We start from the raw sequence: 115343 nt of genomic DNA, 5'->3' as shown, positions 1-115343 counted from the left end.
GAGCATCGCTTAGTGAAGGCGGCAAGGCCATTATAGCGCTGCCGTCGGTAACCAAGAATGGTGAAAACAAGATTGTGCCGTTCCTTAAAGAAGGGGCGGGGGTAGTAACCACCCGTGGGCACGTACAGTATGTGGTAACCGAATATGGTATAGCCGACCTGTATGGTAAAACCCTGAAGCAGCGTGCAAAAGCGCTGATAAATATAGCCCACCCCATGCACAGGGAGGCTATTGATAATGCATATTTTAACACCTTTAAGGTGAGTATATAGTATACAAAAATGGTTTTTTGTAGTTGTAGTTTGTCTTAAACCTGTGGGTAGTGCCGCAGGTTTTTTTATTAAAAAAAGCCGCCCCAAATGGAGCAGCTTTCTATTTCTTCAGGATATCGAAAAATCTAATTAAACAAGCGAATGCCTTGTCATGGCTTCAGGTTGTGGTACACCCATCATGTGCAGGATGGTTGGGGCTATATCGCCCAGTATGCCATCTTTAACTGATTTGATATCGTTATCTACCACAATAATAGGCACCGGGTTAGTGGTGTGGGCAGTGTTAGGGCTGCCATCAGGGTTTATCATGGTTTCGCAGTTACCGTGGTCGGCAATTACAATGGTAGTGTAGCCGTTTTCAAGGGCGGTTTCAATAACACCTTTGGCGCATTCGTCTACAGCTTCACAGGCTTTAACGGCAGCTTCAAACACACCGGTGTGGCCCACCATGTCTCCATTGGCAAAGTTAAGGCATACAAAAGATGCCTCCTGTTTTTTAAGTTCAGGGATAAGAGCATCACGAAGCTCATAAGCACTCATCTCCGGTTGCAGGTCGTATGTAGCTACCTTTGGCGAATTACGCAGTATGCGGCTTTCTCCCTCAAAAGGCTCCTCACGGCCTCCTGAAAAGAAGAACGTTACGTGCGGGTACTTCTCCGTTTCCGCCATGCGTATTTGCTTCAGGCCGGCTTTGCTTACTACCTCGCCAAGGGTTTCAGTAAGGTTGTCTTTGTCATATATAACGTGTACACCTTTAAAGGTATCGTCATAATTGGTCATGGTAACATAATACAGCGGCAGCTTGTGCATGTTTTGCTCATGAATGTCAAACTGGCTCAGTACTTCGGTAAGCTCACGGCCCCTGTCTGTACGGAAGTTAAAGAAGATAACCACATCATCGGGCGCTATAACCGCAAGTGGGGTAGTGCCGTCTTCAGTCATTGCAATTGGTTTGATAAACTCATCGGTAACACCTTCGTTGTAACTTTGCTGTATGCTGTCTACCGCATCCTGAGATAGTGTGCCAGTACCGTTTACCAGCAGGTCATACGCCAGTTTAACGCGCTCCCAGCGCTTATCGCGGTCCATTGCATAGTAGCGGCCCACAAGGCTGGCAAGTTTTGCAGGGGTGTCTTTAATAAAGTTTTGCAGGTCAGCCACAAAGTTAATGCCCGATTTAGGGTCAACATCGCGGCCATCTGTAAAGGCATGGATAAATACATCCTGCAAACCGGCATCTTTAGCAGCGGTTACAAGGCCCTTAACGTGGTTAATGTGCGAGTGCACACCGCCGTCAGATAAAAGCCCTAAAAGGTGTATTTTCTTGTTGTTTTGTTTTGCATAGTTAAAAGCATCTACCAGTGCAGGCTCTTTTTCTATAGACTTGTCATCTACCGCAAGGTTAATCCTTACCAGGTCCTGGTATACAATGCGGCCTGCGCCAAGGTTCATGTGTCCCACTTCGCTGTTGCCCATCTGGCCTTCTGGTAAACCTACGTTTAGGCCATCTGTGCGAAGAGATGCATTAGCGTATTTTGTGTAAAGGCTGTCTATAAAAGGAGTGTTTGCCTGGTCTACGGCAGATACCTTTGGGTCGGGCGATTTGCCCCAGCCATCCAGTATCATTAGGATAACTTTTTTGTTCATTTTCAGGATATTAAGAATTTTTGGCACAGTTTTCGTTTAGTAAGTAGCCGAAAACGGCATAAATTTACTATAAAATATGCAGTTTGGGTATTGTAAAAGGGTTAAGTTTAGTTAAGGAGCGCTAAAATTTTTTTCTTAAAATTTTAACTCAGGGCAATAAGCCGCTTTTTTAACCCGTTGTAGAAAGTAGAAATGAAGTGAGAACGGCACCGCCTGCATTGCAGCCCTGCCAAATGATAAATGTTAAATATTTGATTTTAACACTGTTGCTTTTGGATTTTAAGAATTTCTTAACTTATTTAGCTGCCGGGTTAAAAACACAACTAAAATTTTACAATGGTTTACAACTTTTTTGCATCAGTTTTATTTTTGTTCTTTTCTTTAAACACATCAGCGCCTAAAAAAGCTACCGCTACTGTAGCTAAAGTTGAAACGCTAAGCGAGACTGAGGTGGTGTACAACAACATTAAATCACACTCGGGCAATATGCCGGGCATGGATTGTTTTTCAATGGCTTTTAAGGGGTATAATAAGCTTAAAGCCCTTGGCAAGATTAAAAAAGACCTGCTTACGGTAGTTGATTTTAGTAAATCATCTAACACCAAGCGCCTTTGGATAATTGATATGGCTACCAACACTGTAGTATATAATACACTTGTGGCACACGGCCGTAACAGTGGCGATGAGTTTGCAACCAGCTTTAGTAATGCCAACAGCTCTAACAAAAGCAGCCTTGGTTTTTATGCTACAGGCGAAATATATGTAGGTAAGCACGGACGTTCACTAAAGCTTGACGGCCTTGAGGGTGCCAACAGCAATGCCCGCAGCAGGGGAGTGGTTATGCACGCTGCTGATTATGTAAGCGAAAACTTTATTAAGCAGCACAACCGCCTGGGCCGCAGCCAGGGATGCCCTGCACTGCCAAACAACCTGACTGCCGAGGTTATAAACCTGATAAAAGACAAGTCTTGCCTGTTTATTTATCACCCAACTAAAACGTATAAATCAGCTTTTGCCGGATAATTTATTGTAAAGTATCTTGTCAAGCTTATAAATATCGGGCCTGAATTGCAGCCCGTCTTTATCCATCCATGCGGTCCAGTAAAGCTGGTGCACATGGATGGTTTTTTTTAGGCCAATACTTTGCGTTTCGTTACTTGCCACCATTTCCTGCACGGCGTCTGATGTCCATCCGGCATTTTCATTTTCCAATACATACCCGGCTAATTTAAACGGGTTTTCTATCCTAACACAGCCTGAACTGAGTGCGCGATAACCTTTGCGGAAATATTCTTTATGGTTGGTATCATGCAGGTACACATAAAACCCGTTCTGGAAATTGAATTTTATCCTGCCTAATGAATTGTGGTCGCCGGGCGATTGTACATATACATAGTGGTCGGCTTTTTCAGCATCCCATTCGCTTACCGGTATTTCTTCGCCTTTGTACATGATTTTCATGTTGAGGTGGGCAAAATGGGCGGTATCTTTTAGTGCAGCGGGCACCAGGTCTTTTTTAAGATAGGTGGGGGGGACTGTCCATGTAGGGTTAATTACAAGGTTGTTTAGAACCGAATGCAGTACCGGGCTTCTCCTGTCCGGCTTGCCCACCACTACACGATACGTTTGCAGTGTGTCTTTACCATTCTCTAATACACACATGCTAAACGTTGGGATGTTAACCACTACAGCCCTTTCGCCAAAATCATACGGAAACCACCTCCAGCGCTCAAGGTTGGCAATGAGCTGTTCGCGGCGCTGCTGCCGGGTTACATTAAGTGTTTCGGCGGTGGCTTTATCAACCTTTCCTGTAGTACTCAGGCCGTGGCGTACCTGGAATTTTTTAACCGCATTTTGGGTTGTTTTATCAAATACATTGCCTGTGGCGCTTTCCTTATCAAGGTCGCCCCAATAAACCAGGCGTTGCTTTATAATGCCTACAGAGGCGGCAGAATCGTTAAGGGTAATGTCTTTTGTGAATGCTATTGCCGGTATGTTGTCTTCCGGCAGGCTATTGATATAACTAAGGCTGTTGCGTAAGGCTTCATAAGTAGCGTGGCGTGGCCTGCAACGGTTTATAATTTCAGGGATATTGTGTTTTTCAATAGCTTCTGAGAGGAGCTTATTTGCGTCAAATTTCTTGGGTGCCAGTGCCCAGTCGTGGTATACCTGAGATGGCTTAAGCTTGCCCTTAAACAAATGGCTGCACAGTTTAGATACCGATTCGGTAAGCATCAGGTCATACCGCATGCAGTCTTCTTTACTAACTGATTTTAACGATTCAAAGTTTTGAAGGTAGTGCAGGTTATACTCTTCCGGCAGGAGGCCGTCGCTGCCGGCATCTGCCACAGCAGCAATAATAGCCTTACGGTCTTCAGGTTTAATCCATACCGTTTTGTTGTTATTGGCTTTGTAGAATGCCAAAACCTCCTGAGAGTGTTCTGCAAGCAAATTTTCATTAAATGCTAATGACGTATCTTTAAGATGAGCTGTGTTTGCCTGTGTGGGAGTCTTTTCGCTGGTGGCTACGGCATTTTTACAGGTGGTTGTAAAAAAGGTGAGTAAAGCCATTGCAGCAATTATTGCCGGTTTGCGCATAATGGTTTGTTTTGGTTATACAAAAATGTTGTATGACAAACCACTAACCCGGATATAGGCTTTTTAGGTAAAAATATATGCTCCGCGAGCAACGACAGGTGATTTTTTTGCCGGATAGGTGTGGCTGGCCACTAATTCTTTAATAAAGATACAAAGAATAAATAACGGTTGCGCAGAGCGCATGCTAAATATTTTGTAATAAAATGTTACTGAATTACAAAGGTTTATGCATTACATAATGAATGCCTATGTCTCCTACAGAAAATGCCACCCCAGTGGTTTCATAGCCCATTTTGCGATAGAAACCTATGGCTATTTCGCGGGCGTTAAACCATATCCTTTGTCCGTTGTTATTACGGGCATATTCTTCGGCTGCCAGTACCAGTTGTTCTCCCAGGCCGGTTTTTTGATACTCGGCCAATACCGCCATGCCTCTTAACTGAAACTGTTTTTGCTCTGTAAAAAATGTATGTGGCGCTTCAAAAACAGATACCACGCCTGCAATGGGGCCAGATTCATGAAATATACCAAAATGAACCGTTGTGGGCAGGGCATCGCCATCAAAAATGCAGGTTTCAATGGGTTTTCCGGGTCTTAAAACAGGGTGCCTTACGGCGAAAGTCTCTGTAGGTGATATGATTTTAACTGTAAACATATAAGGGCGTATAAGCATAACAAATTAATAATAAATATTTTAAAAACACCATGATTTAAACCTCTAACTTTTTTTAGAAAAAGCTTGCACGGCGCAAAAAATATTAGTTATATTTGCAACCACAAAAGCGGAAGTAGCTCAGTTGGTAGAGCTCCAGCCTTCCAAGCTGGTTGTCGCGAGTTCGAGCCTCGTCTTCCGCTCTGTTAAAAAGCCCTGAATTTCAGGGCTTTTTTATTTCTATAAGGTTTGTAAAACAAAAGGGCCGCTTAGCGGCCCTTTTGTTTTTATGGTGAATAAATTACAGTTCTTCAAAGTCCTGAACGTCGCCTGTAACAGCTTTACGCACGTTTACGGCGCGGCCCTGCGCATCTACTATAAATGCTACAAACTCTATGTTTGCTGCATTTGTTACAGCAGCCGGCATGGCTATATTAAATGTGCGGGTAAAAGTGTTGTTTACTACCGTTTGTGATGCATCAATTGGTTCGCCTAAAAGTGGTGTAAGAACGCCACGCAGCACATGGTTGTGGTGAAAGTCTTCAATTATGTCAACACCGCCATAATATATGGTATAGTTATGCTGGTCATATATAAGCCCATTTTCAAGAACATATACTACCAGTTTAAGCCCTGTAAAGTCTTTGCTAAACTTTACATTTACATCTAACGATATGCTGCCATTGCTTACAACCGGCGACAGCGCAAGCCCTAACCTTGGGTTTTCACCCTGCGTAAAAGCTACAGGCTGTGCAAGGTTATCCGGTTGCTCGCCGCTCCACTCTGTTGTCCTGTTTAGCATGCCTTTAGGATAACCGGGAATATCTATAAAGTTTTCCAGCTCGGTTGTGTCATAATTATACGGGTCATAAACAGAGCTGCTTGGGTTACTGCTTGGCCTGTGTATGGCTACGGGTACAAAGTCTTCCGTTTGTGTATGAAGCTTTTCTATAGCCCATGCCACACGAGGGCACCATCCGCACCAGGTCCCGGTGTAGTCTTCAATCAAAAGGCGTTTTACAAAGTTTGTTTCAGAGCCATCATGAAACCTTATAGGTAGTGCAGCGCTTGTTTCTCCAAGGCGTATAGCTTTAACAATAAAATCGCCTACTTCTTCAGATGTAAATATGTTTCCTTCAATAGGTTCATCATTTACATAAAACTGTGTTTCGGCAGTAATATCTGTGTTGTTATTGTCTTTTGTGGTAAAGGTAATGCCTTCTCCCACTGCGGTGACAGAACGGTCTGCGGTTAAAATTATACCATTAGCCGAAGGCAGTATTGTATAATCGCTTTCGCAGCCGGTTAAAGCCAGTGCGCTAATGATGAGCAGTGTAACTAATCTTTTCATTTTCCAACAATTACAGGTAACTCTTTAGGGTTTAAAGGGCTGTAAATTAGTGTGTCTTAATTTTTAACTATTTTAATATTTGCTGTTTTGTTACCTGTGGTTTTAAAATCAGCAAAATAAATACCGCTGCTAAGTGCAGAAAGGTCAACACTCTGGTTTCCTTCGGTAATGGTTGCTGTTTTTACTTTTTTACCATTAGCGTCAAACAGTTGTAGTGTAGCGGCAGTATTTGCAGTTACATCAAGTTGTGTTTTAACTACTGTACTGTTAAGGCTTATCCCTATGTTTTTCAGGGCTGTAAAATCAGATATAGATGCGGTAGGCTGGTAAATGTATGTAAACTTTAGCAGGTTGTCCTGTATGATTTCTTCGGCTTCATTAACTTCAACTACAGTAAATTTGTAGGTAACAGCTGCGCCGTTTGTGCCTCCGTAAGTATTTAAAAAGTGGTCTGCAGGGTCGTTAGTTTGTCCTGCTGCAAGAGCTACAGGATTATTAGGGTACAGGTTGCCGGCAACAACGCCTGTGTAGCAAAGTGTTGAAAAGCAAAACTGTAGGCCCATTTCTAATGTAGGTAGTTCATTGCCAATTACTTCGTCAACACGGATTTTAAAACGAAATGTTTCTGTGCCGTTATTTTTAAGGTTGATTAAAAGCTTTGCTGCCTCTGCATCAACAGTATTAAATGTAAAAACCTGGTTGTTTTCAATAGTTGCACCATTATTGGTAGTGTATGCAATGTTTTGAGCCTGGGTTAAAGTTCCGAACAGGATTGCGCCTAAAAGGATAATTTTTTTCATTTTGTAGTAGTGTAATTGTTAAAATATAAGTTGTGTTCTTTAAGTAAAAAAGGCTATCGGAAGCAGGCAGGGTTGCTTCCGATAGCTTTAAATGTTATTGCTGTAAAAGCTTAGTTTATAACTATCTTTTCGGTTGTTTGTGTTTTTTCGCCTTTTACCTGGGCAATATACATGCCTTTTTGAAGCTGGCTCAGGTTAATTGAGTCGCCGTCATTAATGTTTGCAGCAGTAAATACAGTTTTGCCGGTAACATCAATAACAGATACGCTTACAGTTTCCTGCGTACTAAAGTTAAGTATGCCTGTTGTAGGGTTAGGGTACATTGCAAATGTTTTTACGCTAACAGTTTTGTTATCCAGTGTGCCGTCTGCCCTAAATGCAGATGCAGTTGTAGATGAAGCACCAAAGTTGCCTACAAACTGGCTGTAAACTATTTCGCCGTCTGAAACAATTTCAATACCGTGCTGAGTGTTACCTAAAGACCAGCCATCGCCAAATGAATCTATAAGCTCTACTGTGTAGCAGCCTGCTGCAGCATCGGCAAGGCTTACATAATGAGATTTAACTGTGTTGGCATCCGGGCCACCGCCACCCCATTGGTCAGCAGTACCGGCCTGGTATGGGCCACCCTGGGCAACTACAGTGTTGCTGCTGTTCCTTATTTTCCAAGATATTTCGCTTGGGTAGTTGTCAGTATAAATTTTTACATCAAAGTTATTGCTGCCTTCCTGTGCAAGGGTAACATTAAAGTTATCCTGGGCAATTGTCTGGTTTGCAGGTGCAACAGTATTTATTGTGCTTATAGATGCAGTATACTCTACTTCAGGGTCAAGGTCAAGGGCGTCAAATGTTACAGTGGCTGAAGCAAATGTAGCAACGTTACCCGTGTATGTTTTTGTGCCTACAACTGTATTGCCCTGTTTAACTTCAAGCACTGCATTGGTCATGGCGCTGCCGCCATAGTTTTTAACCTGAACTTTAGCAACCGCTGAACCTTCGCAAGAATAAACATCAATAGCTGTAGCTTTAGCATGGCTTGCAAGTCCTTCTAAAGTACCACAGTTGGTGTTTATGTTAGTTTTAAGGCCTGCTGCAGTAAGTGGGTCTATTTCGTATACTTTTCCTTCAGGGCATATCCTGAATACTGTTGGGAAATAGGCAATCTGATACGCATTGGCAATTGATGCGTTGTCAATAATAGGGTATGGAGAGTGTTGTGTCCAGTCGCCTTGTGTGTTGTTTCCGGTACCTTGTATGTCAGCAAGTGTGGTTGCGCCATCACCTTCAATAAACAGTACTACTACTTCATCAGATCCGCCCGGTCCGTAAGACATATAAAGGTCTTCAAGCGCACCAGATCCGTGGTAAGACCAGCAAGGGCCACACCATGTGGCAGAAATGTCAATAATTACTGTTTTACCTTGTGCAAGGTATTCAGATAGTGTGTGTGTGTTACCGTTAATATCGGTAGCTGTAAAATCAGGAGCATTGCTGCCGTCTGCAATTTGTGCCTGTGCAGTAAATCCTGCAGCAGCAATAAAAAGGCTGAGTAAAAGTTTTTTCATTTATCCCAAAGTTTAATGTTAGTTATGTTTTTAAATATTGGGCGAAAATTATGTAAAAAAAATGTTATCAAAAAAGAATTCTTTGAAAATATGCAGTATTTTTTTTGATGATAGAGAATTCTTAAAAAATAGAGGTAAAAAATGCAATTTTACTGTTAAAATGTTGATTTTTATAATTCTACAAATTCCATAGGATTATAAATTTACACATTTATAGCCTGCGTATCTTAAAAATTTTTTAATATTGCCGCCAATGAATGTTTACCTTAAAAAATACATACAAAAATGAAGAAATTTTTGCTGTTGTTATTATTTGCAACCGGCATTGCTAATGCCCAGAAAGAAATGCCCAGTGTGTCTCTTAAAAATGTAGACAACAAAAGCTACAATGTAAAGAACGATTATACAGAGCAGGATAAACTGTATGTATTTGTGTTTTGGGCTACCTGGTGCGCACCCTGCATACAGGAGCTTGATGCTATTAGCGAAAATTATGAAGCATGGGCCAAAGAGCTTAACCTTGAGGTTATTGCGGTAAGCCTTGATGATACCCGCACGCAAACCCGTGTAAAGCCCATGATTAAAGGTAAAAAATGGACCTACAGCGTGCTGCTTGACCCTAACCAGGACCTTAAAAGGGCATTGGGTATAGCTAACCCTCCTTATACTGTGGTGGTTAAAAACAAAAAAGTGGTGTATGTGCACAACGGCTACAGCCAGGGTGCTGAAAAAGAACTGTATAATACCCTGAAGACGCTTTAATCCCGAAATGAAAAAAATACTGTTCTTGCTACTGCCCTTTGGCGTTGCACCTGTTTTTGCCCAGGAATCTGATTCGTTACAGGAAAAAAAAGACTACGGCCGCATATACGGCAGCTTTGAGAGTAACTCGGCGTGGTATACTAATGATAAGGGAACCGGTGTAAACCAGCATGATGCGCCCATAAACGGCGAGGCCATCCGTTCTAACAACTACCTTTTGGTAAACTACCAGCTGGGCGGTTTTACAGCCGGTATACAGGCCGAAAGCTATGAGCCTGCTGCACTGCTAAACTACAATCCCGGTTTCGACGGTACTAACGTAGGTATTTGGTATGCAGGCTATAAGACTGAAACCCTTGAGTTTACTGCCGGATATTTTTATGAACAGTTTGGTAACGGTATGCTGCTGCGCGCCTGGGAAGACCGTGCCCTTGGCATAAATACTGCCCTTCGTGGGGGGCGCATAGTGTGGAGGCCTTCGGCAAATGTAAGGCTAACAGCGCTTTACGGTCGCCAGCGTAGTGGTTTTGGTGTTGCAAATGGCGATATTTATGGCTTTGACAGCGACTTTAACCTGTCTAAAGTACTCAAGTTTGAAGAAAGCGACCTTTCTATAGGCCTGAGCTATGTAGGTAGAAAAGAGGAACTTCCGGCCGGAATAACGGCTTTTGATGCCCTTACTAATGCCTTTAGCGGCCGCTTTAACTTTATAAACGGGGCTTTTTATGCCTCGGGCGAATACAGCTACAAGGCTGAAGACGGCGTACTTAGCATACAAAACAGGCTTTCTAACAACTTTGTGAAACCCGGCAACGCCATACAGCTAAACGCAGGCTATAGTGCTGACGGACTGGGTATTGATGCTACCGTAAGGCGCACTGAAAACTTTAAGTTCCTGAGCGAGAGGGAGCCTACTTATGTAGATGCCACCTCTTCAAGCCTTAACTATAATGATAAGGTGCTTAACTTTACGCCGGCACTTACTAAGCAGCACCACAGCAACTTAGCTAATATTTATGTGTACCAGGCACAAACCAAGGTAGACTTTTTGGGCAATACCATCATGAAAGCCGGCGAAACCGGTGGGCAGATAGACTTTTACTACGACTTTGCCAAAGAAACCTTGTTGGGTGGCAAGTATGGTACTAAGCTGGCTATCAACCTTTCATCGTGGCATAACCTGCCAGGCGAGTACCGCCTTAACCCTGCCGAATATGATACCAACATATTTGGCGTAGGCGAAAAATACTTCTCTGATTACAACCTTGAGCTGCGCAAGCAGTTTTCAGAAAACTGGCACACAGCGTTTTACTACATCAGGCAGTACTACAACAAGCAGTGGCAGGAAGGTGGCGACAAGGTTAATACCAACATTGTTACGGCTGAGGCTACCTACAACTTTGCCGAGAACAAATCAATAAGGGTAGAGGGCGAACACATGTGGGCCGACGCCGATAAAAAGAACTGGGCAGGCGCCACGGTAGAGCTTAACCTTAACGATAAGTATTCGCTATATGTCTGGGATATATATAATTACGGTAATGATGATGCCTCTAAGCAAATACATTACTACAACTTTGGCGGCGCTTACCGCATTGGTGCAACCCGTATAGCGGCTAACTATGGCCGTCAGCGTGGTGGCCTTGTGTGTGTGGGTGGTGTGTGCCGTTTTGTGCCCGAAAGCACCGGTTTATCGCTAACCATAAGCACCGCATTCTAAGCGTAAAATTCACCCAAACCTAATAAATCAAAAAGCCCCTGCTCATGTAGGGGCTTTTGAATTTTATGGTGTAAAAATGTTAAAACGATGATTTTTCAGTATTCGCTCTAAATGATGTATATTCTTACATTTTAACACGATTTTAACGCTAATTTTTCACAATTGGAGTTTGAAATTCAGTCATAAAGTCGAAAGTTTCAAAGTCGAAAGTTTCAAAGTCGAAAGCTTCAAAGTCGAAAGCTTTTTCAGCTACCGGACTTTATGACTTTCGACTTTCGACTTTTAAAACTTAGCGAAGCGTTGAAAGGTCACTCCCTGCATCAAGCTCTACCGGTTCCTGCCCGTGTTGAAAAAGCCGTGCGGGCAAATCGCCCTTCAGGGTTATGGTGCTGCCCTTAACCTCCAGCCAGCTGCCTTCCCTAAGCCCTAAAACCGGCTGCGTGTTAAACTGGTGAAACTCCTTAATGCGGGTTTCCCTCGTTTCGCCCATGTGGGTACTGCCCGGCTGCGGGTCAAGGTAGTGCGGGTTCAGGTTAAAAGGTATTGCGCCAAGGGTTTTAAAGCTGGGTGGGTATACAATGGGCATATCGTTGGTGGTCTGCATGGTCAGGCCGCAAATGTTGCTGCCCGCGCTGCTGCCCAGGTAGGACGTTCCGTTGTTAATGGCATCGGCCAGGGGTACCATGCTCCCGGTTTTGTAAAGCTGGCTTACCAGCAGGAAAGTGTTGCCCCCTCCGGTAAAAACCGCCTCAGCGTCGGTCAATGCCGCGGCAGGGTCGGTAAACTCGTGCAGCCCTTTTACTGCAATGCCTAATTTTGCAAAGTAAGCCGCCGCACGCCCGGTATACTCGTCATGGCTCATACCGCCGGGGCGGGCAAAGGGCACAAATACCAGGTTCCTGCAACCCGAAAAATGTTCGGCAAGGGTAGGGGTCAGGTAGTCAAGGTAAGCCCCGCCGTGCAGGGTGCTGGTGCTGGCAATAATTAGTTTTTTCATACGTTTAAAACAGGTATAGCAAAAGCCAAAGGTAGCCATTTTGGGCAATCCTGTCGCCTTTGTAGCCATTAGTAAACCCTATTATGCAGTTAAAAGCCTTATTTACAGTAGCCGTAAGCCTTATAAGCTCAACTTTTTTTGCGCAGGAGCGCCCCATGCTAAACGGCAAGGTAATAAGCGACACCCCAAAGCTTGAAGCCATCTACGTCATTAACAAAACGGCCGCCACCAGTACCGCTACACAACGCGGGGGCTATTTTACCATTGCTGCGCAGCCGCAGGACACCCTGGTGCTGTCGTCATCGGTATTTAACCCTAAAACCGTGGTGCTGACCGAGAAGGATTTTACCGAAGACCTCTACTTCGTTTCTATGGAACCCATGGATATCCTGCTCGAAGAGCTTGTTATAGTAGACTACAGCTACATCAATTCTGAAGCCCTGGGGCTGGTTCCCGCCGGGCAAAAACGCTACACCCCGGCAGAGCGCAGGGTGGCTACGGCAGCATCATGGAAAATGAACCCCCTGGGGCTCGACCCGCTGTTTAATGCCATAAGCGGCCGCACCACCATGCTGAAAAACGCTGCCGAGAACGACAAAAAAGTTACCCTTATGGACAACGTGAGCCTGCTGTACAGTACCGAAGACATTACCGCCCAGCTCAAGGTTCCGGCAGAGTATGTGCGCGGGTTTTTGTTCTACGCGGTAGAAAACAAGTATTTTGTAAAGCTTATGGAAGCCAATGATATCGAGAAGGCTAAATTTACCCTTGCCGCCCTTGCCGAAAAATACAACAAGCTGCTGGCAGAAGAGTAACGTTATACTGCATAGCTAAAAAGGGCAACACGTTAACCTGTTGCCCTTTTTGTTGTATACACACTGCTTTGTGGCCTTTAAGAATAACCAATCTGTGTGTCTTCCTTTGTGTTCGTTGTGTCTTTGTGTTTTAAAAATTGGGTATTACCGAGCCCCCACAGCCCTGTTCCCTATACTAAAGCATCCGCCTAAAGCGTTATCTTTCGGCAAGCCAATACCAACAAACCTTACTTTTTTTGAAAATTACAACACAAAACCCCTCACCCGTGGCAGCATTTTTGCTGTTAGTATCCCGCAAACCGTTACCGTATATGAAACCGGCACTCATGTGGCTGCTCTTGCTTATCTTTGGCGTGGCATCTGCCCAGCAGGAACTGCGTGGCCGTGTAATGGTAGATACCGTGGGGGTTGGCGGTGCCTTTGTCATCAACCAGAAAACCGGCCAGGAAGTAAAAACCGGGCACGACGGCAGCTTTACCATAGCCGTAAAACCGGGGCAAAAACTGGCGGTATCATCGGCCAGTATAGATGTAAGGGAGTTTTACATCAGTGCCGAATCGTTTAAGCAACAGCCCTACATACTGGGCGTTGATTACAAAAGCTATGAGCTTGACGAGGTAGTGGTAGAAAGCACCGTTACAGCCGAATCGTTAGGTATTGTGCCCAAGGGCCAGAAACGCTACACTGCCGCCGAGAAAAAAGTGCTGCACTACCGCGGCCAGCAAAAGGGCCTTACCGGGGTTTTAAACTGGATGCGCGGCAAGAAGTTCCTGATGGAGATAGACGAGAAGTATGCCAACAAGCGCGTAGCCATTGAGGCATTGCAGCGTATGTATACCGAGTCGCAACTGGTAAACGACCTGCACATACCCAAGCAGTTTACAGAGGCATTTTTGTACTTTGCGGTAGACGATGAAAAGCTGGCCGGCCTGTTGCGTGCCTATCAGTATGGTGCCGCCCGCCTTATAATGTCTGAAGTTGCATTACGATATATAGAAACCATTTCAACACATGAAGAAGCTGTTCCGGATACTGATAATAATGATGTGCCTGCCGCTAATGGCACAGCAGCGCCAGAGCCTGCACGGAAAAGTGGAGGTCAATGAGGCTGCCCTGCCCGGTGCTTTCATTATAAACAAGCAAACCGGCGAAGAGGTTAAGGCCGGGGCCGACGGCACATTTACCCTGGCTGCAAAAACAGGCGATAAGCTTATTGTGTACAGCAATACCACCACCGTGCGTGAATTTTATATTACAGCCGATACCTTTAAAACCATGCCTTACATAATGGCAGTAGAAGTAAAGGCTGAGCAGCTGGAAGAAGTGGTTATAGAACGCCCGGTTATTACAAACGAAGCGTTTGGCCTGCCCGAAAACCAGCGGCGCATGACCGTGGCAGAACGCAGGCTGCATACCGCAGACAGCGGCCCGGTAGACATACTGCTCAACTGGATAAACGGCAAAAAGAAAATGCTGAAACGCGAACTGGCTACCGAACAAAAGGAAGCCGTAATGGAGGGGCTCAACGGCCTGGTTAACGAAGACGAGTTTGCCACCAAATACAACATTCCGGCTGAAATGGTACAGGGCTTTTTGTTTTATGCCATAGACCAGCCTAATATAGTAGATGCCGTAAACCAGAATAACGAGTCCCTGCTGGATATGCTGCTTATAGAAACCGCAGCTAAGTACCGTGCGTTGCAGGAACAACCCACAACGCCCAACACCCAACCCGCAACCCCAAACAATGAACCCTGAACCATGAACGTAAAAAAACTGCTGCTTTTGCTGTTTGCCCTGCTTCCGCTCATAGCCGTTGCGCAGCGCGATACCCTGCATGGGCGCGTTATGGTGGCGGGCGAAAATGCTTCGGGGGTGTATGTCATCAATAAAAATACAGGTGCCGAGGTTAAAAGCGCTGCCGGCGGGGTGTTTAAACTGCCTGCCAAAGCCGGCGACCGCCTGGTGGTGTACAGCGACCGCGTAGAGGTGCGCGAGTTTGTAACCGGTAAAGACTGGTTTGCCAATATGCCTTATACACTCGAAGTGCAACCACAGGGATATGAGCTGGAGGAGGTGGTTATCAACCAAAGCCTTTCGGCAGAGGCGCTGGGTATTGTGCCCAAAGGCCAAAAGCGCAATACAGTTGCCGAAAGGCGTTTGTATACCGCCACCGGAGACAGGCCGTTGTGGCAGTATGCAATTGGTTTACTGGCGGGTTCTATGCCGCTCGACCCGTTTATAAATGCTGTTACGGGCAAAACAAAAAAACTTAAAAAAGAACTGGCTACAGAGCAAATGCTGGCAAATGTAGAAAGCGTGCGCGGCGTGTATACCACAGCTCAGCTTGCAGAATATCTGGATATAGCTACAGAACAGGCAGATGGTTTTCTATACTACGCCGCCGAAAGCCCATCGCTTATTGAAGCCATAAAAGCCAACAATAATGAAAAAGCAAAGCTGGAGCTCACGGCCCTGGCTGTAGAATATAACCGTTTGCAGGCACAGGCTGTAACCGGGTTGCAGGTACAACAGCAACGCGACACCCTGAACTATAAAACAACCCGCAACCCCAAACAATGAACCCTGAACCATGAACATAAAACTGCTAATCCTGTTAACGTTTTTGCTTCCGCTCGTAGCCGTTGCACAGCGCGATACCCTGCGTGGGCGCGTTATGGTGGCGGGCGAAAATGCTTCGGGTGTGTATGTTATCAATAAAAATACGGGTACCGAGGTTAAAAGCGGCGCAAGGGGCTTGTTCAAGCTGCCTGCCAAAGCGGGCGACCGCCTGGTGGTGTACAGCGACCGTACCGTAGTGCGCGAGTTTGTAACGGGTAAAGACTGGTTTGCCAATATGCCCTATGTGGTAGAGGTAGACCCCAAAGGATATGAACTGGAAAATGTACAAATAGACCGTACTATTACACCCGAAGGCCTGGGCCTGGTGCCCGAGGGGCAAAAGCGCTACACCGTGGCGCAGCGCCGTGTAAAAACGGCTACCGACTGGAATCCCGGGCTTGTGGGTGGGGTAGGCATGCTGGGTGTGGCGGCATCGCTCGACCCGCTTATCAACATGATTACCGGGCGCACAAAAATGCTGAAACGTGAGCTTAAAACCGAAGAACGCGAAATAGGTATGGCAAATATTGGCTATCTTTACAGTAACGAAGAAATAACCAAAGAACTCAATATTCCCGCCGAAAAGGTTGATGCGTTTTTATACTTTGCCGTTGAAGACGAAAGCCTTAAGCAGGCCATGGATAACAAAAACGAAGCCCTTGCCAGGCTCGAGCTGCTGGTACTGGCAGGCAGGTATATGGCCCGCCAGGAAGAAAAAGAAGAAGAAACACAGCCGCAGCAGGCAAAAACCGTTCTTCCGGCAACCAACAACCAACAACCGACAACAAAAAATGAATAAGCTACTTACAATAATAACCCTTTTAATCTCGCTGCACACTTTTGCCCAGGACCGCAAAGCCCTGCGTGGCAGGGTTGTTATGGGCGAAACCCCCGTGGCCAACGCGTATGTTATAAACAAGCGCACCGGCGATGAGGTTAAAACCGACGGCAAAGGCAACTTTACCCTAAAGGCGCGCAATGGCGATAAGCTGGCCGTGCACAGCGCCATGACCCAGGATACCGATTTTTACATCAGCAATGAGGCGTTTGCCAATATGCCGTATGAAATGGAGGTAGAGGCTAAAATTACCCAGCTCGACGAGGTGGTTATTGTAGACACGCTTAAAATACAGCCCGTACAGGGCGCAAAAGAATATACCGTGGCCCAGCGCCGCGCTAACATTGGTGCTACCACAAAAGTGCAGACTATGGACACCATAAACTGGCAGGGCGGGGGCGTGGCCCTAACGCTCGACCCGGTTTTTAACGGCAAAAACAAGCGCGATGCCCTGCGCCGCCAGGTTCATACCGAGGAACAGCTGAAGCTTATTAACGGCATAAGCAAAGTATATGCAGACCAGGCCATTGTAGAAAACCTGGGCATTGCACAGGAAAAGGTGGAGGCCTATAAATATTATGCTGTAGAAAACAAAGAGCTGGCCGAAGCCCTTAAAGCAGGAGATACCGAAAAGGCACGGCTATTGCTGCCCCAGCTGGCTATAGAATACGTTAGCCTGCAACAGGAAGAAGATTCGCAGTCAAAACCTTAAACTGATTTTCTGACAACCAACAACCGACAACCAACAACTATTATGAGAAGCAGACTTTTAATATTATTCGCGTTTTTAACCATAGGCATGGCTGCACAGCAGCGCAAGCCCCTAACCGGTATTGTTACCGTGGGCGAGGCACGTGTGCCGGGGGTATTCATTATCAATAAAAAAACCGGCGATGAGGCCAAGACCGATAGTAAGGGCAGCTTTACCATAATGGCCCGCGATGGCGATTTGCTGGCCGTAAACAGCCCCATAACGCAGGACAGGGAGTTTTACATAAACGAAGATTCCTTTAAAAAAATGCCCTACGTACTGGGGGTAGAGGCAAAAGCCACCGAGCTTGAAGAGGTAATAATTAACGATACGGTTAAAATTATACAGCCTGTTAAAAGCAATGCCGTATACACCCAGGGCGAACGCCGTGTTAATACCGGTGCCAAAGTACAGGCCCATACTATGGATTATGCCGGTGGCGGTATAGGCATAGGTACCGATGCCCTTTTAAACGGCGGCGAAAAAAGGCGTGCCCTGCGCCGCGAACTCAAAACCGAGCAGCTTAATAAAAACATAGAGACTATTAATTTTGCCTATAGCAATGAGTCCATTACAGCTACATGGGGTATCCCCGCCGAAAAAGTAAACGCCTTTATTTACTATGCCGCCGAAGACGATACGCTCGAAAAGGCACTTAAGGCTAATAATACAGAGCAGGCCAACCTGCAAATGTCGGTGCTTGCAAAAGAATACCTGGCGCTTCAGGAAGAAGAAGCATCCCCACCGGCCACCGGTAAGCAATAATTTTTTGATTAACCAACCTAAAACATACCAAACCAAATGAAGTTACTGCCCTTTCTTTTATTCTTTATGCCGCTTGTGGCCTTTTCGCAGGCCGACACGCTAAGCCTTTCTAAAGAGCAAAAGCAAAAAGCCTTTACAGTAGCTAAAAACTGGGTTAGCCTGCTAACAAAAGGCAAAGATGTTAACGGTATACTTGCCATTACAACCATTCCCTTTTTGCGCGATGGTAATGAAACCCTGGAAACCCACCAAGAGGTAAGGGAGTTTTATGAGTCTGTAATTAAGAGTAAGGGAGAACGCACCATGCCACCATTATCGGCATCATTCGCAAAAGAAATACCACACTCGTTCCAGGGCTCGCTTGTTGTACGGGTGTATTTTACGTATAAGGGAAAAGAGCAAAACGTCTTTGTGCGCCTTGCAGAAGAAAACGGCGTGTATAGAGTTTCCGGGTTTAAAGATTAATTGGGTAGCCACAGGTAGTTTTCGTGCCATTTTACGGTAAATTAACGCACTTACAGGCAACCCTGTATACTTTTGCGCATCTTAGGTAAACCAACCACCTTATTATGTTCAAAATTTGTGTTATCCTTGCGGCACTGCTGTGCCTTACTTCGTGTGCCACCCTCTATAGCGGAGACACCTACAACATAACCCTTACCACCAATGCCAAAAAGGCCACAGCCGAAATAAACGGCCAGGCAAAACCCCTGCCTACGCAGTTTTTAGTGCCCCACAGCGCCGATACCCTGCACATAAAGCTAACGGCCGATTCGCTGAGTAAAGAATACCATGTTGCCCCAAGGCTGCGGCCGCTTACAAAGTATGGCAATTTATTCTGGTCGATACCCGGTTATTTCCTGGCGCGGCATATAGATAAAAAAAACGGCAAGGGCTATTATTATGGCGACTACCTTTTTTTAGATAAAGACAGCACTAAGGCCGAAGAACCGGGGTTTATAGGCGGACTTTCGAGGCGGTTTTATGATTATAAAAAAGGGGCTGTTAACCTCACGGTTTCCATTCCGTACATAAACTCGTTTTACCTGAACCCCAGGCGTAGTGAACCCCTGAGTAATACCGGCTTTTTTGGCCTTTCTGCCGGGGTGGAATATTACTATAAAGAAAACCGTTTTGTAAGCCTCTCGGTTTATGGGGCTACGGATTACTTTTTCTTTGTGCCGGTGCCCACCACCCGCGGCGATGAATTTTTTGGTGCATCGGCGCTTAACCTTACCCACAACATGGTGTTTAACCGCTTTATTGTGGGCTACGGGCTTTCATGGGCTAAAAACCGCTATGTGTATGATTATGATGACGATTGGGATGATTACCCGCAAAGCGCCCTTACCGTGGGCAACTCACAGCGTATAGAACGCTACACCACATCGTTAGGGTTGCATTTAAATACGTATTTCCGTGTGGGCAGTAAATTTCACGTAGGGGTTATTTACCAGCCTTATTTATATGACCTGAAGCCCGATGGCCAATTTAACTACCAGCACACCATAAGCGTTGATTTGCTATGGAAAATAAGACTTTAAACAGATAGCAGGTGGCAGATAGCAGTTTTCAGTTTCGTGTACATCCCTAAAAACGGTCAACCTTATTTAGGGATGTACAGCCGCCTGCCTGCTGCTACCTGCTATCTGAAAAACTGCCATCTGAAAACTGCCATCTCAGCAACCCCCTCTTGTGTTCTGTAAAACCTTTAGAAAGGTATAGTTTTTTAGCCGTTTCGTTATGCGGCTCAATCTCGAGGTAAATAATTTTAACGGAGAGGCTTGCAGCCTCTTGGGCAATAAAATCAAGTGCCTGTTTGGCAAGGCCACGCCCGCGCATTTCGGCGGTTATAAACAGTTCATCTAAAAATGCAATACGCCCGGCATATTCAAAACTAAAAACAAAAGTAAGTATTACATAACCCACAGGCTGCCCATCAACCACAATCACCCACCCCTTACCCAAATCGGGTTTTTCCACAAACTCAAAAAACAGGCCTTTGTTCACGGCGGCATCCATGGGGTAACCGTCTATGGCATAAAAATCCTGCATCATGGTTATAACGGCAGGGGCATCAAGAGGGGCAAAAGGTTTAAAATTGGGCTGTGTCATACATGAATTTTTATATATTTGAAGAAATCAACTTATAATGCGCATTATAAAAATTGTCCTCGGAATAGTGTTGGTTATCGCCACTGCCCTGCCTTTCTTTTTTAGCAGGGGAGAGGCCGGCCTTGAATATTACATAGCGCCCCTGGTTCTCTTTATTTTGGGTGTTTTGTTGTTATACGAAGGGATCAGGCAGGAACGTTTATAACAACCCTCAACCCTCAACTCCCAACCTTTTCATAATAACATTTACAGCGCCACGGCTCATGCTTACAAAGCTGCCTGCTATGTGGCCGGTTTCATGCCTATACACCTCATTAGTAACCAGGTCGTGCAGGGTGTTGGTCATCTGTTCTTCGTTGTGCACCACAATAACCCCGCCTGCGTGTGCCAGTGCCACCGCTTCCGGAAATTTAGTGTGGTTGGGCCCAATTACCACCGGAACGCCAAAGGCGGCAGGCTCCAGTATGTTGTGCAGCCCGGCGGTGCCAAAGCCCCCGCCCACATAAGCGGCATCGGCATAGCTGTATATTTTGCCCAAAAGGCCTATGGTATTAATGATAAGCACATCATAATCACGCAGGTTTTTGCCTTCTTTTTCGGTATATAGCAGTGCCGGTTTTTTAAGGCTGGTCAGCAACTCCTGTATATGGCTTTCGCCAAAGGTATGCGGCGCAATAACAAACTTCACGCCGTTGCTTTGGTTAATGTACGGCACAAAAAGGCTTTCATCCTTAGGCCACGAGCTGCCAAAAACTATGGTGGTTTTGTCGTCTATAAACTCTTCTATAAACGGCAGGGTGTTGTTTTGCTCTAAAATGCGGCTCACGCGGTCATAACGGGTGTCGCCACTCACGCTTACATTGGTAAAGCCTATGGATTTTAGCAATCCCTTACTGCTTTCATACTGCACAAAAAAGTGGGTAAAAGCTTTAAACGCCTCACGGTAAATACCGCCATACCACTTAAAAAAAGCCTGGTTGGGGCGAAACAACCCCGAAATTAAATACGTGGGCACATTGGCCGCCTTAAGCCCGTTGAGGTAATTGGGCCAAAATTCATACTTAATAAAAAAGGCCATGTCAGGGTGCGCCAGCTTAAGGAATTTGCGGGCATTACCCAATGTGTCCATAGGCAAATACACCACAACATCGGCTGCGGGGGTGTTTTTGCGTATTTCATACCCCGAAGGCGAAAAAAACGTGAGCAGTATTTTGTGTGCAGGGTGCAGTTCGCGCATTTTTTCCATAATGGGCAGCCCCTGTTCATATTCGCCCAAAGATGCTGCGTGAAACCAGATAACCTTATCTGCCGCGCTGATGCTTTGCTGTAGCGTATCAAAAACGTGCTTACGGCCCTGCACAAACAGTTTCATCTTGCGGTTAAAGAGCGCCACAATGTTAAGGAAGAAAAAGGCAATGTGCGTAAACAGGCTGTACAGAAAAAGCATTATAAGATAGTTTTTACCCTGCAAAAATACGGTTATTTTTCAACTTGGCAGGGTAGTAAATCTTGCAGGAAAACACTTCTTAAAAAACGTTGAATATACGTTTTGCATTTGGCGCTACAGTTTGTGCAGTTCACGACATTTTTTTTGTAAACCCCTGCTATTGCTGCAATTTTGGGTCATGGAATTCCAAAAGCAAAAAAGCCGGGAAGCCGAAAACGGTAACAAAGAGTAGGCAGATTTATACCTTATAATTATGTATTTGCAGAATATTGATAACACACAAATTGATGCTAATATATTTATGGCAGAAATTTTGACGGAAGTTAAGGCTGAAGATGTCGAACAAAATATTACAGAACAGGATATTGAAAATGGCCTTGCTGAATTATATGTAGATGCAGCTGATGCTACAGCGCCTATGCTATATGCATCGACTGAGTCTTTTATTTCAACCAGGAGACAAAATTTTTCTGCGGAATTTGCAGGGAGGGGATTGTGGAGGAAACTCATCCGATTTTTATGTAAGGTACTTAACGCTACCTCAACGGCGGGAGATATACTTGCTGCTATATTAGATTTTATAGTGAGCGTAATTCCAGGGGGAATTGTGTTTAAAGGAATCATAAAAAAGATTTTAAAGTACTTTCTAAATAAGGGCTACAATACACTTTGCCCAGTTGAATAATTAAAATCCCGGCGTTGCCGGGATTTACAAACCTTACTGTTATGAAAACACCAATCACTTTCCTTCTCTTATTGTTTTGTAACTGGACTTTTGGGCAGATACCAAGCATAAAAGAAGACTATGAAGATACTACATCAAAAAAACTTACTCTTGGTTTTGATAGTGGAGTGAAAATTTTATCTGAGGATGAGTCAGATATGAGTTTTGCTAATAATATTTCTTTATTATATACTGACAAGAGCACTATTGTACAAACGGAGCTTATTAGTGATTACATGGGGCTGGTGAGGTTATCGTTTGGTTCGGTAATAAATGCTACTTCGGAAGAAAGCGCTGAAGGTGAAAATGCCCAAAGCGAACGCGAAAACAACAATGAACAAGAATTGTTAAGGACTCTAAACGGCGGTGGTAATTTCTATTTATCAGGTTTACTACCTTTTTGGACTTATAAAAGATCACTTTTTCTTTTTATGCCTTCATTAAATGGTAAAATCTCTGCTGATATTGAGGGTATGGGAAGTAATGTTGCTGCATCTGATGTGAGGGGTATGTTATATCCGTCATTATATGTAAGCCGGGCTTCAGATAATAAAAAGTTCAATTTCTTTTTGCAGGCTGAATATGGTCTCTTATTTGCGACAAATGATTTTTATGATCAGTTTGAAATTGATAGAAACTCTAAAACGCCGGTTTTGTTAGGTAGGGCAATGTTTGGGGTTACAATTGGCGGAAGTTTGAGATTTACGGTTGTAACTAAAAGTGTCTCGAACTATAAGCAGTTAATAAATGATAAAGTAATGATAGGATTACAATTTTTAAGCAAGAACTAATATATTTACTAACCAACAAATCAATAAATTATGAAAGCACCTTATTTTTTTTTATTGGCTATAGCGCTAATGTTTTTTACAGGATGTGAAAACAAAAACAATGTTGCAAAACAAGGCGATAAAATTGCAGAGCAACAAGATACTGATCAGTTGCCATCCCCGCAGGTTAATTGCGTAATAGGTACATCATTTGATAGTGCTGCAAATCAAAACGCGCTCAAAATTAATGGTAATAAAATTTATGTTGATATTAAATTGACCACAGGAGATTCTGGTTTTATATATGGAGGTAAGCACATGGTTATTGAAGAGGGAGGCTATAAAGCCTTGGCCTTCATGTATCATAAAGAGGGAACTACTATGCAACAGAGGCAAGTTCCGGATTTGGGTAACATTCCCACTTTAACAGACATAAAATTCAATTTTGACAAACCGGCATCATGGGGTGAAAACGATAGTATAAGAGTAATAGCATTAAATGAAACCGACAGTGCAATTTTTGATTCTCTTAAAGGGTATTTTACGTTAAAATTGCTAATGTTTAAAGATAAGCAGGCTTGCCAAAAAGATTATGATGCATTAAATGATATGTGGAACTACTATAATCCTCATAATCCTGTTATTACAAAAGGAAATCAGCCTCAATATGAACATTTCATCCCCCGCGTAACTAAAGACGACGGCGTGCTAAGCTTAAAAAAATAATTGCAGCCATGCTCAAAGCTCTAAAAAATCTCCTTATTTTATTGCCCTTCCTGTGCAACGGGCAAAGCCTTGGCCGGTTTGTAACCGATAGTGTTTTAAACCATCCTGAGCAGGTTATAGAAAAGCTTAGGGCTGCAAAACCCGGGTCGGCATGGCAGGCCGGTATAAGCTACTACCGTCTGGGCAAGTGCTATGCTTTTTTAAACCATGAAGATGCTGCACTGGCATATTTTATAAAAGCCAAAAAACAGTTTGAAACTGCCGGGAAAACCACTGAGGCAAAAGATATAGCCCTTGAGGCACACCTGGTTGTATCATCGCAGGATGACTATCAAAAATACGGCTATACTTTTCTTGAAGAATATAAGGCCTATGCCCATAAAACAAAGTCGGCCGAACGGCTTGCACTCGTAACATCAGAATACGCCAAGGAAGCCTATCAAACCTACAGCGAAGCAGATGACCCTGATGTAAAAGTGCTCGACAGCGCCCTGGCCCTTTTTCAGAAGGCATTGGTATATGCCCAAAAATCAGGCAACAGGGCTATAGAGGGCAAAATTTGCCTTAACCTGGCCACCATTAATAACACCGCCGGCCGGTATAAAGAAGCACTGGCCTTTGCAGATAAAGCCCTTTCGGTAGCCTACTATGTAAAAGACCCGTTGGAGCAGGCAAAAGGCTACTACACCATAGGTAATACCTTTTTTATGCAGGAAAACTACAAAGAAGCCCTGTTTTATTTTAAAAAGGCCCTGGCTATAAAAATGCCCTATTACCAAAAGTTTGGCAGGCTTATTTATAAAAAAATCGCCCAATGCTATGATGCCCTTGGCGATAATGCCAACAGGCGCCGGTTTGAAACGGCATTCGATTCGCTTGACGCAAAAATTAAAGATGTAGAGCAAAACATTGCCATTCATGATATTAATATAAAATACCAGGTAGCCGAGAAAGACCGGCAAATATCTATACTGCAAAATATAAAGATGAAGTTTATACAACACAAAATCATTTTCGGCACATTGTTATTCCTGGTGTTTTTGCTGGCGCTCTATTCATTTATCCGCTGGAGAAAAGTAGATGTGCGCCGCAAAAAACTGCAACAGGAAAAAGAGGGTATAGAAACAGAACATACCAAAACAGTAGAGCAGCTTGAAAAAGTGCGCCAGCTGGTTATAGAAGACCACATTATACTTAAAAACAAAACGCGCCTGTACCTGGATAAGCTTATGTACATAAAGGCCGATGACCACTACCTTAACTTTACCCCATCTGAGGGTAAAGGCCATTTTTTACGCGGAAAACTAAGCGAAATAGAAAAAGAGCTGCCGCCTAATTTTATTAAATGCCACCGCTCATACATTGTAAACACAAACTTTATTAAAAGCAGCAATTCAAAAGGCATACTGCTTAAAAACGGCGAAGAGCTGCCGGTGTCGCGCAATTTTAAATTATAAGGTTAAAAGCACTTTAAAAAAAGTTTTTTCAGGTTATAAAGTCGGCAAAGTTGGTTATTTTTGTACCTCTTTATAATCATTCGTATAATGAAAAAAATACAGATGGTCGACCTTAAAACACAGTACGACCATATAAAAGACACTGTAAACGCTTCCATCCAGGAAGTACTTGATACCACCACTTACATTAACGGCCCGCAGGTACACACTTTCCAGAAAAACCTTGAGCAATACCTGGGTGCAAAACACGTAATTCCGTGTGCAAACGGTACCGATGCGCTGCAAATAGCCATGATGGGCCTTGGCCTGCAACCGGGCGATGAGGTTATTACAGCCGACTTCACTTTTGCCGCTACGGTAGAAGTAATAGCGCTGTTGCAGCTTACCCCGGTACTTGTAGATGTGGAGGAGGATACCTACAACATTTCAATAGAGGCCATTAAAAAAGCCATTACACCAAAAACAAAAGCCATCGTTCCGGTGCACCTTTTTGGGCAGGCGGCAAATATGGAGGCCATTATGGCACTGGCTGCAGAGCACAACCTGTATGTTATTGAAGATAACGCACAGGCCATTGGTGCTGATTATAAGTATGCTAACGGCTCTAAGCAAAAGGCAGGCGTTATAGGCCATGTGGCTTCAACATCGTTCTTCCCAAGTAAAAACCTGGGCTGCTATGGCGATGGTGGAGCTATTTTTACTAATGATGATGCCCTGGCACACACCCTGCGTGGTATTGTAAACCACGGTATGTATGTGCGCTACCACCACGATGTGGTGGGGGTAAACAGTAGGCTCGACAGCATTCAGGCTGCAGTGCTTAACGCCAAATTGCCGCTGCTTGACCAGTACAACGTGGCCCGCCGCGAGGCTGCTGCCAAGTACAGCGCTGCACTTAGCGTTAGTGATAAAATCATTACCCCGGTTATTGTGGGCGATGAAGACAGCCACGTGTTCCACCAGTATGTCTTCCGCGTGCTCGATACTGATAGGTATGCCCTTATGCAGCACCTGCTGGATAAAAATATACCATGTGCTATTTATTACCCAATTCCGCTGCACAGCCAGAAAGCCTATGCAAGCAGCCGCTACAACGAGGCTGATTTCCCTGTAACCAACAGGCTGGTTAAAGAGGTTTTGGCACTGCCTATGCACACCGAGCTTGACGATGAGCAGATTAAGTTTATTACCGACAGCGTACTTGAGTTTGTAAAATAATGAAGGGCAGGCTTGTACATAAGGTTGTGCTTGGGGTGCTGTGTGCCCTGGTGTTGTCGTGCAAAAACGAAACACCAGATAACAGTGCCGACCTTGATAACCTTAACCTGCTGGTAAAGGAAGTCAACAAAATGGCACCCCGCCAGCTTGATGAGATTACCCGCCTTGACAGTGCAAGCGCCACCGCCCCAAACATTATAAACTATTACTATACGTTTAAACAGCCTGACACCCTTACCAATACTGCCGAGATTAAGCGTTTGGTACAACAGGGCGCACAGGCAAATATGGACGGTATTGCCGCCAAAAAAATATTTAAGGGCCCGGTCCTGTTTCATTATGTATACCATGACACAATAGGAAAGCCCGTTTTTGAGTTTACCATAAAACCAACAAAAGAATAAAGATGAAAGTACTTGTTACCGGCGGCCTGGGCTTTATAGGCTCGCACACTGTGGTAGAATTGCAAAACACAGGTTTTGATGTAGTGGTTATAGACGACCTTAGCAACGCCCAAATCAGCGTGCTGGAAGGTATTGAGGCCATAACCGGCAAAAAGCCCGAATTTGAGCAGATAGACCTTCGCGATAAGGCTGCCGTGCAGGATTTCTTTAAAAAATACAGCGATGTTAACGGCGTTATCCACTTTGCGGCCAGCAAGGCAGTAGGCGAAAGCGTACAAAACCCATTATTGTATTATGAAAACAACCTGGGGGCACTGGTGTACATCCTTCAGGAACTGCAAAAAAAGGATAATGCAAACTTTATCTTTAGTTCATCTTGTACCGTATACGGCCAGGCCGAAAAGATGCCTATAAGCGAAGATACACCCGTACAGCCTGCCATGAGTCCTTACGGCAACACCAAGCAGGTAGGCGAGGAAATAATTCGCGATGTGGCTAAAATTAGTAATATCGACGCCATTTTGCTGCGCTACTTTAACCCGGTAGGCGCACACGATTCGGCAAACATAGGCGAACTACCGCTGGGTGTGCCGCAAAACCTGGTGCCGTTTATTACACAAACTGCCGCGGGATTAAGGCAGGAGCTTTCGGTTTTTGGCGATGATTACCCAACGCCCGATGGTACCTGCGTGCGCGACTACATACACGTGGTAGACCTTGCCAAGGCACACGTTACCGCGCTGCAGCGCCTTGTTGAAAGCAAAAACGAAGAAAAAGTAGAGGTATTTAACCTGGGTACAGGCCGTGGCAACTCGGTTCTTGAGGTAATAAAAGCCTTTGAAAGCGCTACCGGCGAAAAACTGAACTACAAAATAGTACCGCGCCGCGAGGGCGATGTTACAGAAGCGTATGCCGATACTACAAAAGCAAATAACGTACTGGGCTGGAAAGCCGAAAAATCCCTTAACGAAGCGCTGGCATCTGCCTGGGCATGGGAAAAGAAAGTACGCGGACTTTAATCAGTATTCAGGTAGCAGATGGCAGGCGGCAGTCATGCTTAGCTTGTCGAAGCATCCTAATCATATACAGCCCTGTAAGGGCAAGACGTTTCAAAACCCCGGATGTGAATCCGGGGTTTGTGTTATATATCAATTACCCAATTCATAAATTAACGTTACATTTGTTTTTGCTATAAACAAACTACACTACTATGGATATTTTCAGCATAACCCAGCCCACAGGGCCTAAAGTACCCATTATTATAAGTTCGCCGCACTCAGGTACTTTTTTTCCTGATGACATTAAAAAACGCCTCAGGCCCAACCTTGCCGCCGCACCCGATGATACCGACTGGTTTATAGACCGCCTGTATGATTTTGCACCGGCAATGGGCATTACACTTATAAAAGCCAACTACAGCCGCTGGGTAATAGACCTTAACCGCGACCCAAAAAGCAAACCGCTGTATGATGACGGCCGCGTTATAACAGGCTTATGTACCACTACCGATTTCAACGGAAACCCTTTATATGAATACGGCGAACCTGATGATGCCGAAATAGCACAGCGTGTTGAAAAATACTACATTCCTTATCACCTAAAGCTGGCGCAGCTTACCCAGGAAATGAAGCAGGAGTTTGGCAAGGCATTGTTGTTTGATGCCCATTCCATACGCAAAATAGTGCCGGGTATTCGCCCGGAGCCGTTCCCGGAACTTATTTTAGGCGATAACGATGGCACTTCGGCATGGCCGCAGGTTATAGAAACTGCCTGGCAGGCATTGCAGGATAAAGGCTATGAGGCGCAGCACAACCATCCGTTTAAGGGTGGATATATAACGCGCTTTTTTGGCCGCCCGCAAAACAGGGTGCACGCCCTGCAGCTGGAAATGGCTAAAACCAATTATATGGATGCCACTGAAACGCAGTATGACGAAGCCAATGCCAACCGTATTCGCGCCGTATTGCAAAATCTTTTTGCCCAACTTATAAAAGCTATTGAAGAATAATGGCAACCTATACTTTTAAAGCCCTCCTTACCGAAAACGGCTGGGTTGAAAACGCCGCTGTACAGCTTGATGCGCAGGGTAATATACTTTCTATATCACAAACCGCTTCCCCACAGGGAGAATACATAAACGGCTATGCGTTGCCGGGTTTCCAAAATGCACATTCACACGCGTTTCAGTATGCTATGGCAGGTTTGGCCGAGCTGCATACCAACACCGGTGTTCAGGATGATTTCTGGAGCTGGCGCAACGCCATGTATGGCCTGGCGCTAACCCTTTCTCCCGAACAGATGGAAGCTGTTGCCGCCATGCTGTACAGCGAAATGGCCCGCCACGGGTATACCGCTGTGGCAGAATTCCACTACCTGCACCATGATAAAGACGGCAAACCCTATGCTAACCTTGCCGAAATGGGGCAGAGGCTTGTGTCGGCTGCAAAACGTGCGGGCATACGCATTACGCTGGTGCCCATGTTTTACCAGCAGGGAGGCTTTGGCCAGCCGCCAGTAGAACGCCAAAAACGTTTTATCTCACAAACAATTGAAGATTATTACAAACTGCTTGAAGCCACGCAAAAGGTAGTTGAGAAACAACCTCATGCTAATGTGGGCGTAGGCATACATTCACTGCGTGCTGTAAAGCCTGAGGATGTTATTAGTGTTTGCAATTCATTAGACGGTTCAATGCCATTTCACATACACGTATCGGAACAGCTTAAGGAAATTGAAGACTGCCTGGCATTCCATAATAAACGCCCCGTGCAGTGGCTGCTTGATAATGTTAAGGCAGATGATAATTACCACCTGGTGCACGCCACGCATCTTGATGAAAACGAGGCTAACGGCATTGCAAAAAGTGGCGCTAACGTAGTGCTATGTCCCAGTACAGAGGGCAACCTGGGTGACGGCCTGTTTAGTTTTGAAGCCTATAAAAACGCGGGGGGCAACTGGAGTATTGGCACCGATAGCCACGTGGGCCTTAACCCGCTTGAAGAACTCAGGATACTGGATTACGGCCAGCGCCTCATAAGCCACAAACGCACAACTTTTGTTACACCACAGAGTGGCGACAGCGGTTTCAACGCGCTAAAAATGGCATGGCAAAGCGGCCGGAAGGCTATGGGTGCACCCCACGTTCAATTTTTTGCACCCGGGCAGCCGTTTGATGCGGCAGTTTTTAAAGCCACCTCACCATTAATAGCTACGGCATCACTCCGCAACCTGAGTAATACATTGGTGTATAGCGCCGATGTTAGCGATATGCTGGGCACTGTTGTTAGTGGCAAATGGGTAAACAAAGAAGGTGCTTCAATTAACCGTGAGGCTATTGTAGCTGATTTTGTTAAGGTTATGAAAGAGCTGGGTACGAGGGTGTAACATTGCGTTTTTTTCATGTCGGCTGAAGTGAACCGAAATGGAAACATCTCAATTTTTTAAATTTAGGAGATTACTTCGTCAGTTCGGCTGCGCCTCGTGTCCTCGACTCCGCTAAAGCTCCGCTCGGAATGGAAAAACGCCTGTTTTATGTGTAAAGCTTAATACTAAAATTAATATGCAGCACACCTTTGGAAGCCACAATTACTATGTTTATATCATTACAAACAAAATAAAAACGGTACTGTATATTGGTTTTACGACCGATTTAAAAGAAAGGCTGTATTATCATGCAAATCCTGAGCCGCATTCAAAGGCATTTACTGCAAAATACAAATATTGTTACTTGATATATTTTGAGCATTATCAGGATGTACAAATAGCAATTGACCGCGAAACACAGTTGAAAAAATGGAACAGGGCAAAGAAAGAAAATCTGATTAACGGATTTAATCCGCAATGGAGGTTTCTTAATAATGAGGTTTAATTTTGTCAAAACGGTTTGTTGCGCTCTTCCATTTCGAGCGAAGCTTTAGCGGAGTCGAGAAATCTCAAAAAGAGTTTAGTTTAGCACTTGTATAAATAGCTAACTATCCCTGCGCTCATCAATTTTTATCGACATCCACGAGGCTTCCATAACCAGGTTGCCGTTTACATGGGCTTTGCCGCTTTGCTTGATTATTTTTTCGCTAAGGCGGTGGTTGGTTATGGTATAGGTAATCTGTTCTCCAAAAGGCACGCCCGCAAAAAACTGCGCCGATTCTATTTGCACCAGTGCAAAAATGCCGTTGGTTATTTCCAGCAACCTTACCCCCGCACCACCGGCCTGCGCCATGCTCTCTATAAGAATGGTGCCCGGCACAAACCCAAAATCCTGAAAGCTGCCCTGCAGGTTTACCTCAGTACGGTCAAAGGTTTTAATGGCGGTAATTTCTTCGGTAGTGGCGGCCGTTACCTCGTCTACAAATAAAAACGGTGCGCGGTGTGGTATTAGTTTTTCAATGTCTTTTCCTCCCTTCATAGCAAGTGGTTTAGGTGGCTTATAAATATTCTAATATCTCTTTTTTAAAGGCATCATATTCGCCCTGTAGTATCAGGCCGTTGTCCAGCAGCTTCTTGTAGCTTTGCAGCTTTTCAAAAAGCTCTTCCTTGCTTAATGCGGCAAGTCCCTGTTTTTCAGGAGTGGGGGTTGGCACAGGTGCAGGTGTGGTTTCTTCATAAACCGGCTCCGGTGCAGGCTTATGTATAATCTCGGCAAAGCTGTTTACCTCTTCGGTTTCTACCTCCTCAATTTCTTCGGCTGTGGCTTCCGGTTCGGTATAGGCTACAGGCTCTTCTATGGGTGCTGTAAACGGCTTTTCTTCTGCCTTTGGTGCGTTGGATTCCTTAAGCAGTTCCAGCTGCTCTTTAGAAAACGTATACATTTTTCGTGCCTGTATCTTGGGTATATAGTCTATGCTAACAGTAATATCGGTAGTGGTGGTAAACGAAAATTCCGACCCCAGTATGCCTTCCTTCATAAAAGCCCCGGCAATATTGCCCCACGGATAATCGGTAAAATCCATGCTAAGGCCCAGGTTTTTCGGCTTACAGATAATAATACGCTTGTTGGTAAGCACCACGCTGTCCGGAAATACGTTTATGGCCGGTTTTTTCTGAACGCCTATATAGCCCACCTCTTCATTTTTCATGAGCAGGTCGCTTAGCTTGGCGCTTATTTTTTCTATAGCCTTTGGGTCCTGCTCTTCGTTAAGGAACTTTTTAAACTGTTCTTTCATCTTTTTGGTTGTTAGTAACCCAAATGTACAAAGTTGCCTGAAAATTCGCTAATTATCTTATTGTAATTAAGGGTTAAAGTATAACTTAAACAAACAAAAACGCCCTTGTGGGGCGTTTTTTGCTTGTGCTTTAAAGCCCTTGGCGCTGGCCGGGCTTCTTTCTTCTTTTGTCTTTGGAGTAGTGGTGTGTCCCGTTGTTCTTTTTTGTCAGTTGAATGTCTCCCGGCTATACAATATCCAGGGTCTTTGCCTTGTTTACCAGGTCTACCAGGTTTGTAACGTGTAGCTTGGTAAGCAGGCGCAATTTATACGTGCTGATGGTCTTCTCGTTCAGGTCGAGCAGGCGTGCAATTTCCTTGTTTTTTTTGCCTTCGCTAAGGTAGCGCAGCACTTCAATTTCCCGGCTCGAAAGCTTGCGGTACAACCGTTCGCTTTTCTTGCCTTTGTTAAGCAGTGCAAGGTTTTTCTTTACAAGGTCGCTAAATACCACATCGCCATCGTTTACACGCTTAATGGCACTCTCCAGGTCTTCCATCCTGGCGCTTTTGTGCACATAGGCGCTAACACCGGCTTTAAGGGCATTAGGTGCATAAATCTGTTCGGCAAGGTTGGTAAAAATTACCACCTTGGTTTCGGGAAATTCCTTAATCAGCGATTTTACAGAACTAATACTGGTTAACCCCTCAAGCTCCAGGTCAATCACGGCCACATCAACCGTTTTTTTGCTCAGGCAGTCTAAAAGGCTCTCCAGATTATTTACCACACCCACAAAACTAATCTGCGGATTGTCGTTAAAAAACGATTTCATCCCATAATGCACAACAGGATGATTATCCGCAAGGCATAACTTGATCATAATTGCGTTTTTTTGGGTTTACTATTAAAGTAAAGTTAGCAATTAAAATCTTAAAGTATTGTGAATGAAAGAATTTTATTTCAAATTTAAGGGAATCTCACACACGGGTATGGGCTGCATCTTGTGCTGGTTGTTGGTATTAAAACGTATGTAGATATCAAAAACCTCTTTTTCGCGCCCTTCAAAATCACCTGATTTTTTACCGAATTCTTTTTGTTGCATGGCCCACTCCAGCTCTTCATAACTTGCACCAATCTGGTCTTCATCGCTGCGGTCATCGCCAAAAAGCCCGTCGGTAGGTTTAGCGGTAATAATGCTTTCTGTAACGCCCAGGTATTTTGCCAGTATGCGCACCTCGCTTTTAAGCAAATCGGCAATAGGGCTCACGTCTACACCGCCATCGCCATACTTGGTGTAAAAGCCTACGCCAAAGTCTTCTACCTTGTTGCCGGTACCCGCCACAATGGCGTTATTAATACCCGCAAAGTAGTATAGCGTAAGCATGCGCAGGCGCGAACGTGTGTTGGCCAGTGTGTGGTCTGTAAGGTGTTGCGTGCCAGCTGGTGGCACCTGCTCTTTAAAGTGCTCAAAGGTGCTGGTAAGGTCGGCCTCGGCACCGCTTACGTTAGGATAGTTGGCCTTAAGCCAGGCAATGTGTTCTTTTGCACGGGTAACGTGGCTCTGGGCCTGGTGTATGGGCATTTCCACACACAGGGTAGGCAGGCCGGTTTGTGCGCACAGCGTTGAGGTAAGCGCGCTGTCTATACCACCCGATATGCCCACAACAAAACCTTTTGCTTTTGCGTTTTGTGCATAGGTGCCCAGCCAGTTTACAATATGGTTGTTTATGGCCTGTGCGTCAAATTTGTAGTGGGTATTCATGGCGGTATATGTTTTAAGCGTTGTATATTTGCCCATAAAAGTAACAAAACGCAGCTAATTGAAATAGCTTAAACTATTAAAATGAGAAAATTCGTAGTGTTTTTTGCCCTTGCCCTTGCCGTAGTTTCATGTGGTAAAAAAAGTAAGGAAGAAAAAGAAATTGAAGAGGTAAAAATACCCGAAGTTAAAATAGAGCGCCTTGACAGGGACTATTTTACCGTAAAACCGGCTGATTTTCCTAAAATGAGGCAGCGTTTTGCCGACCTTTTCCCTGCATCTACAAGCGATGCCGAATGGCTGTCGCGCCGAAATGAGCCTTTTTTAAAGGAGCTTCAGGCCGAAGTACAAAAGGTATATCCTGACCTTGATACCCTGCAAACCAATACACGGGAGCTGTTTAAGCATATAAAATACTACTACCCTAAGTTTAATATTCCGCAGGTGGTTACCCTGGTTAACGATAACCTGGAATATAAAGCCATGTACAACGGTAAAACGGTTGCAATTCCGCTAAGCATATACCTGGGCAGGGGCAACAAATACTACCAGGGACTTGATACCTACCGCACCCAAATGTATGACCCTACACAAATTTTACCCGATGTGGTAGAATCATTCGCCACAACAGGCATGTATGCGCAAATAAGCGGCCTTACCGATAAAACCCTGCTGTCTTACATGATTTACTTTGGTAAGATGCAATACCTTAAAGACAGGCTTATACCTAATGTGCCTGATTATGACAAGATAGGCTACACCAAATTACAGCTGCAATGGGCGTTTGAAAACGAAGCCATTATGTGGAGCACCCTTTTAGAAAAACAACTGCTGTACAGCACAGAGCCGCAACTGCCGCGCCGCTTTATAAACCCTGCGCCGTTTACACGCTTTGGGCTTGATATAGATACCGACTCTCCCGGGCGACTGGGGCAGTGGATAGGCTGGCAAATTGTGCGAAGCTTTATGGAAAACAATAAAGATGTAACTTTGCAGCAGCTTTTGGCTATGGATGCCAAAACCATTTTTGAAAAATCTAAATACAAACCCAAGAAGTAAGATGTCTAAAGATACGACCCTGAAATCAGAGATTAAAATAAGTGTGGAGCTTGATGCCAACCGCGTGCCCGAAACCCTGAAGTGGACAGCCCGCGACGGTGGTGTAATTAACCAGGAAAGCAAGGCAATGATGCTTAGCGTGTGGGACAGTAAGGCCCAGGAAAGCATGCGCATAGACCTGTGGACCAAAGATATGCCGGTAGATGAAATGAAAGTGTTTTTTCACCAGACGCTGGTAAGCATGAGCCACTCTTTTGAGCGCGCCACCGGAGATGAGCGCATGGGCGAGTCTATGCGTGATTTTTGTGATTACTTTGCAGAAAAACTTGACCTGCAAAAGAAATAATTTAGCATGGAGATTACATTGAGAAGGTATCGTGCAGACGACATAAATGCAGTTGTTAGTTTATTTAGAGATACCATTCATACCATTAATAGTAAACATTATTCTAAAGCCCAGGTTAACGCCTGGGCTCCTGATATTATAAACGCTGAAAAGTGGGGTGCTAAATTACTGGAGCACTATACTATTATTGCTGAATGCAATAATACTATTTGTGGTTTTGGCGATATTGATGCAACCGGTTATTTTGACCACCTGTTTGTACACAAGGATTTTCAGGGGGTAGGGGTGGCTACAAAAATAGTTGGGGTAATTGAAGCTTATGCTCTGTCATGCGGCTTTAAGGCAATTACGGTAGCTGTTTCTATTACCGCAAAAACATACTTCTTAAAACAGGGGTATGAAATAGTAACGCCTCAGCAGGTTACTTATAACGGCGAGGTGTTCACTAATTTTGCAATGATAAAAAAGCTATCTTCCTGATGCTTTTTACACAAACCCCTGGTTTTTAAAAATATCCTGGTTAACGCCATCTATAAACGCAAGCACTTCTTCACGGCCTGTACCTTCAGAAGATGACGTTACAAAATGCTGCGGCATTTCTTCCCAGCCCTCGGCCAGTAATTTTTTGCGGTACGCCGCCACGTGCTGCTGTTGCTTGCCCTTGCTTATTTTGTCGGCCTTGGTAAAAATGATGCAAAAAGGCACTTCTTTCTCGCCCAGGTAGTTTATAAACTCAAGGTCGATTTTTTGTGCCTCAAGCCTTATATCTACCAGCACAAAGCCACAAACAAGCTGCTCGCGGTTTTCAAAATAATCGGTTATAAACTGCTGAAATGTTTCTTTGGTAGATTTAGATACACGCGCATAACCATACCCCGGTAAGTCTACCAGGAACCAGTTTTCGTTTATTTTAAAGTGGTTTATAAGCTGTGTTTTTCCGGGCTTGCCAGATGTTTTTGCAAGGCTGTTGCGGCCCGTTAGCATATTTATAAGCGATGATTTACCCACGTTAGAGCGGCCTATAAAGGCATACTCCGGCAGGGGCTCTTTAGGGCATTTGCTTACATCGCTATTACTTATAATAAACTCGGCGGTATTAATCTTCATACCGCAAAGATAGGTATTTTAAAATTGGTATATTTTGCCTATATAGATAAACACTCATACATATGGCCGTTTTCGTCTGCCGGAAGGCGTAGATTGCGGTTGTAGATATACAGGTAATTGCCGCTAAGTATCCATTGAGATGCCTTTTCTTCTTCGCACAAGGTAAGGGCTTTTATAAGCTCATTGTATTTTGCGTTTTTGCCAAAACAGAACCGTACACCGTTAATAGTGTCGTTACTTGAAACGAGTTTGCGCACCAACTGCCTGCCGGCTTGTAGTTGTTGCGCATCATCTTTGCCGCTAATAATTATGTCCCGGTAATTACGGGGCATAGGGTTGTTAAAATACGGAAGCCCTAATGTAGAGTCAACTTCAATAACATGTTTGTCCTTTGATGGCATAGCTAATGAAATAGCCCCTTTTGGGGTGTCAAGGCCTGTGTTGTTAAGGTAAAAGAGGCAAAGCGCAGGTATAAGCAATACTAACCCTGCCAGCCCCGGAATGGTAATTTTAGTGTGAGGAGCCATGATAACTTGGTTTACTATCCTAAAAGTACAAAATATTTAAACGCAAAAAAGGCGTTCCCTGAGAAATGGAAACGCCTCTTTCAAAAAGTACAAAACTAACCCTTAATTAACTATTCTAAATCAAATCTTATGCCAAAAGACACGTTGTTCTGGTCGATTTCGTTATCAAATAACGATTGTATATCATATTTGGCATAAAGGCTTACACTTCCGTAGCCAATATAGCCACTTACACCATAAACAAAATCATTTACGTTATATCCGCCTTTAGATTTATGTTTCACATCATTGCCCAGCTCGTCTTCATAGCGCAGTATTTGTTTCTCTTTTACGTTAAAACCACCGTAGCCACCAATACCTATGCGTACACTGTTTTGAACCGGGTAGTAGGTCTTGTCTCCGTTAACCCTTTTACCTCCCAGGTCAAACTCCAGGTGCACCGGTATAACAAGGTTTGTAATGCGCAGGCGAGACATATCAAGGTCAAGGCCGGAGTCAGTAAGTACTGTTTGCCCGTCTACCACGGTAAACACTTTGTCATCTTTCGGCCTGAAGTTGTTGTATTGTAGCGAAAGGCCGTAGCGCAGGTGCAGCAGGTTATTGTTTTTAAAAATACGGGTGTTCCAGGTAAAGCCCCACTCATAAAATTCTGAGCGCTCTTTAAAGTTGTCGTTATCAATATCGCCGTCTACCACAAGGCGGTTAAGGCCTGTAGCAAATAAAAACCAGGATGTGGTGCGTTTAAAGTCGCGCTCAAAACCTTCCTGCTTGCGGTTTGTAATGGTGTGGTTACCAAGAGAATCATAGCTCGAATATTCCTTGTTCCTGCCCGGTATTGTAAACCTGAATTTTTTAGTAGCCTTGCTTTCCACCTTGCCGTCTACTTTATCCTGCACCAGTTGTGTTAGTTTTTCCTGCTCAAACGCTACACGGTTTTCTATGTTTTTTGCGCGTTTTTCGGCATACTGCTGCCTTTGGCTTTCGGCCTGTGCTTCGGTAAGCTGGTTGTTTTCAAGTTTTTGGTTTATGGCATCTACTTCTTTTTTAAGCGAGTCCTGCTCTTGTGCGGTTATGCGCTCAATGTTTGTGGCAATAGCCGCAGCGCGTTCCTCAAAGGTTTCTTTTTCCTGTGCCTGTAGTTTTGTAGAGACAAAGCATAAGAATGCCACTACACAAAAAGTAATTGCTTTCATGTTGTTTTTGGTGTTTAAATCGGTGTTTTTTTTGATTGATGTTTAGTTGTAATTGCGGGTAACCACGGCTTCTTTAACCTCGTCATACCCTTTGGCCAGCCTGTTAAACATACGGTCGCGGAAATTCATTTCCATTTCGCCCTCTATGCCCGTAAGCAGCTCATTAGCGTTAACCTTAACCTTAGGCTGCGTGGCCTTTGCTGCCTGTGGTTTTTGGTTTTGAACCGATGCCAGCAATGCATTTGCATCTACCTTAATTTTTGAATCAGGCTTGTTTAGCGCCAGCATTTGCGGTTGTGCAGTTTCAGCAGGGGCAAGCCCCGGATTGTCCTGGCTTGTTGTGCCTTGCTGTTGCTGCTGCGATTGATTGTTTTTTGATGATGATGAACCCTGTTGCACACCTGCCACCGCCTGTGTGGTGTTAGTGTTGTGCCCTTGTATTTGCGTTTCAGGCGAAATAATGGCGCCTGTGTTTGTATGGCCTCCGGTTTGTGTCGTATTGGTGTTACTGTTTACCACACTTTTGGTTGGGTCGGCTTCAATACTGTCGCTGCTGTTGTGCAGCATAAAGTAACCACCCACGCCCAGCATAAGCAGGAAACACGCCGCCATATACAACCAGCCAAAGCCACGTTTTTTAGTGGGTTTTTGGGCGTTGCCTTCGGCCACGGTAAGCATGGCATCAAGCCTGTCCCACGCCATAGGGCTTGGGGTTATGGTGCGGCCCTCAAGCTTTTCCCTTATTTCCTGTTCTATTTTATTCGGTTCCATTTTCGTAATTCTTTTGTTTGTTAACTAACCCCTGCAGCATTTTGCGTGCATGGGAGAGTTGTGATTTGCTGGTGCCTTCGCTAATACCCAGCATTGTTGCAATTTCCTGGTGTTTGTAGCCTTCTATGGCATACAGGTTAAACACCATTTTGTAACCATCGGGCAGGCTGTCTATCAAACTCTGAATATCATCTACACTCAGCCCGCTTTCTATATTGTTAAAAGAGTCTTCTACATAAAACTGGTCTTCCAGAAAACTCACTTTTTTTTGCACCCGCAGGCAGCTTATGCATTCGTTTACCATTATCCGCCTTATCCAGCCTTCAAAGCTGCCTTTAAACTCAAAACTTTTAAGATTGGCAAATACCTTCATAAAGGCGGTAATCATAACGTCTTCTGCCTGGTGCACGTCTTTAATGTACTGCCTGCATACCCCCAGCATTTTGGGCGCATACTTAGCATAAACCTGCTGCTGGGCGTGCCGGTTGCTTGCGGCTGCCTGCTGTACAAGGTCGTGCTCCTGCTGGTGTAAGGCAATTACTTTCAAGACGTGTTGGTTTTATTGGTTTCGGCCCCGTGCGATTTTATTAGCAGCGGTTTCTATTAACATAGACGGATTACGTTGCAAAATGGTTGCATGAAAGGTGTAAATTTTTTAATTTACTAATGTAACTATTTTGTTTTTAATGATTTATGTGTTGAAAAAAAAATTATATTTTTCTTTCAATCACGTAGTTTACCATTAAGGTAAGTGCCGCTTTAAAGTCAGAATCAGGGTAACCCGATATAAGTTGCAGCGCATCCTGCTGAAACTGCACCATTTTTTGCTCAGCATAAGCAAGGCCGCCTTTTTGCTTTACAAAACCGATTACTTCCTTAACGCGCTTTTTATCTTTATTATGGTTTTTAACCGAATTGATAACCCAGCGCTTCTCTTCTTTAGTACAGTTGTTAAGCGCATAAATAAGCGGGAGGGTCATTTTTTGCTCCTTAATATCTATGCCGGTGGGTTTGCCAATGGCATCATCGGTGTAATCAAAAAGGTCGTCTTTTATCTGGAACGCCATGCCTATCAGTTCGCCAAATTTGCGCATACGCTCCACATCATGGCTGTCAGGGTGTACCGATGCAGCGCCGAGTGAACAGCATGCCGCAATAAGCGTGGCCGTCTTCTGGCGGATGATTTCATAATACACCTCTTCGGTAATATCAAGGCGGCGGGCCTTTTCTATCTGAAGTAATTCACCCTCGCTCATTTCGCGCACAGCTACTGAAATAATGCGCAGCAGGTCAAAATCGCCATTGTCTATACTCAGCAAAAGGCCTTTACTAAGCAGGTAGTCACCCACCAGTACGGCAATTTTGTTTTTCCACAATGCGTTGATGCTAAAAAAGCCACGGCGGCGGTTAGAGTCGTCTACCACATCATCGTGCACCAGGGTAGCGGTATGTATAAGCTCTATAACGGCTGCCCCGCGGTAGGTGCGCTCATTAACAGTGCCCCCGCTTACCATTTTGGCAGTGAGGAATACAAACATAGGGCGCATTTGCTTGCCCTTTCGGTTTACTATGTAGTGGGTAATACGGTTAAGAAGCGCCACTTTGCTGGACATCGACTCACGGAACTTTTTCTCGAAAAGCTCCATTTCCTGCATTATAGGCTGCTTAATTTGCTCTGTGACTTTCATTGCGGCTCAAAGATAGGGAAAACAGTTCAATGTTTATTGTTCAGAGTTCAGAGTTAACGCTATCTGTTAATTAAACGATGCGAAACAATGAACAATAAACCACGAACCATGAACAACTAAGAAGCCGCCTCGTTCTTATTGGCAAGCTGCCCGCAGGCGGCATCAATGTCCTTACCGCGGCTGCGGCGCACTTTAACCACCACACCGGCGGCTTCAAGCCCGCGGATGTAAGCATTAATAGTGGCTTCATCTGCTTGTTGGAATTCGCCGTCGTCTATTGGGTTGTATTCAATAAGGTTAACTTTGCAGGGCACATAACGGCTGAATTTTACAAGCGCGTCTATATCCTGCTTGCGGTCGTTAATACCTTTCCAAACCACATATTCATACGTAATACGGCTTTTGGTTTTAGCATACCAGTATTCTAATGATTCGCGAAGGTCTTTAAGTGGAAAGTTTTCGCTAAAGGGCATAATACGGCTGCGTACCTCGTCTATAGCCGAGTGCAATGATACGGCCAGCTTAAACTTAACCTCGTCATCGGCCAGTTTTTTTATCATTTTGGGTATACCAGATGTAGAGACGGTAATGCGTTTGGCGCTCATGCCCAGCCCTTCCGGCGAAGTGATTTTATCTATGGCCTTGATTACGTTATTGTAATTCATAAGCGGCTCACCCATACCCATAAACACAATATTGCTTAACGGACGGTTGTGGTACAGGCGGCTTTCGGCATCAATGGCCGCTACCTGGTCATAAATTTCATCGGGGTTAAGGTTGCGCATGCGCTTTAGGCGTGCGGTGGCGCAAAAGTTGCAGTCAAGGCTGCAGCCCACCTGGCTGCTCACGCAGGCCGTGGTGCGGGTTTCGGTAGGTATAAGCACACTTTCTACCACAAGGCCATCGTGCAGGCGTACAGCATTTTTAACGGTGCCGTCTTCGCTTTGCTGCATCTGGTCTACGTGAATGTGGTTAATCACAAAATTATCCTCCAGCATCTGGCGGGTAGCTTTGGCCACATTGGTCATGTCGTCAAAACTATGGGCGCGTTTACTCCACAGCCATTCATATACCTGGTTGCCCCGGAATGCCTTATCTCCATTTGCGGTAAAAAAATCGCGCAATTGCTCTTTAGTCAGCGCCCTTATATCTCTCTTCTCCGTTTGCATGGTGCAAAGGTAAAACAATTTTCATAAAAAAGCCCCTGGCTAAAGCCAGGGGCAAATCATCCCCAAAAGCCAGGGGCAATTGATACTTTAAATAATCAGATAATTGCTACATTAAGCAATCAATACATTGCTGTATTACTCTTTAATCAGCTTAAAGGTAGCCGTAGCCCCCGTAGCCTTATCCTGTAATTTAAGCAGGTATACACCATTTGCAGCGCTGCCCAGGTTAAAGCTGCCGTTGCCGTTAATTTTGCCTGTAGTAAGCTCCTGGCCCAGCAGGCTGTAAACGGTATATTCCGGTTGCATACCGTTGTTTACGGCTATTGTATAAATACCGTTAGACGGGTTAGGATAAACCGTTACTGCATTTTGTAGTGTGTGGCTACCTGTTGAAAGGTCGTCTTTAAGGGCAAACCCAACAGCTTCCTCTGCACCAAAAGAGCCGCCGGTTGCTATAATTGTGCCGTCTTCAAGTGCCAGTTCATAGCTGCCGTTGCCATACAGGCAGCAAATACCGTCTTCGGCCTCATCAAAAATGGTAAGGGTATAGCACCCTTCCGGCAGGTCAAATGTTTCAGTATACTGCCCGTTGCTTTCATAACCATCACCACTTTCTATTGCAGTGCCTGCGTCATTTGTAAGTTCCCAGGATGTTTCATAGCCATAACCATCTGTAACCAGGGTAAACGTTACTGTTTGCGTTTCATAAATATTTACCTCAAATTGTTTTGAAGATGTATTGTCAGCCGGGTTTTCATCGGTAGTGCCATTAGGCTGTGTAATTGTTATGCTAAAGGTATTGTCACCATTAGCAGCGGCAAATTCCGGCAATGTTACTTCGTCAGATTCGCCTGTTGCAAGGCTGCCTGTCCAGTTATAAGTAGCAGTAGCACCGTTGTTAAGCTGGTAGCTTATGGTAGCGCTGGTTAGTGTAACGGTGCCTTTGTTGGTAATGCGCACCTGTGGTTCAAATATGCCGGTACATTCATCAAGGCCTGTGTTAAACAGCGAGCCACGTGCATCTACAGCATATACAACAGCCGGCGGATAATAATCAAGTGTGGTTTGTCCGGTGTTATTTGGGTCAAGCCATTCTTTAAGGCGCTGAGATGAGTTGTTGCCCGCATCCCACGATACGTCAAAACGGCCATAGGCATCAAACTGGTTGTTGTCTGTAGTGCCCACACACGCTGCATTGCCACCAAAAAGCTGGCCGCGCAGCCTTCCGTAATTATCATATAGGGGAGAGCCCGATGAGCCACCTTCGGTAACACCCAGGTCCCAGTCGTCTATGCGCCACATATAGGTTTCTGTTGAAAGAGGGCCATAATCACGGCAGGTTTTCATTATATCTCCCGAAGGGTGGTGTATACCAAAAACCGACTCAGGTGCTGTTGTGCTCCTGTCCCAACCGGCATACACAAGATCCCACTCGGCAGGAATATCGGCTGTTATTTCAAGAAGGCAAAAGTCGCTCTGCTCCCTGCGCGCGCGCAGCATGGCACCACTAAGGGTTTGGTAGTAGTTAGGTGCATTATTGGTGCTTGGAGTTGTGGCCGCACAAACCGGGTTAGGGCTTATCCAGTTGAAACGGAATGCCCACTGGCTTGGGTTGCTGTAGCAGTGGTTGGCCGTTAAAAAGTAAGGTGTGCCGTCGTTAGCCGTGTTGTTTACAAGGCTCCCGGTACAAAAACCGGAGTTGTTTACTACAATAAGGGCAACGGCTTTTTTATTTACTTCTTTGTAAGCTTCAATATCTTCAATATAACAATCAACATCATAGTTGCAGCTGCCACTCGCATTAAGGTCGTCATCCGGCGATTTCTGAATCATATCGGCCTGTGTGCGGTAACCGTGCACTACCTTAAATATTTCAAGGCGGCCCTGGCCTGCAACGGCAGCGGGCTCATAATATTCTATGTATATATCGCAGCCCTGTACCAGCCATGTGCCCAGCGTGCGCTCCGGGTTGTTCTGGCGGGCATCATAAGCACCCAGCACATCAGTATGGTTGTTGTTGTACAGGTAAACGGTAGCGCCTTCAGGCAGGTAAAAATCACTGAATAAAAAGTTTAGTGTCTTAGCTCCTTCAGAGGTGTAGCGAATGCGCCAAATGCGGTCGCCATTATCCAGGGTTGTCCAGGTACCGCTATTGCCAAGGTTGTGGTCTACTAAAAATTCGTAGCCAAAACGCCATGGCTTGTCTTTGCCTATATCATTTATAGCGTCTTCTTTCTTAATGGCTTCAAGGTCAAAACCGGGCATAGATATTGGGTTTACCTCTGCAAGGTTTTTCAGTTTAAAGCTTTGGGGGCTCCGTTCGTTTGTTACCTGTGCAAAGCCTGAAAGGGCACACACAAGTAGCAATAGGGTAAATTTAAAATTCATTAATAGTCGTTTAGGTTAAGTGGCGTAAAAGTAATTTATTTTGTTACAAATTAACGTTAAAGTGCAGGTGTATGCCGTTATTTTAACAGGCAATAAAAAATACTTATGCATTTTAAGTTTGCTACCTTTGCCTAAAAACTACAGAAATGCATTTTATATCTGAAGCCCTTGAAGATTATGCTGCACTGCATAGCCAGGACGAACCCCAGCTTTTAGAAGCGCTTAACCGCGAAACCCACCAAAAAATACTACAGCCCCGTATGCTGAGCGGCCATTTTCAGGGTAGGGTGCTGAGCCTGATAAGCAAGCTGGTTAACCCAAAGCATATTTTAGAGATAGGTACCTTTACAGGATATGCCACATTGTGCCTTGCTGAAGGCTTAGCCGAAGGCGGCAGCATAGATACTGTAGATAATAATGAGGAACTGGTGGATTTTCAGAAAAAATATTTTGATAAAAGCCAGTGGGCAGGGCAAATACACCAGCACCTGGGCAATGCGCTGGATATTATTCCCGGGTTAGGTAAAAAGTTTGACCTTGTGTTTATTGATGCCGATAAGCCCAACTACCCCAACTACTGGGAAATGGTAGTGCCTTTGATGAATAAGGGCGGACTTATACTTAGCGATAACGTACTGTGGAGTGGCAAGGTATTGGAGCCGGTAAAGCCTAACGACAAAAGCACCAACGTACTGCTGGAATATAATAAACGTGTAAAAGAAGACCCCCGTGTAGAAACGGTGTTGCTTCCTATTAGAGACGGGCTTACCGTTAGCAGGGTTATCTAAACATTAGTCAAATTTGGGCGCAAACCTGGTACGGATGTATTTGTAGAGTTGGTAAACAAGCCAACCGGTAAAAATACCATACAAATAGCCGCAAAGTATATCGCCGGGGTAGTGTAGCCCAAGGTAAATGCGGCTGTAGCCAAAAATAAGCGGCCAAAGGAAAAACAGGCCTATGTATTTGGTGTATGGGCGCAGTATTTTATAAGTTAAAAAAGTAACCGCCATAGAATTTGACGCGTGCCCTGAAACAAAACTAAATGATTTACGCCTTATAACAGCCCTTATGGCATCGGCAATTTCGGGGTTATTGCAGGGGCGTGGGCGTTTTACAAGAAATTTTATAAGGTTTGTGGTCTGGTCTGTAAAAAGGATTAGTAATGCTACCATGCCCAAAACTAAAAAAGCATGGGTTTTGCCAAGCTTTTTAAAGGCGGTATAAATAACCAATGCAAAAACAGGCAACCAGTACGGAAATTTTGTTATGATTTCCCAAACAGGGTCCCATGTTGTGCTGCCCAGGGTATTAAACCATAAAAATATATCCCAGTCTAAATCAATTAGTTTGTCAAGCATTATCTCTGGCGTTTTATAGGGCCGGTTAAATCTTCAATGTTAACATCAACTTTTACGTCTTCAACACTTTTCTGGATATCCTGGTCCATTTCCTGCTTTACTTTATTCACTTCTTCGGTAATGGCTTTAGCGGGGTTGCTTTCGCCAATTTCGGTAAAGGTTTTCTTTATGCCGTCAACATCGGCACTGCGGTGTATTTCCTGCTTAATATCGTTAGTAGCGTTTTTAAGCTGTGCCATGCCTTTAGCCAGCGCACGGGCAAACTCAGGTATTTTATCGCTGCCAAAAAGCATTAATACCACAATTATTATAAAAAACAGCTCTCCGCCTCCTATTCCAAACATGACTTAGATGTATTTATGTTTACAAATGTACGTAAAGTTATGCGGAGGCGGATGGCTGAATTATAATTTTAACCCACAGGTTGTTATTGCTTAACCATTTTAAGGGTTTTAACACCATATGCCGTTGCAGCCGAAACAGTGTAAACACCATTGGCAAGGTTGCTTACATCGGTATCATTGCTGTTAGATTGTAATACTGTGCGGCCCATTGTATCTGTTACGGTTATACCTGTAATTTCGGCACCTTCTATGTGAAGCGTGTTGTTAACCGGGTTTGGCGCTATAGCTAATAGATATGCTTCCGGTTTTTCTACACCCATAACAGGAAGGTAATATGTTTCTATAGACTGTTCGGTTTGGTTTACGTTAAAGGCTGGCAGGTTAACGGTGGCCGTAAGCGTACGGAACACCGGTAAATTGGCTGGTGTTTCGGCATAATAGCTATACATAACCTGGGTTAATGTGCCTAATGGCAGGCCCGAAAAAAACAGGTCAAGGTCCTGCTCTATTTTAAGGCGTACTACGGGTATAGAAACCTCAATATCATTTATAATGGCATTAAAAGTACCGGTGGCATCTACTAATGTAGTTCCTGTACCTGTAAAGGTACCCTCATAATTGCCTGTGCTAAAAGTTCCTGCAACATCATCTGTTACAGCAGTAGTGCTAAATGATTTTGGGAATGTGCCCAGGTCAAAATTGTTAGTAGCATAATTTAGTAGAATGCCTGAAGCCGAAGCTCCTGTAACAGCAACATTGCCATTATCACTGCCGGCAAGGAAAAACTGGCTGATAACCTCAGTGTTTACAGAGGTGTTAACTACCTGTGTAGTGCCCGGATATTCATCCAGCTCGGCGGTTGTAGGCTCTGCTACGCCGGTATAAGACTCATTGTTGTTTGGTTGGAGCCCTGTGTAGTTCCAGTTTACGTTTTCTCCGGCTTCACTTTCATCTAAAGTGGTTTCTGATGTGAGCAGGTAATAGGTTGTAGTTGGAGTTGTAAGCGGGTAAAAATTGTTTACCGTTTGGGCCGAAGCCGCAAGAGATAGCAATAGTGCTACAGAAAGTAGTGTTCTTTTCATAACTTAAAGTGTTTTGCCCAAATTTATGAATTTGCACCATAACTTTTCGATAAAAAGAACACTGCTTAATTAATATATTGTCAAATAGTTACTGTCTTTTCTTTTCGAGTTCGTCAAACTTGTCTTTAACGGCAGCTTTTGGCCACACATTGTTGCTAACATCTACATCGGCGGTTTGCAGCTTAGGGTCGAGCGTAATTTTAGTAACACGTTTATCTGTAGCAAACACGCGTGATGCTGTCTGGTTACCCTTGCGCCATATCTGTACCGGGAAAGTTTGTGTTTCAGTACTGCCATCGGCAAAGGTAAGTTCCACAATAATGGGCATAAGCATACCGCCGGGTTTGTCAAAACTTACTTCATAAAAATACTTGGGCTGTTTTAGTTTAGCTCTTTCTGCAGGTGTAAAATGCTCGTTCAGGTAGTCGTTTAGCAGTTTTACTTCGTTAGTGTCCAAAGGTTTTTCCACCTCTTTGTTGGCGTCAGGGCCATAAGCGGCAAGGTATACAAACGGACCTTCTTCCTGCCCGAAACGCCCCCTACGCACCGTTGTGCCTTTTGCTGCTTCAGGCTCGGTTTCGGTAACGTAATATTGCTTAACGCCTGATATGCCAATGTCTACATAATCAGTGCTGTAAAACCAGCCGCGCCAAAACCAGTCCAGGTCTACCGCGCTGGCATCTTCCATGGTACGGAAGAAATCCTCTGGCGTGGGGTGCTTAAACTTCCAGCGGTTGGCATAGGTTTTAAAGGCATAGTCAAACAGCTCGTGCCCCATAACCAACTCACGCAGTATATTAAGCCCTGTGGCAGGCTTGGCATAGGCATTGCTGCCAAACTGGTATATTGCCTCGCTATTGGTCATTATAGGTTCAAGGAATTTTTGGTCGCCACTCATATAAGGCACAATTTTATCGGCCGGGCCACGGCGTGAGGGGTAGTTGGGCATAAACTCCTGCTCGGTTAAATATTGCAGGAAGGTATTAAGGCCTTCGTCCATCCAGGTCCACTGGCGCTCATCTGAGTTTACAATCATGGGAAAGAAATTGTGTCCCACCTCGTGAATGATAACGCTCATCATGCCATACTTAAGGTTATCCGGCGTGTAGCCTTTCTCGTCAGGACGCCCGTAATTCCAGCAAATCATGGGGTATTCCATGCCCTGGTCTGCCGCCGAAACCGAAATAGCTTTTGGGTACGGATAGTCAAACGTATATTTTGAATAGGTTTTTAGTGTATGCGCCACCACTTTAGTAGAATACTCGCCCCACAGCGGGTTTGCTTCGGGCGGGTAAAGCGAAATAGCCATAGTAGTTCTGCCGGCAAGCTGCACGGCCATAGCATCATATATAAACTTGCGCGATGATGAAAAACCAAAGTCACGCACGTTAGTAGCTTTAAATTTCCATGTTTTTTTCTTGTCAGAAAAGCCTTTGCTGGCGGCTTCTGCTTCAGCCTGGGTTACCACCACTACGGGCTTATCAAATGTTTTGGTAGCCTGTTCCCAGCGTTGCAGCTGTTCTTTAGTAAGTACGTCTTTACGGTTTTGAAGCTCGCCTGTACCGTCGAGAATATGGTCGGCCGGGGTGGTAATGTTTACCTCAAAATTACCGAATGGCAGGGCAAACTCGCCTGCGCCCCAAAACTGCATGTTCTGCCAGCCCTCAACATCGTTATACACCGCCATGCGCGGGTAAAACTGCGCTATAACATACAGGTTATTATTGTCTTTTTCAAAATGCTCATAACCGCTGCGCCCGCCTATAACCTGGTAGTTGTTTATGTTGTACCACCACTTAATGCTAAACGATATCTTCTCGCCACTTTTTAAAGGCTGTGGCAGGTCAATGCGCATCATGGTTTGGTTAATAACATAGCTCATAGGGTTGCCTTTGGCATCTTTAACGTATTCCAGCTTAAAGCCGCCATCAAACCCCTCTTCCATAAAGCGTTGCGAAAACCCTGCCGCCTTAAACTTGGCGTCCATGGTTTCGCTGTTTTGCAATTCGCTTGCGCCACCCGGTTCATGCTGGTTTTGGTCGAGTTGCACCCACAGGTATTCTAAATTGTCGGGTGAATTATTGGTGTAGGTTATCGTCTCGGTACCATACAGTTTTGTATTCTTGTCATCCAGCTCAATATCCATCTTGTAGTCGGCCTGCTGCTGGTAGTAGGCAGGGCCGGGCGCACCGCTTGCAGTGCGGAACATATTTGGTGTAGCCATCTCAGTATACATCTGGCTCATTTTGTTTGAGTCATAATGGCCGGGTTCGCGCTTAACGGGTATATCCTGCGCGGTGGCAGCCGCAGTGGCAAGGATGGATAGGTACAGGGCGTTTTTCATATCTTAAAAAGCGGCAGTGCCGTTTGGGTTGTCTTTAGTAAGCAGCAGGCTTTTTTTATCGGGGCCTACTTTAATGTGGGTTATGTTTTGCTGTTCGGCAAAGAGATCCTGCAACAGGGTATTCCGCACCTCAACCGATGTGACTTTTTTTGGCGCAGGCACCGTTAGGTAGCACAGCAGTACATCATCTTCAACCTCTTTGGCAAGGAATGTAAGCGCCTGTGCTTTACCGTTGACTTTTACCGTCATTTTATCGGCAATGTACTTGGTAACGGTGGCGGTGGTTTCGGCAATTTCGCGGTCGGTTGCCAGGTAAAATTTTTTGCCGTACTTGGTTTCCAGCAGCTTGTCGAGGTCGTCTATAAAAATGCGCCCGGTTATTTGCAGGGTTTGCTTTTCGGGCTTGTGCTCAAGCTGCCATACCGACACATAAAACTTGTGCACCCCCGCCGATGTTAGGGATAACGTAAGTATTAGCAGCAATATGTAGCGTGTAAGCGTTTTCATGACGGGCTAAGATAGGGAAAAAATCCTATTTTTGATAAAACCGATTTTATTATGAATGAGCTATATGAATTGACCGATGAGCAGCAAAAAGCTATTGAGAAAGGGCGTGGGCAAATTAGAAACGGAGAGTTTCATAGAAATGAAGATGTGCTGAGGGAGATGAGGGAGTGGCTATTAAAGATATAAACAATGGACGAGAATTTAAAACTATTCGGAAATAAGAAGAAAAATGATTGGATTGCCCTTCGTAACTATATAATTATTGATTCTAATATAAAAAAGAATTGGGAAGATGTAGTTGAATTGCTAAATCTACGTTTAGAAACCAGATATTTCAAACCAATTGAAGCTATCCAAAACATCAAATCATATCAAGGAGAAGGGTTTGCTGCAATTACCTTATTATGTTCATTAATAGAATTTTTACAAAGCTCTTATGAAGGAAAATATTATTTATATGGAGTTCAAGAAACTGAATTCATTTACTCTAGATCTAAAAATATATTTAAACGGTTTCTAACTTCTCATTATCCTTTCTTAGAGTTATTTGATGAAGCTAAAGCTCATGAATTTTATGAAAGTATTAGGTGTGGCTTATTACATGAAGCAGCAACTAAAGATAATTGGAAAATCAATCTTAGGTCTAACAATGAATTTATTGATTTTGAAAGCAAGACACTATATACAAACAACTTTATAAAAGCAATTCGAGAGTATATTAGCAGCTATGAGCAACAAATAATCAATGATGAAAACGGATTGAGATTTAAATTAGCCCGAAAAATGGATTCTTTGTCTGGGACAACTATTGATACTGATGCTCCTTGGTGGTAGTAAACTTGACCTAATACAACATGCGACTCCTCAGACATCAACTACACTCATACGCGAGACAGGCGCAGCCTGTCTCTACCCATGCACAGCCCCACTCTTACCGTAACTCTGTATTAATTCGCCTTCAAACTCAAGCCATTCGGCCCAGCGTTTTTCAACATCTACATCAGTAGCATACTGGCGGGCAAAGCCCAAAAAGGTAGTGTAGTGTGTGGCCTCGCTTACCATAAGGTCGTGGTAGAATTTGGCCAACTCCTTATCTTCAATATTTTTGCTCAGCACACGGAAACGCTCGCAGCTGCGGGCCTCTATCATGGCCGCAAACAGCAGCCGGTCTATAAACGATGTGTTGCGGCTGCCGTCTTTTTTGCAGAATTTCATGAGCTGGTTTACATAGTCGTCCTTACGCTCACGGCCCAGAGTGTAGCCGCGCTGCTCAATAATATCGGCCACCATTTTAAAATGCTGTATTTCCTCCACGGCAATTTCGCTCATTTTCTGTACAAACTCCAGGTGTTCGCTGTTGTTGGTGATCAGGAAAATGGCATTACTGGCGGCTTTTTGCTCGCACCAGGCGTGGTCGGTCAGTATTTCTTCAAGGTTGCTTTCGGCAATATTAGCCCAGCGAGGGTCGGTTAGCAGTTTAAGTCCGAGCATGGCAATCAATTTTGCGCAAATTTAGGGAAATATTACACAAAGCTTCCAAAAACGGTACAGAGGTACAATAAAAAAGTTGCATTTCAGGCTTAACATGACGTGCTTTAAAAATCATTCTATACCCAAAATGCAACCTATATTGTTTGTAGACTCAGTACCTAAGAACCTCAGTACCTAAGCAACTTCCTCTACATTACACTCTTTTGTTTTTCGCTAAACCTGTCGGCCTGCATTTCAAGCATTTCAATGGCTTTTTTGCGTTTGTAGTCATACAGCCCCCGGTCTGTGCGTATATCGGCATACACATCGTCATAAATACCGGCATCGGTAGTGCGCAGCAGTTCGCGCTGGTGGGTGTTTTGTGCCAGGTTGGTGCGTATGGCCGCCTCACTGTCTTCCAGCTTAAAATCATACTCCCCGCGTGGCGAAAGCAGTTTGGCAATAATGGGCGATGTTTCTATGGCCAAAAACAGCAGCATAATAAACAGCGACGGTAAAAAAGGCAGTTTGTTAAGCGCATTAATACGTGCCATAAGCCCGTCAAACCCGTCAATAATGGGCTGGGAGGTAGTTACTTTTTTATCAAGGTCGGCCTGCAGGGTTTTGGCAAGTTTTTCGTTCTCGGCAATTTTGGCCTGGTTGCGCTTGCGCAGGCTATCAAGCTCGGTAAGTGCGGCATCGTGTTTTTGTCGTTTCTCGGCATACACGGGGCCTTTGCCCAGTTTTTTGGTTCCGGCAGTGCCTTCAGCCTCGGTAATATAGGTGTTGTAAAGGCCGTTGACTTCTTTTTCCTTACGGGTAATTTCCGCCTTAAGGCTGTCAGTCTGTGCCTTGTTTTTATCAATATCGCCTTTAAAGTAGTTGGCTACCTGCTTTTTATTGGCAAGGGCCATATCGTTTTTTTCCTTTAGCAGTACGGTATTGATTTCCTTTTCGAAAATCTTAATTTCAAGCGGCTTAGAAATTACAATGGCAATAATTATGGCCAGTACAATACGCGGTGTGGCCTGTAGCAGTTCCTGCCCAAACTTATCGCGCTTGCGTATGGTGCTAACAATAAAACGGTCGAGATTAAAAATAAGCAGCCCCCAGATGAAACCAAAAAACGCGGCAGCATACACATTATCAAAAACGGTGTAGAGGGCATAAGCGGCGGCTATCCACGCCAGGAGTGCTGTAAAGAAGACGGTGGCGCCAATACCGGCATACTTGTTTTGTTCTCCGTTAGAACAGGAGTAGATAATATTCCTGTCTGCCCCGGAGCAGGTAATGAAAAACTTTTTTAACATGATGATTGTTTTTGATGATGATTGATACTGCCTGATTAGGGCGTGATGATTACTGCAAATATAACGTGTTTTTTATTTTAATTGTTGTAAGGGGCTGGTATGTTTTGGTTTACAAATAAAAAATCCGCCTGCCATTACAGCAAACGGACTTTTATGGGTAACTAAATCAAATTCTTAATTCTCGTTAATTTGCACCGGTAGTACAAATGATGTGCGTACTGCCTGTCCTTTAACATAGCCGGGTTTCCACTTTTCAGAAAGCTTAAATACCCTGATAAGTTCATCGCCCAGCTCTTTTGTAAAAGGCTTCTCTACTTTTATACCGCTCAAAGAGCCGTCTTTCTCTACAATAAATTGTGCTACCATGCGCAAATCGCCTGTAAGCTTACCGTCTATTTTATAATTATCGGCTATTAGCTTGTAAAAAGCCGTTAGCCCACCCGGATATTCCGGGTTAGTTTCGGTTTCCTGGGCGCCATATACTTTATCCTGGACTTGAGGAGTGCCTTCTTCCATCTGGCTAATACGCCTGCCACCATCGGGGTAGTAAAGTTCTGTCCTGCTGCTTTTCAGTTCAACGCCGTCTTTATACTGCTTTGAAATGTTCATGCGGTACGTATCGCCTGGGTAGTGGAATTTGCTAAAATTAGCATCATAATAAGCGTGGGTGTACAGGCTAAACTGGTATTGCTGCGGATGCGTTTTGGTACGGGCGTTTTTGTGTACAAAGCTGCCGGTATACAGTGCAAAATCCTGAGGTTTGTATTTGTTCAGCACGCTATTGTCTACATTTTTACCATCAATCCAAATAGCATACGTTTTTTTGTCTTTATAGGTTTCCAGTTCTTTCGCGGTAGGTTCTTTCTTTTTATTCCTTAAAGGAACGTCAAACATATAACGGTCTTTTTCGGCATCGGTAAGCTCTTCATACATTTTGCTGAAGTTTACATTCTTAACCTTATCGTCTATAACTACACGCACATTGCTGTAGTATTCATCGCGGTCTTTGTTTTGGTCGCCAGGTGTTTGGGCAGAAAGCTGTGTAATAGCAGTGTTTTGCGCAACGGTCTCTGTACTTAGTGTGTACACAAGCCCGGCCAGTACCGGCAGTGCAGCCAGTTTAAGAAGTGAGGCTTTTGTTTTAGGAGTGGTTTTGGTCATCATAATAAAACGTTTTTTGGTAATAGAAAAATTTATACTGCTGGCCAGGGCAAATTGCAGTTGAGGCTGCGCTTTGCCCAGCAGCAAAGATTGGTAATTGGTTACGTTATGGTGTTGGCTAAGGGTAGCCGCATCGGCCAGGAACTCATGGTTAAGCTGTATGGCGCGTTTGTATAAATAGAGCAGCGGATTAAACCACATAATGGTTTTAAGCAATTCTATAAACAGTATGTCAAGTGTATGGCGCTGGTTAACATGCGCCAGCTCATGCGTAAAAAGCTCGGGTTCGGTATGGCGGTTTTCATAGTCTTTACGGTTTGTAAATATGGTAGCCATGAAAGTATGAGGCGGTACAGCTTCTTCTAACAAAACTATCGTAGCGCCTTTATAGCCCAACTTTTCGTTATTCTTTTTAACCGTGTAAAACCTGCGGACGTTTAGTGCAAACCGAATAATAAACAACAGCGTTACCAATCCGTAAATGCACCATAGTATATACGGCCAATAGTTGATACTTTCTTCTGGTGTTGGCATTACAGGTGCTAACACCTCAGAGACAGTAATTACTGCCGGGGCAATAGTTTCTGCTTCAACATAAATGGGTATGTTTATAAGGGGCAGCAGTAATGATATTACTACTGAACCCAGCAGATAGAAGCGGTTAAAACGGTGCATGCTTTCGCGTTGCAGCAGCAGGTGATAAATGCCCAGGAACAGTACCAGTGCTATAGCCGATTTTATAAGAAACATAATCATAAGCAATAATTTATTTTAGTGCAACCTTAAAGGTGTAGCTTGTGCGTACAGCCTTGCCGTTCAGTATTCCGGGTTTCCAGTTTTCAGATAGTTTAAGAACGCGAACCATTTCAAGGGTAGTGGCTTCGTCTTCTGCGTTAAGCACCCTGGCATAACTTAACTGTCCGTTGGGTTCTATTAAAACATTCAGGTAATAGGTGGTAATATGCGGGTTTGCGGTTTCAGGCGCTTTAAAGTTTGAAGCTACCAGATTGATGAATTGTTCCATACCACCCGGGTATTGCGGCATTTTATCTACATCGGTATAATTAAAAACATTCTTTGCATTAAAGGCCTTTGATGCTTTTACGTTGTAAAACTTCATCGGTTTTGCAGCTGCCACCACTTTATCATCCTTGTATTCTTTCGTAATACTCATCTTAAAAATACTGTCAGGATAATGGCCCGGTTCCTCCGTCTTTATATGCTTGTTATAATAAGAAAGGGTATAGAGGTAGTATTCAAATATTTGCGGGCGCTCTTTTGTAAGTGATTTTTTTGATCTTGTAAGCGCTGTATAATACACAAACTCTTCGGGTATGCGTTTCTGCAATTCGGTATTATCTACAGGAACTTCATCTATTTCTACATAATAACCTTTTTTGTTTTGTAATTTTTTAAACTCATTTTCGGGGATGAATTTCATGTCTTTACCTTCCGGCACAAAAAAGTAATAACGGCTTTTTTCTTTTTCGGTAAGTTCTTCAAAAGGCTTGTTTATATATACATTGTTAGCCTGGTCGTCAATCAGCACTTTTACACCGCTGTAGTAAGCATCGCGCTTTTTGCGGTATTCTGTAGAATCAGTAACGGTTTGTGAGGTGTTGGGTTTGTTAAAAGCGCGTTCGCGGGCTACGGTTTCTGTACTCAGTGTGTACAATAGCCCTGCCAGTACCGGCAGTGCAGCCAGTTTAAGGAGTGTGGCTTTTGTTTTAGGGGTGGTTTTGGTCATCATAAGGAAGCGTTTTTTGGTAACAGAAAAATTTATACTGCTGGCCAGGGCAAATTGCAATTGAGGCTGCGCTTTACCCAGCAGCAAAGATTGGTAATTGGTTACACTATGGTGCCGGCTAAGCGTAGCTGCATCGGCCAGGAACTCATGATTGAGCTGTATGGCGTGTTTGTATAAGTAAAGTAACGGATTGAACCACATAACGGTTTTCAGCGCCTCAACAAACAATATGTCGAGTGTGTGGCGCTGGTTAACGTGTGCCTGTTCGTGCGTAAAAAGCTCAGGTTCGGTATGCTGTTTTTCATAGTCTGCACGGCTTATAAATATAGTATTCAGGAAAGTGTGGGGTGGCGTTGTATCTTCTAAGAGCACTACCGTTGTGCCATTATAAACTACTTTGGTGTTTTCCTTTTTAACCCAATAGAACCTAACAATGTTTAACGTAAATCTAACAGCAAGCAATAATGTTATAAGGGCGTAAGCGCCCCATAATATGTAAGGCAGGTAATCAATACTTTCTGCGGCTACTATAGCAGGAGGTGCCTGTTGTGTTGTGGCAGCACTTTGTTGCGGTATATAAGCAACTATTGTTTGCTGTACAGTTTCTGCCTCAACATAAATAGGAATATTTATTAAAGGCATAAGTAATGATACGGCTATTGCCTCCAGCAGGTAAAACCGGTTAAAGCGGTGCATGCTTTCTCGCTGTAGCAGCAGGTAGTATACTGTCAGTAAAACGGCAAGTGCTATAGTTGAAGTTAAGATGTAATGAGTCATGGGCAATTTGTTTCCTGATTTTGTTTATACGGCAGGGCAGTTAGATTAATGCGTTTCCAGCGTTATTGGCAAAATATAGCTTGCGCGAACGGCATTGCCATTATCATCCTGTGCCGGAATCCATTTTCCCGATGCCTTTATTACCTTTATGGCTTCGTCTGTTAGTTGCTGGCTTGGCGATTTCAAAGCCTTGATGTCACTCACAGTGCCATCTGTATCAACAATAAACGATACTGTAAGCCTAAGCCTCTTGTCACCCGCCGGTGCTTTTGTTGTGTCAAAATTTGCTATAACCTGCTTGTAAAATGCCGTCATACCGCCCGGGTATTGCGGGAGTTTAGTGTTAACTTCAGAATTTTTTTTAGATGCCCATTCCTTGTAGTCGTTCATTTCCTGTAGTTTCTTTTGTTCAGGGGTTTGGGTGTTTGAGGGCTCATCTGAACACGATACAAGTATCAGCGCTGTAGCTATAGGTAAGATTGCCAGTTGTTTGAGTAGTTTTTTCATAGGATTGGTGGTTTTGGTTATCATAATAAAACGTTCTTTGGTCATGCCGAAGTTGAGGTTGCTTGCCAGCGCAATATGATTTTGATACGTTGCCTTTTGTAGCAAAAGTTCAAGATATTCGGCTTTAGGTGCGCCATTGCTCAGGGCGGCTTCATCAGCCAGAAATTCATGGTTAAGCTGTATGGCGCGTTTGTATAAATAAATCAGCGGGTTAAGCCAAAAAATAGATTTTAGCATTTCAATAAACAATATATCAAATGTGTGGTGTTGGGTAGAGTGCGCCAGTTCGTGATTTAAAAGCTGTTCAGGTAGTCTGTTAGCTTCATATTCCTGCTTGTTTACAAATACCATCCGGGCAAATGTGTAGGGCAGGGACAGGTTGTCTACCAATACAATTGTGGCGTTGCCTAATCCTGTTTTTTTACTCTTACGGGCAACGGTATAAAAGTTTCTCACACCTATGAACAATCGTAGCAGAAATAAAAAAGCAACTAAACCATAAATAATCTGTACAATCCATAGCCGGTTAACTGTTGTTAAGGTTTCTGTAGTTTTAGGAATAACACCTACAGTTATTTCCGGTAATGCAAACGACTGTAAAACTGGTGGAGTACCAATATTTATAAACGGTATTGCCAATGAAAATACTATTGCCCCCAAAAGGTAAAACCGGTTAAAACGGTGCATTTTTTCACGTTGCAGCAAAAGGTAGTATACTGCCAGCAATATTGCCATGCTTATGGTTGATATGATAAGGAAACGTGTCATTTCATTTTCTTTTCAATTTCACTGTCTATAATCCTGCGTAGTTCTTCAAGTTCTGCTGCGCTCATTTCTGTTTCTTTGGTAAAGAAAGAAGCAAACTGTGCTGCCGAGTTGTTAAAAAAGTTCTTTATCATGCCGTTTACCTGTTTAGAAAAATAGTCTGACTTTTCTACCGTAGGATAGTACTCACGGCTTTTGCCATATTCGCGGTAATTCACAAAGCCTTTTTCGGTCATGCGCTTCAGTAGTGTGGCTACTGTAGTGGCAGCTGGCTTAGGCTCAGGAAACAGGTCAAGCAAATCTTTCATGAATGCTTTTTCAAGCTTCCATAAAAATTGCATAAGCTGTTCTTCGGTTTTGGTAAGTTGCATATTCTACAAGTTTAGAATTGTTTCTACAAATGTAGAATAAAAATATTTCTACGCAAGAAGCCACCCAAAAAAAATGCAATAGTTATGCAAACTTTAACAATAATAGCTTTAAAAGGTTGTTTAGTTTGTAAACCAATTATTACAAACCATGAATAAATTACTGTTGTTACTGCTTTTAGCGGGAACATTATGCAACGCCCAGCAAACTTTTAAAGTTGTTGATAGCCTTACACACGAGCCTCTGCCGTACATAAACGTAAACCTGCTTAACGGTTATGGCGTTTATACCGATGCAGGCGGAAATGTACAGCTGCATGATATAGGTGTAACTCAAATTGAACTTTCGGGTATTGGTTACGCAACCAAAAAAGTAATCCTTAGTGAAGTGAAAGGAGAGATACTGCTTGCCCCACAGCCTATTGTGCTCGATGAAGTAACCATACCTGTGGGGAAGCCCGAAATTAAAAAAGTTAAGGCCAAAGGACACCAAAATGAAAGTGAAATGGCTGTGAGCCGCTTTGGTATGGAATATGCCGTTTTTATTCCGGGTGCAGAAACAGAAGCATATATTACGGCACTTTCATTACCGCTTATGGAGAAACACTTTGCTGTTAACCCTGATTACAAATCGCTTTTTCATAAAACGCCTTACAAAACGTTTGTTAAGGTTGAGTTTTTGCCGGTTGTAAACAATGTTCCCGGCGAAGAAAGGCTGTATGATTTTGAAGATGTAATGCTTGTAGACGGCACGCAAAGTCCTAAGCTTTTTGATTATGAGCTGTCGCAACAGATAGAATTACCAAAGGAAGGATTGTTTGTAAAGCTTACCATATTGGGCAGGGCCGATGAAAATGGCGGCTTAATAAACGAATTGCCTTATGACATAGTAACCGATGCCCAGGGTGTGGAGGCAAGGCGTATGAAACAGTTGCAGCCTAACTTTCCGCTAACGGAAATAAAAAAGCAACAGGTGCCTGCTTATACCCATATTATGTTTTCAGCTAATAAAAACTGGAATGTTATAGACCGTCCGCTTGTGTTTGATCCCTCAGAAGTTTATAACGGCTTTACCATAAACATTGGCTATACCCTGAAAACCTATAAATAACTTTTTTATCTCACTTCGGATTTATTTCAAATTTAACGGTATTTGCTGGCAGGGTGTCTCTTTTTATGTTGTTAAGCAGGGTATCAGTATCTACCTCCAGACGCAACCCCGGTTGTGAGCCCAATTGAGGAAAGTTATATTTCAGTTTGTCAGTTTCGGTAATAATGTGGCTGTATGTGCGGTAGCCCTTAGCCTTTATTATAATTTTACGGCCCACATATTGTGCATTTTTTTGAACCGTACTTTTAATAAGCTGGCTGCGCTCTGCCTGGGTTAGCTTTTCTTCAACAGTAATTTCAATTTCTATCTTGTCTTTGCTCTCGTTTACCTTGTAGCCCATTGCAATAACCCCGGCACCCGATGCCGTTGTGTCCTGTTGCCCGTTAGCTGTAAGATAGTGTGCCGTTATTATTTCTCCTTTGTTATTATTGGCTTTTTTCTCAGAATTATTAGCTACGGTAGCTTTTACAGGCATATCAATGGTCAACGAATCAATTGCGTTATCTTTAATTTCAGGTGTTGTTACTATCTGTTTGCCAGTCATTTTTAAATTGCGTGCAATTGTATCATGAATTGCTATTAGTGTATCTTTTACTTCGGTATGCTGAAGTGTAATGGTATCTTTTATAACAGTAATTTCCTGCTGCTGCGTAGGTGCAGGAGCTTCTGTAGTGTTGCGTGTTGCAAGCCATGCTGCCACAAGGCCTGCAACCACAACAAGGCCTGCGCCCGGTAGCAACCATTTGCCTGCCTTAAGCTCACCTTGTGCAGGGGGCTCTATATTGGCTTCAATTTTTGCCCACAGCCCTTCGCCCGGCGTTTCGTTAAACGAGTCGCTGCGGTCTTTAAAATACTTATCTAAATCCTTATCTTCCATCGCTTGCGGTTTTAGGGGTGTGGTTAAAAAAAGTCTTTTTTAGTTTTTCGCGTGCATAATTAAGCTGGCTTTTGCTGGTGCCTTCGCTGATGCCCAGTTGATTGGCAATTTCGTGGTGCTTGTAGCCTTCAATAGCATACAGGTTAAACACAATACGGGCGCCTTCGGGCAGTATTTTCAGCATCTGCTCAATATCGCCTTCCAAAACCATGTTGTCGGTTTTAGATGCATCGTGTAGCTGAATCGCATCGGGTTGCACTTCCTGCTGAAACGTTGTCTTTTTGCGGAGCTCCATCAGGCAGCAGTTAACGGCAATGCGCAAAATCCAGCCTTCAAAACTACCTTCGTTTTTAAACTGCCCAATTTTTTGGAATACCGTTAGGAAAGCATTCATTGCCATTTCCTCGGCACGTTCGCGGTCTTTCATGTAGCGTTTGCAAATACCCATAACATTAGCGCCAAATGTGTTGTACACCTGGTGCTGTGCCTTTCGGTCGTTCTTAAGGCAGCCGGATATAAGCTGGGCTTCGGTCATTAATTTTGTGTATTAGCCGGGTTGTTGGGAGTTGCAAATTTATCATATGCAATGGGTACCACCTCGTTGCCATGAAAATCAATAAAGCCATACTCTTCATATTGTTCTACCATAAGCCAGTTTGGGTTATAGTCGCTTCCCGTTGTAATGCTGTCATATTGAGGGGCTACTATTATGGTTCCCTCAAAATCTATAAGCCCCATTTGCCCGTCCTGAACAATAATAGCCAGCCCTGGCGAGAGCTCCCCAAACGGGCGCAGTTCTTCGTATTCGGGGTTCAGGACTACATTACCGTTGGTGTCAATATACCCCATGCCCATTTGGGTTTCTGTTTTAATCCAGTTGGGCTGTGGTACAATAGGTTTACTTTCGGTGGTTTGTGCCTGCATATACAATGATACGGCAAAAAGGCAAGCGGTAAGCATCTTTTTCATAGTGAATAACGTTTTATGAGGTTCATTTTTCTTAAAGATGCGGATGGGAAAGGGGAAGGTTGGAATGGGTATAAAAAAATCTGCCTTTTTGGGCAGATTTTTTGGTGAGCCTCACCCCAGCCCTCTCCAAAGGAGAGGGAGCAGCTTCACTAGGACGTCAAGAATATGTGAATACAATTCTGTTTTAACATTTGAGTGAAGTTCCACCCCTCTCATTTGGAGAGGGGGCGGGGGAGAGGCCTATTTAGATAATTCCGTAAAATACTTGTAGAATAACGGAATGGTTTCGATACCCCTCAGGTAATTAAATATCCCAAAATGCTCGTTAGGCGAGTGAATGGCATCGCTGTCAAGGCCAAAGCCCATCATTATGGTTTTGCTTTTCAGTTCTTTTTCAAACAGCGCCACAATAGGGATAGAGCCGCCTGAGCGAACAGGGATAGGCTTAACGCCAAAGCTTTCTTCATACGCCTTGGCAGCGGCCTGGTAGCCAATGCTGTCTATAGGCGTAACATAAGCCTGGCCGCCATGGTGTGGCGTAACTTTAACTTTTACACCCTTTGGTGCAATGGCTGTGAAATGTTTTGTAAACAGTTCGGTAATTTCGTTCCAGTCCTGGGCAGGTACCAGGCGCATAGATATTTTGGCGTATGCCTTGCTGGCAATAACCGTTTTAGCGCCTTCGCCGGTGTAGCCGCCCCAAATGCCGTTTACATCAAGCGTAGGGCGTATTGAGTTGCGCTCGTTAGTGGTGTAGGTAGCCTCGCCATAAACGTCTTCAATATCAAGTGCTTTTTTGTAGGCATCAAGGCTAAAAGGCGCCTTCGCCATTTCGTCACGCTCTTCACTGCTCAGTTCTTCTACTTTATCGTAGAATCCGGGAATGGTAATATGGTTGTTTTCATCGTGAAGCTGGGCAATCATCTTGGCCAGGATGTTTATGGGGTTAGCCACAGCGCCGCCATAAAGCCCGCTGTGCAGGTCGCGGTTAGGGCCGGTAACTTCAACCTCTACATAGCTCAGGCCGCGCAGGCCTGTGGTTATAGAAGGCTGTGTATTGCTAATCATACCGGTATCGCTAATCAGGATAACATCGTTTTTAAGCTTTTCCTGGTTGCGCTCTACAAACCAGGCAAGGCTTGGTGAACCCACTTCTTCCTCGCCCTCAATCATAAACTTAACGTTGCAGGGCAGGTTGTTGTTTTGCACCATGTACTCCAGCGCCTTAACGTGCATGTACATCTGGCCTTTATCATCACACGCGCCGCGTGCAAAAATAGCCCCGTCCGGGTGCAGTTCGGTTTTTTTGATAACCGGCTCAAATGGTGGCGATGTCCACAGATCAATAGGGTCGGCGGGCTGCACGTCATAATGGCCGTATACTAATACGGTAGGCAGGGCAGGGTCTATGGTTTTTTCACCATATACAATAGGGTAGCCTGGTGTTTCGCACAGTTCAACGTGGTCGCACCCGGCAGCCTTTAGGCTTGCCAAAACGGCATCGGCAGTATTTATTACATCCTGGCTGTAGGCGCTGTCGGCACTTACGCTGGGAGATTTTAGTAATTCAATGAGCTCATTTATAAATCGGTCCTTATGCTGCCCGACGTAGCTTTTTATGTTATCCATTTCGTTTTTAATGATATACGGTTTACTGCCAAAAGTACAGAAAAAATAATAATTATTTTTTTGTCAATTTACTTGCAGGTATGGAAAACTGCCGTATATTTGCACCCGTAATAATGAAACACACAATGTCAGTTATTATCAGCCTGCGGGTGTGGTGAAATTGGTAGACACGCCAGACTTAGGATCTGGTGCCTCACGGTGTGAAGGTTCGAGTCCTTTCACCCGCACAGCAAAGCCTCTGAGAAATCAGGGGCTTTTTTTATTGCCTTTGCATGGTTTGAGGGTAATGTTTGTCCGGCCTTATATTCCTGTTTTTAAACATGGTATCTTCTTTCTGAAAATAAATTGTTATTTCCCTCTATAATTTAATTGCAAATATTAAAAACCGTTGTATATTTGCAGCCTGATACTGAAACAAGCTACTTGTTACTATCAAGCCTGCGGGTGTGGTGAAATTGGTAGACACGCCAGACTTAGGATCTGGTGCCTCACGGTGTGAAGGTTCGAGTCCTTTCACCCGCACAGTAAAAAACCCTCTGAATATCAGAGGGTTTTTTATTTTAATTATTTTTCGTTTTTGTTCTTATAAAGCTGTTTTTTATAAAACAGGCTGTTTGCCTGTTACTTGCTTAGAGTATATCTTGTCTATTGCTAAAAATGAACATACAACACCTACAAATAATATAAATGATCTTACCCAGTTCATAGTGCTCCATTCATGCGATAATCTTTTAAGGGTTTCTGTATCCGGCAATTTCTCTGAAACAAACATAATGTCGCTTCTTGGATGGAAATAGAGAAAAGCAAATATATCTCCGGATATATAGCATGCCAATGCAATTGCTAAAAGCAGTCTTATAGAGACTGATTTTTTCCAGAATAAAATGAGGGCAGCTAATGCTAATAATTGAGTAAAAGGAGAAAATATTTTGAAGAAATCTCCGGGATTCACACTTTTGAAGTACTCCCTGGCGGCGATTATAGAAGTTGGAATATTAGCGTCAGCCGCCGCTGCGTTAACTAACGAATTATAGATGTTTGCAAAGAGAATGCCGCTTGCAAATGATGCAGATGCTAACATAATTATTTTTCTCATAAACCATTGTATTACTTGTTGTTATTATAGATTTATTTGTTTCATAAGTAAAGATAATATTTTGCGGTTCACCAGTTTCCGGAATTTTTGTTTTATATGTAACTATCTCATTTATTGCATTTTTTTATTTTTAATGCTTTAAAACGCACTGGTGAAAATTTTATTTTTTTTTAAAAGCATTGAAAGGTTTTTTGATGCAATATTACCAATCCATTATTATTACAAAAAACCTTGACCGTATGCTTTGTGCGGGTTATCTTGCAGCTTAATTAAAATGCCTGCATTGTTTCATGAGCTCTCAGCCCAAATACACACAACCTATATTTAGACTCAACCAGCCTGACGACAGCGATAAAATACAGCAGCTTCCTGCTCCATCAGGGACTTATCCATACCGTCTTGAGGCTGCAAAAGTAGTTGGCCTGCCTGAAGATAAATTTAGTTTTCACATGGTGGGCGATACCGGAGGCATGCGTTATCCCGAAGGCCAGCGCCTGGTTGTTGAGCAAATGTGTGGGCAAATAGAAGGTGTGCCTAAAGGCGAAGCACCTGCATTCTTATATCATTTGGGCGATGTTGTGTATCATTATGGAGAAGCCGAAAATTATGATAGGCAGTTTTTTAAACCTTATGCTGATTACCCAGGGCCTATATTTGCCATAGCAGGAAATCACGATACTGATGTTAACCCTTTTGTTGCGCCTTATGAAAGCCTTGATGCCTTTACAGCTGTATTTTGTGATGCCGAAAGGCGTGATGTTGCTTTTAGCAAAAGTAAAAACCGCAAGAGCATGGTACAGCCCAATGTGTACTGGACGCTGAAAACACCCCTGGCAAATTTTATTGGGCTGCACAGTAATGCTACCAAGTTTGGTTATGTAGATAATGAGCAACGGAAATGGTTTGTTGAAGAGTTGAAAACTGCGGCAGGCGAACGTCCCGGTAAAGCTATAATTGTATGTGTGCACCATGCGCCTTATTCGGCTGATTTTAACCATGGTTCAAGTCTTTATATGATCAATATGCTTGAAGAGGCTTTTGATGAAAGTGGTATTCGTCCCGATATTATTTTAAGCGGGCATGTGCACAACTACCAGCGTTTCCATAAAATATATCCTGACGGCAAGATGTTGCCCTTTATTGTATGCGGGGCAGGTGGATATGATGAGCTTCATGATTTGGCGCCTTTTGATGATACCGAATATACACCTCACAGCCCGGTTTTAGAGTGTGTAACCATGCAAAAAGCGGTGGTTATGAAGCATGGCTTCCTTAATATTACACTTGAGCGTAAAGGGGAGGGCGTGCAAATATCGGGGGATTATTACATTGTGCCTGAGCCGGGGGTAGAGCAAACATTGTTAATGGACTCATTTAAGTATGTTATTTACGAATAGTTTATTATATTTGGGTAAAAACCAATAATAATGAAAAAACTTCTGTTCGTAATTTTGATACCTGCTTTATTTTCATGTAAAGAAATGCCCAAACAACCCAAGCATCCGGTGGTTGAAGAAGTTGCTGAAGAGCCTACCCTGGCTGTAACCACATTTCCTCTTGCTGATGTTCCTGAAGATATGATAGGCTGTACAACAGGGCTGTTTTTAAGCCAGCATGATAAAACCAAAAATAACTTTGTTTTTATTAACGATTTTGAGGAGAATGCCATTGTAGGTATTAACGGCAAACAGGTAAAGTTTAAGCTTGAGGAGTCTCCGGAAGGCAGCCATACTTATATTTATGGTGCTGAGGGATATAAGCTAACCATAAAAATTACCAAAGAAGTACAGTCAGGATATGAAAATGCCGATGTTGAAGCCGAGTTTTTGCTGCAACGCGGCTCATCTATACTAAGGAAAACCCTTGTGGGTTATCGCGGTTGCTGATATATTAAGTTTGCCGGAATATTTTCTAAATAAAAACTGCCCGCAAAGATATCCTCTGCGGGCAGTTCAAATAAAATAATCAACGTAATCCTTAAATTATGGTACTATAAAGATGCTGGCAATGGTAGTTGCCTGCTGGCCTGTTAGTATTTCATCAAACGATTCTGTAGCACCGTTGTTGGTTAAAGCCGGGCCGTTAGTAGCCGTAAGGCCCACTATATTAGCACCGCCGTGTACGGTGTTTTGTTCGCCGTCATAAATAGGCTGTGTAAACGATGGCAGGTCGCCGCGGCTGTTGCCGGTAATCCAGCCTTTTTGCCCGCGTAGCCTGCGTATTTGAGATGCGTGTCGTGCCTCAACACTGTGTATCTGCAAGGCTGCCGTAAGCAGGTCGCCATTGCTCATCAGGTTGCCTGCCTGTCCTTTGTAGGCGCGTACGCCTGTATCTTCAAAGGCCTGCGCCACGGCAAGAAATGTAGCATAGTCACCAAACGGATCAAGTAGTGCGGGTTGTGCGCCACCCTGTGCACCGGTAAAGTCAAACTCAGGTTTAGCAGGAGCAGCATTACCCAGTGCCTGTTGTAAAAATGCAACGTGGTCTGCCTCATGCTGAGATATTTGTGCTATAATAGCTTGGTCTGCAGCAGGTATAAGTCCATTGGTGTCAAGTGCAATAGCATAAAATTCATCTTCAAGATATTCCAGTGTAAGGGCTAATTGCAATGCTGCGGTGGCCGTTTCGGGAGTCGAGCTTTGTGCCCTTGCCTTTGTGGTAAACAGCATGCTAAGCGGCAGGGCAGCCATAGCGGCGCCAGCGCCAATTTTACCAAACTGTGCAAAACTGTCCCTTCTTGATTGTTTTTCGCCAAGGCTTTTTATAACGCCTTCGTTTGTAAACGATTCTATAAGCTTTAAAATGTTCATGGTTTCAGGTTTTAGGGTTATGGTAAATATTGGGCTGTAAAGGCTGTTTGTATAAAGTCAAGGCTTGCCACTACGGGCACAATCTGGCTTGGCTTTTGTGCCTTGTCAAGGCCGTTGCCATCTACCACATCATTACCTGCAAAATCTGCCGAACCCGGGTTTATAAGCGAGCGTATGGCTGATGCATGGCGTGCTTCTATCGAAACAATTTTGCCTGCAATAACCAGGTAGTCCGGGTTGGTAATATACCTGCCGGCACCGTTATAAGCGCTTACGCCTGTATCTTCAAGTGCTTTAGCTGTGGCAAGTACGCTGGTGCGGTTGCTAAAATTTACACTATCGTAGCTAAACTCAAGGTCGGGAAGCAGCATGCCATCAGTGCCTTCAAGGGCAGCAGCAATTGCCACACGGAAAAACTCACGGTGGTATACTTCATGCTGGTATAGGTCGGCCAGTACCTGTTGTTCTTCTCCGTTAAAGGTTGCGCCAAAAGTGTTGCTGTTTACTACGCGGGTGTAAAAATCAGCTTCAAGCTGCTCAAGGGCATAAGCATAGGTAAGAATACCGGCGTCGCCACCACCCAGATCAAAAACACCATTGCGTATTCCGGGTAGCTGACTTGGGTCAACATTTCTACCCGCATCATCGTCATCGCTACAGCCAGCCAGTAGCAGCCCGGTTCCGGCCAGGGTAAGCCCGCTGATTTTTAAAAAGCTTCTCCTGCTGGTAAGGCTGCCGGTGGCTACCTCGTTGACAGATACTTTTGTCTTTTTCATAATTAAAGGATTTGTTAGTTAATAATTGAGCGGTGTGGTCTTTGTTATTTCGTTGGATTTCAAAGTTCCCCTTTACTTACGCCAATTAAATGTTAATGGTTTTGTGCTTTTTAAAACGTTTTAGTGGCTTTAACGGTTTTTTAATAAAAAAATAACATCCCGATTTGTAGCTAAAGTGAGTGAGAGCAGTGCATAAAGTGAAATTTTTTCGTTTTTCGAAAAACCATAATCTACTGCCAAATTAGTAAGCTTTTTACCAATACTTTAACCTTTGTTTGAAGCTAAATGCATTTTGCAAAACCGAAAAAAATGATTTGATGTAAGGCGTTTCCTGAAAATTTTTCAATTATATCGATAGAGGTATAACATTTTCGTGAATTTTTTCGTTACTTTACCATATCAAAACATCTGCACAATGAGACCAAAAGCTACCTTAAAACAAATTGCAAAAGAACTCGGCGTTTCTGTTTCAACCGTGTCAAAGGCGCTTAGTAACAGCCCCGAAATCAGCGAACCTACAAAAATCAAGGTTCAGGAATTCGCAAAGCTTAAAAATTACAAGCCCAATAACATTGCCGTTAACCTGAAAAGTAAAAGGTCTAAAACTATTGGGGTTATTATTCCTAATATTCTTAACCCGTTTTTTGCCAAGGTATTTAGCGGTATAGAAAAAGAAGCCAATGCAAGGGGCTATAACGTGATTACCTGTATAAGTAACGAACAGCTTAATAAGGAAATCCACGCTATGGATATGCTAAGCAACGGTACTATAGACGGTTTTATACTTTCTATTAGCGATGAAACACAAAAAGAGCAGGAGTTTAAGCACTTTAAGGAGGCTATGGCCGATGATATACCGGTTGTGATGTTTGACCGCATTAGCGATGAGGTAAACTGCGACAAGGTTATTGTAGATGACTTTGACAGTGCGGTGTATGCCGTAAACCACCTGATAAAAACAGGCTGTAAAAATATTGCATTACTTAGCAACCTTGATAATACCAGCGTGGGTAAGCTGCGCACAGAGGGCTACCTTCAGGCGCTTAAAGACAATGGCATTGCCATAAACGAAGGCCTTATACTACGCTGCGAAAGCAATGATGATTTTGATGATAAATTCCCTGCTTTTTTTGATATAAAGAGTAAGAAGATAGACGGTATTTTTGCTGTTGAAGAACACGCATCGGTAACTGCGCACAAAGCGGTGCTTAAAGCCGGTTTTAAAATACCTGAAGACGTACAGATTATTGGCTTTGCCGATGGTGTATGGAGCCGCAGGTTAACGCCAAGCCTTAGTACGGTAAGCCAGCACGGACCCGAAATAGGCGAGGCTGCTGCCGATATGCTTATAAACAGGCTTGAGGCTAAAGCAGGCGAGGAGCTGGGCTATGAAACCCGCGTTATAAAAACCGAGCTTCGCCAGCGCGAGTCTACCAGGAAACTATAATATATAACTACTGTTTTGGTTAATACACTAAACAGGATGACAACACTATACCCGCTAAGTGCCGAGGCGCTTAGCGGGCTTTGTGCTTTATTTAGCCCCGTTGACGTGCTAAAGGGTACCGTTATCTTTCGTGAAGGGCATATAGAAAAATCGGTGTATTTTTTAGAACAGGGCATTGTGCGGGCCTATAGCGACAGCCATGAAAAACAGGTAACTTTTTGGTTTGGTTTTGAGGGCGATTATGTAATATCTGCACAAAGCTTTGTAAACAACCGCCCCGGCTACGAAAGCATGGAGGCGCTGGAAGACTGTATTTTGTATGAAGCTGATGGCAAAGCCCTGCTCTCACTTTTTGAAACCAGTGCCGAACTGGCCAACTGGGGCCGCAAGCTTGCCGAACACGAGTTCCTGAAAGTGGAAGGTATGTTTATAAACCGCCAGTATAAAACGGCATCGCAAAACTATAGCGAGTTGGTGCAGCGCATACCGTCATTGCCCAATCGTCTGCCACTTAAATATATAGCCTCATACCTTGGCATAAGCCAGGTGTCTTTAAGCCGTATAAGGGCAGCCATGGCAAAAGGCATTATTTAACAAATGTAAATTCCGGAGCCAATTATGGGGGTTACCTTTGCTGCAACTTTAAGCAAAGCATTATGAACTGGATTTACCTGATTATTGCCGGCCTGTTTGAAATAGGCTTTACATCGAGCATGAAAATGTCTAAAAACTTTACCGATTATAAATGGGTGGCGGCATTTTTTGTATGCATTATCATGAGTTTTTATTTTGTAAACAAAGCCACGCAAACCCTGCCGTTGGGTACTGCCTATGCTGTGTGGACAGGTATTGGGGCATTTGGTACGGTAGTAATGGGCATTGTGTTTTACAATGAGCCGGCTACATTTTGGCGTTTGTTTTTTATAACCACACTGGTACTTTCTATAATAGGGCTTAAATTTTTTGGCGGTGAAGCCGAAGCATAAACAACAAAGGCCGCTAATTACAGCGGCCTTTGTATTAATACTATTAACGGGTAATTATTCTTTGGTAAACTCGTTTTTACGCCCTGCCTGGTCTAAGATAAAAGTATTATCCTTAAAGGTAATTTTTATCTGGGCGGCGTCAAATTTAAATTCGGTATTGCTAATGGCATCAAGAGGGAAAGCCCCCTGGCCTGTAGCCTGGGCTAAAAATTCGCCGTGTTCATACATTATGGTAACTTTTAGCGGAAAGCCCGCGCAGGCATACGTACCGGTATAGCCCTGTAAAATAGCTGCATCAACCGCAACAGTTTTAAGGTCCGGGAACGTATAGGGTAATTCATAATAACAGTTCAAAATGCCAATAAGGATATCGTTCATAGGCATTACCTCTGCGTTAACCACTAATGCTACGGCAAGCTTTTCTTCGCGGTTGTAACCCAGCATAGAGCTGAAGCCTTCTATATGGCCGCCGTGCCCCCAAAAGCGCTTTTTATTAAACGGTATTGGGAAAATACCCCTGCCTACTTCGTCCTGCAAGGTTGTCATTAATTCAACCGATTCAGGTTTGATAATCTTACCTGCAAAAAGTGCCGTAATAAAGGTGTCCAGGTCGGCTGGGGTACTTTGTATGCCTCCGGCTGAGTATGCCACACTCTGGTCCCACTCATCCCATTTTTCGGCTACTGTGCCGGCCAACATGTAGGAAAATGCCTCGTCCTTATCAGTCTCTACTTTATCGTAAAAAGAAGTTTCTTTAAGTCCTGCTGTTCTAATTACCATTTTGGTTACGGCCTCTGTGTAAGGCTTTTTGGTAATGTCTTCAATAATATAACCCAGTAATAAAAAGTTACTGTTGCTGTAATCACTTTTAGTGCCGGGTTCAAAGTCGCTTTCAAAGCCCTCAATACGTTTAACCATATCTGCTTTGCTTTGCGGCGTGGCGGCATAGCCCATAAAATCTTCAGTATTGGTATAGTTAAAGATGCCGCTTGAGTGGCTCAGCAGGTTGTTTATGGTAATCTTATCAGCGTTTTTAACCTTTGGATAGAATTTAGACAGCCTGGTGTCCAGCGACAGCTTTTTATCTTCAATAAGCTTAAAAATGGCCGTTGCCGTAAACATTTTAGAGATGGAACCTATCTTGTATTTAGTGTGCACATCAGCCTTTTTATGGTTCTCGAAATCAGCATAGCCATAGGCTTTTTCAAATACAGGCTTGCCGTTTTGGGTTAGGGTAACGGCACCCATAAATTTATTGTTATCAGCCAGGTAAGTAAGCAGGCTGTCGATTTTTTTGTATTTGTCAGATTCCTGAGCAACGGTAGTGCCAAGGCATAACAATGCAAGTGCAGCGGCAAGCGTAGTTTTCTTCATGATTGTAAATATTGGTTTGTACAATTAGTAGCGCCGCTGCAAAAATGTTACACTAAATACGCGTAAAAACGGTATCTGTGCCGTTTTGCTTTAGGGTAAAAGTACCCTGTCCAAACTCAAGTATTATACCTGCGGCGTCGTGCGTAAAGGTGGTATCGCTAAGCGGCTCAACAAAAAATGTACCCTGGTCATCGGCGTGTATGCGCAATTGGCCATCTACCACATTTACATCTACATAAAAAGGCAGCGACTTGGTTGTATAGCGCCCTTCATAGTTTTTTAAAACAGCTGTAGCCACCTTAACTTCTTTAAACGTAGGGAAACGGAACGGCTGCTTGTAATAAATGCTCAGTATGCCGTTTACCAGTTCACTAATGTTGCAATCCTGTGCATTAAGCAGTAACGATACACTCACGCCTTCTTTAGGGTAGTGGCACACCAGCGATATATAGCCTTCAAGCGCGCCGGCCTGGCCTGCAAAACGCCTTTCTGCAAAAGGGTAGTACCAAATGCCAAGGCCGCTTGCCCCGGTACCTGGATCCATTAACGCAAGGGTTTCTTTTTTTACCACTTTGCCGCTGTAGAGGTCGGTTATAAATTTGGTGAGGTCTGCTGTGCTGCTTTGCATGCCCAGCGCCCCCCCGGCAACCGACTCGTGCCAGTCGTCCATGCGCTCCCATTTACCTTTTACAAGGCTGTAAGAGAAAGCCTCTTTTTTCTTAGGGTTTGGCTTGTTGAAAAAACCGGTATCTTTAAGCCCTAAGCTGTTTATAATGCGGTTGGTAATGTTTTCTTTAATGGTGTTGCCGGTAATATCCTGCACTATGTAGCCCAGCAGCAGGTAATCGGCAGCGCTGTACATATTTTTATCGCCCGGTGCAAAAGTGGCAGGCAGGGCAGTAATTTTACCCAGCATAAACTTGCGGTTTTGCAGGTTTTCTTTGTATTTGTCAAAACCCTCAGCCTTTGTATAATCAGCAATGCCGCTGGAGTGGTTAAGCATTTGCTTAATGGTTATAACATCGGCATTTGCCACATCAGGAAAATACTCGCTAAGTTTTGCGTCAAGCTTTAGTTTTTTTTCCTCAACAAGCTGAAGCACTACCGCTGCGGTAAACAATTCTGTAGCCTGGCCTATTTTGTATTTACTGTGGCCGTCGGCACGCGTTTGTGCCTGAATATCAATAAAGCCATAGCCTTTTTCAAACACCGTGCGGCCTTTTTCCTTTATGGTAAGCGCGCCCATTATCTTGCCGTTATTGTAATAATACAGCATGAGGCTGTCCAGTTTGGCAAATTTGCCCTTGTCATTTTGGGCAAATGCAGGCAGCAGCATTACAAAAGCGAGTAGTGTCAGGAGTGTTTTTTTCATATACTTTTTAACGGGCTCAATACAACATTATTGTATTAATGCGCCTCCAGCCAGTTTTCGCCTGTACCCATATCTACCTCAAGCGGTACGGCAAGCTGGAATGCGTTTTCCATTTCGTGCTTAATCATGGGTTTTATGCGCTCAATCTCGCTGTTGTGCACATCAAACACAAGTTCGTCATGCACCTGCAGCAGCATTTTGCTTTTCCAGGTGCCGTCGGTTAGCTGTTTCTGGATGTTAATCATGGCAATCTTGATGATGTCTGCCGCGCTGCCCTGTATAGGGGCGTTAACGGCGTTTCGTTCTGCAGCGCCACGCACTACGGCATTGGCAGAGTTTATGTCTTTAAGATACCTCCTGCGGCCCGAAATGGTGCTTACAAAGCCATTTTCTCGTGCCAGTTCTACCTGTTCGCCTATAAACTGGCGCAGCCTTGGGTAGGTAGCATAATAAGCATCAATAAGATCTTTAGATTCTGAACGCGTAAGTGAGGTTTGGTTACTAAGGCCAAATGCCGAAACACCATACACAATACCAAAGTTTACGGTTTTGGCATGGCTGCGCTGCTCACGGGTTACATCGGCCAATGCCACATTAAATACCTTTGCTGCGGTAGAAGCGTGAATGTCTTCTCCGTTTTGGAATGAGCGAATCATCTCCGGGTCGCCGCTAAGGGCAGCAATAATGCGCAGCTCAATTTGCGAGTAGTCGGCGCTTAGTATGGTGTATTCCTCGTTACGGGCAATGAACGCCTTGCGTATCTGCCTGCCGCGTTGCGTGCGGATGGGGATGTTTTGCAGGTTGGGGTTGTTGCTGCTCAGGCGACCTGTGGCGGCCACAGTTTGCATATAATCAGTATGTACGCGGCCTGTGGTGGGTTGTACCTGTGCGGGTAGCGCGTCTACATACGTGTTTTGAAGTTTTACCAACTGGCGCCACTCCAGCAGGTCGGCCACAATAGGGTTGTCGTTTGCAAGGTAAGAAAGCACCTCTTCGCCGGTGGCATACTGCCCGGTTTTGGTTTTCTTTTGCTTGCCGCCGCCTATCTTAAGCTTATCGAATAGTATTTCGCCAAGCTGCTTGGGAGACCCCAGGTTGAACGATTGCCCTGCTGCCTCATATATGCGTTGTTCAAGCACTTTTGCATCGCTGGCAAGCTCTGCAGAGAGTTCTTTAAGGTAAGATACGTTAAGGTTAATGCCCTCGGTTTCCATGCTTGCCAATACCGGCATAAGCGGAATTTCTATTTCGTCAAACAGCTTTTGGGTACCGGTGCGCTCTAACTCAGGTGCAAACAGTTCCTTTAGCTGTAGTGTTATATCGGCATCTTCAACGGCATACTCCTTAATCAGTTCCAGTTCTACATCGCGCATGCTTTTCTGTCCCTTGCCTTTTTTGCCAATAAGCGCCTCAATGGGCATAGGCGAATATTTAAGGTAGGTTTCGGCTAAAACATCCATACCGTGGCGCATATCAGGGTTTATAAGATAATGCGCAATCATGGTGTCGAAAAATTTACCCTTAACGGTAATGCCGTAGTTGGCCAGTATTTCAAGGTCATACTTAAGGTTTTGCCCTACTTTTTCTATGTTTTCCGATTCAAAGAAGGGGCGGAATTTCTCAACCAGCTCCTGTGCTTCATTCCGGTCTGCCGGTACGGGTACGTAAAAGCCCTTGCCTTTCTCCCAGCTGAACGATATGCCCACAAGCTCTGCGGTAAGCGTGTCAACTCCGGTAGTTTCAGTGTCAAAGCACACACTGGTTTGTTTTAGCAGGTTGTTTAGTAGCAGGTTTATTGCGAAACCTTCAGCTACCTGGTAGTGGTGGTCTGTAGTTTCGAGCGTGGCATAAAACCCATTGGTTCCGGCAGGTGCATCTTCGGCAGGTTCTCCAAATAGTGAGAATTGCTGGTCGTTTTTAGAAGCTGCGCGGGTTAAAGAAGGCTCCTGCGTGCTTATTTCATCATATTCTGCACCACCGGCAAACAGTTTCTGGAACTGCTCTGCCAGGCGGCGGAACTCAAGTTCGTTAAAAATAGCCTCAACCTTTGGGGCATCGGGCTTGGTAAGCTCGTAGTCGGTTTCGTCAAACTGCACATTGCAGTCGGTTATAATGGTAGCCAGCTTTTTAGAGAGGATACCCAGCTCTTTATTGGCTTCAATATTTTCTTTCATCTTACCTTTCAGCTCGTGTGTGTTGGCCAAAAGGTTTTCCATACTGCCATATTCCTTAAGGAATTTCTTGGCGGTTTTTTCGCCCACACCGGGAAGCCCGGGAATGTTGTCTACCGCATCGCCCATCATGCCCAAAAAGTCAACAACCTGTTCGGTACGTTCAATTTCAAAGCGTTCCAATACTTCGGGCACACCCCAAATTTCAATGCCATTGCCCAGGCGTGCAGGGCGGTACATAAAAATATTTTCGGTAACCAGCTGCGCATAGTCTTTATCGGGTGTAACCATAAATACCTGGTAACCCTGCTTTTCGGCCTGCTGTGCTACAGTGCCTATAAGGTCGTCTGCCTCGCAGCCTGCCAGCTCAATAACGGGTATGTGCATGGCTTTAAGTATTTCCTGAATATAGGGTACGGCAATCCTTATGGCTTCTGGTGTTTCATCGCGGTTTGCCTTGTAGGCTTCAAACATTTCGGTGCGCACGGCGCTGCCTTCTTTGTCAAATGCCACGGCAAGGTGGTCTGGCTTTTCACGTTTTATAACATCAAAAAGTGAGTTCATAAAGCCCAGTATGGCGCTGGTATCCATGCCTTTTGAGTTAATGCGCGGGTTTTTTATAAGTGCATAATAACCACGGAATATAAGCGCGTAAGCGTCGAGAAGGAAAAGCCTTTTTTGCTGTGACATGAGATTTGTATTTAGGTGTAAAAATAAACAAACCTGTTTACAAACCGAAATTATTAAAAAGGCAACACCCCAAGGCTAACCCAAATGCCCCGTGGTGTTGTATATATAGAGTTGATAGTGTTAGCAGTTGTGTGCCGTTTACTGTTTTCAAAATTACACGGCTGCTTCTGAAAAAAATGCTAACACAATCATAGGGTTTTTATAAAAAAAGGCCCCGCTGTGCGGAGCCCCTGATGTTATTTTTTGTGCGAAAGTATGCCGGCTTTAAGAACCTGGCCAAACTCATACATATCTTCATAAGAACAGTAGAATGGCACGGGTGCGAGGCGTATAACGTTTGGTTCGCGCCAGTCGACAATTACTCCTGCTTTCATAAGATAGTCAAACAAAGCCCTTCCTTCGCCGTGCAGGAAAACCGACAGCTGGCAGGCACGCTCAGCCGGTTCGGTAGGGGTAAGGATTTCGAAGTTACCGTGTACCTCATGGTCTATTTCGTGAAGTATAAACTCAAGGTAAGAGGTAATCTGGTCGCGTTTTTGTATCAGTGCAGGCATGCCCACCTCGTCAAACATTTCAACCGAGGCTAAATAAGGCGCAAGTGACAGTATAGGCAGGTTGCTTACCTGCCAGCCATCGGCACCACGAACGGGGTTAAACTGTGGCTCCATTAAAAAACGGCGCTCTTTGTTGTGGCCCCACCATCCGGCAAAACGCGGCAGGTCGAGATCGTTATGGTGCATTTCGTGCACAAAGCAGCCGCTGGCGTTGCCCGGGCCGCTGTTCATGTATTTGTAGCTGCACCATGCGGCAAAATCCACGTTCCAGTCGTGCAGTTCAAGGGCTATGTTTCCGGCGGCATGAGCAAGGTCCCACCCAACGTAAGCGCCTGCTGCCTGCCCCGCTTTGGTAATGGTTTTCATGTCAAAAACCTGGCCTGTGTAGTAGTTTACACCGCCTATAAGCACCAGGGCAAGCTCATCGCCCACCTGGTCTATAGTTGCCAAAACATCTTCAAGGCGAATGTTGTGCTCGCCCTTACGGCGTTTTATCTCTACAATGGCATCGGCCGGGTCAAACCCGTGGAATTTAACCTGGGTCTGAATCATGTACTGGTCGCTTGGAAAGGCTTTTTCCTCGCAAATAATCTTGTAGCGCTTTTTGATAGGCCTGTAAAAGCTTACCATAAGCAGGTGCAGGTTTACGGTAAGGGTATTCATTACGGTAACCTCACTGGGCAGCGCGCCTACAATTTTACTTAACGGTGCGGCAAAACGCTCCTGGTAGTCCCACCACGGCTTATCGGCATAAAAGTGGCCTTCTACGGCCAGTTTTGCCCAGTCGTCCATTACTTCATCAACATAGGCCTTAGTGCGCTTTGGCTGAAGCCCTAACGAGTTGCCGGTAAAGTAAATAACCTGTTTGCCGTTTACGTGCGGAAATATAAATTCGTCCCTGTACTTGGCCAGCTTGTCTTTTGCGTCAAGTTGTTGGGCGAATTCCCTTGTATTTTGAAAATCCATTTTGTTGTATGTGTGTTTGTCTGGCGTAAAAATACGGAATTCACAAAAATAAAGACAAAGCTTTATTGTTTTATATATTTGAAGTAAATCAACTCCTTATGAAATATTTTTATTACCTGTTGTTTCTTTTTTTGGTGGGATGTGTTAAAGAACATGAGCCAAAGATTGAGATTTATCTTTTAAAAGAAAAGATAGCATCAGATTATGGAATCCCGGTTTCTTCTATGGCTGAATATACTAAAATGGATGAAATTGAAAAGAGACTTTACAGGTTTACCAGGTATGATACAATTAATAAGGAATTAATTGATGGTGGCCCATTTAAGGTATCGTTAAGCGATTTGAATGATAATCCTTTAATTGAAGATAAGGATATAGTTGCATTTAATGTTAAAGATGAGTATGTAACCCTAACTGAGGAGGGATATTCCAAAATCAAGTCCTTTCAGGTGCCTTGTCAAACTCATCAGGTTGCAATAACAGCCAATAAGAAAGTTATACTGACTGCATATATACGCAGTGATTTATCTTCACAAAATTTACATTGGTATCAAATACCTACTTCTTATTCCGGTAATTTATCAGATAAAACTAAGCCTTATAAAAGTTTGAGGATAAATTTTGGAAGCTTAGACTGGAATGGTAAAGAAGTTGTGCCAAAACCTCCCTATCCTAAAGAATTTCTCGAAGCATTCCGAAAGACTAACCGCCTAAAAGAATAAACCCCACCGTTAGGCAGGGTCTGTCTATTATCTTGCATCTGTCATCTCTTAGTCTACACTAAAAGCCCCGCTCTTTTGAGCAGCGCCTCCGGCTTAGGCTCCTGCCCGCGGAAACGTTTGTACAGTTCCATAGGGTGTTCAGTGCCGCCTTTACTCAGCACAAATTCCTTGAATTTAGAGGCTGTCTCCTTATCAAAAATGCCTTTTTCCTTAAATACCTCAAAAGCGTCGGCATCCAGTACTTCGGCCCATTTGTAGCTGTAATAGCCAGACGAATACCCGCCCTGGAAAATGTGGCTAAAGGCAGTGCTCATGGCGTTTTCGGCAACGTCAGGGTATAGGGTAGTGGCGGCAAACTCTTTGGTTTCAAAGTCTTTAAGGCTTGTAATGTGCGATGGGTCTTCACTATGCCAGCCCATATCCAGCAGGCCAAAGCTTAGCTGGCGCAGGGTTGCCATACCTTCCTGGAAACTGGCGCTTTCCTTAATTTTTTCGATATATTCAAGCGGAATAAGTTCGCCGGTTTCATAATGATGGGCAAACAGTGCCAGGGCATCGGGCTCATAGCACCAGTTTTCCATAACCTGGCTGGGAAGCTCTACAAAATCCCAGTACACGCTGGTACCGCTAAGGCTTGGATAGATTGTATCTGCCAACATGCCGTGCAACGCGTGCCCAAACTCATGGAACAGCGTGGTAACCTCATTAAACGTCAATAAGCTTGGCTTGCTTGCGGTAGGCTTGGTAAAGTTGCACACAATGCTCACGTGCGGACGCTCGTTTACACCTTCAATAACATATTGTGACTTGAACGACGTCATCCAGGCACCGTTGCGCTTGCCCTTACGGGGAAAGAAATCGGCATAAAATATGGATACCAGGTTGCCGTTTTCGTCTTTTACTTCATACGTAGTGACGTCTTTGTGGTAAGTGTCAATATCTTTAACCTCCTCAAACGTAAGGCTGTACAGTTTACCTGCTATGGTAAAGGCACCATTCAGCACATTTTCCAGCTTAAAGTAAGGCTTAAGCTTTTCATCGTCAAGGTTAAAGAGCTTTTGCTTCAGCTTTTCGCTGTAGTAAGCTCCGTCCCATTTTTCAAGGCGGTCAATACCGTCAAGGTCTTTTGCGAATGACGAAAGCTGTGCAAACTCGCGTTCTGCAGCTGGTTTGGCTTTGGCCAATAAATCATTCAGGAACGATTTTACCTTATCGGGATGTTCGGCCATGCGCTCTTCCAACACAAAGTGTGCGTGGGAGTTGTAGCCCAGCAATGCCGCACGCTCATGGCGCAGTTTGGCAATGCGCAGTACAATTTGCTCGTTGTTGTATTCGTTCTGCTGGAAGCCTTTAGACCCGAAAGCAATGGCAAGCTTTTTACGCAGGTCACGGTTTTCGGCATACGTCATAAACGGAATATAGCTGGGGTAATCAAGTGTAAATATCCAGCCTTCTTTTTCCTGGCTTGCGGCGGTTTCCTTTGCAGCCTCGATAGCACCTTCTGGCAGGCCGGCAAGGTCTTTCTCGTCGGTTATGTGCAGGCTGAAGGCATTGGTTTCGTGCAATACATTCTCTCCAAATTCAAGGCTTAGCTTACTTAGTTCTTTGTCAATCTCGCGAAGTTGGTTCTTTTTATCTTCAGGCAGGTTGGCGCCGTTACGGCTAAAGCCTTTGTATTGCTTGTCCAGTAGCGTGGTTTGTTCCGGGGTAAGGTTCAGATTGTCTTTTTGCTCATAAACGGCTTTAACACGCTTAAACAGGTCTGCATTAAGACGTATGTCGTTGCCAAATTCCGATAATAATGGCGAAACCTCCTGTGCTATCTGCTGAATTTCATCGTTTGTCTCGGCCGAGTGCAGGTTAAAAAAGATGTTTGAAACACGGTCCAGGTTATCGCCGCTGTAGCTCATGGCGGCAATAGTGTTTTCAAACGTGGCCAGTTCAGGGTTGTTAACTATGTCGTCAACTTCTTTACGGGCTTTTTCAATAGCCGCCTTAAAAGCGGGAAGGAAGTCTTCGGTTTTTATGCCGCTAAACGGTGCGGTATCGTGTTTTGTATTGAATTTTTGATTGAGTATGTTCATAATAGTATTAGATGCGGCCATAGTATTTCCGTATCTCTTTATTTATTGATTTAAAACTGCTGCGGTTATCGAATAAAGTAATAACTTCAATTTGATTATTCACAATCCTGTATAATAGTGAAGTTTGTTTGGTAATAATGCATAAATGTAAGTTTCTAAAGCTTTTAGACTTTACACAACTTTCAGGATAAACCGATATATGATTAAGTTTTTTGTCGAGGATAACCTTAAAATCGTCTTTAACCTTTACTGACCATTCTTCTATAAGATACAAAAGAAGCTCAATAAGCTTCTTTTCTGCTAAAGGAGAAAAATGTAGGCTATACATTAAGGTAGTTTCTTTTTAAGATCTTCCCAACTAATGCTCTCCCCGCGGTCAAGCTGTTCTATACCGTATTGGATTTCAAGTTTTTGGTCTTCAGTAAATTCATCATAAAAGTCTTTTCGCTCTTTGTTGATGAGTTTGCGCACCTTTTCTACTAATTTAGAATCTTCTAAATCAAGAACCATCTTAGCTACTTCTATTTTAGATGTCTGGATGTCCATTGCAATTTGTTTTTACCAAAGTTACAAAATTTTGCAATCGCCTTTTCTTAATTTTTAAGCGAGTCGGCTTCAATACGTTCAACATAAATAGTATCAGTAGTGAAGCGCCTGTTGTTGTAGTTTTGGGCACCCATATCAACACCATTTACATCGTTAAAGCTTTTGAATTTAGAAGGTTTTTCAAGGTAAACGGTGTCGGTTTTGAAGCGCTTATTGTTGTAATTCTGTGCGCCCATATTAACAGATTGCACTTCGCTTAAGGGTTTGTACATGGGCTCTGTGGTAGCTATGGTCTTCTGGCTCTGGCAGCCAACGGCCATACTTATAACTGCGACAAGAATTACAACATATTTCATAACTATTTGTTTTTAAGGTTGTCTGATGCTTTGTTTACAGCGTCTTTCAACCCCAATTTATAAGCTATTATTTTGGCCTGAACCAGCTTGTCATGGCTTCCTAAAATTTGCGCTGCAAGTATACCGGCATTCTTTGCACCATTAAGGGCTACCGTTGCAACCGGCACGCCACCAGGCATTTGCAGGATAGAAAGCACGCTGTCCCACCCGTCTATACTGTTGCTTGATTTAACCGGAACACCTATTACCGGTAGCGGACTCATACTGGCCACCATACCCGGAAGGTGGGCTGCCCCGCCTGCACCTGCTATAATAACATTAACGCCGTTTGTGTGGGCTGTAGTGCTAAATTCAAAAAGTTTTTCGGGCGTGCGGTGGGCCGAAACAATATCAACCTCAGTCTCAATACCAAATTCTTTTAATATATCTATGGCATCCTGCATTACCGGCATATCGCTAATGCTGCCCATTATAATAGCTACTTTCATGTAACGTGTTTGTAGTTTGTTGTTTAGGTTTTTCCGTTAGCGGAATTTAAAATCATGCTAATGTAAGCAAAGTAAATGTATTATCTATATTCTCTCGCCACAACGGTGGTAACATTCTTAAGCCCCGCTACTGTTGTAATGTATTCAAGCAACCCTGTTTTTGCGTCACGTTTAAAAACGGTTGCCGAAGACGAATTTACATTAGCCACAATCAGGAATTTACCCGATGGGTTTATTGTAAACGTACGCGGGTGCAGTCCCTGTGTGGGTTCGTAGCCCAAGAGTGTAAGGATCCCGTCTTTAGCAATACTATAAATGGCAATGTTGTTTTGCGAGCCCCGGTTTGAAGCATATAAGAACCTGCCGTCTGGCGTAATATGCACATCTGAGCTTTCATAGTCTTCAGATTCAAGGCTTTCCGGATGGGTGGCAATGCGTTGCAGGGGTGAGAGTGTGCTGTTGTTGTAACTGTAAACGCTAACAGCCCCTGCTATTTCTTCTACGCAATAGGCCCATTTGCCGTTAGGGTGAAAGGCAAGGTGTCGCGGCCCGCTGCCGGATATGGTTTTGATAAAGCTTTCGTCCTGAAGTGGTTGCTTTTCGGTGGGGTCAAACCTGAAGGTGTGTATTTTATCTGCACCCAAATCAGGGAGAAAGAGGCTTTTGCCATCAGGGGAAAATAGTGCGGAATGCACATGGGCTTTTTCCTGGCGTTTAGGGTTTATACTGCCTTCGGTATAGCTAAAATGCTGTGTTGCTTTGCCTATGCTGCCATCAGCATTAATGGGGTACAGCGTTGCACCGGCATCGGTATAATTGGCTTCAGCCAGCCATTTTCCATCGGGGTGAACCGATACATACACAGGGTTTTCGCCTTGGCTTGGTTGGCTGTTTATAAAGGTTAGCGATGCATTTTTGGGGTTGAACCTAAAGCTGCTCACACTGCCTGCACCGGGCGTTTTGCTTTCGGTTATACTATAAAGTGTATTGCCGTTGGGCGAAAGGGTTATGTAAGATGGGTTTAGTATGCTGTTAAGGGTGCTTGCTTTGGTGAGGTTACCACTCACAGTATCAAGTGTAAATACATACAGCCCAGCCTGTTCCTTATCCCAATTGTAAGAGCCAAAGAACACATACGTCTGTCCAAAACATGGTAATGCAATGAAAAGGATTATGTAAATCAGTAGTTTATATCTCATAGTGTAAAACAAAAGAGGCTGCTAAAATAAGCAACCTCCTGTTAATATTTAATTTTCAGGCTTACTGAATACTGATAACCCTGATACTGTTTTTTACCTCTTCGGCAATTTTTCGGGCAACCGCAATATCTTCATTTACAATAGTTACGTGTCCCATTTTACGGAATGGCCTGGTTTGTTTCTTGCCGTAAATGTGCGGGGTAACGCCATCCTGAGCCATGATTTTCTCAATATTTTCATACACCACGTTGCCGCTGTAGCCTTCAGCGCCTACAAGGTTTACCATGATACCGGCCACTTTGCTGTCGGTATTACCAAGTGGTAGGTCTAAAATAGCGCGCAGGTGCTGCTCAAACTGGCTGGTATAGCTGGCTTCAATGCTGTAATGCCCGCTGTTGTGCGGCCTTGGCGCAACCTCGTTAACCAGTATTTCATCGTCTGCTGTCTGGAACATCTCAACGGCAAGCAATCCCACGTGGTTAAAGGCTTCGCTCACGTTAAGGGCTATTTCGCGGGCTTTTTGGGCCACTGCATCGTCAATACGGGCAGGGCAGATAACATATTCCACCTGGTTGGCCTCCGGGTGAAATTCCATCTCCACCACTGGGTAGGTCTTTATTTCGCCTTTCGGGTTGCGGGCTACAATAACCGCAAGTTCGTTCTTAAACGGAATCATAGTCTCTGCAATGCACTGAACGTCAGGTAGCCCGTTAAAGCTTTCGCTGTTGCGGATAACCTTTACTCCGTTACCGTCATAGCCGCCTTCGGTGCTTTTCCAAACAAAAGGTATGGTAATTTGCCCGGCTGCAACAGCCTCCTGCAGAGCGGTTAACGACTCAAAACGGGTGTAAGGCGCTGTAGGGATATTGTTTGCGTTATAAAAGTCTTTCTGGGTACCTTTATTCTGAATCTGCTTTAATGTTTTAGGGGAAGGATATACCTTAATGCCTTCGCTTTCAAGCTTTTCAAGGGCTTCTACGTTAACGTGCTCAATTTCAAAAGTAAGCACATCTACCTGTTTGCCAAAGTTATATACGGTATCAAAATCCATAAGGCTGCCCTGTACAAAAACGTTGCTGCCTATCTTGCAGGGCGCATCATTACTGGGGTCAAGCACATAGGTCTGGATATCAAATTTGCGGGTATCAGTCAGCATCATCTTGCCCAGCTGGCCGCCGCCAAGTATACCCAGCTTAAAATCAGAAGAAAAATAGTTCATTGTTGTGTTGTTTCAGCCCCAAAGATACTAATTATTTGGCGTTTCGCGGCCTGTATTTTAACGACACCACTCCTGTGGGAAACGTTTCATAACCAAATAGTTCCATGTCTAACAGTTCCATGCCTTCCGGCAGAAAGTGCTTGCCTGTACCCACAAAAGCGGGTGCTACGGTAAGGTGGTACTCATCGGGCAGGCCGGCTTCGGCAAGGGTGCTGCACAGGCTCAGGCTGCCCCACAGTATCAGGTCTTTGCCGGGCTGCTGCTTAAGGTTTTGCACATATTCTACGGCATTTTCGCTTACAACCGTGGCAGGCTCCCAATTACCCCATGGTGCCGATTCTAACGTGTTTGAAAACACTATTTTAGGTATGGTATTAAGCGCCGGGCCTACGGGTTCTTTGGCCGGGTCAACATCGGGCCAGTAGTTAATAAACATCTTGTAGGTATTGGCACCCAGCAGTATAGTGTCAATGTTTTCAAGCAGTTGCAGCTCGTTTTCGGTCCAGCCTTCGTTATACTTTTCGTCTTCAAAAAAGGCGGTTGTACCGTTGCGGTCGCTGGCAAAACCGTCGGCCGATATCCATTGCTGTACAATTAGCTTTCTCATAAGTTGTTGTTTTTTATAAAGTTACGTGTTGGTGGTTATGAGGATAGCCAATGTTCTGTGAAATAAACCGGTGCAGGTGTTAAAAATCCTTGTAGTATTTTTCACTAAATTTTAGCATTTAAAGTCTTACAGGGCTTGCGAAATATGTGTAATTTAGGCTTTTACAAATATTTAGCAACCTAATGTAACCGTGTATGAGACTATCTGTTGAACGTAAGCCTGTAAAGGTACTGCCTGATACCAAGCGTGTTATAGCCCGTTACTTCTTTAATGGAGAGGAGCGCGCTATTGAGTTGGTTAAGAAGATTTTAGAGCTAAGCAAAGAAGAAATAGCCGGTCTCATCCTGCCCCTGTTGCAGGACTTCAGCAAGCGCCACCGCAACATAACCCGTAAGCTGCTGCGCAATTCCGAAAGGGTAAAGCGCTATGTAAACGCCGCCGGATATGAATATGATAAGCTTGATGAATACTGTAAGTTGTTGATTGGTAGTTATTTTACGCACGAGTATTCTATCGAGTCCGCTGCGTTTTTTAACCCAAGCATTGTGCCCGACCCCGACCAAACCAACCTTGAAGAAGGCCAGCTGCGCGTTATCATCAGCTTCAGGGCAGTGGGAGAGGGGCACGTGTCATCTGTAGTGTTCCGTAGGGCGATAATTGACCGCGATAATAATATAACTGTCATTCCTGCAGGTATTTACATAGATGAGGCAGAAAAAGTGCACAACGTTATGTACCAGAAAAGGCTGTTTTTAAAGAAGGCTGAGGAAGCCGACCTCAACCAGGAATTCCTGGATATGGTGTCTGACAAACTTGAAGACCGCTTTGATTATGAGCAGCTTAAGCGGGTAGTGGGCGAGGCCCGTGCCACCGAAGACGACCCCGAAGTACTGCGACAGTACTATTTAATCCTTGCATTATCAGATAGTTACAGGCGTATAACCTTTAGTAAGGATACCGATATTTCCGACAGGGTTATCTTCCCTATATCCGACTTTGAAAGTAAGGGTATTGAGGATGCCCGCTTTGTGCTTTTTACTGACGAAAACGGCAAAAAAACCTACTATGCTACCTATACAGCTTATGATGGTGTGCACATAATGCCCAAGTTATTAAAGACTTACGATTTTTACGACTTCAAAACCAGCCCCCTTAACGGTGCCGGTGCCAAGAACAAGAACCTTGCGCTGTTTCCGCGTAAGATAAACGGCAAGTTTGCCATGCTAAGCCGTATAGACGGATGGAATAACTACCTGATGTACAGCGATAATATCAATGAATGGGACGACCCTATCAAGATACAGAGCCCTGAATACCACTGGGAATTCACCCAGATAGGCAACTGCGGCTCACCCATTGAAACCGAGTGCGGCTGGCTGGTAATTACCCACTCAGTGGGCAGTATGAGGCGCTACAGCATAGGGGCATCGCTGCTTGATTTAAACGACCCAAGCATAGAAATAGGCAGGTTGAAAGACCCGCTTATAGTGCCAAACCCCGATGAACGAGAGGGTTACGTGCCAAATGTGGTGTACAGCTGTGGTAGTATTATCCATGGCGATGAGCTTATAGTGCCATATGGCCTTAGCGACCACAGCTCCGGATTTGCCACTTTAAAACTGCAAACCCTGCTCGACAGGCTTAAAAGTGGTGGATGATTTAAAACTCAGTAAAATCTTACGTTTTAAGATAATTTTAACGCTAATTTTTCACTTTCGGAACTTGGATTCACGGTGTGAAATATTTTTTTAGCGGAAATTTTTTCTTTGCCACGAATTGCACCAATTTTCACAAATCAAAATTTGAGAAATTAGTGTAATTCGTGGCTTGATTTTTAATTTTGCTACCTGCTACCTGCTACCTGCTACCTGCTACCTGCTACCTGCTACCTGCTACCTGCTACCTGCTACCTGCCACTTCTTCAAAACAATTTAACACAACCCCGCCCCATCATCCCGTCATCCCGCCGTATCTTTACGCACAAACACAACTACTATGGATAACGGCATGGCCGGCGACAGGCCGGTTGGGTTCTTCGGTAAGAACCCCGTACTAAAAAACCGCGAGTTCCGCTGGTTCCTTGCCATACGCTTTGGGCTCATGTTTGCCCTTAACATGCAAATCACTACTATATTTTACTGGGTATACCACATAACGCGCGATAAGCTCTCGCTTGGGCTTGTGGGCCTTGCCGAGGTTATACCGGCCGTGGGCTGCTCGCTCATAGCCGGACACTTTGTAGACCTTGCCGAAAAACGCAAAATGGTGCTGTTCTGCATCTCGGCCTATGTGCTGCTGGGCGTGAGCCTGTTTAGCCTTACCACACCCTATTTGCACGGCGCTTTGGGTACGCAAACCACCCTGTGGTGCATTTATGTGCTGGTGTTTACCGGTGGGGTAATCAGGTCGTTTATGGGGCCGTCAGTCTTTTCATTGTTCGGGCTCGTGGTGCAGGACAAAAAGCTGTACCCCAACGGCACCAGCTGGAGCAGTATGGCCATGCAGCTGGGTTCGGTAATGGGGCCGCTGGTAGCCGGGGTAATGATAGCGCTTGACGGAGCGCTGACCGGTATGTTTACCGTGTGTATAGTACAAATACTGCTGTTGGTGCCCATACTCAACATAAAGCGCAAGCCGGTTATCAAAAAAGAGAAAGAACCCATACTCAGCAGCCTCTCGCAGGGGCTACGGTTTGTGGTAAGCACCCCGGCGCTGCTTGGCGCACAGCTGCTCGATATGTTCAGCGTGCTGTTTGGCGGGGCGGTGGCGCTGCTGCCCGTATACCAAACCGAGATTTTACATACCGATACCGTGGGCTTCGGCCTGTTGCGCTCGGCGCCCGGCATAGGGGCACTCTGCACCCTTGGGCTGCTGGCGTTTATACCCCTGCGCACCAACCCCGGAAAAAAACTGTTTGCAGCCGTAACGGGTTTTGCCCTGTGCATTATAACCTTTGGGCTATCAACCAACTTGTGGCTGTCATTCTTTGCGCTGCTGTTTAGCGGTATGTTCGATGCCGTTAGTGTAGTGGTGCGCAGTACCATCCTTCAGCTCGTAACGCCCGACCACATGCGGGGGCGCGTGGCATCGGTCAATACCATATTTGTGAGCAGCAGTAACGAGCTTGGCGATTTTGAAAGCGGCGTTATGGCACACTGGCTGGGCACGGTACGGGCAGTAGTAACGGGTGGCTGCCTAACGCTGGGTGTGGTGCTGGTAACATTTTTCAGTGCACCGCAGCTACGCAACTTCAGCTTTGAGCAGGAGCCTAAAAAAGAATAGGGCTATACTATCGGAAGATGAAAAATGATTGCAATGAAACCATTTTTGAGACACACAAAACGTTGCTACTTTGTAATGTTGCTACTTTGCAACTTTAAAAGAACCTCCTTAGCCGCCGCCTTATAAGCCGCTGTGTGTTTTACAAAATCTTCGCTCAGTATGCGTTGCAGTTCGGGGTGTACCCAGTCTTCATTTTTACCAAGTATGTACAGCGCCCGCATGGCATAGGCCTTGGTGGCTACCTTGTCATTTGGGGCTATGAGCCAGTCAAAACAGGCCTCGGTAATGTGTTGCAGGTGCCTGCCGTTTAAAAAACCGGGGTGTTTTTGGTTATGGCCTACAGTAAACAGGCATATTTTGGAAACCGACCGTATGGCGCCCTCGTGTTTATAACCGGTAAGCGTGTTGCAAAAAGTATCAAGGTAAGGGGCAAGCCAATCGATATGCCGTTCTAAAACCAGTTCCAGGCTCCAGCAGGCTTTGTGGTGGTTTTTGTTTGATGTATCCAGGGCCATTTCCATAAGTTCGGCCAGCAGGGCGGGTGTGCTAAAGACCATGCCGCTAATCACATCGCGAATGGGCCGGTGGGCAGTGCTGTTGGCTACCTCTATCTGGAAAGGCGTAGGCATAATGCAGGTTTTAGGCTAAAATAATAAAACCGGGGCTATAACCCCGGTTTTATAAATTGATTGGTTGGTTTGAACGCTTATTAAAAAGCTCATGCTAAGGTAAGTATCCCATAAAACAGTTGGAATCTCTTTAACCAAAAATTAACATAAAAACCGGGATAATAATCCCGGTTTATGATGGCCCCAGTATATATTTTAACTGTTCTTCTTCTGTTGCCTTGGCCCAGGCATCAAAATAAGCTGCATTTTCTTCATAAAACTTCTTCCCGGTTTCTATATATTTTGCCATGTATTGTTCTGCTTCCTCATAGTTTTTAAAAGCAGTCTTATCAAGATTGTCTTTTATCCACCCGAGCCATCCATCAGTATTATCAAACCGTTCTTTGATTTCAGAATCAGGGTCAGGATCCATTTTTTCTATAATAAGGTCAAACGCTTTTTGATAACTAAGGTAACTCATACTGTTTTTTGCTTTTTCGTAGTTAACAGCCAAAGCGCTTTTTTCCTGTTTTTGCTGTGCGCTAACCAAATTAGCTATGAGAAGCAAAAGTGTAATGATGCATTTTTTCATAAGGAGTGAAGATTGATTTAAGATAGCTTAAAAGCTTGTTGCTAAGTTAGATATCGCTATAAGCGCTCAGCATCTCTTTAACCAAAAATTAACATAAAAAAATCGCCCGAAATAACTTCCGGGCGACTTCCTCTTTTTAACTAAACTCAAAATTACACTATTGTTTTATAAACATTTTGCTGGTTTGTGCACCTTGGCTGCTCACCCTGATGATGTAGCTGCCCTGTGCCAGTGCCTGTATGTTTATAGATGGTGTTGCGCCTGTAAGGTTACCGCTTAAAAGGGTTTTGCCGGTAACATCTATAATGGTGTAGCTTTCTAATACCGCCCCGTTTGGTGCACTAAGGTTAAGCGTGGTGTTAGCCGGGTTAGGATATACGGTAAAGGCATTTTCTGCCGGGTTGTCTATACCTGTTGTACACTCAGGGTCTAAGCCCACGGTAAAGCTTGGCAGCGTCATTTCAAAATCAGGGCATACCTCCGGAGAGCCTACCACATAATATTCGCCCGGTTCTACAATTACATAAGTAGTTTCGGTAGCACCCTCAATAGGTTCGCCGTCTTTATACCATTGTACAATGGTGTAAGGCAAAGCCACAGTGTTACTTACCGAAGCCGCATCGCCACACAGCAAAAATGCGCCGGTCAGCGGGTCGGTACTTACCTGGCCGCTTGTAGTGTGTGTTACCATAAGGCCTGCAAAAACATGACTGTCTATAAGCAGTATGTTGCTGTAGTAGGTTTCGCCATCAAGGGTAACTACCAGCCTTATTTCTTTGGCAGCATACTCATACTGGCCGTATGTAAAACCGGCTTCGGTAGCGCCTTCAATATCAGTAAATTCTTCTTCGTCTCCTGGGTTGTAATCCCTTACCTGCCATTGGTAGCTGTCATATACCATATTATTAATAGTACCGGCAGTACCTTCGCCGTCAGGGCACAGCATGGTGTCGCCGCCAATAACAGGGCCGTCCTGGTTAGGGGCGCAGTCAGGGTTATTTATTACATTAAACGGAATAGACGTACTGGTGCTGGTAGGGCAAATTGCCGGTGCAGCCACCACATAATATTCGCCGGGTGCAGTAATAAGGTACGTAGTGCTTGTAGCACCTTCTATAGGCTCGCCGTCTTTATACCATTGTACTATAGTATACGGGCTGGCCACGCTGTTTGTAATGGTGTCGCCTTCGCAAATAAGCATATTGCCGTTGCTGTCTATATCCGGAATCTGTCCGTCAGCCGAATGCGCAACCGTAAGCCCTGTCCATGCATGGCCGTCAATAAAGAGCTCGTTGCTGTAATAAGTTTCGCTGTCAAGGGTAACTTTAACCCTTATGTGCGTAACCGAATATTCATACTGGCCGTATGTAAATGTTTCTTCGGTAGCACCTTCAATATCGGCAAACTCGTCTTCGCCATAGGCCTTAACCTGCCATTGATAGGTATCATATTCAGTTTCGTTGGTTACTTCGGCTGTACCATCGGCACCCGGGCACAGCATGGTGTCGCCCTCTATAACAGGGTCTAAATCAAGCGGTGCACAGGTAGGGTTGTATACCACCACAACCGGTAGGGTGTTGCTTGCAGAACCGGGACATTCTGACGGTGCGGTAGTGGCATGGTACGTGCCGGGCTCGGTAATGGTATAGGTAGCCGTATTTGCACCCGCAATAGGCGTATTGTCTTTAAACCACTGCACGTTGCCGCCATTCATTACAGAATTAACAACCGTGTCTCCGGGGCAAATAACATAGTTGCCCGTTTCAGGGTCAAACGCTGCACTGCCTGTAGTTTCGGTGCTAAAAAAAGGGGGTAAAAATGTCAGGCTGTTTATAAACAGCTCGTTACTGTAAAAGGTTTCGCCGTTTTGGCTAACCTGACACCTTATGTGGGTAACACTGTAGGTATACTGGTCATACGTAAAGGTAGACGATGTAGCGCCCGCTATGTTGGCAAAAGTGCTTTCGCCATAGGCTTTTACCTGCCACTGGTAGCTGTCGTAGGGCACAATGCCCTGAACCATAGCGGTACCGGTGCCGTTAGGGCAAAGCATTTCGTCGCCCGTAATAACTGCCTGTTGCTGCGCAAAACACGTGGCCATACAGGAAATCCAAAAACAAATAAGTAGATAAATTCTCATAAGTAGTTTTTCTTTTGTTAGCAATAATTTAAAAGTAGTTTATTAATTTATTGATAGATGAAGATAAACCGTTATAGTTGCTTACAAACTTTTGCTTTTTTGTGATATTACGTGTTAAAGTATTGAGGATTGGGTGCTAAGGGTGTGTAAAAGTTTATAATTATAACTTTATGGAACTTTTAGGGCATGATTTCTTTCGCAAACAACGTTCAAACAACCCGCAACTCCCAACCCTCAACTAAGTCATAACCTAAAACGCATAGCTAACCCCCACATTGCCATAATAATTTACCGGCAGGCCTGGATAGTAATAGCGGGGTTGTGCACCGTTAAAGCCCGTGGCGTTTACCAGTACCATGCTGGCATAATGGGTGTTGGCAATATTGTTTATGCCCACCGAAAGGCTAAACGTAAGTGCATCATGATTGTTTATGCCGTACGTTTTGTTCCACCCCGCTTTAGCGTTAAGCAGGTTGTAGCTATCGGCATACGCCGAATTGGCATCATTCATGGGTATCTGGTCTACATAATAATAATCAGCACTGACGTACAGTCCGTACGGCATATTGAAGGTAAACCCGCCATTTATCTTGTTTTTGGGTACGCCCGTAAGTTCCTTGCCGCTGTAGTCTACATCATTATTTACAAATTCTTTAAACTCATACTGTCCTATAGAGGCCGCGGTATAAGGGGTAAGCCGCCAGTCTCCGGCTATTGAGAGGCTATACCTTAGTGAGGCCTCAATACCGCGGTGCAGGGTTTTACCGGCGTTAATACCTACATATTGGTCGTCGCCCACGCGCTGTGCTACCAATAGGTTGTTAACCTGCATGGTGTACAGGCTTACTTCTACATACAGCCTTTCATCTTTTAAGATGTTTGCCTTGTAGCCCACCTCAAAATTATAGCCGCTTTCGGGTTTTATATTGGGGTTAATAGTGCCATCGGGTGTAAGGGTTTCTTCTATGGCGGGCATAGAAAAACCACGGCTGGCCGAGGCATATAGCGTTCCGCTGCCTATGTTGTACATAATTGCTGCCTGCGGTGCCCAAATACCATTGTAGCTATAATCTTCAGATGATGCGCTCCCGGCAGGAAAGGTGTTATCAAGCCCAAACTGTGTTTTGTTGTAATTAATCCCTAACTGTAACTGCAAGCCCCAAATCATTTCGAGCCGCGCCTGTGCAAATGCATTTATAAAGTTACGTTTCTGTTCGCTGCCCGTAAGGCGGCTACCCTGCAACGTGCCGTTACCGTTGTTGTCTTGGTACAGATTCTGGAAGGTGCCGCCGGTAAAGCCATCGTTAAAATATTCTGCCCCGGCTATAAAAAACAGCTGCGATGTACCCACATCAAAAAAGCCCTTAAACTGTGTGCGGGCACCCCAGGCGGTATTGTTTTGCGTAAGGATGTCAAACGGCCTTGGCTCATAATTCTCCTTTCCGCTTATGAACAACGATGTGGCGTTTTGCACGGTTCCGGCCACGTTCCAGTCATACCCCACCCCACCCATGTAAGACGTGTAGCGTTCAAAACCCTTGCTGGCGGCCCATGTAGGCGCTGCGGCTTGTGGGGTATTATTGAAACTATCGAGCGTAACCGAACTGGGTATGTAAGCTTTCATATACATATGGTTGCCAAAGTAGGTCAGCGTGCCGGTTTTAGTAATTTTTACATTCCCTGCCAGGGTAATTCCCTCGCGGTTGTAAGCGCTGTTTTTGCGCCAGCCATCGGTTTTCAGGTTGTGGTAGCCTATGCTTATAAGCGCTTTTTTTGAGGCATAGCTATAAGTAGCGGTGTTTTTAAGCATACCGAAAGAACCGTGCGTAGTGCTTGTGCGGGCACGGCTTCCGCTAAGGGCTGCGTTATACTGCGGCTCTATTAATATGGCACCGCCCAGCCCTGCGCCATACACGCTGCTTTGCGGGCCTTTTATAACCTCAACACGGCGCATCATTTCGAGGTCAATATCTTCAATGGTGGTTTCGCTGTCGCCCGATGTAAGGGGTATGTTGCCGTAAAACGCCCGTATTTTATTTGTGCCATAAGGCGTGCGTGCCCCAATGCCACGAATGGAAATACGGTTGGTATTAATACCGCCGCTTTGCATAAGCACACCGGGCAGGGTATTGAGCACAGGGCTTATATCGGTAGTATTGTTGCGTTGCAGGTCTTTTGTGGTAAGCACACTTATGGCATTTGGCGCATCGGTTACATTGCCGTTAACATGGTAGCTGCTGATGCTGAGTTCATCAAGATAATCTAAAAAGTCAGGCTCACGCAGCACCTGCACGCTATCGCGCGTTTGCTTCTTTACATACTTCATTTGCGGGACTATATTATAAAGGGTATCCTGCGCAAAGGCCACAGCGGTAAATAATATAAAAAGGCAGGTAAGTAGTTGTTTAGGCATTTTAATTTTGTTGGATGTTTATGTTTTTCGTGAGGTTTTACAATTGTAATACAGTTAATGTTCCGCCTGCGTGAGGATTCCCTTCCTGCGGACTATCGTGTGCACACATTTTCAATTAATTTTAAAACACAAAGACACAAAGAACACAAGGAAATACAACCATCAAGTTTACAAAGGTTTGTGAACTAAATTATAAAAATACTGTAGCTCCCTTTGTGATCATTGTGTCTTTGTGTTTTAAAAAATTCTACATTCGTATTAGTATGTTGTAAAACAATTGATTATGTTTTTTGTGTGTTTGTAATTCATAAAACTTCCAATATTTCTGTCCATACAATAGTTCGGAAGAGAAGAATACCACTCACACCCTTTAAGCGCCCCTAAAAATAAAGAAAAAATCCTACGGCATTGCACCGCAGGATTTTCCAAAAAAAATTATTACAGCAAAGTGAAAAAACTTTCTTATTTATTTGGTGTTACCTTCCACAGCGTGTTACCGCTATCATCATTAACCAGTAGCGAACCGTCGTTCATAACCGTAACATCTACCGGGCGGCCGTATGCTTTGGCCTTGCTTTCATCGGCAATAAAGCCGGTTAAAAAATCTTCGGGCTGGCCGGGTTTGCCTGCATTAAACGGAATAAACAACACTTTGTAGCCTACCAGCCTGCTGCTGTTCCATGAGCCGTGCTGACCCACAAACGCCCCGTTTTTATACTTTTCAGGAAAGGTTTTACCGGTGTAAAAAGCCAACCCTAATGATGCCGTGTGGCTGCCCACAGGCACATCGGGTACTATAGATTTGGCCACAAGGTCTTTGCCCTGGCCTTTCTTGCGCGGGTCTTCAATCTTCCCAAAGTAAGAATACGGCCATCCGTAAAAGCCACCGGGCTTAACACTGGTTATATAGTCGGGCACCAGCTCATCGCCCAGTTCGTCGCGTTCGTTAACGGCTGTCCACAGCTCTTTAGTGGCGGGGTTCCAGTCCATGCCCACGGGGTTACGCAGGCCACTGGCATAAATGCGTTCGCCGCTACCATCGGGGTTTACTTCAAGAATATTGGCACGGCGTACTTCGTTTTCCATACCGTGCTCGGCCACGTTGCTGCCACTGCCTACTGATATGTATATCTTAGAACCATCGGCATTGGCAATCAGGTTGCGTGTCCAGTGGTTGTTGTAGCCCCCAGCCGGAAGCTCTACAATTTTCTGGCCCTGGCCGGTAAGTTTGGTATCGCCGGGCTTGTAGGGGTAGCGGTACAGCCCGTCGGTATTGGCTACATAAAAATAATCTTTCAATACCAGTACCCCAAAAGGCTGGTTGAGCTTTTCGGCAAAAACGGTACGGGTTTCAAATGTGCCATCTTTATCTGCATCCCGAAAAAGCGTAATGCGGTCGGCACTGCTGGCGGTGTTGCTTTCCACCACAAAAATATCGCCGTTAGGGGCTATGTAGGTATTGCGTGGGTTTTTAAGGTCGCCCGCAAATTTGGTAACGGTAAACCCGGCCGGTGCTTTAGGGGTATTGGTGCCCCAGTCGGCCATGCCATTGCGGTTGGTAACGCTTTCTGTTACAAACGGTGCGGGCAGTGTTAGCGGACCTATGGCGGTTTCAACCGTGGTGCTGCCTTCGGCTTTGGCCTCCTCTTTCTCTTCTTTGGTAACTTTCTTTTGGGTGCAGGCTGTAAGGCTTAAAAGCAGCGCCATACCCGGAATAAATAAATTTTTCTTCATGCTTTAACGTTGTTTATGCGGCGTTACTTTCGGTGTTAACCACTTCATCTTCCTGTGGGGAGGTAACCGCACCGGTAAATGCGGTAAAACTCATAAGCAGTGCCATGCCCGGCATATATTGGTTTCTGTTCATAATTTGCAAGGTGTTTAATTTTTAAGTACACCCAATTTACGCCGCAATACTCATAAGGTTTTGCTAACTACCTGAACATTAGCTTATATTTAACGTTCATAAAAATATTACAAAATAACACTATGCTTATAATGTGCTGTGCTACAATTAGTATATTTGCAAATTATACACTATTCAGTAAACAAAGGTGATACAGCTTCACGACAAACATTTTGTTCCGTTCATTTCAGCCCAGGACATTGGCGCTGCTCTCGAACGCATGGCCAAAGAGGCCGAGGCCGACCTTGACGGTGAGGTTCCCGTCTTTATAGGCGTTTTAAACGGCGCCTTTATGGTAGTATCAGACTTTGTTAAACACTACACCAAACCCTGCGAAATAAGCTTTGTAAAATTAGCCAGCTATGAGGGCACCGAAAGTACCGGTGCCGTCAAACAGCTTATTGGCCTTAGCCAAAGCCTTGAAGGCCGCACCGTGGTGGTTATAGAAGATATTGTAGATACCGGCCATACCGTGGCAGAGCTGGTTAAAATGTTTAAAGCCCAAAAGGTAAAGCAACTAAAAATTGCTACTCTTTTCTTTAAGCCCGAAGCCTACACTCAAAACATAGCCCTTGATTATATAGGGTTTGAAATACCCAATAAATTTATTGTGGGCTACGGCCTTGATTATGACGGGCTGGGCCGCAACCTGCCCGAAGTATACCAACTGCACAGTTAATTCAACACACTCATTATATATACAAATGAAAAATATAGTTCTTTTCGGAAAGCCCGGCGCGGGCAAAGGCACACAGGCTGAGTTTTTAAAAACACGCTACAACCTTACCCACATATCTACCGGCGATGTTTTCCGTTTTAATTTGCAGAATGATACACCACTGGGCCGCGAAGCCCGCACCTTTATGGATGCAGGGCAGCTGGTGCCCGATGCACTTACCATTAAAATGCTTCAGGATGAGGTAGAAAAACACCCCGGCACCGCAGGCTTTTTGTTTGACGGATTTCCGCGTACCGTTGCACAGGCCGAAGCGCTTGACGCATTTCTTATTACCAAAGCGTGGCAGGTAAATGCTGTTGTGGGCCTTGAGGCAGATGACGATATTCTTGTGGCACGCCTTTTAGAGCGTGGCAAAACCAGCGGCCGTGCCGATGACCAGGATGAAACGCTTATTCGCAAACGCTACCAGGAATACAACGAAAAAACCGCCCCGCTTATAGAATTTTACTCTAAACAGGGTAAGTATTATGCGGTAGACGGTATAGGGTCAATCGCCGAGATAACCGAGAGGTTAGGCCTGGTGATAGACAAGCTCTAACTTAAACCACACCAATTGGAAATAGCAATAATATTATTCCTTATTATTTTAAACGGCGTTTTCTCGATGAGCGAAATCGCCTTAATATCGGCGCGTAAAAACCGCCTTGAAGCCGCTGCCAAAAAAGGCAACGCCGCAGCGCAAACCGCGCTCGACCTGGCCAATGCGCCAAACAAATTCCTTAGTACTGTACAAATAGGCATTACCCTGATAGGTATTTTAACGGGTATCTATTCGGGTGATAAAGTAACCGATGACGTACAGGTATATGTAGAAAACTTTGAGGCCTTAAAGCCGTATGCCAACCAGATTGCCGTGGGCATTGTGGTGGTTATACTAACATTCTTCTCGCTTGTTTTAGGAGAGCTATTGCCTAAAAGGGTGGGGCTTACCTACCCTGAAAGCATTGCCAAGCTGGTGGCGCTGCCCATGAAGTACATCTCCATAATAACCGCGCCGTTTATATGGCTGCTTACCGCAAGTACAGACGGGCTTATGAAGATTTTCAACATACGCCCAACGGCCGATGGCAAGGTTACCGAAGAAGAAATCAAGGCCATTATTAAAGAAGGTACCGAAGGCGGCGAGGTTCAGGAAATTGAGCACGACATTATGGAGCGCGTGTTCCATATTGGCGACCGTAAGGTGAATTCGCTCATGACGCACCGCAAGAGCGTTAGCTACCTGTCTTCTAATTTTGATAAAGAACGTACCCGCGAGGTAATGCTCGAAGAACTGCACTCGGTATATCCCGTAGTGGCCGAAGGCAATAACCTTGACGATGTTACCGGCATTGTACTGCTTAAAGATATTTTTGCCAATTTTGAAAGGGAAAATTTCAGCCTTAGCGAAATTATAAAAGAGCCGGTGTACATGATTGAGCACACAAGCGCCTACAAAGCACTGGAAATATTTAAGCAAACCAAGGTACACTATGCGCTGGTAACCGATGAGTATGGCGTGTTTCAGGGTATGATTACCCTAAACGACATCCTGGAGGCGCTGGTGGGCGATGCATCTGATTTTTATGAAGATGAGTTTCAGCTTGTGGCGCACCCCGATGGTACCTGGATGGTAGACGGCCATTACCCGCTGCACGACTTCCTTACGTATTTTGACCTCGATGAGCTTACTACAGATTATGAAGTAACCACCGTAAGTGGCCTTATAATGACTGAGCTGAGCTACATACCCAAAGTGGGCGAAAAGCTGGCCTGGAACCTGTATGAACTTGAGGTTGTGGAAATGGATGGCGTAAAGATTAACAAGGTTAAAGTGCGCTCGCTAAAAGAATAGTTCAGGATTAAGCTCCGGCTTGAGTAAAGCTATTCCCTCTTGAGTGAGGTTAGGGGTGTGTTTTACCATAAACATATAAAAACCGCCGGGCATTGCCCGGCGGTTTTTTGTTTGTATAAAAGCGGGGCTTATTCCGCAGATGGTTAAAAATTATAGTGATAAAATGCTTAGGCAAAGAATTACAAAGAAGGTGCAAAGCTTGGCAAAGTTAAAAGGTAATCCCCTAAAATCTTTGTGTAGGTTTGTTTGCGCTTCCTTTGCAAAATAATCCTAAATAACCTGAAATAAAAATCATTACCTTGCCACCACTATAACGTTACAGATGGATACACAACAGTGGCAGCCGGGCCGTGTGCCGCGGTTTTTCCTGGGGCTTATTACCAACCTTACCTTTTGGGTGCTTATTGCCATAACGGCGGGCATACTGCTGGGGCACTACCGGCCTGATGTGGCGGTTAACCTTGATAAGGTAGGCAAAGGGTTTATAGAGCTTATTAAGATATTTATAGGCCCTATAATTTTTCTGACTATAGTATTGGGCATAAGCGGCATGGGCGACCTGCGCAAGGTGGGGCGCATAGGCATTAAGGCGCTTGTGTATTTTGAGGTGGTTACCACCTTTGCCCTTGCCATAGGTGTGGGCGTGGCCTACCTGCTAAAACCCGGCAGTATAGACCGCGCATCGCTGCAAATGCAAAACCCCGCCGAAGCCATTAGTAAAGGTAAGGAGTTTAGCTGGGTGCAGTTTTTTATGGATAACTTTACGCTGCAGGTGCTGGTGGCAGCCATTGTGGTGGGCATAGCGCTCAATTACTACAAAAAACGCGAAGTGATGGTGGGTTACCTCTACACCGCCAGCAGCTATGTTTTTAAGGCGCTTAAGTTGGTTATGTACCTGGCGCCTGTTGGAGCATTTGGCGCTATGGCCGCTACGGTGGGTAAATTTGGCCTGCACACGCTGGTGCCGCTGGGCAAGCTTATGATAAGCGTATACATAACCATGGTGCTGTTTATCTTCCTTATTTTGGGCAGTATAATGCGGTATTACAAACTGCCGCTGCTCAAATTTTTAAAATACATAAAAGCCGAGCTTATCATTATTTTAGGCACATCATCAAGCGAGAGTGCGCTGCCCAACCTTATGGAAAAACTGCAAAAGGCCGGTTGTAGCAAGTCGGTTGTGGGGTTGGTGGTGCCTACGGGGTATTCGTTTAACCTGGATGGCACGAGCATTTACCTGAGCATGTCGGTTATATTCCTGGCGCAGCTGTATAACGTGCAGCTTAGCTTTGGGGAGGTGCTAACCATTATAGGCCTGCTCATGATTACCAGCAAGGGTGCTGCGGGGGTTAGCGGCAGCGGGTTTGCCGTGCTGGCCAGTACGCTTACGGTGGTGCATAAAATACCCGTTGAGGGGCTGGCGTTTTTACTAGGCGTTGACAAGTTTATGAGCGAAGCCCGAGCCATTACCAACTTTATAGGCAACGGCATTGCCACAATGGTAATTGCCAAAAGCGAGGGCGAGGTTGTGGATGTTGAGGGGGCTATTGAAGCCGAATAGCGGGCTTTATGCCCGTTAATGTACACAATAATGCTCCGTTAGCTTTAAACCGTCAGTGCCATAATCAAAAAACCATATCGAAAACTCTTCAGGTTTAAACCTCACAAAATCATCAGTTACCCATTCTTTATAAGTGAATTGCCGGGTAGTTTTGGCTTTAACAAAATGCTTTCCTACAAAAATGTTGTCATTATAAACATCTATAATACAGATCCTGTCACCTACCATAAAATAGCCGTGGCATTTTGGGGTATGTCCGGTTATGGGGTACCACCCTATGTGCACGTTATAAGTTCCACCTTGGTCAAATTCTCCCGAAAGCTGGAAAACATAATCGCCCTTCAGGCACGATGTATCGGCCAGGAGCACGTTGTTCAGGGTTTGGTTAAAAATGCTGTCGGTGCAGGTGTAAAGCGGCAGGTTAAACGTTTTTGTAACCTGTCTTTGGCAAAAGCCACTAATGGCAAAGCCTAAAAAGAAAACGAAGGCTAATATTTTCATGTTAAGAGGGATTTTTATATATAACGTATACGTTATTTCAATATTACTAAAAAAACTAATCCGTAATAATCTTACCGAAACCCTATTGCCAAAACGCACCAACTACTTCTCTCAAACGTTTTAGAAACTTTAATACCTCATATTGCCCGACAAATACTACATTTCCACTAAAACGATGTAGTGAAAAAATGAATAAAACATTACCTTTTATTTAACATATTTCAGGTTGCAATGCGATTCTTTCTTAAAAGAAAGGTGTAACTGCCCCACTATTGAATTTTTGCGAAAAATAGCGGTTCAATTTTTAAGATGCACTATTTTTATTAGCTTTGAAATGTTGTTAAAGCAAGAATTTTTACAGCATATTGTAGGGCAATTAACACTGCAAGTACAAACAAACAACTTTCTTCTTTTTTTGGGAAAAAAAGCTCATGTATTTTATATATGGGCTTTTTTGTTTTTGGCCGTTTCGTATATTTAAATATACAGCAAAAGTGTAAAACGCTACATTTGTAACGCTAAAACCAAACACATATATAATGAAACTAAAATCCCACGCTTGTATAGCCTTCGCCCTTATGCTATCATTATCAGCCACAGCCCAGCAAAAAGAACCCATACCACTTTACAGTACCATACCCAACAGCAAGCCTGCCCCGGCCGATTATAAAGAGGAAAATAAAGATGGCCTTTTAAGCAAGGTAATAACGCCTACGTTGCTGCCTTACTTCCCCGAAAAAGGCAAGGCAAACGGAGCAGCCGTGATTATCTGCCCGGGTGGCGGCTACCAGTTTCTGGCCTATAACCATGAGGGGAAAGACGTAGCCAAACGCTTTGCCGAAAACGGCGTTACCGCTTTTGTGCTTAAATACCGCCTGCCCAGCGACAAGATAATGACCGACCGTTCTATTGGCCCGCTACAGGATGCACAGCGCGCCCTGCAACTGGTGCACGAAAATGCCGCCAAGTGGGGTATAGACCCGGCTAAAATTGGCATACTGGGCTTCTCGGCAGGAGGGCACCTGGCCGCAACAGCCACTACGCATTATAACACACCGGTAATCCCCGTAACCGACAGCCTGAGCGTTAAGCCTGATTTCTCAGTGCTGGTGTACCCGGTTATCAGCATGGGCCAGTTTACGCATGCCGGCAGTAAAGATAACCTTATAGGTAAAGGTGCCTCACAAAAAACAGTTGATGCCTTTAGTAACGAAAAGCAGGTTAAGCCCGATATGTGCCCTACGTTTATAGTGCACTCTCAGGATGATGATATTGTGCCCGTACAAAACGCTATTTTGTTTTACCAGGCCATGGTAGATAATAAGGTAAAAGGCGTGCTGGATACCTACCAGAGCGGCGGCCACGGCTATGGCATGAACAACCGCACCACTACCGAAGACTGGTTTGAAAACTGTATAAAATGGCTGAAGCAGAATAAAGTGATGTAAGTAACATCCTTCAAATACCCACAAAAAGCTGACCCCAAACGGTCGGCTTTTTTCTTTTAAGGGGGTATTGGGTCAAAAACTTTTGTTAATCCGGCAGGCATATTGCCCTGATGTAGTTAAATGATGTTAATAATAGTGCATTAGGTATGTACTATTATTGCCAAAACGCTGTGAAAAAGATTTTTGCATACCCAAAACGGCCCATTTTCTTGTAGAAACAATAAATAATTGGGGAATTTCAGGCCGGGGTGGGGAAAATTCCCCAAGAAAAATTTTGTTAAAATTATGTAATGCGTTGATTATGTGTGGTTAAGGTGTTTTGGTATGGTGGTTGTCTTTTCTGGTATGGGATATTAGGCGTTTTTCCATAACCCTATTCCTTCCACCTTACTGAATAATAACATTTACGCCACACAAAATGGAAGCAAACATCACTACAACACGCCAGATGCCGCTGGTTGCCAAAGCAGCCCCGGTTACAAAAACCAAGGCACCTGTGCAAGAACCGGAAAACAAACCAAGCAGTTTAAAAACATCAAGGATTATTATCCTTTTCGCTACATTTATAATGATGCTTACAGGGGGCTTTTTAGTATACCTGCTGCAGCCACAATTTGAGCAACTGCATCTTGAACGTATGCAAAGCACATGGGGCTTTTACTTTATAGTATTCTCTATGGCACTTTTGGGCTACAAACTGCTGTACTTTTTATTTAATGTGGTGCAGTATTTCAGGTACAAACCTGTTGAATCGGTAACCGACCAGGAGCTGCCTACCTGTACCGTAATTGTACCTGCTTATAACGAAGGCCACCTGGTATATGATACCCTTTTAAGCCTTGTAGCCAGCGATTACCCGGCCGAAAAACTGCAAATTCTTGTTTTTGACGACGGTAGTAAAGATGATACCTGGGACTGGATGAAGAAAGCCAAAGCCGCTTTGGGCGATAGGGTTTCTATATACCAGCAGCCTAAAAACATGGGTAAGCGCCATGCATTGTACCGTGGCTTTAAAATGGGTAGCGGCGATGTATTTGTTACTGTAGACAGCGACTCGGTTGTAAAAGCAGATACACTACGCAACCTGGTTAGCCCGTTTGTTGTAAACGAAAACTGTGGTGCCGTAGCCGGAAACGTGCTAGTGCTAAACAATGACAAGGCTATTATACCTAAAATGCTAAATGTAAGCTTTGTATTGAGTTTTGAGTTTATGCGTAGTGCACAAAGTGCCATGGGTTCTGTACTGTGTACTCCCGGAGCGCTTTCTGCTTACCGCCGTGAGGCCGTGTTTAACTGCCTTGAAGACTGGATTAACCAAACCTTTAACGGCCAGCCAAGCGATATTGGCGAAGACCGTGCCATGACCAATATGATCATGAAACAAGGTTACCACATATTGTTCCAGCGTAACTCTTATGTGCTTACTAACGTGCCTGAAAAATACAAAGGCCTTTACAAAATGTTTATCCGTTGGGGCAGGAGCAACGTGCGCGAAAACCTGATGATGGCTAAGTTTGTATTTAAAAAATTCAGGCCGGAGGCATCAAGGTTTGGTACAAGGTTAATATTCTTCGACCAGTCGCTAAATATGCTGCTTACCTATCCATTACTGCTGCTTATGCTGGTAATGATTGTAATGCACCCGCTGTTGTTTATTAGTTCTGCATTGTTCGGTATACTGCTGGCTTCAAGCTTTAGTGTATTCTTCTATGCAAAAAGATATAACCTGTCTGAATCGCTTTGGGCCTATTCATACAGCTTCCTGTTTACCTTCGGGCTATTCTGGATAACACCTTATGCCATTGCAACCGCCAGCAGGCGAGGATGGCTAACCAGGGGATAATACAATGCCCCTGATTCATACAACAACGATTAATTAAAAAGTGAAAACGTCCCGTACATAGTGCGGGACGTTTTTTATTGGTTCAGGTTGATGATGCTGTGTGTGTCATGATACAGCAGCACCTGCCAGTTTTCATCTTTAGCCTGTTGTTCCCATTTTACGCGGTCTTCCATGGCTTTTTTGCCGTTATAATCGGTTTTATACGCAATGTGGAATTTAAGGTACGCACGCTGCGGCAGGTTGTCGGCACCATAAAAGGCTGTTGTGGAGTTGTCTTTAATCCAAAACACCTGGTGGTAGGGCGAGTGCCCGCCGGTAACCTCCCAGGTAATGTATTCGTTAAAACGGCCGGTATCTTCATCCATCAGCTTTATATTGGGGAGGCTTTCCAGTTGCTTCAGCACGTTTATGTCAAACGAATGGCTTTCCTTTTGCGTAAGCGCATATTCCATTTCACGTTGCTGGTACCATATTTCGGCGTTTGGGAAATTCTGAATGAAGTTATCGCCATCAAAATAGCCCAGCCCGTCTATATGGTCTTTGTGCAGGTGGCTCAGCAGTATGGTTTTAATGTCAGATGGGTTGTAGCCCGCCTCTTCAATCAGTTTGATAATAACCGGTTTACCGTTTTTCATAATGTCCAGCCCGGCATCAATAAGCATAAGGCCAGTGGGCAGGTCAATTAAAAACGGACAAATGGCCATAGTCAGGTAGCCTTTTTCGCCGGGTTGCATGGGGGTGTTTTTCGGGGTAAAAACCTTCTCTTTACTCACGCGGAACACACCATATTGTAGGGGGATAATCTTCATAATTCTTCGGCTGCAGCCTTTGTTGTTTCTTCTTATTTGTGAAAGGTAAAGTTACAACAATATTAGCGGCCTCCCTAATCTACTGCTGCACCGCCCATTCTAAACCATCGGGCCTGCCGCCAATGTTTAATTTTCCAACTTCGGTAAATGTGTTGAGGTCTATAACACTTATATAGTCATTGGGCGAGCACGACACAAACAGCCTGTTGTTTACAGAGTCCATTAGCAACCCTGCTCCCTGCCCGGTAGTAAGGCGGCGGGCTTCTTTGCGGGTTTGGGTATCAAAAAACACCAGCGCGCCGGTTTTTACGCTCACTACGGCGGCATATTTGCCATCGGGTGTAAACTTCAGGCGGTGGGCGCCGTCAATTTTTGAATCGATTGTAGTGCTCACTTTCTTAGCAGCAATGTCTACAATAGAAATTACTCCGGCAGGTGTAACCGTCCACAATTCGTTACCATTAGGGGTTACATCAAAACCTTCAGCGCCTATGCCTACGTTGATTAGTGTTTGTACCCAGTCCCAGTGCGGTTTTGCGCCGGGCGGTAATTTACCTGTTGGCGGAAGGGTAGGCTCAAGCAGTTTATTCTCAAAAATACTCACCGTGCCTGATTGTACATTGGTGGTGTAAAATACCTTACCATCTGCCGAAAGCTGTATAAGATGGGTAACGTCCTGCCCGGTGCCCATGGCCCAGTCTGTTTTTTGGGTGGCAATATCATAGCGTGCCACGGCTTTGCTGCCCTGTGCGGTAAACCATAGTTTACCATCGCGCAGCACCATGCCGTGCGGCCCTAAAAACTGGGTGGTATCTATGTTGGGCAAAGCTTTTTGGTTAACCAGGTCAACCACGTTTATTTCGTGCAGGTCGCTGTTGCCCGGGTTAGATACATAGGCGGTTTTGCCATCGGGCGATATCACTACTTCATGCGGGTTAGGGCCTACAGGAACGGTTGCCAGTACCTGCAATGTTTGTGGGTCTACTATAGATAATGTGCGGCTGGTTTTGCTTACACCCACAAGGGTGCGTTTAGGTAAGGTGATTTGCGCAGTGGCGGCAAAAGAGAACAAGCAAAATGTAGCAACACAAAGGGTAGTAACTTTATAAAACATAAAAGCAGGTAATTTATAGTGTAAAATTACCTGCTTTGTGGTGTGTATATGGATTTTAAATGACCAACGCAATTGGTCAGTTAGCCCAGGTTTTCAAGAACGGCATTAAGATCGTCCTCTTCGTTAAGTTCCATTTTTTTACGGATACGGTAACGTTTAGAAATCACGCTCTCGTAAGAAATGTACAGTAATGAGCCTATTTCTTTATTACTCAGGTTTAGCCTTAGTAACGAACAGAAATCAACCTCGCTTTTAGAAAGCGATGGATACTGGTCTGACAGGCGTACTTTAAAATCAGGGTGCAGCTGTGTAAAGCGCAGGTCAAAATAATCCCAGAAACCGTCTTCGGCAATAACCTTGTTTATTTCATTTTTACATTCGGTTAATGATGTAATTTTCTTTTGGTCTACCTGTGCCACAATATTTTGAAGGCTATCATTATACTTAGCCATTTTAAGCGATATAGAAATCATTTCCCGCTCCTTTTCCTCAATCATTGTTTTTTGGCTTTCGGCCTTTTGGCGCACCAGCTCTTCCTGTTCGGTAAGCAGTGCTGCCTGCGCTTCAATGGTTTTTAGCTTTTGCTTGCTCAGTTTATTCTTAAGCCATATACTGCGGAATAAGAATACCTTGCCAACGGCAAAAAAGGCTACAAGAATCCAGATAAGGGCGTTTATCTTCTTGTCGTCATCCATTTCCTTTTTCAGGCTCTTGTTTTTTTCTTCTTCAACCTGTGTGCGGTATTTTGCCAGCGCACCATACATATCCTGGCCATTATTAACCTGGCGCAAAGAGTCGCATAACTCTAAAGATGTTGCCAGTGCAGCATAAGCCTCGTTTTGCAGGCCTGCTTTTTTAAACAGTTCGGCAGCGGCACGCTCATATTCAAAGCGCGCCTGTGTAAAGCTGCGTTTATACATGGGCGACTGCTTAAACTTTTGGCACAATATAACTGCCTTGCCATAATCGGCAGGGTTGTTTATAAGCTTAATGTAATCGCTTAATATAAGGATAAGGTGTTTGGACTGCATTTCAAAAAATATGTTGCAGGCCTTTTCATAATAGCCCAGTGCTGCGGCTTTATTGCCTGTGCTTTTTTCTACATTGCCCAGGCGCGAATAAAACGCACCGGCAATTTCCCTGTCAGCAGAAGCCTCTGCATCGGGCAGGTGTTTTAAAAGCAGTTCACGGGCTTCCTCGCCTTTATTTAGCTCGATAAGGCACTCGGTATAATTAAGCAGTGTAGAAATATACGGGCGGCTTTGTTTGTTTTCGGCCTTGTCAAGATAATTTTTGTACAATTCTGCTGCTACCTCATAGTTGTTAGACATAAGGTATACATTAGCCAGTTCGCCCTTGGTTTCTGCGGCAAATAAAACATTATTGTATTTTTCGTAACCCGAAATTGCCTTCTGAAGTAAACTTATTGCTTTTTCGGTGTCGTCTTTATACAGGTAGGCGTTACCCATAATGCGCCATGCTGTAGCCTCATAAAGCGGATTTTTTGCAGTATTAAGTTTTAGAGCCTTGTTGCAGTCGTCGAGTGCACCGCCCAAATTGCCTGTACGGTTGTAAGAAAGGGCGCGGTTTAGCAGTATGGCAATGGTTGTATTGCCTTCGGCTTTGTCAAGCGCATTGCTGTAGGCGGCTACGGCTTCTTCTGGTTTACCGGTTTGCTCAAGGTAAATACCTTTAAGGTTTAGTGCAAAAGCGTTTTGTGATTTTTGTTCAGACAGCGCTTTTTGTGTCTGTTCGGCTGTGGCATATTCATATTTAAGCCATCCGTTTTGCTGGGCAAAAGCGGCCTGGATAAACATAAAAAGCACATAAAAATAAAGTCTGGTAGTTTTACTGTGCAGGGACATTTATAATAAAGTGTTAATCAGGGCGCAATATATAAAAAAAATCCCTGCTCTATGGGGGAGAAGCAGGGAGTATAAACGGTATTCTTTAGGGGATAAATTCGAAATGAAAAGATGGTTAGCTTCCATCTTGTATTATACAAATTTACTGGGTATGAGTTGGCAAGCCTAATTTTTTGTATAGATTTACTATAGATGTGTTGGTAAAAACCTACTAAAAATGCTTGATATTGCATAGATGAGGCGTGCAGATGTGCTGCTTAAAAACAACCTTAAAACTCAAGTGTGCTGAGTGCCTTTACTTTAAATAAAAAGGCGTACTTTTGCACACTTTAAACTTTGAACCTAAAGCAATGACAGAAGGAAATTTTGTAGATTATGTAAAGATATATGTGTCCTCAGGAAAAGGGGGTAAGGGGTCTACACACCTGCACAGGGAAAAGTTTATTGAAAAAGGTGGCCCCGATGGTGGCGATGGCGGCCGCGGAGGCCACGTGTTCCTTGTGGGTAATAAAAGCCTGTGGACGCTTTTTCACCTTAAGTTTGCACGCCATATTAAGGCAGGCCACGGTGGCGATGGCGGTAGCTCGCGCAGTACCGGGGCTGATGGTGAAGATAAATTTATAGAAGTGCCGCTGGGTACTGTGGTTAAAGACCACGAAACCGGCGAGGTAATTTTTGAAATTACAGAGCACGGCCAGAAAGAAATACTGGTTAAGGGTGGTAAAGGTGGCCTGGGTAACTGGCATTTCCGTACGTCTACAAACCAAACCCCACGCTATTCCCAGCCGGGTATGCCTATTGAAGAGCGCGACGTGCTGCTGGAACTTAAGGTTCTGGCCGATGTGGGCCTTGTGGGCTTCCCTAACGCAGGTAAAAGTACCTTATTAAGTGTACTTACTTCGGCTAAGCCAAAAATTGCCGACTATCCGTTTACTACGCTTAAGCCCAACCTGGGTATTGTGGCTTACCGTGATTTCCAGAGTTTTGTAATTGCCGATATTCCCGGTATTATAGAGGGTGCGGCAGAAGGCAAGGGGCTTGGACACTACTTTTTGCGCCATATAGAACGTAACAGTACACTGCTGTTTCTTATTCCGGCGGATGCCGATGATATTAAGGAACAGTATGATATATTAATTGATGAGCTGCGCCGCTACAACCCTGAACTGCTGGATAAAGACAGGATTATTGCCATATCTAAAACCGATATGCTTGATGATGAACTTAAGGTAGAAATGAAAGCGGAACTGGATAAGCAGTTTAACGGCACTCCTTATTTATTTATATCATCGGTAGCGCAACAGGGCTTGACCGAGCTTAAAGACAAGCTTTGGGCCATGCTTAATACTCCTGCGGTAGAGTAATTGTTAATAAGATTTTGTTTTTGAAACATTCTTACATTTGTTTGCTAAAAAATAGATATCTGTTTAAATCTTTTGCAGGAACATTGGCAAAACCCTATTTATTGCCAATCAAATATTGAAAATCAGTTATCTGGAATGAATATAAAGAACGCACTAACATTTTATTAGTGCGTTTTTTTGTACATACATCCTTATATTTGCCTTCCAACAAAACAAAAACTATGTACGAGGCGGTTTTAGATCTGCATTCTTATTGGGCTTACGGAGTATTGGTATTTTTACTTCTTGCCATTTTAAATTCATTCGTGGGGCTTTCGGCTAAAAGGCCGTTTATTCACCGCGACAGGCAAATTGCCATGATTGCACTAATCTTTAGCCATGTACAGTTTGTGTTGGGCTTGCTAACGCTTTTTACAGGGCCTTATTTTAAAGCTGCCAAAGCGGGTGGCATGGGCGCTGTAATGAAAGACAGTACACTTAGGCTTTTTATGGTAGAGCACCCAGTTATCAATTTAATAGCTATTGTTCTTATAACAATAGGGTGGTCTAAGCACAAAAGGGCCGGCGAAAGCGAGCGCAAATTTAAAAGCATTGCCATTTTTTACCTTATAGGTTTAGTATTGTTGCTGAGCCGTATACCATATAGCCAATGGTTTAACTAAGAGGTAATTGTAAAGGCTTTTCGTAAGCCTTTGTTCTTGGGTGGCATGCTCTTTGTAAATAAGTATGGACTTAAAAAAATATATTATGAAGAATAGTATTATGGTTTTCAGTACCGCAGTTTTGTTATGTATTATAACAGGATTTACAACCGGCAGTGTTGCCCCGGTAAAAATTGCCAAAGCACCTTTAGCTATTGCTAAAGATTCTACCGAAACAAACGAGGCTGAAGACCCTAAGCTTACACTTTATAAAGAAGATGTAATGGCTACTTATTATGCCGATAAGTTTAACGGACGTAAAACAAGTAGTGGCGAAAAGTTTCATAACAGTAAATATACTGCTGCCCACATGAAACTGCCTTTTGGCACCATGGTGCGCGTTACAAACCCTAAAACAGGCAAGTTTGTAGATGTTAAAGTTAACGACCGTGGCCCCTTTAGTAAAAAACTGGAAATAGACCTTACCAAAAAAGCATTTCAGGAAATTGCCCCTAAAGGCAGTGGGAGCTTTAAATGCAAAATCGAAATTATAGAGAAAGCATAAGTATGGCAAAACGCATTTTAGCAATGTGCCTTTTAACCATAGCTATAGGCTGTGGCAGTGCAAACCACATTGGCTCATCAGGTTCGAAAGGTTTTACAAGCTATTCTAAATCGGCCAAGGCGTGTTATTATGCCGATAAGTACAACGGCAATAAAACCGCAAACGGCGAAACCTTTAGCAACAGCAAATATACCGCCGCGCATAAAAAGCTTGCTTTTGGTACCCGTGTTAAGGTTACCAATAAGGCAAACGGAAAATCGGTTATTGTAACCATAAACGACCGCGGGCCTTTTTCAGGTGGATTTGATATAGACCTTACCAAAAAAGCCTTCATGGAAATTTCAGACAATAAAAACTCCGGCAGTATGGATGTATCGCTGGAGGTGGCGAAGTAAGCCTCTTAGCTGCTAAGCTTCTGAGCTACTTAGCAAGAAAGCTGTAGAGAGCTGAAACAATTTAAGAGTTCTAATAATTACATAAAAAAGAGCGCCAAACAAATTTATGTTCGGCGCTCTTTTTTTGCTTAGAAGCTAAGCGGCTCAGCAGCTCAGTAGCTTTTTATTTCGCTTTTGCTGGTGCAGCAGGGATTTTTATAACCTGGCCCGGCTCAATAATCTTAGCATCAGAAATAATATCTCTGTTAGCCTGGTATATAATGTCATATTTCTTATTGTCGCCATAGTATTTACCGGCAAGCAGAGAAAGGCTTTCTCCTTTGGCTACAGTGTGTGTAATAGTTGCAGGCTTAACGTTTACCGGTTTTGCATTTTTAGCAGTAGGTGCAGCAACGGCAGCCGGTACAGCAGAACCTTCAGGGGTGTTTACCTTACCTTTAATATAAAGTGTTTTAGGCTGGGCGTTATCGTTAGTGCTAACGGTAAGTGTTTTTGTAAACTGGCCCGGGTTGTGTGCGTTGTAGGTAGCGGTAACGGTACCTGTTTCGCCCGGTTTAACCTCTGTTTTAGTATAGTTTGTGGCAGTACATCCGCAAGATGGTTTTACACCGTTAATGGTAATGGCGTGGTCTGACGTGTTGGTAAACGTAAACTCATACGATACCGGTTTGTCTTTCTCAATATCGCCAAAGCTGTGAGTGTCTTCCTTAAAGGTAAGTCCCATAGGTTTTTGCTCAGTAGCTTCCTGGGCAACAGCACCGGCGCTGATAAAAAAGGCTACCGCTGCAAAAAGTGAAATTTTCAATGCTTTCATAATTAATTTAATTAGTTTATTAATAACCGGATTAACGTAGGTTGTTATTCGCAAATATATTTAGTAAATCGCAGCAATTTGTTAAGCGACTTCAAAGTCTTGTTAATGATGTGTTAATGCTTTTGCCAAAAGCCTGCGCATCAAATATACTAACCATTATGCACAGGCACAAATTTTATTGGTTAAACTAAAAAAGGCATCCTGCGGTTACAAGATGCCTTTTCGTAATTAATACCTTAAAATTTAGTTTTGAGGCGCAGGTGCAGCAACATCTACTACCTTACCTTTTATGTAAAGGGTTTTGGTAGCCTCAGTATCGTTAGTGCTCACGGTAAGGGTTTTAGTAAAAGAACCCGGGTTGTGTGCATTATATGTAGCCGTTACGCTTCCAGACTCGCCCGGTTTAATAGGGGTTTTAGTATAGTTAGTAGCTGTACAGCCGCAAGATGGCTTAACGCCCGAAATAACTATAGTTTTGTCTGATGTGTTTTTAAATGTAAACTCGTGCGATACCGGTTTGTCTTTAGTAATATCGCCAAAGTTGTGTGTATCTTCTTTAAAGCTAATGCCAGATGGCTGTTGTACAGCAGCAGTAGTGGCAGCAGCAGCCGGTGCGGCAACCGCTTTTCTTTCTTGTGCAGATGTGTTAACAGCAAAGAAAAGTGCTGCGGCAAACAGAGAAATTTTTAGTGTCTTCATAATTGTATTCAGTAAGTTACTTTTAAATTCGGTGTGTTATGTAGGGCAAATATAATGCCTTAGCTTGTTTTATAGTGTTAAACAGCATAATGTTGTTTGTTAATGAGGTGTTAATGCCTTGCAACAGAGCATTTTTATACTGTTGCCGGCGTTAAAAATAATCGCATACATTTGCAGTAATGAAGCTAAACAGGCTAAATATAATTGTATTTACAGGATTTGTGGCCATTGTGGGCGTGCTTGCCATGCAGCTGGTTACGCTAAGCCGTGCCTACACGTTTGAGAAGAAGGAAACGGCAGATAAAATACACTTTGCCCTACAGGATGTGGTTACCAAAATTTATAACGATAACCACAGCGAGCTCCCTGCCGAAAGCCCCATTAAAAAGGTAGCCGAAGACTATTATGTGGTAAACGTTAACGATGTTTTTGAGCAGGATGTATTAGAATACTACCTTAAAAACGAGTTGCAAAAGGTTAAGCTTGATATGGATTATGAATATGCCATATACGACTGCGGCAGCAACTCAATGGTATATGGCGAATACATAGCCCAAAACGGCAGCCCCAAGCCCGATGGGCCTAAATGTGTAAACTGTTTTTCTACGCGCCCGGGGCTTATTTACTATTTTGCGGTGCGTTTCCCGGATATGGTGCATGCATACATCAGCTCCCTGCAACTGTACTGGATTTATACGGGTATACTGGTGCTGGTACTGGTTATTTATACCTATTCGGTTATTTTGCTGCTCAGGCAAAAAAAGTATACCGAGTTGCAAAAAGACTTCATTAATAACATGACGCATGAGTTTAAAACACCGCTGTCATCCATACTCATTGCGTCCAACTATGCCGCCAAGCAGGAGGCTATAGAAGCTAACCCCAAGCTGAGCAAGTACCTGGGGATAATTATAGAACAAAGCAACAAGCTCAACCATCATATTGAACGCATATTAAGCGTTGCCAAAACCGAAGAGGGTATAGTATCGTTACACAAAACACAGTTTAACCTTAACGATACGCTTCAGTTGCTTAAAGAAAATGTGCAGCTTAAGTTTGAAAATGCCACGGTTAGTATTCAGGACAGTAATGAAGGGTACAACATTGTGGCCGATGAATTCCACTTTTATAATATTGCCTACAACATTGTAGAGAACGCCGTTAAATATGGCGGAGCTTCGCCCCAAATAAACATTACAGTAGTTCCTGATAAAAATGGGCTGGTGCTGCAATTTACTGATAACGGGCCCGGTATTCCGCTGGAGCACCTTGATTTTATATTCGACCGTTTTTACCGTGTGCCGCGCGAAAACAAAAAAGAGGTAGAGGGCTTTGGCCTTGGCCTGTTTTATGTAAAGAAAATCTGCAGCCTGCACGGGTGGAAAATTTCGGTAAAAAATAATGAGCCGCAGGGCTTAAGCATAAGTATAACCATACCCAAACACAGCCTTGCATGAAAAAAAAGCTACTGTATGCCGAAGACGACAGCACCCTGGCATTTTTAACCGCCGATAACCTGGAGCAGCATTATGATGTGGTGCATTTTACCAATGGTGCCGATGCGCTTGAGGCGTTTAAAACCATGCATTTTGACCTGTGCATACTGGATGTTATGCTGCCGCAGATGGATGGTTTTGAACTGGCTGAAGAAATCAGGAAGCGCGATGTAGAGGTGCCCATTATTTTTCTTTCGGCTAAAACGCTTAAAGAAGACCGTATAAAAGGCCTTAAGCTGGGTGCCGACGATTATGTGGTAAAGCCTTACAGCATGGAAGAGCTTATCCTTAAAATTGAGGTGTTTTTACAGCGCAGCCAGAAATTGCCATCGGTTAAAAGTACTGTGTGCAGTATAGGTTCTTTTACGTTTGACCCCGATAATTATGCCGTGTTTAAAGGCGACGAAAAAATACAGCTTACCGAGCGGGAGGCTGCCCTCTTAAAGCTATTTATAGACAACAAAAATACCATACTAAAACGCGAAAAAATGCTTACCGCCCTGTGGGGGACAGATGACTATTTTATGGGCCGCAGTATGGATGTGTTTATATCGCGCCTGCGCAAAATTTTCCGTGAAGACGAGAGCATCCGTATAGAAAACATACCGCGTATTGGTTTTAAACTTGTAGCACCTTAGTATCTTACAGGTAACCGGTTAAAGTTAACAATTTGTTAATTTGAAATTAAAAAACCATTATCTTTGCCCTGCTAATGGCAAAGTTGTGTTTAAAAAGCTGTTGGCCACCACCTAATGAAATTACAGCTCAGTAGCAGGCTGGGCGTTATTGCTTTGCGCCTGCTGGTTGTTTATGTTGCTTATATGTTGTGCCGTATTGTGTTTTACAACTATAACAACAGCCTTATAGATCCTCTTGAACATACATCATCATGGAGCCTTATTCGTGGTAGTTTTATGTTTGATACCGTTTCAATAATTTACTCCAATATCCTTTTTATTGCATTGTCGCTCATACCCCTCCGCAGGGCAGAGGGCAGGCATTGGCAAAAAGCCGCATTTTGGGCATTCATGATTCCTAATGCATTAGGGCTTGCCATAAATGTAGCCGATATTTTTTATTTCCCCTTTAAGCAGGCGCGCATTGTACTGAGTGATTTTATACTGCTAAGTGAAATAAACGGCGGCATATTTGCCGATTTTGTGTCTGACTTTTGGTACGGATTCCTGTTTTATTTTGCTTTGTTGGCGCTGTTGTGGTTTGGCTACAAAGCTATAAAGCAGAAAGAAGCCAGGCAGCCTGCAACCAATCTGCGTTACTACACCATAGGTTGGGCATCGTTATCAGTAGCTGCAATTGTGCTGGTGTTTTTTGTAAGGGGTGCCACGTTCTCGTCATCGTCATATCCTATAAATATGAACGATGCCTTTTTGTACACCACAAACCCCACACATACATCGGTAATACTCAGCAACCCGTTTTGCCTGCTGCGCACCATTAGCCGCGCAAAAAAAATATCGTGTGAGCATTATTTTGACGACCAGGCAGCCCACCACATGGCGCCTACCACACACACCTGCACCGACTGGAATAACCACGATATAGACCGTAATACTAACGTAATGGTTATTATCCTGGAGAGCTTTGGCAAAGCACACATAAAAGGCCTTAGCGACCAGTTTAAGCCCGGGCAGGAAAGCAATACGCCGTTTATAGATTCGCTTATAGGTCAAAGCTATGTGTTTACCAACGCCTTCCAAAACGGGCGCCGATCGGTAGATGCGCTTCCGGCTATATGGGCAAGTATACCTTCTTTTAAAGACCACTTTTTGGCGCTGCCCAATGCCGTGGCGCAATATCATGCCCTGCCTGCCTGTATGGAAGAAATGGGTTACAGCACTGCGTTTTTTCACGGTGGGGTAAGGGAAACCATGGGGTTTGTATCGTTTGGCAAAACCGCAGGTATTGATGATTTTTACATGCGTGAAGAATATGAAGCCGAACACGGTACCGCCGATTTTGATGGCAAATGGGGCATTTGGGACCACAAGTTTATGCCTTTTGTGCACAGCAAGCTAAACACCATGCACCAAAAAGGGAAGCCGTTTTTTGCTACTTATTTCTCGCTATCGTCGCATCATCCGTATGCGCTGCCAAAGGAGATGGAGAACAAATTCAGCGAGGGTACCATGCCCATACACAAGGTTATTAAATACAGTGATTATGCCCTAAAGGAGTTTTTCAACAGTATTAAGAATGAACCGTGGTACAACAACACGCTGTTTGTTATTACGGCAGACCATAACAGTGGTGCCGATAGCAAAAAATTCAACAAGCAGCCCTATGAATACAGCATACCCATAATGTTCTTTAAGCCGGGCGGCAAATTTGTGGGTAAAGACGACCGCGTTATACAGCACATAGATGTTATGCCTACGCTGTTGGGCATGCTGGATTATAACCAGCCGTATTTTGCTTTTGGAACAGACCATTTTGACCCGGTAGCAGGTAAGAACCATTTTGCGCTGAACCATGCTAACGGGGTGTACAACTGTACCACTGATAAATATTGTTACTTTTTTAATGAAAAGGAAGTGATAGCCAAGTTTGCCTATAAAACAGACCCGTTATGCAAAAAGAAGCTGCCGCTTACCGCTGAAGATGACGATACCATAAACCGTATGAAGGCCTACCTGCAGGAATATGCATGGCACTTAAACAAGCGGGATTATGTGCCCGCAGGCAAACTAAACCTTGCTGTGCTTGACAACAAAAAGCAACGGCATTCAAGATAGAAACAAAAAAA

The 115343-nt window shown here is 44.3% G+C and carries 112 protein-coding genes and 3 tRNA genes (1 of these 115 cut by a window edge); 54 read left to right on the top strand and 61 right to left on the bottom strand.

Annotated features, from left to right (window positions below):
- Window positions 1-272, top strand: the final stretch of a protein-coding gene (locus tag AM279_RS11380) for an acetyl-CoA hydrolase/transferase family protein (protein ID WP_054408162.1). 1006 nt of this gene lie to the left of the window's left edge; only the last 272 of its 1278 coding nucleotides appear in the window; its start codon lies beyond the left edge, outside the window; its stop codon occupies window positions 270-272.
- A 129-nt stretch (window positions 273-401) separates the two neighbouring features.
- On the opposite strand, the gene gpmI is transcribed toward AM279_RS11380, so the two are convergent.
- Complete coding sequence (gene gpmI, locus AM279_RS11375) at window positions 402-1919, bottom strand: 2,3-bisphosphoglycerate-independent phosphoglycerate mutase (protein ID WP_054408161.1); 1518 nt, start codon at window positions 1917-1919, stop codon at window positions 402-404.
- A 336-nt stretch (window positions 1920-2255) separates the two neighbouring features.
- On the opposite strand from gpmI, the gene AM279_RS11370 reads away from it, so the two are divergent.
- Window positions 2256-2942 carry a murein L,D-transpeptidase catalytic domain family protein gene (locus AM279_RS11370; protein WP_054408160.1) on the top strand — a complete coding sequence of 229 codons (687 nt, stop codon included), beginning with the start codon at window positions 2256-2258 and terminating at the stop codon, window positions 2940-2942.
- On the opposite strand, the gene AM279_RS11365 is transcribed toward AM279_RS11370, so the two are convergent.
- Complete coding sequence (locus AM279_RS11365) at window positions 2925-4517, bottom strand: L,D-transpeptidase family protein (protein WP_054408159.1); 1593 nt, start codon at window positions 4515-4517, stop codon at window positions 2925-2927. The genes AM279_RS11370 and AM279_RS11365 overlap by 18 nt on opposite strands.
- Before the next feature lie 214 nt (window positions 4518-4731).
- Window positions 4732-5172, bottom strand: coding sequence for a GNAT family N-acetyltransferase (locus AM279_RS11360; protein WP_054410287.1), 441 nt, complete (start codon window positions 5170-5172; stop codon window positions 4732-4734).
- A 127-nt stretch (window positions 5173-5299) separates the two neighbouring features.
- On the opposite strand from AM279_RS11360, the gene AM279_RS11355 reads away from it, so the two are divergent.
- Window positions 5300-5372 (top strand) — tRNA-Gly (locus AM279_RS11355).
- Between the two features lie 98 nt (window positions 5373-5470).
- Here the strand turns inward: AM279_RS11355 and AM279_RS11350 are convergent.
- From AM279_RS11350 to AM279_RS11340, 3 genes are all read right to left on the bottom strand, one after another.
- Window positions 5471-6520 carry an Omp28-related outer membrane protein gene (locus AM279_RS11350; protein WP_054408158.1) on the bottom strand — a complete coding sequence of 350 codons (1050 nt, stop codon included), beginning with the start codon at window positions 6518-6520 and terminating at the stop codon, window positions 5471-5473.
- Between the two features lie 56 nt (window positions 6521-6576).
- Window positions 6577-7320 (bottom strand): T9SS type A sorting domain-containing protein, encoded by a 744-nt coding sequence (locus tag AM279_RS11345; protein ID WP_054408157.1) that lies wholly within the window; start codon window positions 7318-7320, stop codon window positions 6577-6579.
- 110 nt (window positions 7321-7430) lie between these two features.
- Window positions 7431-8885, bottom strand: coding sequence for a T9SS type A sorting domain-containing protein (locus tag AM279_RS11340; RefSeq protein WP_054408156.1), 1455 nt, complete (start codon window positions 8883-8885; stop codon window positions 7431-7433).
- A 285-nt stretch (window positions 8886-9170) separates the two neighbouring features.
- On the opposite strand from AM279_RS11340, the gene AM279_RS11335 reads away from it, so the two are divergent.
- Window positions 9171-9647, top strand: a complete 477-nt coding sequence (locus tag AM279_RS11335) for a TlpA family protein disulfide reductase (RefSeq protein ID WP_054408155.1) — start codon at window positions 9171-9173, stop codon at window positions 9645-9647.
- Window positions 9648-9654: 7 nt separating this feature from the next.
- Window positions 9655-11367: a DUF6029 family protein gene (locus tag AM279_RS11330; RefSeq protein ID WP_054408154.1), complete on the top strand. Its 1713-nt coding sequence runs from the start codon at window positions 9655-9657 to the stop codon at window positions 11365-11367.
- Window positions 11368-11656: 289 nt separating this feature from the next.
- Here AM279_RS11330 and pepE read toward each other — a convergent pair whose 3' ends face one another.
- A complete protein-coding gene (gene pepE / locus AM279_RS11325) occupies window positions 11657-12364 on the bottom strand; it encodes a dipeptidase PepE (protein ID WP_054408153.1) in 708 nt (235 codons plus the stop codon).
- A gap of 83 nt (window positions 12365-12447) precedes the next feature.
- Between pepE and AM279_RS11320 the strand changes: the two genes are divergently transcribed.
- The 9 genes from AM279_RS11320 to AM279_RS11280 all read left to right on the top strand — a co-directional run bounded on the left by AM279_RS11320 (window position 12448) and on the right by AM279_RS11280 (window position 19699).
- Window positions 12448-13179, top strand: coding sequence for a hypothetical protein (locus AM279_RS11320; protein ID WP_143090289.1), 732 nt, complete (start codon window positions 12448-12450; stop codon window positions 13177-13179).
- Window positions 13180-13490: 311 nt separating this feature from the next.
- Entirely contained in the window at window positions 13491-14285 is a 795-nt protein-coding gene (locus AM279_RS11315) for a hypothetical protein (protein WP_054408151.1), read from the top strand.
- Complete coding sequence (locus tag AM279_RS11310) at window positions 14191-14937, top strand: hypothetical protein (RefSeq protein WP_143090290.1); 747 nt, start codon at window positions 14191-14193, stop codon at window positions 14935-14937. The genes AM279_RS11315 and AM279_RS11310 overlap by 95 nt, the downstream gene beginning before the upstream one ends.
- Before the next feature lie 3 nt (window positions 14938-14940).
- Entirely contained in the window at window positions 14941-15762 is an 822-nt protein-coding gene (locus tag AM279_RS11305; RefSeq protein ID WP_054408149.1) for a hypothetical protein, read from the top strand.
- A 10-nt stretch (window positions 15763-15772) separates the two neighbouring features.
- A complete protein-coding gene (locus AM279_RS11300) occupies window positions 15773-16600 on the top strand; it encodes a hypothetical protein (protein WP_054408148.1) in 828 nt (275 codons plus the stop codon).
- On the top strand, window positions 16593-17351 hold the full coding sequence (locus AM279_RS11295; protein WP_054408147.1) for a hypothetical protein: 759 nt from the start codon (window positions 16593-16595) through the stop codon (window positions 17349-17351). The genes AM279_RS11300 and AM279_RS11295 overlap by 8 nt, the downstream gene beginning before the upstream one ends.
- Window positions 17352-17393: 42 nt before the next feature.
- Window positions 17394-18155, top strand: coding sequence for a hypothetical protein (locus tag AM279_RS11290; RefSeq protein ID WP_143090291.1), 762 nt, complete (start codon window positions 17394-17396; stop codon window positions 18153-18155).
- Between the two features lie 36 nt (window positions 18156-18191).
- The gene (locus AM279_RS11285; protein WP_054408145.1) at window positions 18192-18620 is read left to right on the top strand and encodes a hypothetical protein; all 429 of its coding nucleotides are present in this window, start codon (window positions 18192-18194) and stop codon (window positions 18618-18620) included.
- A 104-nt stretch (window positions 18621-18724) separates the two neighbouring features.
- Window positions 18725-19699, top strand: a complete 975-nt coding sequence (locus tag AM279_RS11280; protein ID WP_054408144.1) for a hypothetical protein — start codon at window positions 18725-18727, stop codon at window positions 19697-19699.
- 94 nt (window positions 19700-19793) lie between these two features.
- Here the strand turns inward: AM279_RS11280 and AM279_RS11275 are convergent, their stop codons facing one another.
- Window positions 19794-20270 carry a GNAT family N-acetyltransferase gene (locus AM279_RS11275; RefSeq protein ID WP_074961346.1) on the bottom strand — a complete coding sequence of 159 codons (477 nt, stop codon included), beginning with the start codon at window positions 20268-20270 and terminating at the stop codon, window positions 19794-19796.
- A gap of 211 nt (window positions 20271-20481) precedes the next feature.
- On the bottom strand, window positions 20482-21717 hold the full coding sequence (locus AM279_RS11270) for a 3-deoxy-D-manno-octulosonic acid transferase (RefSeq protein WP_054408143.1): 1236 nt from the start codon (window positions 21715-21717) through the stop codon (window positions 20482-20484).
- Between the two features lie 253 nt (window positions 21718-21970).
- Here AM279_RS11270 and AM279_RS11265 point away from each other — a divergent pair, with 253 nt between their 5' ends.
- The 10 genes from AM279_RS11265 (at window position 21971) to AM279_RS11220 (ending at window position 30884) form a co-directional block, all read left to right on the top strand.
- A complete protein-coding gene (locus AM279_RS11265; RefSeq protein ID WP_054408142.1) occupies window positions 21971-22402 on the top strand; it encodes a hypothetical protein in 432 nt (143 codons plus the stop codon).
- 41 nt (window positions 22403-22443) lie between these two features.
- Entirely contained in the window at window positions 22444-23232 is a 789-nt protein-coding gene (locus AM279_RS11260) for a hypothetical protein (RefSeq protein ID WP_054408141.1), read from the top strand.
- A gap of 30 nt (window positions 23233-23262) precedes the next feature.
- Entirely contained in the window at window positions 23263-23937 is a 675-nt protein-coding gene (locus tag AM279_RS11255) for a hypothetical protein (protein ID WP_054408140.1), read from the top strand.
- Window positions 23938-23945: 8 nt separating this feature from the next.
- On the top strand, window positions 23946-25394 hold the full coding sequence (locus tag AM279_RS11250; RefSeq protein ID WP_054408139.1) for a LytTR family transcriptional regulator: 1449 nt from the start codon (window positions 23946-23948) through the stop codon (window positions 25392-25394).
- Between the two features lie 87 nt (window positions 25395-25481).
- Window positions 25482-26612, top strand: coding sequence for a DegT/DnrJ/EryC1/StrS family aminotransferase (locus tag AM279_RS11245; RefSeq protein ID WP_054408138.1), 1131 nt, complete (start codon window positions 25482-25484; stop codon window positions 26610-26612).
- Window positions 26612-27016, top strand: coding sequence for a hypothetical protein (locus AM279_RS11240; protein ID WP_054408137.1), 405 nt, complete (start codon window positions 26612-26614; stop codon window positions 27014-27016). The genes AM279_RS11245 and AM279_RS11240 overlap by 1 nt, the downstream gene beginning before the upstream one ends.
- Before the next feature lie 2 nt (window positions 27017-27018).
- Window positions 27019-28035 (top strand): UDP-glucose 4-epimerase GalE, encoded by a 1017-nt coding sequence (gene galE, locus AM279_RS11235; protein ID WP_054408136.1) that lies wholly within the window; start codon window positions 27019-27021, stop codon window positions 28033-28035.
- Between the two features lie 191 nt (window positions 28036-28226).
- Window positions 28227-29024, top strand: a complete 798-nt coding sequence (locus tag AM279_RS11230; RefSeq protein WP_054408135.1) for an N-formylglutamate amidohydrolase — start codon at window positions 28227-28229, stop codon at window positions 29022-29024.
- Window positions 29024-30400 carry a formimidoylglutamate deiminase gene (gene hutF / locus AM279_RS11225; RefSeq protein ID WP_054408134.1) on the top strand — a complete coding sequence of 459 codons (1377 nt, stop codon included), beginning with the start codon at window positions 29024-29026 and terminating at the stop codon, window positions 30398-30400. The genes AM279_RS11230 and hutF overlap by 1 nt, the downstream gene beginning before the upstream one ends.
- 175 nt (window positions 30401-30575) lie before the next feature.
- The gene (locus AM279_RS11220) at window positions 30576-30884 is read left to right on the top strand and encodes a GIY-YIG nuclease family protein (protein WP_054408133.1); all 309 of its coding nucleotides are present in this window, start codon (window positions 30576-30578) and stop codon (window positions 30882-30884) included.
- Between the two features lie 99 nt (window positions 30885-30983).
- On the opposite strand, the gene AM279_RS11215 is transcribed toward AM279_RS11220, so the two are convergent.
- The 4 genes from AM279_RS11215 to nadE form a co-directional block, all read right to left on the bottom strand.
- Window positions 30984-31418: a 3-hydroxyacyl-ACP dehydratase FabZ family protein gene (locus AM279_RS11215; RefSeq protein ID WP_054408132.1), complete on the bottom strand. Its 435-nt coding sequence runs from the start codon at window positions 31416-31418 to the stop codon at window positions 30984-30986.
- A 19-nt stretch (window positions 31419-31437) separates the two neighbouring features.
- Window positions 31438-32175: a PH domain-containing protein gene (locus AM279_RS11210; protein ID WP_054408131.1), complete on the bottom strand. Its 738-nt coding sequence runs from the start codon at window positions 32173-32175 to the stop codon at window positions 31438-31440.
- A gap of 226 nt (window positions 32176-32401) precedes the next feature.
- Window positions 32402-33031: a response regulator transcription factor gene (locus tag AM279_RS11205; protein ID WP_054408130.1), complete on the bottom strand. Its 630-nt coding sequence runs from the start codon at window positions 33029-33031 to the stop codon at window positions 32402-32404.
- Window positions 33032-33106: 75 nt separating this feature from the next.
- Window positions 33107-33913, bottom strand: coding sequence for an NAD(+) synthase (gene nadE, locus AM279_RS11200; protein ID WP_054410283.1), 807 nt, complete (start codon window positions 33911-33913; stop codon window positions 33107-33109).
- Between the two features lie 81 nt (window positions 33914-33994).
- Here nadE and gldB point away from each other — a divergent pair, with 81 nt between their 5' ends.
- From gldB to AM279_RS11185, 3 genes are read left to right on the top strand one after another with little or no spacing between them, the layout of a single operon-like run.
- Entirely contained in the window at window positions 33995-34969 is a 975-nt protein-coding gene (gene gldB / locus AM279_RS11195) for a gliding motility lipoprotein GldB (protein ID WP_054408129.1), read from the top strand.
- 1 nt (window position 34970) lies between these two features.
- Window positions 34971-35315: a gliding motility protein GldC gene (gldC, locus tag AM279_RS11190; protein ID WP_054408128.1), complete on the top strand. Its 345-nt coding sequence runs from the start codon at window positions 34971-34973 to the stop codon at window positions 35313-35315.
- Window positions 35316-35321: 6 nt separating this feature from the next.
- Window positions 35322-35795 (top strand): GNAT family N-acetyltransferase, encoded by a 474-nt coding sequence (locus AM279_RS11185; RefSeq protein ID WP_054408127.1) that lies wholly within the window; start codon window positions 35322-35324, stop codon window positions 35793-35795.
- Window positions 35796-35801: 6 nt separating this feature from the next.
- Here AM279_RS11185 and yihA read toward each other — a convergent pair whose 3' ends face one another.
- The 8 genes from yihA to AM279_RS11145 form a co-directional block, all read right to left on the bottom strand.
- Window positions 35802-36422, bottom strand: coding sequence for a ribosome biogenesis GTP-binding protein YihA/YsxC (gene yihA, locus AM279_RS11180; RefSeq protein WP_054408126.1), 621 nt, complete (start codon window positions 36420-36422; stop codon window positions 35802-35804).
- Between the two features lie 38 nt (window positions 36423-36460).
- Window positions 36461-36949, bottom strand: a complete 489-nt coding sequence (locus tag AM279_RS11175) for a hypothetical protein (protein WP_054408125.1) — start codon at window positions 36947-36949, stop codon at window positions 36461-36463.
- Between the two features lie 110 nt (window positions 36950-37059).
- Window positions 37060-38142 carry a hypothetical protein gene (locus AM279_RS11170; protein ID WP_054408124.1) on the bottom strand — a complete coding sequence of 361 codons (1083 nt, stop codon included), beginning with the start codon at window positions 38140-38142 and terminating at the stop codon, window positions 37060-37062.
- Between the two features lie 42 nt (window positions 38143-38184).
- Window positions 38185-38913, bottom strand: a complete 729-nt coding sequence (locus tag AM279_RS11165; RefSeq protein ID WP_054408123.1) for a hypothetical protein — start codon at window positions 38911-38913, stop codon at window positions 38185-38187.
- A complete protein-coding gene (locus tag AM279_RS11160) occupies window positions 38900-39460 on the bottom strand; it encodes an RNA polymerase sigma factor (protein ID WP_054408122.1) in 561 nt (186 codons plus the stop codon). Before AM279_RS11160 ends, AM279_RS11165 begins: the two co-directional genes overlap by 14 nt.
- 163 nt (window positions 39461-39623) lie before the next feature.
- Window positions 39624-40601: a polyprenyl synthetase family protein gene (locus AM279_RS11155; protein WP_054408121.1), complete on the bottom strand. Its 978-nt coding sequence runs from the start codon at window positions 40599-40601 to the stop codon at window positions 39624-39626.
- A 116-nt stretch (window positions 40602-40717) separates the two neighbouring features.
- Entirely contained in the window at window positions 40718-41770 is a 1053-nt protein-coding gene (gene rlmN, locus AM279_RS11150) for a 23S rRNA (adenine(2503)-C(2))-methyltransferase RlmN (RefSeq protein WP_054408119.1), read from the bottom strand.
- A gap of 135 nt (window positions 41771-41905) precedes the next feature.
- A complete protein-coding gene (locus AM279_RS11145; RefSeq protein WP_054408117.1) occupies window positions 41906-44158 on the bottom strand; it encodes a T9SS type A sorting domain-containing protein in 2253 nt (750 codons plus the stop codon).
- A 146-nt stretch (window positions 44159-44304) separates the two neighbouring features.
- Here AM279_RS11145 and AM279_RS11140 point away from each other — a divergent pair, with 146 nt between their 5' ends.
- Window positions 44305-44946, top strand: coding sequence for an O-methyltransferase (locus tag AM279_RS11140; RefSeq protein WP_054408115.1), 642 nt, complete (start codon window positions 44305-44307; stop codon window positions 44944-44946).
- Between the two features lie 3 nt (window positions 44947-44949).
- Here AM279_RS11140 and AM279_RS11135 read toward each other — a convergent pair whose 3' ends face one another.
- The 5 genes from AM279_RS11135 to AM279_RS11115 form a co-directional block, all read right to left on the bottom strand.
- Window positions 44950-45519, bottom strand: a complete 570-nt coding sequence (locus AM279_RS11135) for a phosphatase PAP2 family protein (RefSeq protein WP_054408113.1) — start codon at window positions 45517-45519, stop codon at window positions 44950-44952.
- The gene (locus tag AM279_RS11130; protein ID WP_054408110.1) at window positions 45519-45863 is read right to left on the bottom strand and encodes a Sec-independent protein translocase subunit TatA/TatB; all 345 of its coding nucleotides are present in this window, start codon (window positions 45861-45863) and stop codon (window positions 45519-45521) included. Before AM279_RS11130 ends, AM279_RS11135 begins: the two co-directional genes overlap by 1 nt.
- Before the next feature lie 83 nt (window positions 45864-45946).
- Entirely contained in the window at window positions 45947-46945 is a 999-nt protein-coding gene (locus AM279_RS11125) for a T9SS type A sorting domain-containing protein (protein WP_054408108.1), read from the bottom strand.
- A gap of 88 nt (window positions 46946-47033) precedes the next feature.
- Window positions 47034-49289 (bottom strand): M1 family metallopeptidase, encoded by a 2256-nt coding sequence (locus AM279_RS11120; protein WP_054408106.1) that lies wholly within the window; start codon window positions 49287-49289, stop codon window positions 47034-47036.
- 3 nt (window positions 49290-49292) lie between these two features.
- Window positions 49293-49796: a DUF6702 family protein gene (locus tag AM279_RS11115; RefSeq protein WP_054408104.1), complete on the bottom strand. Its 504-nt coding sequence runs from the start codon at window positions 49794-49796 to the stop codon at window positions 49293-49295.
- Between the two features lie 51 nt (window positions 49797-49847).
- Here AM279_RS11115 and AM279_RS20950 point away from each other — a divergent pair, with 51 nt between their 5' ends.
- Together AM279_RS20950 and AM279_RS11110 are read left to right on the top strand one after the other, a co-directional pair.
- The gene (locus AM279_RS20950) at window positions 49848-49982 is read left to right on the top strand and encodes a hypothetical protein (RefSeq protein ID WP_262494130.1); all 135 of its coding nucleotides are present in this window, start codon (window positions 49848-49850) and stop codon (window positions 49980-49982) included.
- Window positions 49983-49985: 3 nt separating this feature from the next.
- Window positions 49986-50630 (top strand): hypothetical protein, encoded by a 645-nt coding sequence (locus AM279_RS11110; RefSeq protein ID WP_054408103.1) that lies wholly within the window; start codon window positions 49986-49988, stop codon window positions 50628-50630.
- A gap of 75 nt (window positions 50631-50705) precedes the next feature.
- On the opposite strand, the gene miaE is transcribed toward AM279_RS11110, so the two are convergent.
- From miaE to AM279_RS11080, 6 genes are all read right to left on the bottom strand, one after another.
- Window positions 50706-51287 (bottom strand): tRNA-(ms[2]io[6]A)-hydroxylase, encoded by a 582-nt coding sequence (gene miaE / locus AM279_RS11105; RefSeq protein ID WP_054410281.1) that lies wholly within the window; start codon window positions 51285-51287, stop codon window positions 50706-50708.
- A gap of 188 nt (window positions 51288-51475) precedes the next feature.
- On the bottom strand, window positions 51476-52576 hold the full coding sequence (locus AM279_RS11100) for a DUF4407 domain-containing protein (RefSeq protein ID WP_054408101.1): 1101 nt from the start codon (window positions 52574-52576) through the stop codon (window positions 51476-51478).
- Window positions 52577-52750: 174 nt separating this feature from the next.
- Window positions 52751-54493 carry a M56 family metallopeptidase gene (locus tag AM279_RS11095; protein ID WP_054408100.1) on the bottom strand — a complete coding sequence of 581 codons (1743 nt, stop codon included), beginning with the start codon at window positions 54491-54493 and terminating at the stop codon, window positions 52751-52753.
- A gap of 10 nt (window positions 54494-54503) precedes the next feature.
- Entirely contained in the window at window positions 54504-56261 is a 1758-nt protein-coding gene (locus AM279_RS11090; RefSeq protein WP_074961348.1) for a M56 family metallopeptidase, read from the bottom strand.
- 45 nt (window positions 56262-56306) lie between these two features.
- Window positions 56307-57536: a M56 family metallopeptidase gene (locus AM279_RS11085; RefSeq protein WP_054408095.1), complete on the bottom strand. Its 1230-nt coding sequence runs from the start codon at window positions 57534-57536 to the stop codon at window positions 56307-56309.
- Window positions 57533-57904, bottom strand: coding sequence for a BlaI/MecI/CopY family transcriptional regulator (locus tag AM279_RS11080; RefSeq protein WP_054408093.1), 372 nt, complete (start codon window positions 57902-57904; stop codon window positions 57533-57535). Before AM279_RS11080 ends, AM279_RS11085 begins: the two co-directional genes overlap by 4 nt.
- A 148-nt stretch (window positions 57905-58052) precedes the next feature.
- On the opposite strand from AM279_RS11080, the gene AM279_RS11075 reads away from it, so the two are divergent.
- The gene (locus tag AM279_RS11075; RefSeq protein ID WP_054408091.1) at window positions 58053-59012 is read left to right on the top strand and encodes a peptidase associated/transthyretin-like domain-containing protein; all 960 of its coding nucleotides are present in this window, start codon (window positions 58053-58055) and stop codon (window positions 59010-59012) included.
- A 10-nt stretch (window positions 59013-59022) separates the two neighbouring features.
- On the opposite strand, the gene AM279_RS11070 is transcribed toward AM279_RS11075, so the two are convergent.
- The 4 genes from AM279_RS11070 to AM279_RS11055 form a co-directional block, all read right to left on the bottom strand.
- Window positions 59023-59889 (bottom strand): hypothetical protein, encoded by an 867-nt coding sequence (locus tag AM279_RS11070; RefSeq protein ID WP_054408089.1) that lies wholly within the window; start codon window positions 59887-59889, stop codon window positions 59023-59025.
- The gene (locus AM279_RS11065; RefSeq protein WP_054408087.1) at window positions 59879-60424 is read right to left on the bottom strand and encodes an RNA polymerase sigma factor; all 546 of its coding nucleotides are present in this window, start codon (window positions 60422-60424) and stop codon (window positions 59879-59881) included. The genes AM279_RS11070 and AM279_RS11065 overlap by 11 nt, the downstream gene beginning before the upstream one ends.
- The gene (locus tag AM279_RS11060; protein ID WP_054408086.1) at window positions 60424-60858 is read right to left on the bottom strand and encodes a WG repeat-containing protein; all 435 of its coding nucleotides are present in this window, start codon (window positions 60856-60858) and stop codon (window positions 60424-60426) included. Before AM279_RS11060 ends, AM279_RS11065 begins: the two co-directional genes overlap by 1 nt.
- 240 nt (window positions 60859-61098) lie before the next feature.
- On the bottom strand, window positions 61099-62487 hold the full coding sequence (locus AM279_RS11055) for a dipeptidase (protein ID WP_054408084.1): 1389 nt from the start codon (window positions 62485-62487) through the stop codon (window positions 61099-61101).
- 145 nt (window positions 62488-62632) lie between these two features.
- Here AM279_RS11055 and AM279_RS11050 point away from each other — a divergent pair.
- Window positions 62633-62714, top strand: a tRNA-Leu gene (locus AM279_RS11050).
- Between the two features lie 213 nt (window positions 62715-62927).
- Window positions 62928-63009: transfer RNA gene (locus tag AM279_RS11045), tRNA-Leu, on the top strand.
- A 76-nt stretch (window positions 63010-63085) separates the two neighbouring features.
- Here the strand turns inward: AM279_RS11045 and AM279_RS11040 are convergent.
- The gene (locus tag AM279_RS11040; protein ID WP_074961350.1) at window positions 63086-63583 is read right to left on the bottom strand and encodes a DUF1772 domain-containing protein; all 498 of its coding nucleotides are present in this window, start codon (window positions 63581-63583) and stop codon (window positions 63086-63088) included.
- 290 nt (window positions 63584-63873) lie between these two features.
- On the opposite strand from AM279_RS11040, the gene AM279_RS11035 reads away from it, so the two are divergent.
- Window positions 63874-64980, top strand: a complete 1107-nt coding sequence (locus tag AM279_RS11035; protein ID WP_054408080.1) for a metallophosphoesterase family protein — start codon at window positions 63874-63876, stop codon at window positions 64978-64980.
- Window positions 64981-65010: 30 nt separating this feature from the next.
- Window positions 65011-65469 (top strand): hypothetical protein, encoded by a 459-nt coding sequence (locus AM279_RS11030; protein WP_054408078.1) that lies wholly within the window; start codon window positions 65011-65013, stop codon window positions 65467-65469.
- 96 nt (window positions 65470-65565) lie between these two features.
- Here AM279_RS11030 and AM279_RS11025 read toward each other — a convergent pair whose 3' ends face one another.
- Complete coding sequence (locus AM279_RS11025; protein ID WP_054408077.1) at window positions 65566-66393, bottom strand: ferritin-like domain-containing protein; 828 nt, start codon at window positions 66391-66393, stop codon at window positions 65566-65568.
- Between the two features lie 17 nt (window positions 66394-66410).
- Complete coding sequence (locus AM279_RS11020) at window positions 66411-67169, bottom strand: ferritin-like domain-containing protein (RefSeq protein WP_054408075.1); 759 nt, start codon at window positions 67167-67169, stop codon at window positions 66411-66413.
- Window positions 67170-67584: 415 nt separating this feature from the next.
- Here AM279_RS11020 and AM279_RS11015 point away from each other — a divergent pair, with 415 nt between their 5' ends.
- The 3 genes from AM279_RS11015 (at window position 67585) to AM279_RS11005 (ending at window position 69602) form a co-directional block, all read left to right on the top strand.
- A complete protein-coding gene (locus AM279_RS11015; RefSeq protein ID WP_054408073.1) occupies window positions 67585-68616 on the top strand; it encodes a LacI family DNA-binding transcriptional regulator in 1032 nt (343 codons plus the stop codon).
- Between the two features lie 36 nt (window positions 68617-68652).
- Window positions 68653-69210, top strand: coding sequence for a Crp/Fnr family transcriptional regulator (locus tag AM279_RS11010; protein ID WP_054408071.1), 558 nt, complete (start codon window positions 68653-68655; stop codon window positions 69208-69210).
- Window positions 69211-69272: 62 nt separating this feature from the next.
- Entirely contained in the window at window positions 69273-69602 is a 330-nt protein-coding gene (locus AM279_RS11005) for a DMT family transporter (protein ID WP_054408069.1), read from the top strand.
- A 54-nt stretch (window positions 69603-69656) separates the two neighbouring features.
- Here the strand turns inward: AM279_RS11005 and AM279_RS11000 are convergent, their stop codons facing one another.
- The 4 genes from AM279_RS11000 to kynU form a co-directional block, all read right to left on the bottom strand.
- Window positions 69657-70976 (bottom strand): serine hydrolase domain-containing protein, encoded by a 1320-nt coding sequence (locus tag AM279_RS11000; RefSeq protein WP_054408067.1) that lies wholly within the window; start codon window positions 70974-70976, stop codon window positions 69657-69659.
- A 52-nt stretch (window positions 70977-71028) separates the two neighbouring features.
- On the bottom strand, window positions 71029-72348 hold the full coding sequence (locus AM279_RS10995; RefSeq protein WP_082344215.1) for a serine hydrolase domain-containing protein: 1320 nt from the start codon (window positions 72346-72348) through the stop codon (window positions 71029-71031).
- A gap of 35 nt (window positions 72349-72383) precedes the next feature.
- Entirely contained in the window at window positions 72384-75209 is a 2826-nt protein-coding gene (gene polA / locus AM279_RS10990) for a DNA polymerase I (protein ID WP_054408064.1), read from the bottom strand.
- Window positions 75210-75445: 236 nt separating this feature from the next.
- Entirely contained in the window at window positions 75446-76729 is a 1284-nt protein-coding gene (kynU, locus tag AM279_RS10985; protein WP_054408062.1) for a kynureninase, read from the bottom strand.
- Window positions 76730-76827: 98 nt separating this feature from the next.
- Between kynU and AM279_RS10980 the strand changes: the two genes are divergently transcribed.
- Window positions 76828-77451, top strand: coding sequence for a hypothetical protein (locus AM279_RS10980; RefSeq protein ID WP_054408060.1), 624 nt, complete (start codon window positions 76828-76830; stop codon window positions 77449-77451).
- Between the two features lie 53 nt (window positions 77452-77504).
- Here the strand turns inward: AM279_RS10980 and AM279_RS10975 are convergent, their stop codons facing one another.
- The 7 genes from AM279_RS10975 to AM279_RS10940 form a co-directional block, all read right to left on the bottom strand.
- A complete protein-coding gene (locus AM279_RS10975; protein WP_054410279.1) occupies window positions 77505-79535 on the bottom strand; it encodes a M3 family metallopeptidase in 2031 nt (676 codons plus the stop codon).
- A 327-nt stretch (window positions 79536-79862) separates the two neighbouring features.
- Window positions 79863-80081 (bottom strand): hypothetical protein, encoded by a 219-nt coding sequence (locus AM279_RS10965; protein WP_054408056.1) that lies wholly within the window; start codon window positions 80079-80081, stop codon window positions 79863-79865.
- A gap of 47 nt (window positions 80082-80128) precedes the next feature.
- Complete coding sequence (locus tag AM279_RS10960; protein WP_143090293.1) at window positions 80129-80437, bottom strand: hypothetical protein; 309 nt, start codon at window positions 80435-80437, stop codon at window positions 80129-80131.
- Window positions 80438-80439: 2 nt separating this feature from the next.
- Window positions 80440-80925: a 5-(carboxyamino)imidazole ribonucleotide mutase gene (gene purE, locus AM279_RS10955; RefSeq protein ID WP_054408052.1), complete on the bottom strand. Its 486-nt coding sequence runs from the start codon at window positions 80923-80925 to the stop codon at window positions 80440-80442.
- Between the two features lie 80 nt (window positions 80926-81005).
- Entirely contained in the window at window positions 81006-82124 is a 1119-nt protein-coding gene (locus AM279_RS10950; RefSeq protein WP_054408050.1) for a lactonase family protein, read from the bottom strand.
- A gap of 61 nt (window positions 82125-82185) precedes the next feature.
- Window positions 82186-83343 (bottom strand): 5-(carboxyamino)imidazole ribonucleotide synthase, encoded by a 1158-nt coding sequence (locus AM279_RS10945; RefSeq protein ID WP_054408048.1) that lies wholly within the window; start codon window positions 83341-83343, stop codon window positions 82186-82188.
- Window positions 83344-83374: 31 nt separating this feature from the next.
- On the bottom strand, window positions 83375-83950 hold the full coding sequence (locus AM279_RS10940; RefSeq protein ID WP_054408047.1) for a dihydrofolate reductase family protein: 576 nt from the start codon (window positions 83948-83950) through the stop codon (window positions 83375-83377).
- Window positions 83951-84144: 194 nt separating this feature from the next.
- On the opposite strand from AM279_RS10940, the gene AM279_RS10935 reads away from it, so the two are divergent.
- Window positions 84145-85608, top strand: coding sequence for a glycoside hydrolase family 130 protein (locus AM279_RS10935; protein ID WP_054408045.1), 1464 nt, complete (start codon window positions 84145-84147; stop codon window positions 85606-85608).
- Between the two features lie 337 nt (window positions 85609-85945).
- Entirely contained in the window at window positions 85946-87232 is a 1287-nt protein-coding gene (locus AM279_RS10930; RefSeq protein ID WP_236688516.1) for an MFS transporter, read from the top strand.
- Between the two features lie 65 nt (window positions 87233-87297).
- Here the strand turns inward: AM279_RS10930 and AM279_RS10925 are convergent, their stop codons facing one another.
- From AM279_RS10925 to AM279_RS10905, 5 genes are all read right to left on the bottom strand, one after another.
- Window positions 87298-87861 carry a hypothetical protein gene (locus AM279_RS10925; RefSeq protein WP_054408043.1) on the bottom strand — a complete coding sequence of 188 codons (564 nt, stop codon included), beginning with the start codon at window positions 87859-87861 and terminating at the stop codon, window positions 87298-87300.
- Between the two features lie 172 nt (window positions 87862-88033).
- Entirely contained in the window at window positions 88034-88432 is a 399-nt protein-coding gene (locus AM279_RS10920) for a hypothetical protein (protein WP_054408041.1), read from the bottom strand.
- A gap of 157 nt (window positions 88433-88589) precedes the next feature.
- The gene (locus tag AM279_RS10915) at window positions 88590-90572 is read right to left on the bottom strand and encodes a T9SS type A sorting domain-containing protein (protein ID WP_082344214.1); all 1983 of its coding nucleotides are present in this window, start codon (window positions 90570-90572) and stop codon (window positions 88590-88592) included.
- 250 nt (window positions 90573-90822) lie between these two features.
- Window positions 90823-92985, bottom strand: coding sequence for a TonB-dependent receptor (locus AM279_RS10910; RefSeq protein WP_054408037.1), 2163 nt, complete (start codon window positions 92983-92985; stop codon window positions 90823-90825).
- A gap of 462 nt (window positions 92986-93447) precedes the next feature.
- Window positions 93448-94719, bottom strand: coding sequence for a PQQ-dependent sugar dehydrogenase (locus AM279_RS10905; protein WP_054408035.1), 1272 nt, complete (start codon window positions 94717-94719; stop codon window positions 93448-93450).
- Window positions 94720-95039: 320 nt separating this feature from the next.
- Between AM279_RS10905 and hpt the strand changes: the two genes are divergently transcribed.
- The 4 genes from hpt to AM279_RS10885 all read left to right on the top strand — a co-directional run bounded on the left by hpt (window position 95040) and on the right by AM279_RS10885 (window position 99025).
- Window positions 95040-95570: a hypoxanthine phosphoribosyltransferase gene (gene hpt, locus AM279_RS10900; RefSeq protein ID WP_054408033.1), complete on the top strand. Its 531-nt coding sequence runs from the start codon at window positions 95040-95042 to the stop codon at window positions 95568-95570.
- Between the two features lie 25 nt (window positions 95571-95595).
- Window positions 95596-96168 (top strand): adenylate kinase, encoded by a 573-nt coding sequence (locus tag AM279_RS10895; RefSeq protein ID WP_054408031.1) that lies wholly within the window; start codon window positions 95596-95598, stop codon window positions 96166-96168.
- 15 nt (window positions 96169-96183) lie between these two features.
- Window positions 96184-97464, top strand: a complete 1281-nt coding sequence (locus AM279_RS10890; protein ID WP_074961354.1) for a hemolysin family protein — start codon at window positions 96184-96186, stop codon at window positions 97462-97464.
- A gap of 322 nt (window positions 97465-97786) precedes the next feature.
- The gene (locus AM279_RS10885; RefSeq protein ID WP_054408027.1) at window positions 97787-99025 is read left to right on the top strand and encodes a cation:dicarboxylate symporter family transporter; all 1239 of its coding nucleotides are present in this window, start codon (window positions 97787-97789) and stop codon (window positions 99023-99025) included.
- A gap of 15 nt (window positions 99026-99040) precedes the next feature.
- Here the strand turns inward: AM279_RS10885 and AM279_RS10880 are convergent, their stop codons facing one another.
- Window positions 99041-99526 carry a hypothetical protein gene (locus AM279_RS10880; RefSeq protein ID WP_054408025.1) on the bottom strand — a complete coding sequence of 162 codons (486 nt, stop codon included), beginning with the start codon at window positions 99524-99526 and terminating at the stop codon, window positions 99041-99043.
- Window positions 99527-100065: 539 nt separating this feature from the next.
- Between AM279_RS10880 and AM279_RS10875 the strand changes: the two genes are divergently transcribed.
- On the top strand, window positions 100066-100974 hold the full coding sequence (locus AM279_RS10875; protein WP_054408024.1) for an alpha/beta hydrolase: 909 nt from the start codon (window positions 100066-100068) through the stop codon (window positions 100972-100974).
- A 418-nt stretch (window positions 100975-101392) separates the two neighbouring features.
- Window positions 101393-102817: a glycosyltransferase family 2 protein gene (locus AM279_RS10870; RefSeq protein WP_082344213.1), complete on the top strand. Its 1425-nt coding sequence runs from the start codon at window positions 101393-101395 to the stop codon at window positions 102815-102817.
- A 74-nt stretch (window positions 102818-102891) separates the two neighbouring features.
- Here the strand turns inward: AM279_RS10870 and AM279_RS10865 are convergent, their stop codons facing one another.
- The 3 genes from AM279_RS10865 to AM279_RS10855 all read right to left on the bottom strand — a co-directional run bounded on the left by AM279_RS10865 (window position 102892) and on the right by AM279_RS10855 (window position 106557).
- Window positions 102892-103626, bottom strand: a complete 735-nt coding sequence (locus AM279_RS10865; protein WP_054408023.1) for an MBL fold metallo-hydrolase — start codon at window positions 103624-103626, stop codon at window positions 102892-102894.
- A gap of 79 nt (window positions 103627-103705) precedes the next feature.
- A complete protein-coding gene (locus AM279_RS10860) occupies window positions 103706-104740 on the bottom strand; it encodes a YncE family protein (protein WP_054408022.1) in 1035 nt (344 codons plus the stop codon).
- Between the two features lie 80 nt (window positions 104741-104820).
- On the bottom strand, window positions 104821-106557 hold the full coding sequence (locus AM279_RS10855; RefSeq protein WP_160316444.1) for a tetratricopeptide repeat protein: 1737 nt from the start codon (window positions 106555-106557) through the stop codon (window positions 104821-104823).
- A 398-nt stretch (window positions 106558-106955) separates the two neighbouring features.
- Between AM279_RS10855 and obgE the strand changes: the two genes are divergently transcribed.
- From obgE to AM279_RS10835, 4 genes are all read left to right on the top strand, one after another.
- Window positions 106956-107969 carry a GTPase ObgE gene (gene obgE, locus AM279_RS10850; protein WP_054408018.1) on the top strand — a complete coding sequence of 338 codons (1014 nt, stop codon included), beginning with the start codon at window positions 106956-106958 and terminating at the stop codon, window positions 107967-107969.
- Window positions 107970-108190: 221 nt separating this feature from the next.
- Entirely contained in the window at window positions 108191-108631 is a 441-nt protein-coding gene (locus AM279_RS10845) for a hypothetical protein (RefSeq protein ID WP_054408016.1), read from the top strand.
- Between the two features lie 85 nt (window positions 108632-108716).
- Window positions 108717-109175 carry a septal ring lytic transglycosylase RlpA family protein gene (locus AM279_RS10840; protein WP_074961375.1) on the top strand — a complete coding sequence of 153 codons (459 nt, stop codon included), beginning with the start codon at window positions 108717-108719 and terminating at the stop codon, window positions 109173-109175.
- Window positions 109176-109177: 2 nt separating this feature from the next.
- Window positions 109178-109570 (top strand): septal ring lytic transglycosylase RlpA family protein, encoded by a 393-nt coding sequence (locus AM279_RS10835; protein ID WP_054408013.1) that lies wholly within the window; start codon window positions 109178-109180, stop codon window positions 109568-109570.
- Window positions 109571-109733: 163 nt separating this feature from the next.
- Here the strand turns inward: AM279_RS10835 and AM279_RS20635 are convergent, their stop codons facing one another.
- Window positions 109734-110384: a DUF1573 domain-containing protein gene (locus tag AM279_RS20635; RefSeq protein WP_074961358.1), complete on the bottom strand. Its 651-nt coding sequence runs from the start codon at window positions 110382-110384 to the stop codon at window positions 109734-109736.
- A gap of 243 nt (window positions 110385-110627) precedes the next feature.
- Window positions 110628-111083, bottom strand: coding sequence for a DUF1573 domain-containing protein (locus AM279_RS10825; protein WP_054408011.1), 456 nt, complete (start codon window positions 111081-111083; stop codon window positions 110628-110630).
- 179 nt (window positions 111084-111262) lie between these two features.
- Here AM279_RS10825 and AM279_RS10820 point away from each other — a divergent pair, with 179 nt between their 5' ends.
- From AM279_RS10820 to AM279_RS10810, 3 genes are all read left to right on the top strand, one after another.
- A complete protein-coding gene (locus AM279_RS10820; RefSeq protein WP_054408009.1) occupies window positions 111263-112540 on the top strand; it encodes a sensor histidine kinase in 1278 nt (425 codons plus the stop codon).
- Window positions 112537-113217 carry a response regulator transcription factor gene (locus AM279_RS10815; RefSeq protein ID WP_054408008.1) on the top strand — a complete coding sequence of 227 codons (681 nt, stop codon included), beginning with the start codon at window positions 112537-112539 and terminating at the stop codon, window positions 113215-113217. Before AM279_RS10820 ends, AM279_RS10815 begins: the two co-directional genes overlap by 4 nt.
- 114 nt (window positions 113218-113331) lie before the next feature.
- Window positions 113332-115332, top strand: a complete 2001-nt coding sequence (locus AM279_RS10810; protein WP_054408006.1) for an LTA synthase family protein — start codon at window positions 113332-113334, stop codon at window positions 115330-115332.
- The last annotated feature ends 11 nt before the right edge of the window (window positions 115333-115343 follow it).

The sequence above is a fragment of the Flavobacterium akiainvivens genome (genome assembly GCF_001278115.1).
Lineage (GTDB): Bacteria > Bacteroidota > Bacteroidia > Flavobacteriales > Flavobacteriaceae > Flavobacterium > Flavobacterium akiainvivens.
This window is presented reverse-complemented; position numbering and strand designations above follow the sequence as displayed.

Coding starts and splice junctions, on each gene's coding strand:
- gpmI (WP_054408161.1), bottom strand. CDS start 1,919: ATGAACAAAAAAGTTATCCTAATGATACTGGATGGCTGGGGCAAATCG.
- AM279_RS11370 (WP_054408160.1), top strand. CDS start 2,256: ATGGTTTACAACTTTTTTGCATCAGTTTTATTTTTGTTCTTTTCTTTA.
- AM279_RS11365 (WP_054408159.1), bottom strand. CDS start 4,517: ATGCGCAAACCGGCAATAATTGCTGCAATGGCTTTACTCACCTTTTTT.
- AM279_RS11360 (WP_054410287.1), bottom strand. CDS start 5,172: ATGTTTACAGTTAAAATCATATCACCTACAGAGACTTTCGCCGTAAGG.
- AM279_RS11350 (WP_054408158.1), bottom strand. CDS start 6,520: ATGAAAAGATTAGTTACACTGCTCATCATTAGCGCACTGGCTTTAACC.
- AM279_RS11345 (WP_054408157.1), bottom strand. CDS start 7,320: ATGAAAAAAATTATCCTTTTAGGCGCAATCCTGTTCGGAACTTTAACC.
- AM279_RS11340 (WP_054408156.1), bottom strand. CDS start 8,885: ATGAAAAAACTTTTACTCAGCCTTTTTATTGCTGCTGCAGGATTTACT.
- AM279_RS11335 (WP_054408155.1), top strand. CDS start 9,171: ATGAAGAAATTTTTGCTGTTGTTATTATTTGCAACCGGCATTGCTAAT.
- AM279_RS11330 (WP_054408154.1), top strand. CDS start 9,655: ATGAAAAAAATACTGTTCTTGCTACTGCCCTTTGGCGTTGCACCTGTT.
- pepE (WP_054408153.1), bottom strand. CDS start 12,364: ATGAAAAAACTAATTATTGCCAGCACCAGCACCCTGCACGGCGGGGCT.
- AM279_RS11320 (WP_143090289.1), top strand. CDS start 12,448: ATGCAGTTAAAAGCCTTATTTACAGTAGCCGTAAGCCTTATAAGCTCA.
- AM279_RS11315 (WP_054408151.1), top strand. CDS start 13,491: ATGAAACCGGCACTCATGTGGCTGCTCTTGCTTATCTTTGGCGTGGCA.
- AM279_RS11310 (WP_143090290.1), top strand. CDS start 14,191: ATGAAGAAGCTGTTCCGGATACTGATAATAATGATGTGCCTGCCGCTA.
- AM279_RS11305 (WP_054408149.1), top strand. CDS start 14,941: ATGAACGTAAAAAAACTGCTGCTTTTGCTGTTTGCCCTGCTTCCGCTC.
- AM279_RS11300 (WP_054408148.1), top strand. CDS start 15,773: ATGAACATAAAACTGCTAATCCTGTTAACGTTTTTGCTTCCGCTCGTA.
- AM279_RS11295 (WP_054408147.1), top strand. CDS start 16,593: ATGAATAAGCTACTTACAATAATAACCCTTTTAATCTCGCTGCACACT.
- AM279_RS11290 (WP_143090291.1), top strand. CDS start 17,394: ATGAGAAGCAGACTTTTAATATTATTCGCGTTTTTAACCATAGGCATG.
- AM279_RS11285 (WP_054408145.1), top strand. CDS start 18,192: ATGAAGTTACTGCCCTTTCTTTTATTCTTTATGCCGCTTGTGGCCTTT.
- AM279_RS11280 (WP_054408144.1), top strand. CDS start 18,725: ATGTTCAAAATTTGTGTTATCCTTGCGGCACTGCTGTGCCTTACTTCG.
- AM279_RS11275 (WP_074961346.1), bottom strand. CDS start 20,270: ATGACACAGCCCAATTTTAAACCTTTTGCCCCTCTTGATGCCCCTGCC.
- AM279_RS11270 (WP_054408143.1), bottom strand. CDS start 21,717: ATGCTTTTTCTGTACAGCCTGTTTACGCACATTGCCTTTTTCTTCCTT.
- AM279_RS11265 (WP_054408142.1), top strand. CDS start 21,971: ATGTATTTGCAGAATATTGATAACACACAAATTGATGCTAATATATTT.
- AM279_RS11260 (WP_054408141.1), top strand. CDS start 22,444: ATGAAAACACCAATCACTTTCCTTCTCTTATTGTTTTGTAACTGGACT.
- AM279_RS11255 (WP_054408140.1), top strand. CDS start 23,263: ATGAAAGCACCTTATTTTTTTTTATTGGCTATAGCGCTAATGTTTTTT.
- AM279_RS11250 (WP_054408139.1), top strand. CDS start 23,946: ATGCTCAAAGCTCTAAAAAATCTCCTTATTTTATTGCCCTTCCTGTGC.
- AM279_RS11245 (WP_054408138.1), top strand. CDS start 25,482: ATGAAAAAAATACAGATGGTCGACCTTAAAACACAGTACGACCATATA.
- AM279_RS11240 (WP_054408137.1), top strand. CDS start 26,612: ATGAAGGGCAGGCTTGTACATAAGGTTGTGCTTGGGGTGCTGTGTGCC.
- galE (WP_054408136.1), top strand. CDS start 27,019: ATGAAAGTACTTGTTACCGGCGGCCTGGGCTTTATAGGCTCGCACACT.
- AM279_RS11230 (WP_054408135.1), top strand. CDS start 28,227: ATGGATATTTTCAGCATAACCCAGCCCACAGGGCCTAAAGTACCCATT.
- hutF (WP_054408134.1), top strand. CDS start 29,024: ATGGCAACCTATACTTTTAAAGCCCTCCTTACCGAAAACGGCTGGGTT.
- AM279_RS11220 (WP_054408133.1), top strand. CDS start 30,576: ATGCAGCACACCTTTGGAAGCCACAATTACTATGTTTATATCATTACA.
- AM279_RS11215 (WP_054408132.1), bottom strand. CDS start 31,418: ATGAAGGGAGGAAAAGACATTGAAAAACTAATACCACACCGCGCACCG.
- AM279_RS11210 (WP_054408131.1), bottom strand. CDS start 32,175: ATGAAAGAACAGTTTAAAAAGTTCCTTAACGAAGAGCAGGACCCAAAG.
- AM279_RS11205 (WP_054408130.1), bottom strand. CDS start 33,031: ATGATCAAGTTATGCCTTGCGGATAATCATCCTGTTGTGCATTATGGG.
- nadE (WP_054410283.1), bottom strand. CDS start 33,913: ATGAATACCCACTACAAATTTGACGCACAGGCCATAAACAACCATATT.
- gldB (WP_054408129.1), top strand. CDS start 33,995: ATGAGAAAATTCGTAGTGTTTTTTGCCCTTGCCCTTGCCGTAGTTTCA.
- gldC (WP_054408128.1), top strand. CDS start 34,971: ATGTCTAAAGATACGACCCTGAAATCAGAGATTAAAATAAGTGTGGAG.
- AM279_RS11185 (WP_054408127.1), top strand. CDS start 35,322: ATGGAGATTACATTGAGAAGGTATCGTGCAGACGACATAAATGCAGTT.
- yihA (WP_054408126.1), bottom strand. CDS start 36,422: ATGAAGATTAATACCGCCGAGTTTATTATAAGTAATAGCGATGTAAGC.
- AM279_RS11175 (WP_054408125.1), bottom strand. CDS start 36,949: ATGGCTCCTCACACTAAAATTACCATTCCGGGGCTGGCAGGGTTAGTA.
- AM279_RS11170 (WP_054408124.1), bottom strand. CDS start 38,142: ATGAAAGCAATTACTTTTTGTGTAGTGGCATTCTTATGCTTTGTCTCT.
- AM279_RS11165 (WP_054408123.1), bottom strand. CDS start 38,913: ATGGAACCGAATAAAATAGAACAGGAAATAAGGGAAAAGCTTGAGGGC.
- AM279_RS11155 (WP_054408121.1), bottom strand. CDS start 40,601: ATGAAAGTCACAGAGCAAATTAAGCAGCCTATAATGCAGGAAATGGAG.
- rlmN (WP_054408119.1), bottom strand. CDS start 41,770: ATGCAAACGGAGAAGAGAGATATAAGGGCGCTGACTAAAGAGCAATTG.
- AM279_RS11145 (WP_054408117.1), bottom strand. CDS start 44,158: ATGAATTTTAAATTTACCCTATTGCTACTTGTGTGTGCCCTTTCAGGC.
- AM279_RS11140 (WP_054408115.1), top strand. CDS start 44,305: ATGCATTTTATATCTGAAGCCCTTGAAGATTATGCTGCACTGCATAGC.
- AM279_RS11135 (WP_054408113.1), bottom strand. CDS start 45,519: ATGCTTGACAAACTAATTGATTTAGACTGGGATATATTTTTATGGTTT.
- AM279_RS11130 (WP_054408110.1), bottom strand. CDS start 45,863: ATGTTTGGAATAGGAGGCGGAGAGCTGTTTTTTATAATAATTGTGGTA.
- AM279_RS11125 (WP_054408108.1), bottom strand. CDS start 46,945: ATGAAAAGAACACTACTTTCTGTAGCACTATTGCTATCTCTTGCGGCT.
- AM279_RS11120 (WP_054408106.1), bottom strand. CDS start 49,289: ATGAAAAACGCCCTGTACCTATCCATCCTTGCCACTGCGGCTGCCACC.
- AM279_RS11115 (WP_054408104.1), bottom strand. CDS start 49,796: ATGAAAACGCTTACACGCTACATATTGCTGCTAATACTTACGTTATCC.
- AM279_RS20950 (WP_262494130.1), top strand. CDS start 49,848: ATGAATGAGCTATATGAATTGACCGATGAGCAGCAAAAAGCTATTGAG.
- AM279_RS11110 (WP_054408103.1), top strand. CDS start 49,986: ATGGACGAGAATTTAAAACTATTCGGAAATAAGAAGAAAAATGATTGG.
- miaE (WP_054410281.1), bottom strand. CDS start 51,287: ATGCTCGGACTTAAACTGCTAACCGACCCTCGCTGGGCTAATATTGCC.
- AM279_RS11100 (WP_054408101.1), bottom strand. CDS start 52,576: ATGTTAAAAAAGTTTTTCATTACCTGCTCCGGGGCAGACAGGAATATT.
- AM279_RS11095 (WP_054408100.1), bottom strand. CDS start 54,493: ATGATTATGTTTCTTATAAAATCGGCTATAGCACTGGTACTGTTCCTG.
- AM279_RS11090 (WP_074961348.1), bottom strand. CDS start 56,261: ATGACTCATTACATCTTAACTTCAACTATAGCACTTGCCGTTTTACTG.
- AM279_RS11085 (WP_054408095.1), bottom strand. CDS start 57,536: ATGACACGTTTCCTTATCATATCAACCATAAGCATGGCAATATTGCTG.
- AM279_RS11080 (WP_054408093.1), bottom strand. CDS start 57,904: ATGCAACTTACCAAAACCGAAGAACAGCTTATGCAATTTTTATGGAAG.
- AM279_RS11075 (WP_054408091.1), top strand. CDS start 58,053: ATGAATAAATTACTGTTGTTACTGCTTTTAGCGGGAACATTATGCAAC.
- AM279_RS11070 (WP_054408089.1), bottom strand. CDS start 59,889: ATGGAAGATAAGGATTTAGATAAGTATTTTAAAGACCGCAGCGACTCG.
- AM279_RS11065 (WP_054408087.1), bottom strand. CDS start 60,424: ATGACCGAAGCCCAGCTTATATCCGGCTGCCTTAAGAACGACCGAAAG.
- AM279_RS11060 (WP_054408086.1), bottom strand. CDS start 60,858: ATGAAAAAGATGCTTACCGCTTGCCTTTTTGCCGTATCATTGTATATG.
- AM279_RS11055 (WP_054408084.1), bottom strand. CDS start 62,487: ATGGATAACATAAAAAGCTACGTCGGGCAGCATAAGGACCGATTTATA.
- AM279_RS11040 (WP_074961350.1), bottom strand. CDS start 63,583: ATGAGAAAAATAATTATGTTAGCATCTGCATCATTTGCAAGCGGCATT.
- AM279_RS11035 (WP_054408080.1), top strand. CDS start 63,874: ATGAGCTCTCAGCCCAAATACACACAACCTATATTTAGACTCAACCAG.
- AM279_RS11030 (WP_054408078.1), top strand. CDS start 65,011: ATGAAAAAACTTCTGTTCGTAATTTTGATACCTGCTTTATTTTCATGT.
- AM279_RS11025 (WP_054408077.1), bottom strand. CDS start 66,393: ATGAACATTTTAAAGCTTATAGAATCGTTTACAAACGAAGGCGTTATA.
- AM279_RS11020 (WP_054408075.1), bottom strand. CDS start 67,169: ATGAAAAAGACAAAAGTATCTGTCAACGAGGTAGCCACCGGCAGCCTT.
- AM279_RS11015 (WP_054408073.1), top strand. CDS start 67,585: ATGAGACCAAAAGCTACCTTAAAACAAATTGCAAAAGAACTCGGCGTT.
- AM279_RS11010 (WP_054408071.1), top strand. CDS start 68,653: ATGACAACACTATACCCGCTAAGTGCCGAGGCGCTTAGCGGGCTTTGT.
- AM279_RS11005 (WP_054408069.1), top strand. CDS start 69,273: ATGAACTGGATTTACCTGATTATTGCCGGCCTGTTTGAAATAGGCTTT.
- AM279_RS11000 (WP_054408067.1), bottom strand. CDS start 70,976: ATGAAGAAAACTACGCTTGCCGCTGCACTTGCATTGTTATGCCTTGGC.
- AM279_RS10995 (WP_082344215.1), bottom strand. CDS start 72,348: ATGAAAAAAACACTCCTGACACTACTCGCTTTTGTAATGCTGCTGCCT.
- polA (WP_054408064.1), bottom strand. CDS start 75,209: ATGTCACAGCAAAAAAGGCTTTTCCTTCTCGACGCTTACGCGCTTATA.
- kynU (WP_054408062.1), bottom strand. CDS start 76,729: ATGGATTTTCAAAATACAAGGGAATTCGCCCAACAACTTGACGCAAAA.
- AM279_RS10980 (WP_054408060.1), top strand. CDS start 76,828: ATGAAATATTTTTATTACCTGTTGTTTCTTTTTTTGGTGGGATGTGTT.
- AM279_RS10975 (WP_054410279.1), bottom strand. CDS start 79,535: ATGAACATACTCAATCAAAAATTCAATACAAAACACGATACCGCACCG.
- AM279_RS10965 (WP_054408056.1), bottom strand. CDS start 80,081: ATGGACATCCAGACATCTAAAATAGAAGTAGCTAAGATGGTTCTTGAT.
- AM279_RS10960 (WP_143090293.1), bottom strand. CDS start 80,437: ATGAAATATGTTGTAATTCTTGTCGCAGTTATAAGTATGGCCGTTGGC.
- purE (WP_054408052.1), bottom strand. CDS start 80,925: ATGAAAGTAGCTATTATAATGGGCAGCATTAGCGATATGCCGGTAATG.
- AM279_RS10950 (WP_054408050.1), bottom strand. CDS start 82,124: ATGAGATATAAACTACTGATTTACATAATCCTTTTCATTGCATTACCA.
- AM279_RS10945 (WP_054408048.1), bottom strand. CDS start 83,343: ATGAACTATTTTTCTTCTGATTTTAAGCTGGGTATACTTGGCGGCGGC.
- AM279_RS10940 (WP_054408047.1), bottom strand. CDS start 83,950: ATGAGAAAGCTAATTGTACAGCAATGGATATCGGCCGACGGTTTTGCC.
- AM279_RS10935 (WP_054408045.1), top strand. CDS start 84,145: ATGAGACTATCTGTTGAACGTAAGCCTGTAAAGGTACTGCCTGATACC.
- AM279_RS10930 (WP_236688516.1), top strand. CDS start 85,946: ATGGATAACGGCATGGCCGGCGACAGGCCGGTTGGGTTCTTCGGTAAG.
- AM279_RS10925 (WP_054408043.1), bottom strand. CDS start 87,861: ATGCCTACGCCTTTCCAGATAGAGGTAGCCAACAGCACTGCCCACCGG.
- AM279_RS10920 (WP_054408041.1), bottom strand. CDS start 88,432: ATGAAAAAATGCATCATTACACTTTTGCTTCTCATAGCTAATTTGGTT.
- AM279_RS10915 (WP_082344214.1), bottom strand. CDS start 90,572: ATGAGAATTTATCTACTTATTTGTTTTTGGATTTCCTGTATGGCCACG.
- AM279_RS10910 (WP_054408037.1), bottom strand. CDS start 92,985: ATGCCTAAACAACTACTTACCTGCCTTTTTATATTATTTACCGCTGTG.
- AM279_RS10905 (WP_054408035.1), bottom strand. CDS start 94,719: ATGAAGAAAAATTTATTTATTCCGGGTATGGCGCTGCTTTTAAGCCTT.
- AM279_RS10895 (WP_054408031.1), top strand. CDS start 95,596: ATGAAAAATATAGTTCTTTTCGGAAAGCCCGGCGCGGGCAAAGGCACA.
- AM279_RS10885 (WP_054408027.1), top strand. CDS start 97,787: ATGGATACACAACAGTGGCAGCCGGGCCGTGTGCCGCGGTTTTTCCTG.
- AM279_RS10880 (WP_054408025.1), bottom strand. CDS start 99,526: ATGAAAATATTAGCCTTCGTTTTCTTTTTAGGCTTTGCCATTAGTGGC.
- AM279_RS10875 (WP_054408024.1), top strand. CDS start 100,066: ATGAAACTAAAATCCCACGCTTGTATAGCCTTCGCCCTTATGCTATCA.
- AM279_RS10870 (WP_082344213.1), top strand. CDS start 101,393: ATGGAAGCAAACATCACTACAACACGCCAGATGCCGCTGGTTGCCAAA.
- AM279_RS10865 (WP_054408023.1), bottom strand. CDS start 103,626: ATGAAGATTATCCCCCTACAATATGGTGTGTTCCGCGTGAGTAAAGAG.
- AM279_RS10860 (WP_054408022.1), bottom strand. CDS start 104,740: ATGTTTTATAAAGTTACTACCCTTTGTGTTGCTACATTTTGCTTGTTC.
- AM279_RS10855 (WP_160316444.1), bottom strand. CDS start 106,557: ATGTTTATCCAGGCCGCTTTTGCCCAGCAAAACGGATGGCTTAAATAT.
- obgE (WP_054408018.1), top strand. CDS start 106,956: ATGACAGAAGGAAATTTTGTAGATTATGTAAAGATATATGTGTCCTCA.
- AM279_RS10845 (WP_054408016.1), top strand. CDS start 108,191: ATGTACGAGGCGGTTTTAGATCTGCATTCTTATTGGGCTTACGGAGTA.
- AM279_RS10840 (WP_074961375.1), top strand. CDS start 108,717: ATGAAGAATAGTATTATGGTTTTCAGTACCGCAGTTTTGTTATGTATT.
- AM279_RS10835 (WP_054408013.1), top strand. CDS start 109,178: ATGGCAAAACGCATTTTAGCAATGTGCCTTTTAACCATAGCTATAGGC.
- AM279_RS20635 (WP_074961358.1), bottom strand. CDS start 110,384: ATGAAAGCATTGAAAATTTCACTTTTTGCAGCGGTAGCCTTTTTTATC.
- AM279_RS10825 (WP_054408011.1), bottom strand. CDS start 111,083: ATGAAGACACTAAAAATTTCTCTGTTTGCCGCAGCACTTTTCTTTGCT.
- AM279_RS10820 (WP_054408009.1), top strand. CDS start 111,263: ATGAAGCTAAACAGGCTAAATATAATTGTATTTACAGGATTTGTGGCC.
- AM279_RS10815 (WP_054408008.1), top strand. CDS start 112,537: ATGAAAAAAAAGCTACTGTATGCCGAAGACGACAGCACCCTGGCATTT.
- AM279_RS10810 (WP_054408006.1), top strand. CDS start 113,332: ATGAAATTACAGCTCAGTAGCAGGCTGGGCGTTATTGCTTTGCGCCTG.